This is a genomic window from Halobellus sp. LT62, assembly GCF_037031285.1.
In the GTDB taxonomy this organism is placed as follows: Archaea; Halobacteriota; Halobacteria; order Halobacteriales; family Haloferacaceae; genus Haloquadratum; species Haloquadratum salinisoli.
The window spans coordinates 1,820,065-1,935,407 of record NZ_JAYEZO010000001.1; the positions used below are offsets into that span (position 1 = coordinate 1,820,065).

Below are 115,343 nucleotides of genomic sequence, written 5' to 3' on the forward strand. Positions count from 1 at the left end.
GTCAAAAGAGCGCGCGACATTGTCTGAACCGGTGAACCGAACGACGATCACCCGGCGTCCTCTCGTTTCGACACTGTTAGCGGTCGCTGTCGTGCTCGCCGTCGCGGGAGTCGGCGTAGCCGCGACGGTCCCGACGGAGAAGGTCCTCGTCGTCGAAGACGTCGACACGGGCGAACATTATATTACGCAACCCGTCGACGATGGGAGTACGATCGGGCTCGAATACATGCACAGCGTCGAGAAATCCCGCGTGTACGACGAATATCGGGTATCGGGACAGACGCTCGTGAACACGCGAATGGAGTTCGAGTCCTACGGCTGGGGGCTCCCGTCGGGAGTCGAGGTGGAGAACGTCAACGGGACGCTCGTGTACGATCCGGAGGGGCCGATAACCGAATTGGAGACGCTGTCGATCTCTCCGGGGCGGATCGCGAACCACACGCTGATCGTCGACGAACAGCGGTATGACTTGGTCGCCGAGACGAACGCAAACGACGTCCGGATGCATATCGAGCGGCAACCACTGATGGATACGCTCTTATGAGTACGAACAACGCAGCAGACGACGAGGTCGACGCAGAGATCACCAGAGAGGAGGCGGCGGAGCTCATCGAAGAGATCGAACGGCGACGATCGCTGAAGGGGCTCGCCGCGCTCGCCGTCGCCGTTATCGGGATCTGCTTTTCGCTGTTTCAGTTGGCGCTGGCGGCGCGGAGTTTCACGTTTACGATTCCGATCCCGATCATCGACAACATCCAAGTGTCGATACAGCTCCTGCAGGCGAACGCGATCCACGTCGCGTTCGCGCTCGTTCTCACCTTCTTGATGTTCCCGGCGACGATGGGAGAGGGGTTCGTCGCGAGGGGGCTCGGACGTGTCGACGAGGCCGTCGAAGAGACGGTCGGTTCCGGGAATCCCGTCACGAGCGTCGTCGACCGGGTCCGCGCGCTGTTCCGCTGGGCGTTCGTCGATCCGAACCGCAACCGCGTCACGCCGTTCGACGTGCTCTGTATGATCACGGCGGTCCTCTCCGCGATTTACTTCCTGATGGAGTTCCCCGAAATCCAAGATATGCGGGTGTTCGGCCTCGAATCCGGGCGGCCGGTCACGGAGATCTACACGTTCCTCGAACCCGTACTCGGCGGCGTTCCCTTCATCAGCGAGTACTCCTACGCGATGATTTTGGGAGTCGTCGGCGTGCTCTTGGTCTTGGAGGCGACCCGTCGAACGCTCGGTCTGCCGCTGATGTTGATCGTCGCCACGTTCATCGTGTACGCCCGCTGGGGGTACCTGATCAGTACCGGCACGCCGTTCCTCGGCCTGCTCGCGATCCCGGAACTGACGTGGCCCGACATCGTCCAGAACCTGTGGTACAACACCGAAAACGGTGTTTTCGGGATTCCGGTCACGGTCTCCGTCAGCTTCATTTACATCTTCATCCTGTTCGGTTCGTTCCTCGAGATGAGCGGTGCCGGACAGTGGTTCATCGACCTCGCGTACTCCGCGACTGGGAAGCGAAAGGGCGGCCCCGCGAAGGCGAGTATTCTCGCGAGCGGCTTTATGGGGACGATCTCAGGGTCCTCGATCGCGAACACGGTGACGACGGGGGCGTTCACGATCCCGCTGATGAAGCGATCCGGATACTCCCCGGAATTCTCCGGTGCAGTGGAGTCGTCGGCGTCGTCGGGAGGACAGATCCTCCCGCCGGTGATGGGAGCCGCGGCGTTCCTGATGGTGCAGTACACCGCGACCCCGTTCCGCGAGATCATCATCCTCGCGACGATCCCCGCGATCGTGTTCTTCTTCGGCGTCTGGGTGATGGTCCATCTAAAGGCCGTCCAAGAGGGGATCGGGGGGCTCGAAGAGACGACGCCGATGCGAGAGCACCTGCGGACGGGGTGGTTCTACCTCGTGCCGATCTTCCTGCTCCTGTATTACCTCATCATCGAGCGGCTCTCGGTGTCTCGCTCCGCGTGGTTCACGCTCGTCGCGCTCGTCGCGCTCATCGCCTTCATCGCGGCGTACAGCAAGGAGACCCGCGCGTTTCTCCTCGGATCGCTCGCCGTTATCTTCGGCGTCGAGCTCGCGAGCTACGCCATCACCGGCACGGCCGTACTCGGAGTACTCGGCGGGGGCGGCGGGGCGAGCGTCCCGCTCGAAACGGCCTTCTCGGTCATCGGCCCCCGGGTCGGCTGGTACGCGATGCTCGCCAGTGCGATCACGATGCTCGTCCACCCCCGGATGGAGTCGAAGGTGCTAGCGCTGAATCCGACGGTGCAGAAGTCGGCCACGGCAGCCGGTGAGACTCTCGACCGCGACATCGGGGAGAACCAGCTGTTTCGTGTCGGGACGTTCGTGATCAAGTCGATGGAGGAGGGCGCGCGGACCGCCGTTCCCGTCGTGATCGCGGTCGCCGCCGCGGGCATCATCCCCGGCGTCATCAGCGTGTCGGGACTGGGACCGAACCTCACCTCGCTGCTCTTGGCGCTTTCGGGCGGCTCGATCGTGGTAATGCTCCTCGTGACCGCCGTCGCCAGCATCATCCTCGGGATGGGAATGCCCACGACCGTCACCTACATCATCCTGATCTCGATGCTCGCGACGCCGCTCGTCGAGTTCGGGATCCCGCTCTTGGCGGCGCACCTGTTCATCCTCTACTTCGGCGTCATTGCCGACATCACGCCGCCGGTCGCCGTCGCCGCCTACGCGGCCAGCGGGGTCGCGAAGTCCGATCCCTTCGAGACCGGCGTGAAGGCGTTCTCGCTCTCGTTGAACAAGGCGATCGTGCCCTTCGCGTTCGTTCTCGCTCCCGGGATCGTGCTGCTCCGACAGAAGGACAACGCCGCCGAGTTGCCGATCCGCGAACAGTACCGCGTCGTCAACTTCGCTGACCTGGCCGAACTGTCGTACTCGGTTCCGGAGATCCTCGTGCCCGTCATCGGCGTCTTCCTCGGCGTCGTCGCGCTCGGGGCGACGGTCATCGGAACGCTGTACGGGCACGTGAACCGCCTCGAACGGACCGGGTTCGCCGTCAGTTCGCTGCTGTTGATGGCTCCGGGGCTCCCGTCGGCCGCGGTGTTCGATCTCCTCGGCGTTTTCGGCGTCAGTGTCTCCGTCGACGCCCTCTTGCTCGATCTCGCGCTTCGGGGCATCGGCTTCGTCCTGTTCGTCGCGTTGGTTGCGAAGAACAAGCGGGAGTCGACGTCGACGCGAGGTCGAGCCGAGGGGATATCGGCGTAGGCCGTCGAAACCGACCGTTTTTGTCGGAAGAGTATCAGTTTCGTGCGGAACGACGGCAGTCGAACCGACAGACACTATTGTCCCGCTGAAAATCTGGGTGTATCGGTCGGCTCGTTGGGGAGCCAACGCACGCTGGGGACGGCGACAAACGGAGATTCACGAACCATGTCGATTACAGCAAAGGTACACATCGAACACGAACACCTCGCCCTCGTTCCGACGCTGCAACACCTCGACGGCGTCAGTATTCGGGTGATTACGCAGGGGACGACCGATCCCGGGACGACGTACTTTCCGTTTTTAATCGAGTACGACGACCACGAGGCGCTCGAATCGATGCTCGAAGCCGACGTCACCGTCGAGGGGTTCGAGCTCATCGATCGAACCGGAAACACCGCGATCTACTACATCGAGCACACGCCGCAAACGAAGCTCATCAGTAGCGTCGTGACCCGAGAAAACGGGTTTCTCGTTCACACCGAAACGAAAGATAACGGGTGGCTAGTACACCTGTTGTTGCCCGATCGCGCCGCGCTCAACGCCATCTGGGAGTACGCCAGAGAAAACGAGATCGAACTCGATATCATCGAGATATACAGCAACGAGGACGCGGGCGGGGAGTCCTCCTACGGACTCACCGACGAACAGCGGGAGGCGTTACAGCTCGCCTTCTCGGAGGGGTACTTCAACGAACCGCGAGACACCTCTCTCAGCGAGGTCGCAGACGAGATGGAACTCTCCTCGACGGCGATGAGCGGGCGGCTCCGTCGCGGGATGCGAAATCTCATCGCGGCGACGATCGCCGATCGGGAGTAGCGGCGCGACGTCGTCGGCCGTCGCCACGGGGTCACTCCGCTCCACTCACCGTGACGAGATCGCCGACGCGGAGCCGACGCCCGCGATCCGGTTCTGGGACGTCGGCGATGAGCATCGCGGTGAAGAAGTGCTCGAAGGCGGACGCGTCGGCCCACTCGGGGAACGTCTCGCGGCGCTTTTCGACGAACCGCTCCCGGAAGTCGGGCGTGACAGCGCCGGTATCTGGGTCGCGACCGGGAACGACGCAGCGACCGCAGGACGTAACTCCCTCGAACCGGACGTCGCCGACCTCGAAGGCCGGGGTGTCGGGGCCGACGAAGCGATCCTCCCAGAACGCCGGGACGCCGGAGATCTCGACGTTGGCGCGGAGTCGACGGCGCACGCCGTCGACGGTCAGTTCATCGAACCACGTCGCGATCGCTTCCAGCGTCGCCGTGCTCACGACCGAGGGGCCCATTTCCCGACGGTCGACGAATCCGCGGTCGACGTCGCGTCGGAGCGTGAGGTCGGCGTCGAAGTAGTCGCCGAACCACGCTTCCGCCCGGTCGTGCTCCCGCGAGAGGTCGAATCGTTTCGTCCCGCCCGTCGGCGTCTCGACGACGAACGCGCCCGAGTCCGAGTCCAAGTCGGTCGTGAGTTCGTGGACGAGCGCCGAGCGCTTGCCGTTGAGCACGGTTCCGTCGGCGTCGAAGAAGGCGAACTCGCGGTCGCCCTCGATCGTGCCACCGTCGAGGACGTCGGCGGCGTCGACGTCGACCCCGTCGAACCCCTTGACGGGATACACGCGGATGCGTTCGAGTGCTGGCATTGAGGAAAGATATCGCCCCGAAGCCATTACAGTAGCGTTCGAGACGGCGGCTCGGTCGTCGCTACCGCTCGGTGCGATACACCGGTCGGAGCGAGGTAACGTCCTGATCGTAGCCGAGCCACACGCTGAGTGCGGTCGCAACGAGGACGAGATAGACCGGAAAGACGAGCAGGAAGACGTACCCGAACGCGAATATCGTCATCGTGCCGACCCAGTACAATATCCCCGCGACTGCGAGCCCGACGAGCCCACCCGCGGCGATGCCGAGCCGAAACGCTCGTGCGGCGTCCGGTCCCGGCCGCGGTCGATAGGGAGCCATAGGAGCGCTTTGCGACGCGAGGAAATAAGCGGAGCGTGTTGGCGTCGCATTTGCCATATTCGTTGCGCATAGTTGTTCGAACGCCCGATATCACTTCACGGGTACTCACACCGCGTCAGCATCGCACAACCAAGACGAAAATAAAAGTACGGTACTATCAAGGGGCCATTTTATTGAGGTGTGGTATCTCTTTTCAGAGGATGTCAGGGGACTACGATCATCCGAACCATCCGAGTATCGATCAATCCGATAGAACTCTCCCGCGGAATCTCCGCCAGACCGGCGACCCCGGGATCCAAATGCTGGTGTCGACTCGCGTTCGAAAGTCCCCCTTCTTCGATAAGTCGTTCAACGAGGAGGGAGCGTGGCGCTGTACGGTGTACAACCGGATCTACCACCCGCGCGGACTCGTCGAACCCGAAGACGGCGGTGCGATGGCCGAGTACGAGGCGCTGACGAATACAGTCACGCTGTGGGACGTCGCCGTCGAGCGACAGATCCGCGTGAAGGGACCTGACGCGGAGGCGCTCACCGACTACGTCATCACCCGCGATGCAACTGAAATCGAGTCGATGCACGGCAAGTACGTCATCCTCTGCAACGAGGACGGCGGCATCCTCAACGATCCGATCCTGCTGCGCGTTTCGGAGGACGAGTTCTGGTTCTCGATTTCGGACTCGACGCTGATGCAGTGGCTCCAGGGCGTCAACGTCGGAATGGACTTCGACGTCGAGATCGACGAGATCGACGTCGCCCCGATGCAGATCCAAGGCCCGCGCTCCGAGGACGTGATGCGGGAAGTCGTCGGCGAGGAAGTCTCCGATATCCCCTACTACGGTCTGATGGAAGCCGAGATCAACGGCGCGTCGGTGCTGGTGAGCCAGACCGGCTTCTCCGGAGAGAAGGGCTTCGAGATCTACGTGCGCGACGCGACCGAGACCGCAGAGCGCGTGTGGGATCCGGTGCTCGATACGGTCAAAGACCACGGCGGTCGACAGATCGCCCCAGGCCACCACCGGCGCATCGCCGCGGGGATCCTCTCGTGGGGTCAGGACATGGACCACGAGACCTCGCCGTTCCAAGTCAACCTCGGCTACCAAGTGCCGGACGACAAGGACGGCGATTACATCGGCAAGGAGGAGCTCGAACGGCAGAAGGAGCTCATCGAGGACGGCGAGTACCCATTCAACCTCAAACTGGTCGGCCTCAAGATGGCGGGCGAGCCGATCCGCGATTACGCCCCCGACTTCTGGCTCATCTCCGACCCCGAGACGGGCGAGGAGTGCGGTTACATGACGTCGCCGTGGTGGAACCCCGATCTGGAGACGAACATCGGTCTCGGCTTCGTCCCGGCCGACAAACTCGAAGACGCCGCGCAGGCCACGCTGGACGACGAGATCTACGAGAACGATCTCGACCTCGAATTCGAGGTGCACCTCCCCGACGAGTACGCCGAAGAGGATGGCGAACCGGTGTTCGCGACGGTCTCGGAAGTGCCGTTCAAGGAGTCGGTCAATCCGAGCGCACGCGAACAGGCGAAGCTCGGCGCGAAGAAGCGAGCCCAGCAGAACGGCGACTGATCGAACCGGCCGCTTCGGCCGATCCGTAGCGTACGGGCGTCTCCCAATCCGTTTTTTCACACCGCCGATCCCGACGAGTCACGCATACGGGGATCGGCGAGACGTCAGCAACGACGACGCGGAGCGAACAGTAACCGTTCGGCGCGAAATCTGAGAGCGTCACTCCTCGACGAGGACCTCAGCGTGGTCTTCGACTCGGCGGCTGACGTCGAGGCGGTAGTGCTTCAGAACGTCGCGTCCGAGAAGCAGCGGATGGGTCATATGCCGCCGGTCTTCGATGTTCGCCGCGACGGTGTACTGCTCGCCGCCGATACCGATGACGAGGTCGATGACCGGTCGCGTCTTGGCCCGTTTCGAGCTCCCCGACCGCACGCGAGTCGTCGTGTGAATCGGTCCCGCGCCGATCGCCGCGGCGAGTCGGAGGTCGATGCTCGTACTGGCCGCACCAGTATCCGATTTGGCGATCACGGTCTTCGTCCCGCTGCTCCCGCTGACGACGACGCGCTCGGTGAATCCGATCGTCATTACGCCTTCGGAGGTGTCGGGAGCGGAGACGGGCTTACACGCGGGGACCGAATCGTCCAGCGTCGAGGCGAGCTGTGCGATGCGGTCGTCGTCGACGGAGCCGCCGGCGTAGTCGATCGCCTGCTTTGCGATGTACGGTGCCGGACTCCGTCCCGTCGCCTCATAGAAACCTTTGAACCCGGCCGTCGGATTGACCTCTAAGACGTACCATACGTCTCCGTCGCCGATCATATCGACGCCCGCGAAGTCGAGTCCCAACGCCGACGTCGCTCGTCGAGCGATGTCGAGGACGTCGTCGGAGACCGACTGACCGGCGTTCTCGACGCGACCGCCGCGGGCGACGTTCGTCCGCCAGTCGCTGTCGGCGGCGAACCGGAACATCGCGCCGATCACGTCCTCGTCGACGACGTACACCCGGAGGTCCCGCGGGACGTCTCGTTCGCGTCCGATGAATTCCTGCAGGAAGGCCCGCCGCTTGCCGACGCTCGCGGTGAGCGGATCGCCCGCGCGGACTCGCCAGACGCCGCCGCCGTGCGTGCCAATCGCGGTCTTGTACACGGCCTCCTCGCCGAACTCCTCGCGTAGCTGGTTGAGCTGCGTGTTGGAGAGTGCCATTGCAGTCTTCGGAACCCGAATGCCCTCGTTGAGCAGGGCGACCGCCGCGGCGGTCTTGTGTGCCGCCCGCGCCGTCGCGTTTGGCGCGTTCAGCATCGGTCGGACCCCGGCGAGCGTGTGCGCCAACCCCAACTCCTCGGCCGGTTGCTCGGTGTTCGAGAGGAGGAGCCGATTCACGATCACGTCGACGTCCGGGCTGAGTCGGGCGTTTCCGTCTCCGAATCGGAGGACGGTGTTCTCCTCGCGGAGCCACTCCGTCTCGTGGCCGAGCGCGTCGACGGCGTTCAAGATGGCCTTCGTCTCCTTGCTGTTGTGGAGGCTCAACACGCCGACTCGAACGGACGTATCAGCCATCGCCGCTCCCGGGGTAGCGACTGCTGCTGTTCGAGTGCATAGTTCGACGCAACGCGGTGAGCCGCATTGTTACAGACAGGCAAGCGGGGGGTGCGACGTTCTCAGGTGCGAAGAACGTCCGCACGCCCATCCTACTGGTAGGTTGGTCGTGCGGTCCTCGCGAAGAGAAGGGGGGAGGTCTGGAGGGGGGAAGAGAAGGGGAGAACTACTCAGCCAGTTTCCGCTGTCGCCACTCTTCGAGGTCGGGCGTCTGATTGAACGTGTACAGATGTAAGCCCCGCAGTTTGTACGTGTCGTCGCCGACGTAGGGCGCGAGCCCCTCGACCAACTCGTCCGGCTTGTACCGGCCGCGGGAGCCGATGAACTGTTTGATGAACCCCACGATGCCGGTCGTCTTCCGCAGGAACCTCACCGAGTCGCCGACGCCGACCTTTCGAGAGATGCCCAACAGTTTCTCGTACTTCATCACGCCCGGAATGCCGACTTCGACGGGGAGGTCGATTCCGCGGTCGCGGATCTCCTCGATCCACTCGACAATCGTCTCGGGGTCATAGCACAGTTGCGTCACGATGTACGTCGCGTAGGGCGCTTTCTTCTCCATCGCCTCCGCCAGCTCCGCGTCGGAGATGAACGCGTGGCCCTCGGGGTAGCCGGTGATGCCGACCTCCTCGAACTCGTGATCGAGGTCGTCTAAGGCGACGAGCAGATCGTGAGCGGACTCGAACTCGCCGACCGGCTCTTCTCTGTCGCCGCCGGGGACGAAAATATCCGTGATGCCCGCCTCCCGCAGTCGCCCGCAGATCTCGTCGAGTTCGTCGGGACCCTCGATGTACCGCGCGGCGATGTGCGGGATCACCTCGTAGCCGGCCTCCGCGGCCGCGACGCTCTTCTCGACGGTGCGGTCGATACCCAACTGCGGCGAGGTGGTAATCGCCACGCTCGCCCCCTCCGGGAGGTGCGATAGCTCCTCCTCGAAGCTGTCGAACGGCATCAACTCGAACCGCACCGAGGTCAAGAGCTCTCTGACGCCGTCTGACCCTCCACGCTGTGTGCCTACTGACATCTGTGTGTATCGATAGGGCAGGATCTACTTTTGTCTATTGGCGAGACGGCTCCCGAGCGAGAACGCGACGATCAGGACGCGTCGGGTGCGGACTCTCGAATCCGCGCGGCCACGTCCTCGGTGGAGACCTCGCGCTCCGGGTCCGCGGAAACCCGTCGGAGAACCAGATCGAGGACGTTGAGTTGACGCAGGAGTCGGCGGGTGCGATCGTGCTCTAAACCGAGGTCACGCCCGACTTCGTGAACCGTTCGAGCCTCGAGAACGGCGTCGACGACGTCGTGGAGCGTCAGCCGCTCGGGGAACCCGATGCCGTCGGTGACCAACTGCTCGTCGGGGAGCGAGTCCGTCGAAACGTCGATGTGGTCCGGATCGCGAGCGGGCTCGTCCGCCGTCGCAGTCCCCGTCGACGAGTCGCCAGAACTGGTTTCGTACGACGCGGGGGAGTGAACGCCCGCGTCGATCATATACCGGCGGACCGTCTCCGCGGAAACGTCCATATCGATCCGTCGGCTCATCTCCTCGAACGTGTCGCAGACGTCGTACAGACGCCGGAGATACGCCGTATCGTCGTACGGCGGGACCGACTCGTCGCGGGCTGCTACGAGCGAATCCGTCGAGTCCGTCGAATCCGCGTCACCGATCTCCTGCGTGGTCTCGGCAGTCGCTTGCGTGGACTCAGCATATTCTTGCGTCGTCTCGGCGGCTTCCTCCGTCGTCTCGGCGGCCTCCCGAGTCGTCTCACCGAGAGCCAGTTCGCTCGTCGTCGCCCTCGCTCCCCCACGGGTGAAATCGTCCTGTGAACCGCTCGTTTCGGTCGATTCCGTGCGAGAATCCACGGCGACACCCGAAGTTGCCCCCGAACGGTTCGAAGACGCCGTATCGATGGTGACTGTCAGGGTGACGAGCGTATTTCCGTCGGCGAGCTGAACGTCTCGCACGTGCGTCGAAACCGACGTTTCATCCGGAAGCTCCGCGTCGATTGCGCCGTCGCCGGACGGAAAGATCGGGACGCTGAGGGTGATTTCGAGATCAGCGGTCCCGACATCCGCCGACAGCCGGTCGGAATCCGAACGCGCGCCGGCGTCGACTACCTCCGAGAGCGGGATCTCGACCTCGACTGTCGCACGCAGCGGCCCGTCCGTATCGCCACCGGCAGCCGCCTCGGCCCGACGCACGGTCCGGTCTCCGGACCCGATCCGTTCGAGCACGCGAGAGAGCGCGTCGAACGACGATTGCGGCTGCATCGCCATTGTACTGGTACCAACCGACACATTGTGATTGGTTAACGCTACGTGCGGAATGGTGAGGGCCTTCAAAAGCGGCGAGACGACCGAACGCGTGACTCGTCGGTTTACCGGGCGAGAGTCAGCAGCGACGGGAGGTTACGAATCCGCGGCGATGCTCGCGATTCGTTCGCCGGTGACGACGACGCCGCCCCGCGAGACGGAGTAGAGCACGCCGGCCCCGCTCGCGGTGATCGTCTCCAACCGCTCGAACGACGACGGGTCGTACACGGCTCCGAGTTCCTCGTCGGCGGCGACCGTGTCGCTGACGGCGAGATCCGGGCGAAGCTCGAAGAGCCCCGACTGTTCGGCGACGACCGGCGGCACGTCGTCGGAGAGAACTCGCTGCCCCGACGTCGGCTCGACCGGTTCGTCGACGACGTCGAGTTCGCGGAGGACGTTCCAGACTCCCTCGACGCCGGAGCGCACGGCGGGGCGCGCCACGGTCCGGCTGTTCGAGAGCTCAGCGGTGATCGCCGGAACGCCGGCTTGGGCGGCCGCGAGTCGGAATTTCCCGGAGAACTCGTCGTCGTCGACGAGGTCGTCGTCGGCCAAGAGGTATTCCGTGCCGAACGCCGCTGCGAGCGCCCGCGCGTCGTCGTCGCCGCGGCTGAACCGGACGTGTTCGAGCATCTCCGGCATCCCGGTGTGGAGGTCGACCGCGGCGTCGCTCTCCTCGACGAGCGGCCAGAGGTTCGCGACCAACCGCTCCTGGAAACTGCCGTCGGCGTCGCCGGGCCAGATGCGGTTGAAATTCGAGTGAAAGGCGTCGTAGGCCTCCGGCGTCAGATACGAGCGGTGGTCGAACGCGAGCGGGTTCGTGACCGGGACGGCGACGACCGTCCCCGCGACCTCGGCATCGACGAGGCGGTCGTGGACGCGTCGGAGCGCCGCCGGCCCGTTGAGTTCGATGCCGTGCTGGGCCGCCTGCACGAACACCGTCGGCCCGTCGCCGCCCTCGTAGCGGTGGACGGTCACGGAGACGTCGCGCCCCGAGGGGAAGTGTCCGAGCAGGCGATCGGACACCGTGTGCGTCACCGAGTCGTAGTTCATATACGAGAGGGCGCGTCGCCGGGGTAAAAATCTCCGGACGGAAGAAACGCGAGTGACCTCGTGCCGAGCGCCGCTCGAAGCGTGCGAGTTACGACCACGCCACGCCTTTTATCCGGCCGCTCGGAGAACCGGCGCGTATGCAGTTAGCACGCGAGACGTGGACCGACGCCGAGGAGTCGGCGGCGGAGGTGGCGCTGCTACCCGTCGGGAGCACGGAACAGCACGGACCGCACGCGCCGCTCGGCACCGACACGCTCGACGCGGAGGCCGTCGCCAGTGCCGCCGCCGAGCGGTACGACGATCCCGTGGTCGTCGCGCCCGCGGTCCCGGTGGGGATCGCCGAGGAGCACCGGGAGTTCGCGGGGACGCTGTGGACGACGGAGTCGACTTTCCGCGCGTACGTCCGCGATGTGATCGGAAGCCTCGCCTCGCACGGCTGGGACCGCGTCGTCGTCGTGAACGGTCACGGCGGGAACATCGCGGCGCTGAAGGAGGTCACGGCGCGAATCGTCCGCCACGACGACGCCTACGCCGTTCCGTTCACGTGGTTCGACGAGGTCGGAGAGCACAGTTCGGAGATGGGTCACGCCGGACCGTTAGAGACGTCGCTGCTGCGCCATACGAACCCGGATACGGTCCACGAGGACCGACTCGACGAGGCCGCAGACGGCGGGAGCGACGGCTGGGGCGACTGGCAGGGCCGGGTCAACCTCGCCGTCGACTCCCACGAGTTCACCGAGAACGGGGTCGTCGGCGACCCGCGAGAGTCGAGCGCGGAACTCGGCGAGGAGTTGCTGGACCGGTCCGCTCACGCCCTCTGTGCGCTGCTCGATGCGGTTCGAGACCACGACCCGAGTCCGCGGGTGTAGATCGACCGTCTTCGACTCGTTTTGTCGGATCGGTGTCAATCTGTGTCGGCGGGAGACGAGTTCAAAAGTTGGGGGCGAGATACGGGGGGTCTCCATCGTGGTCGAAGCGGCAGTATTCGGTGCCTGTCCGCCCCTATCCGGCGTTTTCGTCTTCAGTGACTAGCGGCCACCGTGGTATTTAAGCCCGTGACACCGTCACCGTGAAATGAACACGAATGAGCACTCCGGAACTTCCGTCGCAGGCGGAGACCGTGATCGTCGGTGCCGGTGCAGTCGGCTGCAGCGTCGCCTACCACCTCCACGAACTCGGCGCAGAGGACGTCGTCGTCGTCGACCAAGGACCGCTCCCCGTCACCGGCGGCTCGTCGGTGCACGCGCCGGGGATTATGTTCCAGACGTCGCCCTCGAAGCTCCAGACGAAGGCCGCGTACTACACGAGTCGGCTGCTCTCCGAGGCCGGCGTCTACGACGAGGTCGGCGGTATCGAACTCGCGCGCAGCGAGGAGCGGATGGACTTTCTCGAACGGCGCGTCGAGTGGGCCGAGTCGTACGGCCTGCCCGACCCGCAACTGCTCTCGCCCGAGGAGGTGACCGAGCGCCTGCCGCTCGTGGACGAAGACGAGATCCTCGGCGGGTACTACTCCCCGACGGACGGCCGCGTCGACGGCATCGCGGCCCTGCAGTGGTACATCGCGAATTCGGGAGCCGACTTCTTCGGCAACACCGAGGTCACGGACCTCGACGTGTCCGGCGGCGAGATCAACGCCGTCGAAACCGACCGCGGGACGATCGACTGCGAGCGCTGCGTCATCGCGACGAACAACTGGGGCTACCAGACGGCGCAGATGGCGGATCTGGACCTCCCGATCGCGCCCGTCGAACACCAGTACGTCGTCACCGAGCCGCTGGAGGAACTCGCCGGGGCGGATTCGAACGTCGGTGAGAACACCGATGGTCTGCTCGTTCCGGGCGACCGCAGCATCCAAGAGTACATGAGCGAGGCCCCGCACCAGCCCGTCGGTCGCGACCAGGACAACTCGCTGTACTTCCGCACCCACGGCGACTCGCTCGGGATGGGCTCGTACAACCACGAGACGCTCTCCGTCGACCCCGACTCGATGGGGAAGAACGACGACCGGCAGGCGTCGGTCCGCGGTTTCACCCGCGAGCACTGGGAGGAGCCGACGCATCCGGACCGGGAGAAGTCCGCGAAGCAGGCGTTCGACGAGTTGCTACCGGTGACCGAAGGCGTCGACTACGAGATGACCGAGAACGGCATCTTCGTCTTCACGCCGGACGGGATGCCCGCGGTGGGACCGACCGCGCAGGTCGACGGCCTCTGGAGCGCGCTTGCGATCTGGTGGACCCACTCCGGCGGCTACGGCAAGATCGTCGCCGAGTGGATGGAGAACGGCGTGCCCCGACTGCCCTCCGGACCGGTCGACACCGGCGGCGTCCACGTCCGCCGCTTCGAGCCGCACGCCGGCGAGAAAGAGTACTTCGTCGACAAGGGCGCGAAACGCTACCAGCAGGTGTACAGCATCGTCGAACCGCGCTGGCAGCCCGAGGAACACCGCGGCCTCCGGACGAGCCCGTTCTACCACCAGCAGAAAACGTTGGGCGCGGAGTTCTACCAGTCCGGCGGCTGGGAGTCCGCCCAGTGGTACGAGTCGAACGCCGACCTCGTCGACGAGTACGACGAGGAGATCCCCGAACAGGAGGGCTGGCGGGGGATCAACCGCTCGGCGATCGAGGGCGCGGAACACCTCCACACCCGCGATGCGGTGTCGATGTTCGATATGACCTCCTTCAGCAGCATCGTCGTCGAGGGAGCCGGTGCCGCCGACTTCCTCCAGCGGGTGTGCAGCAACGACGTCGACACGGCGGTCGGCAAGGTCCGCTACTCGCTGCTGTTGAACGAGGGCGGCGGCATCCTCGCGGACGTCACGGTCGTCCGCCTCGACGACGAGCGGTTCCTCGTGACGACCGGCGGCGGCAACTCGCCCGGCATCCACGGCGGCTGGCTGGAAGAGCACGCTCCCGACACGGTGTCGGTGCACATCGAGGAGGGCGCGCGAAGCACGGTCGGTCTCTGGGGGCCGAAGTCGCGGCTCTTGCTCCAGCGGGTGACCGATGCCGACGTCTCGAACGACGGCTTCCCGTACTTCACGGCCAAGCGGATCTACGTCGGCGAGGTGCCCGTCATCGCGATGCGCGTCTCCTACGTGGGAGAGCTCGGTTGGGAGCTGTGGGCTCCCACGGAGTACGGCCAGCGCCTCTGGAAGACGCTCTGGGAGGCCGGACAGGACCTCGACGTCCGGGCGATGGGCGGTGGCGCGCTGGAGTCGATGCGCTTGGAGAAGGGCTTCCGGCTCTGGGGGACCGACATCGACACCGACTCGAATCCGTACGAAGCGGGCCTCGGCTTCGCCGTCGATCTCGACACCGACTTCATCGGTCGAGAGGCGCTCGAAGCCGCGAAGGAGTCGGGAATCGATGCCGAGATCACGCCGATCACGCTGGACGATTCGACCGATATCCTGCTGAGCGGTCGTCCCGTCCTCGTCGACGGCGAGCCGCAGGGGTACGTGCAGGCAGCGGACTTCGGGTACAGCGTCGGCGAGTCGATCGCGTACACGTACCTCCCGACGGAGTACACCGAGGCGGGCACCGACGTCCAAGTCCGCTGTGAGGGCGAACTGTACGACGCGACCGTCAGAGACGAACCGCTGTTCGACCCCGGCCGCGAAAAGATCATCCGGTAAGGGCGACTCAGTAGAGCTACCGACGGACCACCCGCATTCAGACGTCCATCCCACGCCATGACAGACACAGAATCCGACACTGGACCCGACGCATTGCCCGTGCAGTACGTTGACATCGAACGCGCGCGCGAACGCCTCGACGACGACACCGTCGTCAAGCAGACGCCCGTCGAGCGGAGCACCTCCCTCGGCGCGCTCGTCGACGCGGAGGTGTACCTGAAGATGGAGCACCTCCAGTGGACGGGGTCGTTCAAGACCCGCGGCGCGTACAATAAAATCAGCCAAGACGTCGAAAACGGCGTCGAGGAGTTCGTCGCCGCCAGCGCTGGGAACCACGCCCAAGGTGTCGCGCTCGCGGCGACGCGATGTGGGGCCCAATCGACGATCTATATGCCCGAGGACGCCCCGCAGGCGAAGGTCGACGCGACGCGGAGCTACGGGGCGACGGTGAAGTTGGAAGGCAAAGACTTCCAAGAGACGATGAGCCACGCCCAAGCGGCCGTCGAGGAGAGCGACGCGGCGTTCGTCCACGCCTACGACGACACCGACATCATCGCCGGACAGGGTACGCTCGGAACCGAGATGTACCACGACAACCCCGACGTCGACACGGTGATCGTCCCGATCGGCGGCGGCGGCCTGATCAGCGGAATCTCGACGGCGCTGAAGCACCTCTCGCCGGAGACGCGCGTCGTCGGCGTGCAGGCCACCGGCGCGGAGACGGTGCACGAGAGCCTCGACAAGGGCATTCCGGTCACGCTCGACGAGGTCGACACCATCGCCGACGGGATCGCGACCGGCGGCATCTCGGAGGCGACGCTGTCGATCATCCGAGCGAACGTCGACGAGGTGGTCACCGTCACCGACACCGAGATCGCCCAAGCGATCCTCTTCTTGATGGAGCGCGCCAAGCAGGTTGTCGAAGGCGCGGGCGCGGCGTCGGTCGCGGCGCTTCTGAGTGACGATCTCGACGTCTCCGGCGAGACGGTGATGCCGCTTCTCTGCGGCGGCAACCTCGATATGACGCAGTTACAGACGGTCGTCGTCCACGCGCTGACCCAGCGGAAACAGCGCATCCGCCTGCGCGTCCGCATCGACGACCGCCCGGGGAAGATGCAGGAACTGTCGGGCATCATCGCCGACCAAGAGGCGAACATCCACGACGTGCGCCACGACCGCTCGGTGGAAGACCTCGAAGTCGGCGAGGCGTACCTCGTCTTCGACGTCGAAACGAGCGGGGCCGAGCACGCTGACGCGATCATCGATGCGATCGAGGCGGCCGACTACAGCGTCGAGGACGTGACGCGAGCGGACGCGTAGTCAGCGATAAAAACGGATATCGAGGTGGCGGAGTCGGGTTACTCCGCGTGTCCGCGGGCTTCGAGTTCTTCTGCGATCGCGGGCGCGACCTCGTGGAGGTCGGCGATCACCGCGTAGTCGGCCTTCTGAATGATCGCTGCCTCCGGATCCGTGTTGACCGCGAGGATGTTCTCCGCTCCCTTACAGCCGACCATGTGCTGGACGGCCCCGCTGATCCCGCAGGGGATGTAGATCTCGGGTGCGATCTTCGCGCCGGTCTGGCCGATCTGATCGTCGTGGGGTCGCCAGCCCTCGTTGACCGCCGCGCGCGAGGAGCCGAGCGCGGCGTTCGGGACGCGCTCGACCAGCGCTTCGAGTTCGGAGAAGTCCCCGTCGGTGCCGCGGCCGCCGGAGACGACCACCCGGGCCTCCCCGAGCGGGACGCCCTCGATATCCGACTCCTCGACCTCAGTGAGTTGTACGCGGAGGTCGCTCTCGTCGACGTCTGGGGCGAACGCCTCCACGGCGGCCGCGTCGCCGCCGGTTTCGGCCGCCGAGACCTCGTTGGCCGCGACCGTGAGGAGGTTCGTGTCGGCGGTGAGCTTCGAGTGCTCGATGAGCGTGCCGCCCCATCGCTGGCGGGTGAGCTCGTAGGCCTCGCCGACCGCGACCTCGGTGACCTCCGCGGCCATCGGTTCGTCGAGCTTCGCGGCCGCGTGCGAGAGCGTCTCCGCTCCCCGATCGGTGCCGGGCGCGATCACAGCTTCGGTGCCGAGTTCCTCGGCGCACTGGACGACCGCCCGTCCGTACGCCTCCGGCGCGTAGTCCGCGAGGGCGTCGTCGTCGACGACGCGGAGCGTCTGGACGCCGTGTGCGCCGATTTGTTCTGCGACCGCGTCGGCTTCGGGGCCGAACGCGACCGCATCGAGCGATTCGCCGGTCTGATCGGCGACGTCTCGGGCGAGCGCGAGAGCCTGCAGCGAGACGTCGTCGACGTCGCCGTCGTCGTGTTCGACGAGTGTGAGCACCATCTCAGACCACCTCCAGCTCTTCGAGGACGTCGACGACGTCTTCGGCCGCCTCGGGGCTCTCGCCGAGGATCTCGGCGGGGCTGTCGTCGGTCTCCGGAACTTCGAGTTCGACGAGTTCGAGACCTTCCTCGTGCGGTGCCGGCGACTGCTGGTCGACGGACGCCTTCCGCGCCTGCATCTTCGCGCGCATCGAGGGGTATCGCGGCTCGTTCAGCCCTTCCTTGACGGTGATGACCGCGGGGAGGTCGATCTCGTAGACCTCCGAGCCGCCGGGGACGTCGCGTTTCGCGGTCGCGATCCCGTCGGCGATGTCGAGGTCTTTGATCCCGGTGATACAGGGCAGGTCGAGCTGTTCGGCGACTCGAACGCCGATTTGGTGGTTCGCCGTGTCGGCCGACTCGTTCCCGAACAGCAGGAGGTCGAAGTTGGTATCGCCCTCCTCGACCGCGTCGGCGATGGCACTGGCCGTGCCGACGGGGCCCCACTCCTCGTCTCCTCCATCGAGGAGAATGCCGTTGTCGGCACCCATCGCGATGGCCGAGCGGAGCTGTTCGGTCGCGTCCTCCGCGCCGAGCGTGAGGATGGTGACGTTGCCGCCGTGTTCCTCGACGAGCTGGACGCCTTCCTCGACCGCGCACTCCTCGTGCGGGCTGAAGGTGAAACCCAAAGACGTCGTGTCGATCGCTTGTTTGTCGTCGGTCAGTGAGACCTTCGCGCCCGTTTCCGGGACGCGTTTGATTGCTGTGAGTATCTCCATTGGTGTGTCCTCCATCTCCTCCGTCAGTACTCGTTGCGGAAGAGGCGGTCGTTGTCGGGGTCGAAGACGCCGCCGTTACCGGCGACCTCGACCTCGACGGGGTACTGCTGGCCGAAGTACTCGACTTGAAGCTGTTCGCCCTCATTGGCGTACTCCTGCGGCAGATAGGAGAGGAGAAGGTGCTTGCCGACCGAGGGGCCGGTTCCGGCGGAGGTGACGTAGGAGCGACGTCCCTCGTCGTCGATGAGGACCGCTCCATCGCTGTCGAGTACGGGTTCGCCGCCCGTCATAAACCGCGGCTCGCCGCCGTCCGGCGCGTGGTCCGTGACCGACAGCGTACACAGCGTCGCCGTGTTCTCCTCGTCGATCGCCTCGGCGTAGGCCTCCTTGCCGATGAAATCGGCGTCCTTGACGCCGTGGAAGGTCAGCCCCGCCTCGGCGGGGTTGTAGTCGATTTCGAGCTCCGCGCCCATCAGGCGGTAGCTCTTCTCCATTCGTCCGGTCTCGCCGTAGACGCCGGTGCCGACGGGGCGGATGTCGAACTCTTGGCCGGCCTCGTAGATGGTGTCCCAGAGGCGCTGACCGCGGTCCATCGGCGCGTAGATCTCCCACCCGAACTCGCCGACGTAGGAGATGCGCAGCGCCTTCGCGGTGACGCCGTTGATTGTGACGTCCTTCATCTCCGCGAAGTCGAAGGAATCGGCCGTCATCGGTTCCTCGCTGATGGAGTCCATCAGAGCCTCCGCGTTCGGGCCCCAGACGCCGAGCGTACAGAGCTCCGAAGAGCGGCCGATGAGTTCGGCGTCGCCTTCCAGTTTCCCGCCGAACCACGTGCGGTCCTGGCCGGCGTGGGCACCGCCGGTGATGACGCGGTAGTGGTTCTCGCCGAGGCGGGCGACGGTCAGGTCCGCGACGAATCCCGCGTTCGGCGCGAGAATCGGCGTGTAGACCGCGTCGTCGACGGCGATATCCATCCTAGCGACGCAGAGTCGTTCCATATTCTCCTCGGCGTCGCTGCCGATGATGTCGAAGATACCGAAGCCGGTGTCGCCGACCATCCCGACGTGGTTCCGCAGGTGGAGGTGCTCGCCGAGGATAATGTCCGACCACCAGCGGCTGTCCCACTCGTTCGGTCGCTGGAGGTCCTCGATCTGGTCTGCGTACTTCTCGACGAGGTCGGCGTTAGACTCGAACCAGCGCGGGCGCTCCCAGCCGCCGGCCTCGAAGAATTCGGCATCCAAGTCCTCCTGTCGGTTGTAGAACGCGCTCGTTCGGAGCGGCCGCGTGGACTGCCACTGCTCGCGCGGGTGAACGATGCCGTAGATCTTCTGATAGCCCTCGTGAGCGCGGCTCTTGACGAACTCGTTCGTCTCGCCGTACTCGTCGAAGCGGGCGACGTGGTCGTGGGCGACGATGTCGATGTCGGGGTGTCCCTTCGTCATCCACTTCGAGACCTCCCGAGCGATGGCGGGCGCTTCCTTGATCCAGATGGCCGCACAGGACCACAGCCCGTCGACCTCCGGAATCGGGCCGAGCAGCGGGTGCCCGTCGGGCGTCACCGAGAGCAGCCCGTCGATCGAGTGACGGACGCCGGCGTCGGGGTCGTCGAGGAGGTCCGGAATGATCTCTAAGGCGTGCTCCATCGACTGCTCGAAGGCGTCCTCGGTGAGCGGGGGCTGCGTCGGCGACAGCGGCGACTCCGCGATGGAGGGGACGTCCTCGACGTCCCAGAGGATGGGTCGGTGCTCGTAGGAGCCGACCTCGATGTCGTTGCCGTGCTGGCGCTCGTACATCTGGGAGTCCATATCCCGGATGACCGGGTAGTTGATCTCCCCTTCGGCACCCTCCTCAAAGCGGTCGATCGGACCCACGGAGACCATCTGGTGGACGGCGGGCGTGAGCGGGATGTCGACGCCGGCCATATCGGCGATCTTCGGGCTCCACAGCCCCGCGGCGATGATGACCTCGTCGGCCTCGACGGTCCCCTTGTCCGTCTCGACGGCCTGGATCTCGCCGCCCTCGACGCGCATATCCAGAACCTCGGTGTTGGCCGCTGTGCTGAGCGCGTCTTTCTCTTTTGCCTGCTGTCGGTAGAGTTCGCCGGCGCGGAGCGGGTCACACGTCCCGGCTCCCTTGCTGTGGAATCCGCCTTTGATGATGTCGGTGTTGACGTACGGAACCAGCTCTTCGACCTCCTCGGGCGTCAGCAGCTCCGCCTCCTCGCCGAAGGACTTCGCGGAGACGACGCGGCGTTTGAGCTCCGCCATCCGCTCGTCGGTGCGCGCGACCTCGATCCCGCCGGAGTTCGTGAACACCCCGAAATCGCGGTAGATGTCCCGGCTGTCGGAGGTCAACTGCGTCATATCCTTGCTGTGTTCCACCGGGAAAATGAAGTTCGACGCGTGTCCGGTCGATCCCCCCGGGTCGGAGAGCGGCCCCTTGTCGATCAGGAGGATGTCGTCGCGGCCCCGCTCGGCCAGTTCGCCCGCCAGCGAGCTCCCGACGATTCCGGCTCCGATGATTACTGTACCTGCGTGTGATGGAAGTTCGTTCGTGCTCATCGATGTCCAACCTCAAGTTTGCGTTCGTTCATCTTGGTTTTTGGTGTCACACGACACGGCCCCACACGTCTGTCCGATTGTAGACACCCAGACTCCATACACCTACTACGTCTATACGGATCAATAATTAGGCACACCCTCAATACTACACCTCATTTTATGCGGCGTTTCCGCTCAGACGAGCAGAAACAGCAGGAACGGAACGACGAAGAGAAGCACGAACAGACCGAGAAGTCCGAGGCCGTAACTGAGCGCGGTCGCGACGCCGGCGGTCCACACCTCGTGGTCGAATCTGGCGGGAACGTTCATAGTTGGTCTCCCTTCGAACGGTCGACGTATAGTCTTACTGACGGACGTAGAGAACGAGCGTGACCGATCCGGAAACGGTCCTACTGGATCCACAGAGAGTCAGTTGGTTGGGATGACGAGGGGATCGCGATCTCGACGGCGGCGGCCCCGTCGGACCGCCTCCCGACGGCAGGGATAGCTCCGTCGACGTCGACGGCCGTCGTGCGCCTCCGAGACCGCCTCACGTGAGTTCTGAGGGACGGCCGAAAACGACAGACACCGGGCGTATCGAGCGGTCCGTGCCAAGATTTAAGCCGAAATTGGCGAATTACCAATCGTTATGGTTGCCGAGGAGACAGTCACGAGGCCGACGTTCTGGGGGATCGGACATCTCGGCGAGGTCGTATTCTACGTGCTCGCCGCGCTGACGATTCTCGTGTTCTGCTACGGAGTGTACCGGCGGGTCGACCGACTCACCGACGGACAGGAAGACTGGTTCGATCGACTCGATGACCTCCCGGGCCGAATCGTGTCCAGCGCTCGGATCGTCCTCTCGAACCGGAAGCTCTTCGATCGCGACACGGTCGGCGGGCTGATGCACGCGTTCATCCTCTGGGGTTTTCTGACGCTTCTGATCGGCACGACGATCCTCGCGATCGATATGGACCTCTACCAGCCGATCACCGGACTCGTCGGCACCGAGCAGTCCTTCTTCGTCGGCGACTTCTACCTCTCGTACTCGCTGGTGATGGACGCGATGGGACTGCTGTTCGTCGTCGGGGTCGGAGTCGCCCTCTACCGACGCTACGCCGCGCGTAACTGGCGGCTCCACGGGAAGCACACGAGCCTCGAAGACGACCTGTTCATTTGGACGCTCTTTCTCCTCGGCGTCGGCGGGTACCTCACCGAGGGGCTTCGCATCCTCGGAACGGGCTTTCCGGAGTTCGAGACCGTCAGCTTCGTCGGCTGGTTCGTCGCCGACGTGCTCGCGCTCGCGGGGATGACCCAGTTGACCGCGGAAGCGATCTACCCGGCCGTCTGGTGGTCCCACGCGCTGCTCGCGTTCGCCTTCATCGCCGCGATTCCGTTCGGCAAACCGTTCCATATGCTCTCGTCGTACGCGAACGTCGTCACCCGCGACGAGAAGGCCGGCGCGCGCCTCCCGGGCATCCCCGCCGACCTCGACGCCGACACCGGAGCCGAGGAGATTTCGGACTTCACGTGGAAGGAACTGCTCGACCAAGACGCCTGCACGAAGTGCGGCCGCTGTTCGTCTGCCTGCCCGGCGGAGTCCTCGGGACGACCGTTGGACCCGCGGGACGTCATTTTGGACCTCAAGCAGTACCGCGACGCGCTGGACGCCGGTGAGACCGAGGAGGTCGACATCGTCGCCGACGGCGGCGAGAGCGTCGTCGACGCCGCGACGATGGAATCGTGTATGGCCTGTATGGCCTGTATGGACGCCTGCCCCGTCGACATCGAGCATCTCAGCTCGTTCACGCGGATGAACCGCCAGCTGACGGACCAAGGTGACGTCGACTCGAACGTGCAGGACACCTTCGACAACATCATGGGGATGGGCAACACGTTCGGCGACCCGCCGGACGCCCGCGCCGACTGGGCCGACGACCTCGATTTCGAGGTCACCGACGCCCGCGAGGCGGACGTCGAGTACCTCTGGTACGTCGGCGACTACCCGAGCTACGACGAGCGAAACAAGAAGGTGGCCCGCTCGCTCGCGAGGATTCTCGAACACGCAGACGTCGAGTACGGCATCCTCTTCGAGGACGAGAAGTACGACGGCAACGACATCCGGCGGCTGGGCGAGGAGTTCCTCTACGTCGACCTCGCGGGCTATCACGTCGAGCGGTTCGAGGAGGTCGATCCGGACAAGATCATCTGCACGGACCCGCACTCGTACAACACGTTCAAGAACGAGTACCCGGAGATCGAGTACGCCGACTTCGCCGAGGAGCCGCTGATGCAGTTCGAGTTCGACGGCGAGTGGAACAAGGATGGGAAAATCGAGGTGCTCCACTGGACGCAGGCGATCGAGGAGCTCGTCGACGACGGCCGATTGGGGCTTCAGGGCACCGAACTCGACTACACGGTGACCTACCACGATCCGTGTCACCTCGGTCGGTACAACGACGAGTACGAGGCCCCGAGATCGCTCATCCGCGCGACGGGCGCGACGCTGTCTGAGATGCCGCGCAACCGCAACGAATCGTTCTGCTGTGGCGGCGGCGGCGGCGGCCTCTGGATGGACATCGACGAGGAGTCGAAACCGAGCGAAGAGCGGATGCGCGAGGCGCTCGAGGACACCGACGCCGGGTCGGCCGTCGAGAAGTTCGTCGTGGCCTGCCCGATGTGTATGACGATGTACGAAGATGGGATGAAAACCGGCGGCTACGAGGACGACATCGAGATCGTCGACGTCGCCGAACTGCTCGTCGAGGCGATCGAGGCGGGTCCGGGCGTCGACGCACCGGGCGCTTCAGGAGCGACGAGTCAGGCGGACTGAGTGTACAGGGAGCCGTTCGGATCGGTAGCCGTTCGGACCGGACACGGTTCCGATCGGAGAGCCGACGTTTCTGATTCCGGGGCGTGCGCCCTCTGTCGCGTTTCTCTGCCAGATTCCGTTCGTTCGTGTCGATAAACGCGGAAAGTTATTTGTGATCGGGTCGTGTCAGTGCGAATGGTTCGCAGGGATGTACGATCAGATACTGATACCCTACGACGGGAGCGACGAGGCGGAAAAGGGCGCTAAACACGGGATCGAACTCGCTGCTGCACTCGGGTCGACCGTTCACGGTCTCTACGTCATCGACTTACCGGGGACACCGCGAGCGCTGGCACTGCGAGACGACGAAGAGAAGATGCGCGAGGATTATCGGCGATACGGCGACGAGGTGCTCTCGGAGCTCTCGGAGATGGGCGAAGAGCACGGCGTCGACGTCGTCACGGAGACGCGGACCGGCACGCCGAGCGAGGAGATCGTCGACTACGCGAAAGACGAGGGAATGGACGCCATCGTGATGGGATCGGCCTACCGCGGGAAGATCGGCGGCCTGCTCGGCGGCACGATGGACAAAGTGGTGCGGAGCGCGACGGTTCCGGTCGTCAGTCAGCGAATGCGGATGGAAGAAGTCTGACGTGGAACAGAAACCGTCCCTGGGGTGGGCGACGCGATCGCGAACTCCCTCTCATTCGTCAACGAGGCCGTCTCAGGGTTTGACGAACCGTTTTTCACGCAGATAGATCACGATACTCGCCGAGAGGAACAACACGCCCGCAACGGCGTAGTTGCCGATGGTCATCGCCGCGAGTGCGAGGGCCAAGAGCACCACAACAAAGATCGCAGCAGCCGTCGCGAGTGGGTTGTCCATACACCGAGACGACACGTGGGAGAGATAATACTATCGTCGCCGAAATCAGAAGTCGTGTCTGAACTCCCAGTGGTACCGACACCCGTGACAAGTGGCCCACTCCGGAACGTCGATCACCCTCGGATGCCGCCGTCCGTGCTCCATCTCCGAGCCGCAAACCGGACAGGTGAAATATCGGAGTTCGAGGTCGGGAAACTCGTCGTAGTCGTACGTCGCGACGCATCGGGAACAGTCGATATCGTCGTGTGGATGTCGCTGGCTAACGTCGCTGTTACACCGGTTGCAGCGTAACAGTGCGGGCGGACGAGAGGCCCATCCCACGTCACCGTCCAGCGTAGTCGTACTCGTCTCGGGGCTCGAAAGTCGGAAGCCCGGGTTATCGGGATCGACGCGGAGCGGTGACACGATTCGCTCCCCGATGTGACAGACCCACCCGAACACAACACGTAAATAATCAATCACGATGAGGATGTAGGTCCGTGCACACACGGTAGCCGTCCCGGATTCCAGAGGCGGATACACGGCCGAGCCGGCGGTTTTCTGGGCCACAGCCCACGCAGTTGATCAGACACGATGCACGAACACGAATTCGCCGCACGATAGTAAACGCATTGGCCGATAAAAAGCCGGGCGCGAAGGGGCACGTGCGTTCTCCTATTGAGGAATTACACGGGTTTCAGTCGCTCACAGGCGAATATTGCCCAAGCTTTAATAGAACTCAATGATTGTTAGTGCGTGAGGTTGTGTAACATTCCACTACGGAGTGACTCAACCGACAGCACGCGACGGTGGGACACTCCCGGCGTCGAAAGTACAGCCAGCCAACTGAATCGGACGGGAAAGTGGGTCAGTGAGAGGGACCACGCAAACCACTCACTCCGAATCGACCACAAGACGATGATACCAACACTCAACAACAATTGCGGTTCAGCGGAGGTAGCGTATGTCAGATAGCGACGACGGAGGGATGTCCGACGGGTTGCAAGTAGAGCTGTTCCATCCGGAATCAGATCGGAGCCCCGGCGACACCAACATCCAGCGGTTCGGGTTCGATATCCATCCGATCGTCTTCCCGGTCGCACTGCTCTTGATCGCGGTGTTCATCGCCGCGACCGTGCTTCTCGGAGAGCAGGCCGCACAGGCGTACGCTGCGGTCCGCGGATTCTTCGAGGGCAACTTCGGCTGGTTCTACTTGCTCGCGGTGAACATCTTCATCGTAACCATCCTGTACTTCGCGCTCGGGCGGTTCGGAACGATCCGGATCGGCGGCGTCGAAGCCGAAAAGGAGTTCTCGGACTTCTCGTGGATGGCGATGCTGTTCAGCGCCGGGATGGGTATCGGCCTGATGTTCTTCAGCGTCTCGGAACCGCTGTACTACGTCTCGAACGTGCCCGGGTTCTTCGGCGCTGAGGCGGGGACCGGCGCGGCCGGCGTCGCCGCGATGACCCAGACGTTCTTCCACTGGGGCTTCCACCCGTGGGCGATTTACGGTCTCGTCGGCCTCGGATTGGCGTTCTTCTCGTTCAACCGGGGGCTGCCACTGACCTTCCGGTCGATCTTCTGGCCCCTCCTCGGTGAGCGAATTTACGGCTGGCCCGGCCACATCATCGACTTGGTGACCGTGTTCGCGACGCTGTTCGGACTGGCCACGTCGCTCGGGCTGGGCGTCGCGCAGGTGAACACCGGCCTCTCGTACGTGCTCGGCGATATGCTCGGTCTCGTGAGCATCCCGACCGGGACGATGCCGCAGGTCGTGCTGATCGCCGGGATTACCGCAATCGCGACGATGTCCGTCGCCGCCGGTCTCGAAGGCGGAGTCAAGCGGCTGAGTACGATCAACCTTTATTTGATGTTGACCCTGCTCGGGTTCATCATCATCGTCGGCCCGACGCTCTACATCTTCGGCGCGTGGGTCGAAGGACTCGGTTCCTACTTCGGAAACCTCCTCTCGCTCGCGTTCTTCACCGGCACGCTCGGTGAAGGCGGCGGAACGGTCGGCGCGTGGACCGTGTTCTACTGGGCGTGGTGGATCGCTTGGTCGCCCTTCGTCGGGATGTTCATTGCGCGCATCTCGAAGGGCCGGACGGTCCGTGAGTTCGTGATGGGCGTGCTGTTCCTGCCCTCGCTGTTCTCGACGCTGTGGCTCGCAGCGTTCGGTGGCAGCGCACTGCAGAACACGATTGTCGGTAACGGCGCGGCGCTGGCGACGTACAACGAGCTCGGACAGACCGTCGCGATGTTCGCCCTGCTGGAGCAGTTCCCGCTCGGGGCGATTTCCGGACTACTCGCGACGCTTCTGGTAATCACCTTCTTCGTCACGTCTTCGGACTCGGGGTCGCTCGTCATCGACCACCTCACCTCGGGTGGCAAACACGACGTCCCGAAGGTCCAGCGTATCTTCTGGGCCGTCACCGAGGGGGCCGTCGCGGCAGTCCTGCTCATCGGGGGCGGACTCAACGCGCTGCAGACGGCCGCCATCGCGACCGGGTTCCCGTTCGCGATCATCCTCGTCTTGATGTGTTACACCGTCTATCAGGGGCTCAAAAACGAGCACGAGATCCTGTCTTCGGAGCAGTTCGCCGAACGCATCCAAGACCTCACGGACCAAGACGAGGTTGACGTCGTCACCACGGGTAACGAGACGGTAACCGAGATTAGAGGCGGCGCAGACACCGAAGGGGGTGACTAATCCGGCGGCGACGACCCCCCGAACGGACGTTTCGACGACGAGTACACCGACTATCTCCTTATCAGAACACTCGATCACTCCGGAGCGACAGCGATATTTCGAGCCGACGAGACGCCGAGTCACGAACTACGATACGAGATCCCGGCTCACCGAACCGCAGCAGTCGAACGCCTCAGTCGCCGTTTGTCAGTAGTACTTCCACTCGTCGTCGTCCTCGTCGGGCGGGCGTCGGCTAACTTCATCGTCGTCCGATTCAATATCGTCGGGCCACTGAATCCCCTCGCCTCGCACGCTGCGGTAGAGGAAGCCGACGAACGCGACGAGGAGCAGCAGTAAGACCAGCGTGCCGGCGAGGCTCACGAGGTCGGCGAGTGATTCGAACGGCAACTGCAGGGCACGCGGGGCGACGCCCGCGAGAGGTGGGGTCGATGCCATGGCTATCGTAGCGTTCGCAGGGTCACTGGCTCGATCGTACGCCGCCGGGGGATCGAACGAGTACGCAGTAGCGAACGGTACGTCGACCTACGGGCTGGAGACGTTTAATTCCGGGCGGCCGCTTCGACCGCGCAAAGCGCCCGCTGGGAGTACGGCCGCACGTTTTAGACCTCAGTTATTTGCTGCTTGTCGCTCGGCCGCGTCCGCGTGAATCCATCGACGGACCGATCCACCGATACCGAACGCCGCGAGACCGAACCAAGCCACGGCCCCGAGGACGAACGGGAGGACGAGGACGGCTACGGCACCGACGAGACTGGCCCCGAGGAGACCGATCCACGGATCTCCCAACCCGGCTCTGTCGGCGAGCCACACGCCGAGGACGACGTATCCGATTCCGCCGAGCGTGAGCAACGCGCCGCCGAGAACGACGAACGCGATCGTCAAGACGACCGGGGAGCCGACGCCGAGTCCGGCGAGTTGGGTGAATCCGTAGGCGACGAGAAAGCCCGCCAACGCGTAGGCGAAGAACCCGTAGAATACGGCGAGCGGGAGGTTCTCCGTCGACGCCTCGACCGCAGCCCTGAGACGGTTCCCGTACCGGTAGTGGACCGCGCCACCGACGAGAACGGTACTCAGAAACGCCGCGGCCGCTCGATACGACGCCGGGGCGGAGGCCACGATCGAGGGGTCGTAGGCAGTCTGAAGAATCACGACACGAGCTAACACAAGACGTCGTGAAAGTGTGTCGATCGGGAACGATCAGGCGGAGTTCTCGATGAGAACTGTCACTCCCGACTCAGCCGTCCTTCAGCGATCCGCAGCGCCGCCACGTTGGCTTCGACGTCGTGGACGCGAACCACATCCGCACCGCGGTCCGCGGCGATCGCCGTTCCCGCGACGGTGGGCGTCAGTCGACCGTCGTCGACGTAATCTACCGCCGCGAACATCGACTTCCGCGAGTGACCGATCAGCACCGGACAGCCCAGCGCCCGGAGCTCCCCGGCGCGGTCGATGAGCGCGAACGACTCGTCAGGCGATTTGCCGAACCCGCACCCGGGATCGATCACGATCTTCCGCGGGTCGATCCCGGCCCGCTCTGCCCGGATGGTCTGTTCGTTGAGCGCGTCGATCACGTCGTCGACGACGTCGTCGTAGACGGGGGAACTGTCGGGATCGACCGGAATCGAGTGACTGTGCATCAACACGAGCGAGGCGTCGTGCTCGGCGATCACGAACGGCATCTCCGGATCGGCGAGGCCGGACACGTCGTTGACGATGTCCGCTCCGGCCTCCAGTGCGGCGTCGGCCACCTCGGCCTTCCACGTGTCGACCGAGATCGGGACGTCGAGGGCGGAGACCGCCTCGATGACCGGAACGACGCGGTCGATCTCCTCGTCTGCCGAAACCGGATCCGCGCCGGGACGAGTGCTTTCACCACCGATATCGATGACGTCCGCACCGGCGTCGACCATCGCTTCCGCCCGATCGACCGCGGTTTCGAGCGCCTCGTACTGGCCGCCGTCGTGGAAGCTGTCCGGCGTCACGTTGAGGATGCCCATCACCGCCGTACCGTCCCCGACGAGCGGACCGAGACCCGCTTCGGTCGGGGGATCGTTCCGGCCGAGCTGTTCGTCGAGCTGGGTCGCGACGTGTCGGAGTCCGAGTCCCGCGTCCGCGAGTTTCGAGACGAGTTCGCGAAGTTGCGTCGTCGTTCCGGCGATCACCGTCGCGACCAGTTTTTTCGGGCTCCCCGCGGTCGAGCTGCGGCAGTCGCCGCCGACCGACGAGACGAGTTCGGCGACTCGTTCGGCCTGGTCGGGCCTGAGGTGCGTCCTGAACAGCTGTCGGTCCACGTCGGCGGCGATGCCGGTGTGATTGGTTTGCGGCGTCTCACCCGGAACATCCGCGGATGGGGTGTCGAACGAGGCACCGATGAAGGAGGTGGCGACGTGCGCACGGCGCGTGCTGGCGGTGGGGACCAGACAGCGAGCCCAGCGGTCTCTCGCCTCCGCGACCGCGTACAGCGAACCCGTGACGAGGACGAAATCGTCGGGATCGGCCGATTCGATTGCCGCTTCGGTCGCCTCTGCGACCGACGGAACGATCTCGACCGAATCGGCGCGGGAGTCGAGCGTTTCGGCCAGTGCGTCGGGCGCTGCCGCCCGATCGAGGTCCGGACGGGTCGCGTACGCCGTCGCGATCGGCGGCAGCGGCGCGACCATCTCGCCGTGCGCCTTGTCGGCCATCGCGCCGAACACGAGGTGGAGGTCGTCGTACGTGTAGCGGTCTAGCAGGGCCGCGAGCGTCTCCGCAGCACCGGGGTTGTGCGATCCGTCGAGGACGACCATCGGCTCCCGAGACATAATCTCGAACCGTCCCGGCCAGACGACCGACCGGAGCCCGAGGGCGATCGTCTCGCTGTCGACGTCCGCGATCTGTCGCGCGAGCGTCGCCGCGACGCCCGCGTTTGCGGCTTGATGCGCTCCCAGTAGCGGTAGCTGCGTCTCCACCGACCAACCGGGACCGGTTATCCGCACCTCGCTTTCGACGGCCGAGTGCATCCCGGTCTCGATCGCGACGACATCGGGGGCCTCCCCGGTTTCATCGGCCTCTCGCCCGACCGTGATAACGTCCGTGACCTCGCGGATCGCGTCGAGCGCCGCGCCGCGCGCGCCGGTGACGAGCGGGGCGTTCGCGGGTGCGACTTGGGCCTTGTCGCGAGCGATCTCCTCGACGGTGTCGCCCAAGAGTTCGGTGTGTTCGAGGCTGACGCTCGTGACGGCGCTCGCGACCGGATCTACCGCGCTCGTCGCGTCGTAGCGGCCGCCGATCCCGACTTCGAGAATGGCCACGTCGACATCCATCTCGCTGAAGTGCCGCAGCGCGATGGCGGTCAGGACCTCGAAGTGGGTGGGCTCGTCGTCAATCTCACGAAGGCGATCGATGCACGGCGTGATCTCCTCGACGTACGTCGCGAGATTGGATTTCGGAATCTTCCGCCCGTCGACCTGCACCTGTTCGCGGAAGTCGTTCAGCCCGGGCGAGGTGAAGACCCCGACGCTGACGCCCGCGCGCCGGAGGACGCTGTCTAACATCCGCGCGGTGCTCCCCTTCCCGTTCGAGCCCGCGATCTGCACGCAATCGACGTCGCCCTGCGGGTCGTCGAAGTGCGCCAGCATCTGCGCCGTCGTCTCGATACCGAGTTTCGGCCGCCGCTGCTGGAACGAGGTGAGGTAGTCGGCCGCCTCGTGGTATTTCATACCAACGTATCGTCGTCGGTTACCTGATTAACCTATCGCAGCGGGATCGACCGCGGAAACTATTACTATTCAGATACTTATCTCGCAGGTGATAATTTTCGAGTATCTCGGATTAGTTCCGATAGGTGAGCGCGAGTTCCTCGGAGAAACACCCGTCGCTGTATTCGATCTCTTCGCGGAAATTCCGAGAGAATCGCGGTATCTGTGGAATGATATACCCAGCACGCATACATCGAGACAGACAATTTATCCGGTATGCTCGGAGTGGGTTTGGTGCGATCTGAAACACGTCCTCTCTGATTTCTGTAAATTTTTTCCGATACGCTTACGTGGCCTCCGCGGACACCCGAGAGTATGGCGTCCGAAGACGAGGGCGGTTTCCCGACAGACTACGAGATCGCAAAGGCGGCGGAAAAACAACCGATCGGCGACGTCCTCGAACCGTGGGGAGTCGGCGACGACGACGTCGAACTTTACGGCGACTACAAGGCGAAACTGTCCCACGACGCCGTAACTCGGCTTCGCGACAACGCCGAGAACAAGGAGGGCAACCTCGTGCTGGTGACGGGGATGACGCCGACGCCGATGGGCGAAGGCAAGACGGTGACGACCGTCGGCCTCGGCCAGACGCTCAACCACGTCGGCGAGGACGCGATGATCGCGATCCGCGAACCGTCGCTCGGCCCGGTCTTCGGCGTGAAGGGCGGCGCGGCGGGCGGCGGCTACTCGCAGGTGCTCCCGATGGAGGACATCAACCTCCACTTCACCGGCGACCTCCACGCGCTCACCTCAGCGCACAACCTCATCGCGGCGATGCTCGACGCGAAGATCTCCCAGAGCGACGAGATCGACATCGACGTCAACGACGTCGCGTGGCCGCGCGCGATGGATATGAACGAGCGCGCACTCCGCGACATCGTCATCGGCCTCGGCGGCTCCTCCGGCGGCACGCCCCGAGAGAGCCGCTTCCTGCTCACGGCGGCCTCCGAGCTGATGGCCGTCCTCTGTCTCGCAGAGGACCTCGGCGACCTCAAAGAGCGCGTCGCGCGCATCATCGTCGCCTACACCGAGGACGGCGACCCCGTCACCGTCGACGACATCGACGCGACCGGCCCGGCCTCGATGCTGCTGAAGGACGCGATCAAGCCGAACCTCGTCCAAACGCTCGAGGGCACGCCCGCGTTCGTCCACGGCGGCCCATTCGCGAACATCGCACACGGCACGAACTCCCTCATCGCCGACAAGGCGGCCTTCGGGATGGGCGATTACCTCGTCACCGAGGCCGGTTTCGGCTCCGACCTCGGTGCGGAGAAGTTCATGAACATCGTCTGCCGCCTCGGCGATATGACGCCGAACGCGGTCGTGCTCGTCTCGACGGTTCGCGCGCTGAAGTACCACGGAATGGGTATGTGGCCCGCCGACCTCGAAGAGGTCAAAGAGGCCGGCGTCGACGAGCTCGAAGCCGGGTTCGCGAACCTCGACAAGCACGTCCGTAACCTCCAGAAGTTCGGTGTCCCGGTCGTCGTCGCGCTCAACCGCTTCCCCGACGACAGCGACGAGGAGGTCCAAGCGGTTCTAGACCACTGTCGCGAGGATCTCGGCGTCCGGATCGCCGAGTCGAACGTCTTCGCGGACGGTAGCGAGGGCGGCGTCGACCTCGCAGAGAACGTCATCGAGGCCGTCGACGAGGGCGACGAGGACGAGTTCGACCACCTCTACCCCGACGACGCCCCGATCAAAGAGAAGATCGAGACCGTCGCGACCGAGGTCTACGGTGCCGACGGCGTCAACTTCACCAGCGGTGCGGAGGACGACATCGAGCGACTCGAAGATCTCGGCTTCGAGGACGTGCCGGTCTGTCTCTCGAAGACCTTCCACTCGCTGAGCGACGACCCCTCGAAGAAGGGCGCACCGTCGGGCTGGACGCTCGAAGTCCGCGAGCTGTATCCCTCCGCGGGTGCCGGCTTCATCGTCGCGCTGACGGGCGACGTGCTCGACATGCCTGGCCTCCCGGCCGTCCCCGCCGCCGCGGGGATGGACATCGACGAGGACGGCAACATCAGCGGCCTGTTCTGAGGTCGCGAACGCGTCCTCTCACCGGGCAAGAATCGACTGGAGCGCGGACGCCGGCGGAAATTTTTCGAGCCTTCCCGACGATCGTCACCGTTCCTCGCGGGCGCTACTGCTCCTCGGCGATCACCCAGAGCGCTCGATAGAGGTCCCACAGCGAGCACTCACAGCGCGTCGCGATCATCCGATAGGTCTCCAGATAGCGCTCGTAGTCGGAGACGGTCGGCTCCGCCGGGTAGTCGCCGTCGAGTTCGCCCAGCGACCGCAGTGTCGACCACTGTCGCTCGTCGATCGCGACGTACCGGCTCGGGTCGATGAACTGGCAGAACGCCGATCCGATCTGGACGTCGACACCCGAGAGCGACGTCAGGGACGACAGCATCTCAGCCGCCGTGTCGGCCTCGACGGCCGCCGAGATGGCGGCGTGGACGTCCTCGTAATCGTTGTCGTCGTAGGCGTCCTCGATAGCGCGTCGGTCCGCGTTCGGGACCGCGCCCAAGAACCGGCGGCCGTACCACTGGACGACCCACTCGGGATCGCGCCACCCGTAATCGCCGTCGGCGAACATCCGCGGCAGGAGGTCGCGATGTTCCTCCTCGACAGTCGAAAGTGGCTGGTACTCGGGGTACGCGTCGATTCGTTCTTCGATTGACGCTGCGGTGAGTTTCATACTCGCACTAGTACCGCGAGGGTTCTCAGACTGTCGGCTCGTACCGTCGTGAGACGACCGATTGTCGCGGTAGAATCGTTTTTTCATTCCGGGCAAAACGGCGACCTAGCGCTTTCGTCCGGGATTCTCGGCCGAGGTATGTGAGAAAGATTCATACTCGTGGCAGGGAAGGATTCGAATAGAGATGAGCCACAACGCGGAGGAACCACAGTATGTCGAGTGAAGAACAGGAACCGGTGAAAACGATCTGTCCGTACTGCGGTGTCGGCTGCGGCATCCAAGTAATGCCCGGCGAGGAACCGAGCGATATGCGGTTTATGCCGTGGGGCGACGCCCCCGTCAACGACGGCCGCGTCTGCATCAAAGGCGGCGCGGCGACGCAGGTCGTCGACCACGAGGATCGGCTCACCACCCCGCAGATCAAAGAAGACGGCGAGTTCCGCGAGGCGACGTGGGACGAGGCCTACGAGCGCATCGTCTCCGAGATGGAGGAGATCCGCGAGGAGTTCGACCCCGACGCGATGGGCTTTTTCGGCTCCTCGAAGACGATGAACGAGGAGAACTACCTCCTCCAGAAGCTCGCGCGCCGCTACGGCACCAACAACGTCGACAACTGCACGCGGATGTGTCACGCCTCGACGGTTTACGCGCTCCGGACGAGCCTCGGCGCGGGCGCGATGACGAACAGTATGGAGGACCTCGAAGCGGAGGCCGACGTGCTGTGGATTCAGGGCGCGAACCCCGCCGAACAGCACCCGATCGCCAACAGCAACTACTTCCGACAGGCCGTTCTCGAGGGCGCGACCGTCATTCAGGTCGACCCGCACGCGAACAAGACGACCCGTTCGTTCGATATCGAGGAGACCGAGCGCCACCAGCACCTTCAGCTGGAGCCCGGCACCGACATCCCGCTTCTCAACATCGTCCTCAAGACGGTGCTGGAGAACGGTTGGATCGACGAGGAGTTCATCGAAGCGCGCACCGAGGGCATCGAGCACCTCGAGGAGACGCTCGAAGACTTCGATAAGGAAGCCGCCGCAGAGGAGTGCGGCGTCCCGCTCGAAGACATCGAACTCGCCGCCGAGAAGTACGCGACGGCCGACAACGCCACCATCTTCACCGGGATGGGGATGAGCCAGCACACCTGCGGCGTCGACAACGTCCAAAACGAGATCAACCTCGCGCTCATCACCGGCAACGTCGGTCGCGCCGGCACCGGCGTCAACCCGCTTCGCGGCCAGAACAACGTGCAGGGGACCTCGGACGTCGGCGCGATGCCGAACGTCCTGCCCGGCTACCAGCTCGTCGACGACGACGAGGCCCGAAAGAGCGTCGAGGACGTCTGGGGATTCGAGATCCCCGACGAGCCCGGCCTGACGAACGTCGAGATCACCGGCGCGATCGGCGAGCAGATCCAAGGGATGTACGTGATGGGCGAGAATCCGATTATGTCCGAGCCCAACGCGAACCACGTCGCCGACCTGCTCGAGGAACTCAACTTCCTCGTCGTCCAAGACATCTTCATGACGGAGACAGCGGAGTACGCCGACGTGTTGCTCCCGGCGACGACGTGGGCCGAGCGCGGCGGCACCGTCACCAACACCGACCGGCGCGTCCAGCGGATGCGCGGCGTCCAGAAGGTCCACGAGAACACGAAGCACGACCTCGAAATCCTCTGTGAGGTCGGTACCCGCCTCTTCGGCGAGGGCTTCGAATTCGACACCCCCGAAGAGGTCTTCGAGGAGCTTCGACAGGTCACCCCGAGCTACCACGGAATGACCTACGACGCGCTCGGCGAGGAGGGCATCCACTGGCCCTGCTACGAGCCGGGCGACGAAGGCGATCAGTTCCTCTACGAGGACGGCTTCGAAACCGAGAGCGGCCTCGGCCACATCGAGGGCGTCACCCACCAGCCGCCGAAGGAGGTGCCCGACGACGACTACCCGCTGATCCTCACCACCGCGCGCCTCGAAGAGCACTACAACACCGGGACGATGAGCCGCCGGTCGCCGCGGCTCAACAACCAGTACCCAGATAACTTCGTCGACGTGCACCCGAACGACGCCGAGCGCTACGGCATCGAAGACGGCGAGACAGTGAGGATCAAGTCCCGCCGCGGCGAGATCGAACTCGAAGCGCACGTGACAGAAGACATCAAGGAGGGCGTCATCTGGACGACGCCGCACTTCGCCGCCGCGTCGGCGAACGTTCTCACCAACGACGTGCTCGACGAGCGAGCGAAGATTCCGGAGTACAAGGCCGCCGCCGCCGAAATCGAAGTCGGCGTCGAGCCGAGCGGCTCCGGCAACGCCCCCGCGGACGACTGAGCGGTTCGCGTCGACGGGGCTCCTCCCTCGCGGGCGCTTCTCGACCGTCGACTGGGGCTCACCGCGGGGAGGGCGCGGCCCACCATTTCTCGATCGACGTTACGTGACTCCAACTGACGGGGTCGCCACTTCGATAATTCACACGACCGACGGGTTCGAGCCGCTGTCTCTGCGGTTCACTCGGCCGACGTGCTGTCCCCGGCTTCCGGCCGTTCGTCGAGCAGTTCGACTGTCCCCCGGGTCCCGTCGATTCTGACGCGTTGCCCGGTTCGGATCCGCTTCGTCGCTTCGGGAACCGAGACGACGGCAGGCAGACCGTACTCTCTGGCGACGAGCGCGCCGTGGCTGACCGCACCGCCGACCTCGGAGACCAACCCGGCGGCGTTCAAGAACAGCGGCGTCCACCCGGGGTCTGTCGACGGCGCGACGAGTATCTCCCCGGGTTCGATCGTCGCCGTCGCCGGATCGCGAATGACGCGGGCCACCCCCTCGACGACGCCCGAGGAAACGCCCGTTCCGGCCAATGTCCCGTCTACGAGCGCGTCGTGCTCGGGGCGTGCACGAACGGCTTCACCTTCGCTCGTGATCACGGGAGGCGCATCAATCCCGGAATTGCGTGCGTGTTCCCGCCTGCGGGCAGCGATGTCGACAGCGACTGCCTCGCCGTCGAGCGCGGCGAACAACTCGTCTCGACGGAGGTACCAAACGTCGTCTCGGCGGTCGAGCGCGCCCGCGTCGACGAGTCGTTCGCCGGCCTCCAGCAGCGCCGTTCTCCACGCGGTAAACGCTCTGGCGGCCTCCTGCTTGGGATATTCCCGGAGGTAGACGGTGTCGCGGTACGTGCGTATCAGCCAGCGCACGTATCGGCGGCGAAGCGGCCCGAACAAGCCGTGGTCGGCGTGTCCCTCGAGAGAGTCGGCGGCCGCTTCGGCCTCCCCGACGAGGCGTCGGATGCGCTCGCGGTGCTCGCCCGTCGTTTCGCGTTCGAGATTCGCACGGACGACGGCGAGGAGCATCGACGGGTCCTCTCGCCACCGCGGTCGGCTGAGGTCGATTTCGCCGGTCGCGCGGTGTCCGAATTCGTCGAGAAAGTCATCGAACGCCTCGCGGAAGCGTTTGCCGCCCTCGGCCTCCGCGATGTCGGAGAGAGATGCGCCGTCTCGGAGGCCGGCAACGACGTTCGGACGCTCCCGTGCGATGTCCGCGATATCGCCGAGACCGAGGTTGATGCGTGTGACGACATCGCGTTCGAACCCTCGACCGACCGCGTTCACCTCTTCGGGCCGATCCGGAAACGTTCGCTTGAGCCACCCGCCGACGGCGAACGCGAGAAACAACGGGCTTATTCGCGGGTACACCTCACGAATGATCGCCCTGATATCGACTGGGTCAAACACGGCGCGAGCGCGGGCCTCCGGCGTCGGCCCGTCAGTGACCCGTGCCACGAACAGATCACCTAATCGGGTCCACGACTCGTCTTCGAGCGTGACCCCCCGACCGGCCAGCGCCGCGAGGACGTTCCGGGCGATGCCGGGGATCGCGGGGCCGATCAATCGGACCACCCGCGCGGACGTCCCGAGATACTGAGAGAGGGCGGTGATCGGGACTCCTCGGGAGGGGAACTCCTCAGGTCGTCGCGATACGATCGTGTCGAGGCCGGCCGAGATCGGTTCGTTGATCGCCGCGATCCGCTCGATCAACCGCGAGCGGAGGATCGGCCGACGAAGGAACCCCGTGACGTCGATATAGATCCGTCCCCCGGCCTCGGCCGTGAGGTCGTCCGAAGCGGAGAGATCCATACCCGAGACCGCGTTTTTCGTGTACGACCGCCAGATGTCGCGGACGAGCGGCGGCATCGCCTCCGGCATCGCCTGCATATGACCCATACTGACGTAGACGTGGAGGCGGCCGTCCTCCGGGGTCGGCGACGGTCGCGGAAACAGCGAGGTGATGGGGCGAGACTGCAGGAGGACGAATCGGCCGTCCGCGAGCGCCCACTCGAGATCCTGCGGCGCGCCGAGCAGCGTTTCGACGCGCTCGCCGAGCCCGACGAGCGTCCGAAGCTGCTCGTCCGTGAGGACGCGCGACTCTCGGAGGTCGTTCGGAAGGTCGACCCTCCGCGTCCCCCCTCTTTCCGGGGTTCGATCCCCGCCGGATTCGGTCGCTTGGACCCCCGTATCGGCGATCGGCGGCGTATTCAGCTCGAAGGCGACCCGCTTCGTACCGATCACGTACTCGATCACCTCGTCGCTCCGGGTGTTCACGAGCGCGTGGTCCGGCGTGACCTCGCCCGCGACGATACTCTCCCCGAGACCGTAGCTCGCATCGATCGACGAGACGCGTCGGTTCCCGGTCGCGGGATCGGCCGTGAACAGAACGCCCGCGGCCGCGGCGTCGACCATCGGCTGGACGACGACCGCCATCGCCGACTCGGCGTGAGCCATCTCAGTACGGGCTCGGTAGGCGACCGCTCGGGCGGTGAAGAGACTGGCCATACAGTCGCGGACGCGATCGGGGACGTCGGCGGGTGCGACGCCCAAGAAGGTGGTGTGTTGACCGGCGAACGACGCGCTCGGCAGGTCCTCCGCCGTGGCGCTCGATCGAACGGCGAACGAGCCGGCCGTCTCGCACGAGTCGACAGCGTCGGCGATTGCCGTCTCGACGGCCTCGATGAGGGATCGACTCTCGATAAGCGAGCGAACGTCGCGAGCGGCCGTCACGAGTGCGTCCGTATCTGAGGAATCGACGTTCTCGAGACGAGCGATCGCGTCTCTAATCGCCGGTGAGTCGACGAGCTCCCGGTACGCCTCTGTGGTGACGACGAACCCGCCGGGGACGGGGAGGCCGGCCCGCACCATCGCGGTCAAGTTCGCGCCCTTTCCGCCAGCGACGTCGAGGTCATCGGCTCCGCGCTCGTCGAACCACAGCACAGCGGAGGTGGCATCAGGAGGGACCATCGGTTGGAGACGTGAGAGTACGCGCCGGATCGGCATAACGATAGGTCTCCAAAGAACGATACAGCACCCGTGCGCCGAATCGGGCGATCAGTCGCTACAGCGTGCGATCGAGTCGCGGGCGACCGGCGTGTCGTCGTCGACGACGTCCGAGAGGTTCAGGCGGTCGAGGAGCCCGCGCGTGGGGATCCCGTCGTCGCTCCAGCCGCGCGCGGCGTAGTACCGGCGGCGGAGGCCGTCGAACCAGTTGGTGTCGATCGCGTTCCCCGCTGCGGGGCCGCCCGCGAGCGGTCGCTCGAACACGGACGGAAGCGTCTCGTCCGCCGCGTCGAACCCCTCGCGGACGTTGAACAGGCGCGTCAGCGTCCACGTTCGTTCGCCGACGCGGAGCAGTTCCGCCGGGTCGTCCGGGGCGGGCGTGTCCACGGCAGAGAGCCACTCAGCGCCAAGGTCGTCTTCCAGCACCGCGCCGGCGAAGTCGTCGGCGATCAGACTCCAGAGGACCGCCGTGATCGTCTGTTCGCGCATCACCAATCGGACCCTGTCGGCGTCGTCCCACGAGTCGCCCTCGAAGACCTCGGTCTCGGCCGGAAGCGACCGTCTGTGACACGCGCCGCGGTCGCTCGTCGCGTACGCGAGTGCCGTCGTAGGCGATCCGCGGGGATCGTACGCCGGGAGCTCCATCGACTTGATCGTCGGGACGAGCTCCGCGCCACCGAGTTGGTCCGCCGCGGCCTCGACGCCGTCGGCCAGCGCGTCACCGAGGTCGGAATTGCGCGTCGCGATCGACTCGATGAGTCGCCGGGCCGCCTGTTCGTCGCCGAAGTCGAACGTCGACTCCGTGTCGAACTCGGTTGTCGGGTCGACGATTCCGTCCGCAGTCGCTCGAACCGTCCACGCCACGGCGTTGCCCGCGCTGATGACGTCGAGGCCGAGTCGGTCACATACCTGACCGAGCGCGGCGACGGCGTCGAAGTCGTCGATGCCGAGTCCCGCGCCCAAGGACATCGGCGTCGCGCCGCGCGGCACCGACTCGCCCGTCGAGGTCTCAACGCGGAAGCCGCCCGGAATTTCGCGTTCCCCGCCGCGCTCGCGGTCGACCGCCGCGTCGCGAACGGCGTCGATGCCGATGTTCTCTGCGCCCTCGAAGGAGCCTTCCTGCCAGCCGCGGGTCGAGAGGACGCCGACCTCGTCGGCGAAGTCGACGGTTTCGAGCGTTGCGCTCGCCGCGTGCCAGCGGCCGACATCGGTCTCGCGGAACCGGCGCTCGTACGTCGCTTGGAGCGACGTGACCGCCGGCGCGGGTTGCGGGACGGAACCGCGAGCCACGACCGCCTTCAGTCCCTTCGCGCCCATCACCGCGCCCGCGCCCCCGCGACCGGCGTGGTGATCACCGCCGTCGGAGGCGACCGTCGCGTACCGTACGCGGTTCTCGCCCGCCGGACCGACGCAGGCGACCGCGCCGTCGAACGTCCCACAGGTCTCGACGACGTCGCGGCCCCAGAGGTCCCCCGCGGGCGAGAGCGTCGCCTCGCCGTCCTCGATTTCGAGGACCTGCGGCTCGTCGGATCGGCCGGTGACGGCGATACCGAGCGCCCCGTCGAGGGCACCGACGAGCGCCGACGCGAAGTTCCCGCCGCTGTAGGAGTCGAGGAACGTCCCCGTCAGCGGCGAGCGGGTGATCGCCGCGAACTGCGGCTCACCCGGGAGCAGCCCGCTCAGCGGACCGAGCATAAACAACAGGTAGTTGTCGGGGCCGAGCGGGTCCGTCCCGGGAGCGAGTCGGTCATAGAGGTAGCGGGCCCCGAGTCCCTTGCCGCCGACGTACTCCGTCAGCCACCGCTCCGGGATCGGTTCGCGGTGGATCGCCTCCGCGGAGAGATCGACGTGGAGGACGTGCGATGGGGCCGCATCAGTCATTCGAGAGGTGATAGCAGGCGAAGACTCATTAAGCGTTTGCTATGGGGCGGTCTCAGTCAGTCTCGACGGTCAGTCAGCCAGTACAACGGGAAAAGGGGGATCGAAACGCCACGTTTGTCGAGCGGGAATTTTCGGTTTTCAGTTCGCAGCGGGAGTTACTCGGTCGTCGCGATCGCTTCGATCTCGACGGCCGCACCCTTCGGGACCGCGCCCGCGCCGACGGCGCTTCTCGCCGGCGGTTCCTCGTCGAAGAACTCGCTGTAGGCCTCGTTGAACTCGTCGAAGTCGTCGATATCGTCGAGGAAGACAGTCGTCTTCAACAGGTCCGAGAGCGAGAGCCCCTCCGATTCGAGGATGGCCTCGACGTTGCGCATACACTGTCGCGTCTGGTCGGCGACCGATTCGTCGTCGAGGAGTTCGCCGTCGACCGTCAGCGGGAGCTGTCCCGCCGTGATCAGGAGGCTCCCGTTCGTCGTCGCTTGGCTGTACGCGCCCACTGCGGCCGGGGCGTCGTCCGTGCTGATGGTCCGTTTCATACGTCACGGGCTACCCCGTCGATCGCCTTAAAACTCGGTTGCTCGAGTCGGGCGAGGCACAACGTGAACGGGAACCGAGAGGTTGGGTCAGAGACTGTCGTTGACTGGTGACGACAGTGAGTTGGTCGATAACGACAGTAGACTGATCGATAACGGCCGTCTCACTGGTTGATGACGACGATGGCGACGAGCGCGAGTCCGATGCCGGCGACTTTCTGCATCGAAAACGGTTCTCCGAGCGCGACGATGCTGATCACGGCGGCGGTCACGAAGTACATCCCGCCGATCGTCGAGACGATCGCCGTCGATCCGACGGTGACACCGATGAACGTCGATAGGACGCCGATTGCCGCGGCGACGCCGGCGATCGCTGAAAAGAGGAGCCCGCGATTCGTGACCGCGACTGACGCGTCGGAGACCACGACGTATGCCCCCGCCACGATCGTCGCGGTGAGATACGAGACGAACGCGGCCATCTCCGGGTCGATGCTGTTCGATGCGACGTCGCCGAACGTGATCCAAAACCCCCACGCGAGCATCGTCCCGAAACCGAAGACGATCGCCGGGTTCACGCGTCGACACCCGGAACATTGACCTTCGACGGTTGGGACTGTCTGCTTACTTGTCGAATAATGCGCATATTCACCCTACGTAGACGGAAATAATCAGACTACCGATGAACCGCAATTGGTAGAAAATGTAACAGTACAGTTTTATTCCGTCTTCCAGTATCTATGAGAGTGGTTGACTCACAAGGGGAGTCCGACGAACGCCCGTTCGAGGAGGTGTTTTATCCGGCGGATCGGGTCCCGCTCGTCGCGTGGAGGGAATTCACCGGTGTCAAATCGGCCGTTGCGCTGGTAGCCGTCGTAACCGTACTGGCGTTCGTAACCGGCCTCTCGAACCTCAGTCAACCGGATCCCGCCGTCGAGGGACCGCTCGCGACGGTCGTCCCGATGGCGGAGGGGTTCGCAAGGTTCGCCGGCGTGTTGTTCGCCTTCCCGCTGGGACTGGTCACGGTCGGCCTCCAGCGGCGAAAGCGGATCGCATGGAACGCGGCGCTGGCGCTGCTCCCGGGGTTAGTGCTCCTCCCGTTGGTGACCGGGAGGGCGACCGAGCTCCCGCTTTTCGTGCTCAGCCTGTCGGCGATTCCGCTGCTCGCGCTCAACCGCGAGGGGTTCGAACAGCGCGTCGACCTCTCGTCGTTTCAGATCGCGGCCATCGCGGCCATCGTCGGCGTCGGCCTCTACGGGACCGTCGGCGCGTACGGGCTTCGGGGACAGTTCCTCGAATTGGACGGCTGGGGCGACGCGTTCTACTACGTCGTCGTCACCATCGCGACCGTCGGCTACGGCGATATCACGCCGATCACCCTCGAGGCGAAACTGTTCTCGCTGTCGGTGATCCTGTTCGGAACCGGCGCGTTCACCGTCGCCGTCGGGGCGCTCATCGGACCGGCGATCGAATCGCGGATGGCCGCTGCATTCGGAACAATGACTGCATCAGAACTCTCACTGCTCGAGGACCACGCGGTCGTCCTCGGGTACGGTGACGTGACCGAATCGTTCCTCGACAGCGTCGGCGGCGAAACGGACGTGGTCGTCGTGACGTCTGACGCCGACGCGGCTTCGCGTCTGTCGGACGCTGGAATCGAGGTACTGACCGACGATCCAACCGACGAATCCGCACTGCGGGACGTGCGCGTCGACGTCGCGAGCGGCGTCGCTGTCGCGAGCGACGACGACGCGAGAAACGTGCTCGCGGTGCTGGCGACCCGAAACGTCAACCCCGACGTTCGGATCGTCGCGGTGGCGAACGAGGAGACGCACGTCGAGAAGTTGGACGCCGTCGGGGCGGACGAGATCATCGATTTGCGTGCGATCGGCGGCCGACTGCTCGGGGAATCGCTGCTCGATGGCCAGACGGACGACGTCGAGAACGACATCGATTCATCGTCGAGCGCGGAGTCCGGCGGGTCCGACGAGTGAGGACCCAAACGCACCACTTTCGGACGTGCCACTGCTAGTGAGTCCGGGTTCCTGTGGGTCCATAGAATAATACCGATTCGTGCTAACAAGACACGTATGAGTGGGACCGCCGACCCCGAGTCGTCACAGATGCTGACCCGGGCCCTTTCGATCGCGTTTGTCGGATCTGGAGCGATCGTACTCGTTGGGTTCTTCTTCCCGTCGATCGTCGGGGACGCGATCACCGGTCGCTCGTGGCTCCTCGTCTCGCTCCTGTTTTTCGGGTCCGGTCTCGGGTACCTCGCGTCGCTCCCGTACGAGGGAACGGAGGCGGGGTCGTCGGGTTCGTCGCTGCTTCGGATCCGGCGAGAATCGGTCCCGTCGATCCTCTCGAATCTCATCAGAATGCACGATCCGGTCGTCCTCGGGTTTCCGATCGGCGTGTTCGCGCTGTATTTCGTCCTTCAGACGGTCGCACCCGCTGAGACGACCGCGGCCGTCGGAGTGGCCACCGATAGCGTCCTCCGCGGCGTCGGACCGCTTCTGGTCGGGACGGTGTTCCTCGCGGTCGTCTTCTGTGCGTTCCTCTTTTTCGGCTCGTGGGGCGACATCAAACTCGGCGGGGACGACGTCGAGCCGACCTACACGTTCCCCACGTACTTCGCGCTCGTCTTCACCGCCGGTATCGCCGCGGGTATCGTGTTCTGGGGCCCCGCGGAGGCGCTCTTTCACTATCAAACGCCGCCGCCGCTATTCGACGTTGGGCCGCAGTCGGACGCCGCGATCGACGTGGCGCTCACGTACGCTCTCTTTCACTGGGGCCTCACCGCGTGGAGCGCGTACGCGGTGGTCGGGATCCCCATCGCGTACTTCGTGTTCGAGCGCGACGCCCCGCTTCGTGTGTCGTCGATTCTGACGCCGTTTCTGGGCGTCGACGGACTCGATTCACTCTGGGGGCGAGCCGTCGACACGATGGCGGTGTTCGCGACGATCGGCGGCATCGCGACATCGATCGCCCTCGTCTCCCAGCAGTTTCTGACCGGCGTCGAGTTCCAGTGGAGCGTGTCGACCGGTCCGACAGCGCCCGTGCTCTTCGTCGGGGGACTCGCGGCCGTCTACGTGTTGTCGGCCGTAACCGGCCTCCACCGCGGAATACGGCGGATCGCAGGCGTCTGTGTCCTCCTGTTCGCGGTGTTCGCACTCATCCTGTTCGCAGTCGGCCCCCGCGGTTTCGTTGTGAGCCGCGGAGCGGACGCCGTCGGATCCTATCTGATCAACTTCGTCCCGATGAGTCTCGTGATGTCGGGGTCGTGGGCGACCGAGTGGACCGTCTGGAACTGGGCGTGGTGGTTCTCGTGGGCCCCGTTCGCCGGAACGTTCCTCGCCGCGCTCTCTCGCGGGCGACGGATCCGAACGGTCGTACTGACGACCGTCGGAGCGACCTCGGCGGCGACGATGGCGTGGTTTCTCGTCGTCGGGGGCACGTCGCTGTCGATGCAGCACAGCGGACAGGTGGATGTCCTCGGGGCTATCGGCGCGCGTGGCGGATCGGAAGCGGTCGCCGGATTCCCGCTGCTGTCGGCGCTGCCGCTCGGTGACCTCCTGTTGTTTCTGTTCTTGGCTCTCATCGTCGTCTTCATCGTCACCTCGGCCGACACGTCGACGCTGATCGCCGCGATCCTCTCGTCCCGTCGGGGCGTCGCCCCCTCTCGCGGTGCCATTGCGCTCTGGGGAGCGTTTCAGGCCGCCGTCGCGCTCGGAGTGATTCTCCTCGGCGGTGCCGAAACGCTGCAGGCGCTCGCGGTTCTGACGGGTGCTCCCTTCGCCGTGCTGGCTCTCGTCGCGATGGCCGGGCTCGCGCTCGCGTGCACACGTGACGAACGAGGGCAGGGCCACACGTCACTGATCCGTCGCGCCGGAGAGCGCCTGCCGACGATCGAACTGCATCACGACGTCGATCCGCCGGACCGCGAGAAGTAGCTCGTCGACGCGGCGCGCGGAGATACGACAGCCGACGTACGAGGGTGAAGCGCCCGTTCGACCCCGGCTTACGAGGTTGCGATGGATCGACAGAAGTTCTCGACGATCCGCTTTCCGGCGTCGGTGAGGATGCTCTCGGGGTGGAACTGCACGCCGTAGTGGGGTTTCTCAACGTGCTCGACACCCATCACGACACCCTGCTCGTCGTCCGTCGCAGCGGTTTCGACGAGAACGTCGGGGATGTGACCGGGTTCGACCGCCAGCGAGTGGTACCGACCGACCTCGAACGTCTCGTCGACTCCCTCGTACAGGCTGCTCCCGTCGTGGCGCACGAGCGATGGCTTCCCGTGGACGACGTCCGGTGCGTGGCCGACTGGCGCACCGTGGGCCGCACAGAGCGCTTGGTGGCCGAGACAGACGCCCAGCGCCGGATAGTCGGTCTCCGCGAAAATCGCCATCGAAATCCCGGCCTGTTGCGGCGTTCCCGGGCCGGGAGAGACGACGATACCGTCGGGATCGAGTTCACGGACGCCGGCGACATCGATGGCGTCGTTTCGACGCACTACGACGTCCTCGAACTCGCCGACGTACTGAACGAGGTTGTAGGCGAACGAGTCGTAGTTGTCGATGATGAGGATCATCGCGACTCGTCTACCCCGAGCGGCCGCGGGTCGTCCGATTCGTTGTTCGATTGCGCTCGATCGGTACCCTCGACGGCGAACGAGGCCTGCGCTCCGAGCGCCTCGTCGACGGCGTTGATGAGTGCGCGGGCCTTATCGAGCGTCTCTTGGTACTCGTCTTCGGGGACGGAGTCGTGAACGATGCCGGCACCGACGCGGAGCCGATAGTCCCCGCCGCGTCGAACGAGCGTGCGAATGACGATGTTCAACGTCGCCCGGTCGTCGAAACCGAAGATCCCGATGCTACCGGTGTAAGGCCCGCGTCGGGTCCTTTCGACTTCGTCGATGATCTCCATCGTTCGGGGTTTCGGCGCACCGGTGATGGTTCCGCCGGGGAACACCGCAGCGACGGCGTCCGCGATGGTCGTCTCCGGGCGGCGAACGCCTTCGACGAGCGAAACGAGGTGCATCACCTCCGAGTAGCGGTCGATCCGGCGGTACTCCGATACCTCGACAGTGCCGTACTCGCTGACTTTCCCGAGATCGTTGCGTTCGAGATCGACGAGCATCGCGTGCTCGGCCCGCTCTTTCTCGTTCGCAAGCAGGTCGGCCTCCAACTCGGCGTCTTCTTCGGGAGTCTCTCCGCGCGGTCGCGTTCCCGCGATCGGTTCGGTGATGAGGCGGTCGCCGTCGACTTCCAAGAGCAGTTCCGGGCTCGCGCTGACGAGATCGACACCCGGGAATTCTAGCAATCCCGAATAGGGGGCGGGATTCACGCGTCGGAGCGCATCGAAGGCGTCTACCGGATGGACGGCTGCCGGCGCGACGAGCCGGTGTGAGACGTTCGTCTGGAACGTGTCTCCGTCGCGGATGTACTGTTTGATCGCGCTGACGCGATCGGCGAAGGCCGCTTCGCCGCACTCGCTCTCGAACGTGGCGCTGCCCGCGTGTACCGGCGGTGTCGGCGTCGCTTCTGGCTCCGAGTGCACCGCCTCCGCCAACGCGGTCGCTCGCTCGAGCGCGGTTTCGTACGTCGCCTCGTGATCGCTAGTAGTTTCAGTGTCGCCGGTGTGCTCCTGATCGTCACCGCAGGAGGCCTCGTGATCGTCGCACACGACGGGACAGACCGTAATTCGGAGTTCGACGCCCTCAGCGTCATCACGCGGTTCCTTCCACGCGACAACGCGGTCGAAAACTCCGAGTTGAAGCCGAGGGAGACCGTCGCTTTCGGTCGTCTCGGGGAGCGTTTCGAGCTCTCGGGCGACGTCGTAGGCGAGCCAGCCGAACGCGCCGCACGGATACGGGACCTCACAACTGCCACGAACGAGCAACTCGCGATCGAGGAGCGAGTCGATCGCGTCGAGAGTCGGCGTAGCGCCGTGAGCTTCCCCCGAATCCGCGGAAGCTTCCTCCGAGTCAGCGGGGATTTCCACTCGTTCGACGGGGTCGATAGCGAAATATCCCCACCCGGACTGCCCTCCGGTGGTTTCGAGATAAACGCCGTCGGTGTCGGAACCGCAAACGCGTCGATACGCCTCGAACGGGTCGGAAACGACGGTTCGAACTTCGACCGGGATGCGAGCCCCGTCGGGCGCGGAGGCAGCGACCTCGACGAACTCCTCTCGTTCAGTGACGACCGTGATTTCGCTCATCTGATACGAAGTACTCCCGCCGATAGTCACGACACGTGACTTGGCATTTGCTACCGGAGGTGGGTCGTGAACGGCCAAAAACCTTGCGTAGGACGCTGAACGTCCGCCGCTCTGGCTGGATTCGAGGAAGTACAGCGTGGACAACAATCGGTTGTTCGCGTTTATGGTACGCCTTCGATGGCTAGTGACACGGCAACGTAGATGACCGATCCACACCGGCTCGGATAGATTGTGGCCATCGTTCGACGAGTCTTTCATTCGGTATTACAGAGAGCCAGTATGTCAGGATTACACGGAGGGACAGTATGTCCGAACTGACAGCGCATCACGTCGGGGTGACTGTCGCCGATCTCGACCGTTCCGTAGCGTTCTACCGGGATACGTTAGGATTACCAGAGCTGGCTCGGTTTTCCGTCGGCGGCGACGCGTTCTCGACCGGTGTCGGCATTGAAAACGCCCAAGCGTCGTTCGTCCACCTCGATGCAGGGGATCTCAGAGTCGAACTCGTTTCGTACAATTCGACTGGCGAGCCACAGGAATATTCTCGAATCGACCGACCGGGAGCTACTCATCTCGCACTTACCGTTGACGACGTGACAGCGTACTACGACTCCCTATCGAGCGACGTGGAGACAGTGAGTGAACCGCAGACCACAGAGAGCGGGACGACGATCTTCTTCATCCGCGATCCAGAGGGTAACCTCATCGAGGTACTATCAGACTGACTGTATTGAATTCGACACCAACGCATAGTAGTGGCATATAGATACAACATAAATCGTGAAGGATGGATATAAGGTAAAAATACCTTGATGAGTACTGAGAAAGCCTCAGGGGCATAGGGCACAGAGTAGAATATACAATGGCAACAGCCAACGAATTCGAACGAACTCGAACCGATTCAGAAGAGACAGACTTCTATCTGCCAGCCTCGTCGATCTCCTCGGCGCTCGAACGCATCGAGTCGGTCGTCACCCGCTTTGTCAAGCGACACGGCGTGGTACTGATCCCCGATTCGTACAACAAGTAAACGCGGTACCGAGTTAAGGTTTGTATCGGTGTTGGTTACACACCCCCTCCACTATGTCCGCAGTACTCACGAAATGTGGGGGGTGGAAAGATAATCGAAACACGCGTGATCGGTTTGCATATGCTCGGTCCCTCGATCAACCCCATTGATTGAGTTTACTTAATCCGGTAGTTAGGTTCTCTCGATCCCGTAGTCAGGTCCTCTCGATCTCAAGCAACCGGCTGCAGCGTCTCTCAAGGACACCACGATGTCCGCCGTTAGAGGCGACAACAACTGAATACACTCATTCGTGAGTTGTTACTGTGGATCGACCATATGACCAACACGGAGTGTATCACCCCAGAGCAACCCCGATAGCAGTTCTCGATAGACACCACTACGTCCGCTGTTATTGTACAATACTGCGTCTAAGGGGTACTATCTCGGTGGTTAGACAAATAGTGTTCTGCACACGCAATCGCGATCGTAACTACAGACGGAATGGGAAAGGTGATGTCGAAAAGTTATGTCAAAAAGTGATGCCGAAAAAAACAAATTCGCGGATCCGAACAGTCGGACTTGTTCCCGAGGGCATTCTCATCCCGGTTGCTCCCACGTGCACCTCCCCTCCCCCTCCACTATGTCCGCTGTTGTCGGTGAACGGTCCATCCGCAAACCGTCAAGCAACGCAACAGGGGGTGAAAGCTCGAAACGAACTCGAAGAAAGAATCAAATGTAATCACACTCAACCGAAGCTATCTAAGGCCACGGACCAATAATACCCAACAACAAATAAAACTTTATGTTTCTATTAACTCCGTTCGACCTCCTCCCCCTGCTCTCACGCAACAACCGCGGACATAGTGGAGGGGGGGTGTTACTCCCCGCATTTATTTCAATAAGAACAGCGGACACTCCGGACACGGTGGTTTTATTAATCCTGTCTACGAAACGGGAGACGTAATGGTCCTCTTCGAGCGGGACAACGATATTTACCGCGATCGGGACGCCTTACGGGAGGACTACCAACCCGAAGCGCTCGTCGGTCGGGACGAAGAACTACAGACGTATCAGGCGGCGCTGCAACCCGTGATCAACGGCGAACAGCCGAATAACATCTTTCTGTACGGGAAAACAGGCGTCGGAAAGACGGCAGCTACCAAGTACTTACTGGCTCATCTCAAAGAGGACGCTGCTCAGTACGACGATATCGACCTCTCCGTCATCTTTCTGAACTGCGACGGGCTCACGAGTTCTTACCAGATCGCGACCCGTCTCGTCAACAATCTCCGTTCGGAGGCCAACCAAATTTCGACGACGGGATATCCGCTGGCCTCCGTCTACGAGATGCTCTGGGAGGACCTCGACGACCGCGGCGGGACCGTTCTCGTCGTCCTCGACGAGATCGATCACGTCAACGACGATAGCATCCTCTATCAGCTCCCGAGAGCCCGCGCGAACGGCGACCTCGAAGTGGCCAAAATCGGTCTCATCGGCATCTCAAACGACTTCTCGTTCCGTGACGACCTCTCGCCGAAGGTGAAAAGCTCCCTCTGTGAGCAGGAGATCCACTTCCCCGCGTACAACGCCGAGAACCTCCGCGCGATCCTCGAACAGCGAAGCGATGTGGCGTTCCACGACGACGTCCTCAGCGACGAAGCTATTCCGCTTTGTGCGGCCTACGGAGCGAAGGACGCGGGTGACGCTCGACAGTCGATCGACCTCCTGATGAAAGCCGGCGATCTCGCTCGAGACGAAGAGACAGCTACCGTGACCGAAGCACACGTTCGTCGCGGTCGGCGCGCGCTCGAACGCGGTCGAATCAAGGAAGGGATCAACGGCCTCACCGAACACGGCCACTTGGTTTTATACGCCCTCTTGACGCTGGATCTCGAGGATCAAGCTCCGATTCGCTCCCGCGACGTCAGGCCACGGTATACGCGGTTTACCGAACTCGCCAATCGCGATCCCCTCGTTCCGCGTCGGATGCGAGATCATCTGAGCGAGTTGGCGATGCTCGGCATCGTCTCCGTCACCGAACGGAACGAGGGACGACGTGGCGGGACGTATCGCGAATACGCGCTCGATATGGACGTCGAGTTGATCCTCTCGGCGATGATGGACACCGTCGAAGTCGTGGGAGTTCACGATTCGATCACGTCCTACGTCGACTCCGAGGACAGCCAAGAAGCACCGACGCTCGAGGACTTCTCTGAGGTCTGAGTCGAGTCCTCATCGGCTCGTAAAATCGAATTGTTCGTCCACTATCTTCCCATCTCACGTACAATTTCACCCACCCAACACACCACAATGTCCGTAGTTCTCTTTTCTACTTCTGCCGTTCTCTGAGCCCATATGTTTTCTCCGGACTTCGTGGCGTGTGCCTCACATTTCTCAGGACATTGTGGTGTGCCCTGATCGATTAACAACGGACATCGAGGGGTACAGCGTGCAGTCGAACCCCACTGCGTCCGCTGTTACCGTTTCTTTGTCCGACCAGACGGCTTATCACGCGTCAGCCTGTCTTTGTACGCGTCTATATGTTCGGGACGAGTGGGATCCGTGGACCGGTCGGCGAAGAAGTGAACGCGCGACTCGCACTCGATGTCGGACGAGCCGTCGCGGCGGAGGCTGACACCGTCGTTGTCGGACGCGACGTTCGCGGAACTGGGTCAGTTCTCGCCGACGCGCTCTCTGCTGGACTACGCGAGTGCGGGACTGACGTGATGCGTCTGGGGATCGTCTCGACGCCGACGCTCGCGAGGAGTGTCCAGTGGTTCGGAGCCGATGCCGGTGTCGGTGTCACCGCGTCACACAACCCCGCACCCGACAACGGGATCAAACTCTGGAACCCGTCGGGACAGGCGTTCACGCCGACGCAGACCGACGCGGTAGAAGAACGGCTCACGAACGACGCCGTCGAGTCGGCACCGTGGGACGAGTTCGGCAAGGAACGAGGTGTCGACGACGCGTCTTCGCGTCACGTCGAACATCTCGTTTCGACGTTCTCGGAACCGGACGGATCTCCGGACCAACCCACGGGCGACTCGCCGAACGATCCGCTCGAAGACCTCACGGTCGTCGTGGACCTCGGGAACGGAACCGGCCGGGTCACCGTCGACGCGCTCTATGCGTTGGGCGCGACGGTACACACCCTCGACGCCCAACCCGACGGTCGCTTCCCGGCGCGAAAGAGCGAACCGAACGCCGAAACGCTCACCGCGCTGCAGTCCGCCGTCCCGTCGCTCGACGCGGACCTCGGAATCGCCCACGACGGCGACGCCGACCGGATGGTCGCCGTCACCGCAGACGGGGAATACGTCCCCGGGGACGTGCTGTTGGCGCTGTTCGCACGCGAGGCGGCAGAAGATGTGAACTCCCCTGCGACCGGTGACACACCCCGTCCATCCGTCGCCGTTCCCGTCGACACGAGCCTCGTCGTCGCCGATACAGTCCAACGCGCCGGCGGCGACGTTGCGTACACGCCCGTCGGCGATGTCCACATCGCAGAAGCGGCGTCACGTGACGGATTCGTCTTCGGCGGGGAGCCCTCGGGCGCGTGGATCTGGCCCGATCAGACGCTCGCGCCGGACGGCCACCTCGCCGCCCTCAGTCTCGCAGCGCTCGTCCAGCGACACGACTCACTCGGCACGCTCGTCGACGAGATTCCGACTGATTCGTACGTCACCCGTCGCGAGAACGTCTCCGTCGGGGATCGAGCGGCATCGATGGACGCGATCGAGGCGGAACTTCGCGAACGATACGTTGACATCGACACCATCGACGGGCTTCGCGTCGAGACCGACGACGGGTGGTTCCTCGTCAGACCGAGCGGAACAGAACCGCTCGTTCGAGTGACCGCCGAAGCCCGAGCGGAACGGACCGCGGACGAGCTGCTCGAATCAGCGCGCGAGATCATCGACGACAACGCAGTGCGCTAACGCCCGCCCGATCGTAACAGCGGACATACTGGTGTGTCGCGATGTCGTTGACGCGGTTTCGGATCCGCACGGACCGCTTTCGGTCCTACGACTTCGGATCAGCGGAGCCGTCCGAGCAGCTCGTAGTCGTGATCGGGCGTGTAGCTTCTGAACAGCAGGCTGTTCGTCAGGACCGACACCGACGAGAACGCCATCGCTCCGGCGGCGAGTACTGGCTGGAGCAATCCGAGCGAGGCCAACGGGATCATCGCGGTGTTGTAGCCGAGCGCCCAGACGAGGTTCTGTTTGATTTTCTGCAACGTCGCATCGGAGATCCGGATCGCCTTCACGACGTCCACCGGGTCGTCGCGCATCAGCGTCACGTCCGCGGCTTCGATGGCGACGTCAGTTCCCGAGCCGATGGCGGTGCCGACGTGGGCCACCGCCAGCGCGGGGGCATCGTTGACGCCGTCGCCGACCATCATCGCCTTCCGGCCCTCGTCTTGAATCGCCTCGACCGCGTCGGATTTGTCCTCCGGAAGGACCTCCGCGCGGACGTTTTCGGGATCGATCCCGACTTTGTCGGCCACGGCGCGAGCGGTTCGCTCGTTGTCGCCGGTGATCATCATCACGTCGATTCCGCGCTCGCGAAGTTGACTCACGGCATCTTTCGCACTCGGTTTGATCGTGTCCGCGTCGGCGACGACGCCGACGAGTTCACCGTTGCTCACGCCACCGTTCCCGGCGGTCGGCAGACGGGCGACGAGCATCGCGGTCTTCCCCTCGCGTTCGAGTCGCTCCATCGTCTCCGCCGCGGAAGACGGGTCGACGCCGTTATCTTCGAGCAGCTTTCGGTTGCCGACCAGCACCTCCTCGCCCTCGATCGTCGCCCGGACCCCGTGTCCAGGGACGTTTTCGAACGCCTCGGGTTCGGTCACGTCGAGCCCGCGCGCTTCGGCTCCTTCGACGATTGCGCGGGCGAGCGGATGCTCGCTGCCGCGTTCGGCCGACGCGGCCAGCCGCAGCACGTCGTCCTCTGAGAGCGAGTCCCGAGCGACGACTTGCCCGCCGTCTGTCGTCGAAGTACCACTGTCCGCCGCCGACCCGCCGTCTGTCGCGGAACTGCCGTTCCCGTCGAAGACAATGACGTCGGTGAGCTCCATCTCGCCCTCGGTGAGTGTCCCGGTCTTGTCGAAGACGACCGTGTCGACGTCCTTCGCGCGTTCGAGGACGTCGCCGCCCTTGAACAGGACGCCGTTCTGCGCGCCGATGGTTGTGCCGACCATCGTCGCTGCCGGCGTCGCGAGCCCCAACGCACAGGGACAGGCGATCAGGACGGCCGAGGCGAACACGACGATCGCGAACTCGAACACGGACACCGTCCCGCCCGCGATCGCCGGGCCGCCGGCGACGAGCCCCCACAGGGGGAGCCACTCGACGACCCCCGCGAGCGTCGCGGGGAACAGATACCAGACGACGCCCCAGACGAGGGCGTTCGCGATGACCGCGGGGACGAAGTACGCGGAGATGCGGTCGGCGAGGTTCTGAATCTCGGGCTGGCGTGACTGGGCCTCTTTCACCGTCTGGACGATCTGCTGGAGCGCGGTGTCGGAGCCGACCTTGGTCGCTTCGACGATCAGGACGCCGTTCTCGTTGATCGTGGAGCCGACGACCTCGTCGCCCTCTCCCTTCTCGACGGGAACGGACTCGCCGGTCACCATCGATTCGTCGACGGCTGACTGTCCGTCGACGACGACCCCGTCGGTCGGGATCTGCTCGCCCGGGCGGACTTTCATTCGGTCGCCGACCTCGACGTCTTCCAGCGGAATCTCACGCTCGGTCCCGTCCTCGTCGATAAGTGTCGCGGTATCGGCTTCCATCTCCAGCAGCGTTCGGAGCGCTTCCCCGGCTTGGCCCTTCGAGCGGGCTTCGAGGTAGTTTCCGAGCGTAATGAACACCAAGATCAGCGCCGCCGTGTCGAAGTAGAGGCTCCCCGCGATGGCTCCGGCGAGAACGGCTACCGAGTAGACGTACGCCGTCGTCGAGCCGAGAGCGATGAGCACGTCCATGTTCGCCCGCCGGTTCCTGATCACCGCTTTGTAGGAGTTCTTGTAGAACGGCCAGCCGAGCACGAGTTGGACGGGCGTCGCCAGCGCGAACTCGACCCAGCCGAACTCGACGCCGAAGACTCTCTCCGGGAGGATGCTGCCCCCGAAGAGCAACTTGTCGACGATGAAGAACAAAAGCGGTGCCGACAGCGCCGCCCCGAACAGCGTGAGCCGGAGTTGCTTGCGGATCTCGGCTTGGCGGGCTGCGTCTCGGGCGTCCTCCCCGGACGCTTCACCTTCAGCCTCGCTCTCGCGAACCGGCGAATACCCCGCGTCTTCGATAGCGTCGTACAGCTCCTCGCGCGAGACGTCCGCTGGGTTGTACCGCACTTGGGCTTCGTCGGTCGCGTAGTTCACCTCGGCGTCAATCACCCCCGGAAGCGCCTCCAGCGCGGCTTGGTTGGTGTCCGCGCAGTTCGAACACGTCATATCGGAGATGGCGATCGAGACAGTCTCCGAGACGACGCCGTAACCCGCGTCCTCGATGGCCTCGTATACCTCTGCGAGCGATACGGTTTCGGGATCGTACTCGACGGACCCCTCGTCCGTGGCGAAATTGACGTTCGCTTCGACGACGCCGTCCAGCGACTCGATGGCGTCCCCAACAGTGGCCGAACAGTTGGCACAGGTCATCCCCGTGATGTCGAGATGCGCTGTTCTCGTGTTCATCTTACCTCGTACTACGGGCTCCTCTCTTAGTGGACTTGTCCCTTCGAATGCAAAGCTCATCTCCCAATGAATCTTTGAATAAAATAGTATTGAGAAGTACAACGGCTATTTTTGAGATAGCTGCTCTCCAATTCACTCCTTCCGGACCGTAGTCGAGGAATACGAAGCGTCTACCCGTCTAACGACGGCGACCGCGACCGCTGGTGTCGGTTCGAAACTCGAACCCCTGACGCGTGAGAGCTTTCGATTCGAAGGGCCGACCAACTCGCAAGCCGTGGGGATGCGCCACCGGAACCGTCACCCTGACAGCGAAAAACGTTTATATACGCTGCGGAAACACTCACCTGAACGATTTCGTCCGTTCGGTCGCGTCGGGGCTCTCGACGCCGACCCAGCAACAACGATTCCGGTGGTGGGGGCTGCAGATTTTGGTGGCACCCGCCCACGGCTTTCCACTATGTATGAGCACTAACGACACAACAGATCCGCTCGAAGCGGTCAGAACGAAACTCGAAGCAGAAATTCCGGACGACCTCGTCGTCTCTCGCGTCGCCTACGAGGGGCCCGAACTCGTCATCTACACCGAAACGCCGCGCGCGTTCGCCGAACGGGACGGCCTGATTCGACGACTCGCCAGCACCCTCCGGAAGCGTATCACCGTCAGACCGGCGGCGGGGACGCAGCTGGACCCTGCAGAGGCGAAACCGAAGATCCTCGATATGATCCCCGAGGACGCGGGCATCACGAACCTGCAGTTCTACCCCGCCACCGGCGAGGTGCTGATCGAGGCGCAGAAACCGGGACTCGTCATCGGGCGACGAGCGAGCACACTTCGGGAGATCACCCAAGAGGTCGGCTGGACGCCGGACGTCCTCCGAACTCCCCCGATGGAGTCCTCGACGGTCGACAACGTCCGCAACTTCCTGATGCAGGAGCGCGACGACCGCCGCGACTTCCTCGAACGCGTCGGAAAGCGAATTCATCGCGAACAGACCCAAGAGACGGAGTGGGTTCGCGTCACGACGCTCGGCTGCTGCCGGGAGGTCGGCCGCGCGAGTTTCGTCCTCAGCACCCCGGAAACGCGCATCCTCATCGACTGCGGCGATAAACCCGGCGCGGAGGGCGAAGTCCCCTACTTGCAGGTTCCCGAGGCCAACCCGATCGCAGACTTGGACGCGGTCGTCCTCACGCACGCGCACCTCGATCACTCAGCGCTGCTCCCGCTGCTGTTCAAGTACGGCTACGACGGGCCGGTCTACACGACCGAACCGACGCGAGACCTGATGGGCTTACTCCAACTGGACTATCTCGACGTCGCGGCCAAGGAGGGACGGACGCCGCCGTACGACTCGGAGATGGTTCGAGAGGAGCTCAAACACACGATCACGGTCGATTACGGCGACGTCACAGACATCGCGCCCGATATCAAACTGACGTTCCACAACGCCGGACACATTCTCGGGTCGGCGGTCACGCACTTCCACATCGGCGACGGCTTCCACAACATCGTCTTCTCCGGCGACGTCCACTACGACGACACGCGATTGTTCAACGGGGCGTCGAACGACTTCCCGCGCGTCGAGTCGCTGGTGATGGAGTCGACGTACGGCGGCCGAAACGACTACCAGACCGACCAAGAAGACTCCGAGCGAAAACTCATCGAACTCATCCGCGAGACGCACGACCGCGACGGGAAAGTCGTCATTCCCGCCTTCGCGGTCGGGCGCTCTCAGGAGCTGATGCTGGTTCTCGAAGAGGCGATGCGCAAGGGGAAGCTCCCGACGATGCCGATCTATCTCGACGGGATGATTCGGGAGGCGACCGCGATCCATACGGCCTATCCCGAGTTCCTCCGGGACGGACTCAGAGACCGGATCCTCCACGAGGACGAGAATCCCTTCCTCGCCGAGCAGTTCCAACAGGTCGACGGCGGCCAAGAGATGCGCGAGCAAATCGCGGGCGACGATCCGTGTATCATCCTTTCCACCTCGGGAATGGTCACCGGCGGCCCGATTATGTCGTGGCTCGAGCTCCTCGGGAGCGACGAGGAGAATCAGCTCATCTTCGTCGGGTACCAGGCACAGGGGACGCTCGGCCGGCGGATCCAGAGCGGTCGACGGGAGATCCCCTTCAGCGACCGGGGAAGTCGATCCGAACAGCTCACGCTCAGATTCGACGTCGAATCGGTCAGCGGGTTCTCCGGCCACGCCGATCGGAGCGGGCTCGAAAACTTCGTCGGGACGATGAACCCTCGGCCCGAGGAGATCATCTGCGTTCACGGCGACGAGTCGTCGACGGACCAACTGTCCTCGGGACTCTATCAGAAGTACGACGTTCGGACGTACGCGCCGCGAAACCTCGAAACGTTCCGCTTCGACTGACGGCGTCGACGCCGTTCCACTGATCGCGACGCCGACCGCACAGATTCGATTTTTCGCTCGTGGTAGAGATGAGAGCGCCGACTGAGCCGACCGGGAAGCGGCTTACCCGTTGACCGCGACTTCCGCGTCCGCTTCCGGCTGCTGGTATTTGTCCTCGAACTCTTGGATGAGCTGTCCCATCTTCGCGTACCAGTCGTTGAGCATTCGCTGCATACTGTCGGAGATCTTTTCGGGGTCCGTCGGCGAGTACACGTGGTAGTATCCGCCCTGTTCGTAGTTGACCTGTTCTTTCTGGATGAACCCCGACTGCAGCAGCCGCTGAATCGACCGGTAGGCCGTCGAGCGCTCGCGTTCGACGGTCTCTGCGACCTCGTCGACGGTCAGCGGCTCTCCGGCGTTTACGAGCACCTGAAAGCACTGCCTATCGAGTTGCTTGAGGCCGTGGAAGCACTCCAACAGCCCCTCACATTCCATATCCTGTTTCAACTGTTCGGACATCGAATCTGGCATCTGATATCTGAACGTTGGGACCGTGTGATTAAAAGGCTTGTGTGGGATTCGTACAATTGTGGACTCCCGTCTCTCGATTTTCGATCTCCGCCGCTCGTTCGCCCGTCGCAGGCCGTTTTCACCTGTCGTCGATCAGTCCGCCGTCGATGATCGACTCCCCGATCTGTTGCGGATTTCGACGATACTGCTGTAGACGACCATCCCGCTCACGAGGAGCGCCGATCCGAGTATGAGTACGAGACTGACCGTATTCAACACCGGGACATCGAGGTACCCGCCGACCTCGCGAACTGCGACGGCGACCGATCCGCCGAGCAGCATCAGGCCGAAGTACACCTTGATCTCGCTCTCGTCGACGATGCTCGTCGCGGCCGATCCGACGCGAGCGCCGAGCGCGCTGCCCGCCAGAAGCGGCAGGACGACCGAGAGATCGACGCCACCGTCCATCGCGTACAGGAAGCTTCCGATTCCCCCCGAAAAGACGATCTCGAAGAGGTCGGTCCCGACGGCGATCGGTACCGGCACGCCGATCAGATAGAACAGCGCGGGCATTCGAATGAAGCCACCGCCGACGCCGAGGAATCCCGAGAGCAGCCCCGTCGCGAACGCGACGCCGAGAATCATCCACAGTGACACGCTGACGCCGCCGCGGAGGCTGATCATCGGGGGGACGCGGTACGATTGTAGCTTCTTCGCGGTGGCCGGGATGTCGTCGGCGTCGGCCTCTCCCTCGGCGTCGTGGTCGATACCGCCATCACCGTCACCGGTGAGCGCCTCGTAGGTGACGAACACGCCGATGCCGCCGAGTAGCACGACGTACGTGACGCTGATGATGTTGCTCGCCAGCCCCAGCGATTCGAGGTGGAGCACGATTTCCTTGCCGACCTCGATTCCGAGCGTGGTCCCGGCGATCATCAACACGCCGAGTTTGTAATCGACCTGTCCGAGGTCGCGATGCCTCAGCGTCGCGATGACCGACGTCCCGAAGACGAACGCGAGGCCGCTCCCGACGGCGACTCTCGACGGATACCCCATCACTAAGAGCGCGGGCGTGACGAGGAACGATCCTCCCATTCCGAAAAATCCGAACAGGACGCCGATGAGTAAGCCGAACCCGACGAACAGCAGCAGCGTCGCGACGCCGATTCCGAATATCTCTAGCATTGATGGTTATTCGCTACTGAGTGCCCTGCGAACGGTCGGTTCGAGCGTTCGAGTCACCGCACCGTAACCCACGTAGAGGATTATCGCCTCCACGAGGACGGCACCGACGAGCGTGAGCGCTTGCATTGTCCCTTCTCCCGACGCCCCGAGCAGCGCCCCTATATCCACCATCGCGACTCTCCCTCCGAATTGTATGATTGTGTGTGTTTCATACTATTCTACTCACGAGTCCGTATCCGCTTGCACCTAATAACGCTTTTGGGACTATCGCACAATACTATATCCGGCGCACATCGATACGTTATCGCGAACGAATCAGTCGTTCCACGGCGGGAATCCGCACCGGAACGCCGATCAGTCTCGTGAACTCTACCCCGTTCGGAGGGGTACGATCCGTCTCGCGTGGCGGGGTCTGACCTCGCTCGGAACCTCGTTTGTATGGCTCACTGTATACAACGCACCCTCGATCGCAATCGCACTCCCACCCGAACTTCTGATAAAACGACAACTCCGGTCGACCTTCCGCAGCACTCACTCGCGGCCGTCGTTCGTCGTCGCTCGCGCGGTATCGATCTGTTTCGTCGTCGGTGTCGCGTCTTGCGTGACCGCGTCCTGCACCCGGCCCAGAATAATCGAGCCACCGTATATCGCGACGGCGACTAACACGATTATCGGACCGCCGGTTGCGCCCCAGTAGTAGGCGACGCCGATACCGATCAGCACGGCGAGTTCTGCGAGTACGATAGAGATGTATATCGACTCCGCGAAACTCCGCGAGATCTGTGACGCGCCGGCGACCGGGACGACGAGCATCGCGGCGACGAGGATGACGCCCATAATCTGCATCGCGCCGACGACGACCAAGGCGGTGAGCATCACCATTATTCTGTTGTACCAGTTCACGGAGAGTCCAGAGACCGCCGCCGCGGTCTCATCGAACGTGACGTAGAGCAACTGATTTCGCGTGACGGCGACCGTGAGGACGATCGCGACGAACAGCGCGAGGAGGATCACCGCGTTCGTCGGGGACACCGTCGAGAGGTTCCCGAAGAGGTACTGATCGATCCCCACGGAGAGCCCTCCAGCGTTGATACTGATCAGTGTCGACCCGAGCGCGAACCCCGTCGAGAGCACGATCGCCATCGACACGTCGTTGTACGCGTCGGTCACCTCCGAGATGAGTTCGATCGCCAATGCGGCGATGACCGCGACGACGACGGCGGTCAGATACGGGGAGATCCCGAGGTCGAGGACTGCGTTGAGAAACAGTCCGACCGCGACCCCGGCGAACGCGGTGTGTGCGAGCGCGTCCCCGATGAGTGCGAGCTGTCGGTGCACGAGGAACGTCCCGATGAGCGGGGCGACGACACCGATACAGAGTCCGACCAGTAGCGCCCTGTACATGAATCGGTAGTCGGGGTCGAGAATCTCCAGCCCGGTCAGGTGATACACCTGCACTAACAGCCAATACCACGCTTCGAGAATCCAGAACAGCGGCGCGAGGAGGAGGTCGAGCGCCCCCTGCTGTAACGGGACGAACGCGGCGTCGATCACGCCGACTCACGCTCCGAGGTCGTCGCGTCGAACGCGCGGGCCAGCGCGTCGCCGGCGTCGAACTCCGCCGTTGGCCCGTCGAAGTAGATCCGTCGATTCAGACAAACGACCCGCTCGGCGTGCGCTGTCACAGAGCTCAGATCGTGCTCGATGAGAACGATCGTGATTCCCTTCGCGTGCAGTGCTTCGAGCAGGTCGTAGAACGCGGCGACTGATTCGGCATCGACGCCGACGGTCGGCTCGTCGAGTACGAGGAGTTCGGCCTCGCTGGCGAGCGCGCGGGCGATGAACGCGCGCTGTCTCTGTCCCCCGGAGAGCGCGGTCACGCGCCGGTCGGCGAACGCGCTCATTCCGACCGTTCGGATCGCTTCCTCGACGATATCCCAGTCTCCGGACGAGAGCCGACCGAACCCGACGTGCGGGAACCGTCCCATCTTCACGACCTCGCGGACGGTGATCGGCATGTCCTTCGACGCGCTGGCGTGCTGAGCCACGTAGCCGATTCGGGCACCGTCGGTGAACTGGTGGGCCGGTCGCCCGAACAGCCGAGCGACGCCGTGGTCGGGGCGGAGAAGTCCTAGGAGCAACTTCATCAGCGTGGATTTGCCGGAACCGTTCGGCCCCACGACGGCGACGTACTCACCCGGGTCGATCCGGAGCGAGACGTCTTCGACGACCGGCGTGGCGGTGTATCCGAACTCGACGTCGACGAGGTCGACGACCGATTCCGTGGATTCACTCTCGGCCGTCGTCCCGCCTTGATCTGCACTCATTCGAAGTTCCTCCACTTCTCGGCCCACCCGTCGGGACCGGCCTCCTCGGGCGGTTTGTTGCCGAGCACTACCTCGAAGGTCGGCATATTGATATTGTAGGCGATCTCCTCGTAGCCCCATCCCGATTCGACCCAGTCCTCGCGGACGCCCGCGTACGGAGTGACGGGGAAGTACGCCTCGACGGCCGTCTCCCGGATCAGTTGCTCTGCCGGACGCCGCGTCTCGAAGACCGCCGCCCCGATGTACCTGATCCCGTACTCGTCGATCGTCTCCTTCGCGTCGGTGATATCGGAGGGCTTGATGTCGTCGCTGGCGGCCAAATTAGTCACCAAGGGTCGCATCTGGATCCCGTAGGCGACGCCGATGTACTGGAAGGCGTTGTGCGCGGCCAACTGCACGACGTCGCGGTCGGCGGCGTCGAAGATCGACCGGTAGTCGGCGTCGATCCGATCGAGCACCTCGCGCTGGTATGTCTCCGCGTTCTCTCGGAGCGTCTCTTCGTGCTCCGGCGCGATATCGACGAGACCGTCGGTGATCGTCCGAACCGACTGCTTCGCCCGCTGGGGATCGAGCCAGAAGTGTGGATCCCTCCCCCGATTCTCGCCGACTCCCTCCTCTTCGGGGTCGAGACTGGCTGCGAGGTCGACCAACTCGATTCCCGCCCGCGCGTTGATCAGCTCCGTCTCGACGCCGTCGGCTTTGATCGTCGTGATCGCTCGGTCCGCCCACGGTTGAAAATTCTCCCCGACGTGGATGAACGCGTCCGCCTCGATGATTTCGCGCGTGATCTGCGCGTTCGGCTCCCACCCGTGTCCGTGGAGTCCGGTCGGGACGAGGTTCCGAACGTCGATCGGCGTGTCGCGGGCGACGTTCCGAGCGAAATCGTAGAAGCTGAAGAACGACGCTACCACTACCGGAGCGTCTTCGTCGTCCTCGAAACTCGACGCTGTCGTTCGATTCGCCTGTTGGCCTCCCGCACCCGTGCAACCGGCCAACGCGGCGGCGAGGACGCCCGACCCGGCCAGTAGCGCTCGGCGACGGGAGAGCCTCGATCGATTCTCTGTCGTTCGCATCTCTTTCATACCGGACATGGATGACTCCGACATATTAACTTTGTCTATCTAATCGAAAGTTTAGATCCATCTAATCTTAGCGGAGGTATCTCATTTCGACGAGGATGCGGGGGACTGTATTGCGTACCGCGAGCCCGGCTATCGCTGTGAAATATTCCCGAACTCGATAGAACGCTTGGGCAACCGCGAAGATTTCCTTATCGAATTGGACAATATTAATATGCCAACGCAACAATTTCCAACCGATGAATGGGTCCGACCGTAACTGGTGGCCGAATCAGTTGAAACTGGATGTTCTCGATCAAAACGCTCGCGACGCCGATCCGCGGGAAGCGTCCTTCGACTACGCGGAGGAGTTCGAATCGCTCGATCTCGATGAGGTGAAAGCTGACATCGAAGAGGTGATGACGACGTCACAGGACTGGTGGCCGGCCGATTACGGTCACTACGGGCCGCTCTTCATTCGGATGGCGTGGCACAGTGCGGGCACGTACCGCACTACCGACGGCCGCGGCGGCGCATCGGGCGGCCGACAGCGATTCCCGCCCCTCAGCAGTTGGCCCGACAACGTAAACCTCGATAAGGCACGACGACTGCTCTGGCCCGTCAAGCAGAAGTACGGCCGCAAGCTCTCGTGGGGGGACCTGCTGGTCTTGACCGGAAACGTCGCTCTGGAATCGATGGGCTTCGAGACCTTCGGCTTCGCCGGCGGCCGCGAGGACGCCTTCGAGCCCGACAAGGCCGTCGACTGGGGCCCCGAGGACGAATGGGAGGTGAGCTCCCCGGAGCGCTTCGACGAGGACGGCAACCTCAAGGGACAGCTCGGCAACACCGTGATGGGCCTCATCTACGTGAATCCGGAGGGTCCGAACGGCGAGCCCGATCTCGAAGGCTCCGCGAGGAACATCCGAGAGTCCTTCGGCAAGATGGCGATGAACGACGAGGAGACGGCGGCGCTTATCGCCGGCGGCCACACGTTCGGGAAGGTCCACGGTGCCGACAGCGGGGACAACCTCGGTCCCGAGCCCGAAGCGGCCCCCATCGAGAAACAGGGTCTCGGCTGGGAGAGCGAACACGGCTCCGGTAAGGGGCCCGACACGATCACCAGCGGTATCGAGGGTCCGTGGACGCAGGCCCCGATCAAGTGGGATATGGGCTATCTCGACAACCTGCTCGACTATGAGTGGGAGGCCCACAAGGGCCCCGGCGGTGCGTGGCAGTGGCGGCCGGTCGACGAGGAACTCGAAGACGCCGTACCGGACGCCCACGACCCGTCGGAGAAGCAGACCCCGATGATGCTCACGACGGACGTCGCCCTGAAGCGCGACCCGGAGTACCGAGAGATCTTAGAGCGCTTCCAAGAGGACCCCCGGACGTTCCAAGAGGCGTTCGCGAAGGCGTGGTACAAACTGATCCACCGCGATATGGGCCCGCCGGAGCGGTTCCTTGGTCCGGAGGTCCCCGACGAGGAGATGCTCTGGCAGGACCCGCTCCCCGACGCCGACTACGACCTGATCGGCGAGGGGGAAACTGCCGAGCTCAAAACGGAGATACTCGAGTCGGATCTGTCGGTCTCGCAGCTTGTCAAGACCGCTTGGGCGGCGGCGTCGACGTACCGCGACAGCGACAAGCGCGGCGGCGCGAACGGGGCTCGCATCCGCCTCGAACCGCAGCGGAGCTGGGAGGTTAACGAGCCCGAGGCGCTCGACACCGTACTGGAGACCTACGAGGGAATCCAAGCGGAGTTCAACGGCTCGCGAACCGACGACGTCCGCGTCTCGCTGGCGGACTTGCTCGTACTGGGCGGCAACGCGGCCGTCGAGCAGGCGGCGGCGGACGCCGGATACGACGTGGAAGTCCCGTTCGAGCCGGGGCGCACCGACGCCACGCCGGAGCAGACCGACGAGGAGTCGTTCGAGGTGCTCGAACCGGAGGCGGACGGCTTCCGAAACTACCGCGGCGACGGGGCCGAGCGGTCGACGGAAGATATTCTGGTTGATCGAGCGGACCTGCTGAACCTGACCGCCGAGGAGATGACGGTGCTAGTCGGTGGGATGCGCTCGCTGGGCGCGACCTACCGGGGTACCGACCTCGGCGTCTTCACCCACGAGCCGGAAACGCTGAACAACGACTTCTTCGTGAACCTGCTCGACGTCGAAACTGAGTGGGAGCCGGTCTCGGAGGACGACGAGACGTTCGAGGGCTACGACCGCGACACGGGCGAACTCAAGTGGAAGGGAACCCGCGCGGATCTCATCTTCGGGTCGAACGCCCGACTTCGAGCCCTCGCGGAAGTCTATGCGAGTGACGACGCAGAAGAGGCGTTCGTACAGGACTTCGTGGACGCGTGGCACGACGTGATGACGCTCGATCGCTTCGATCTCGAATGAACTGCGTACCTCCGACCGTCTGACCGCCGCGGACGGACCGATCTCACCTGTCGAAGGGTGAGAATTTCTCCGAGGAGAGCGAGGATCCGCGCGCCGCGGTATCCGTACCCGTTCCGCGGGCGCTGTCTCGCGCGTTTTCTTCGAATTTTTCCTGATAACCCTCTCATACCGGTAGGATAGTCAGATATCCGCTGAGTAACAATGTGGGTCTCCGGGCAACACTGTCGTAATGTTCAGCCAGAACACAGTTTTCACGTTGCAGATCGGTGGAGCGATCAACGAAGCGCTCGCGAGCGCGGTCAGCTATCTCCCGACCGTCATCGCCGCGCTCATTATTCTCATCGTCGGGTACGTCATCGGTCGGTTGCTCGGCGGACTCGTCACGCGAATCATCCGTCGAATCGGTGTCGATCGGTACACCGAAGGAACAGCGATGGAAACCGTGGGAGAGGAAGACGGCGTCGCCCGCGCGCTCGGGAAAGTCGTCTCCTACTACGTCTACTTCGTCGCGATTCTCGCGGCGGCGGACGTACTGGACATCCCGCAGCTGACGCAGCTTCTCTCCGAGTTGGCCGCGTTCCTCCCCGTCATCTTGGGCGCGCTCGTCGTGCTCGTTATCGGATTCATCGTCGGACGCGTCATCGGTGACCTCGTCGCCGACATCGTCGGTGGCTTCGACGTAGGCCGATACCTGCGCGAAACACCGCTGGAGCGTCTCAGCGACTCCGAGGGAGAGTTCGGGCGGATCATCGGACTGCTCGTGACGTACTACATCTACCTGTTGACTCTCTTGGCCGTTGCCGACATTCTCGCGATCGACGCGCTCTCGACGCTCCTCGACACGTTCGCCGGATACCTCCCCGCGCTGGTCGGCGGACTGTTGGTCCTGCTCGTGGGGATTTGGGTCGCCGAGCGCGTCGGCCGACTCGTGAGCGAGATGGGCGAGGGACGGACGGTCCACGTCGCGAGCCTTATCGTCAAAGTTCTCATCTACTACATCACGATCACCATCGCGGTGGCGACGATCGGGTTCGAGATTCTCGTCCTCACGAACCTCTTCACCGCGTTCGTTGCGGCCTTCTTCGGTGCGTTGGCGATTGCACTCGCGATCGGTATCGGCCTCGCCGTCGGGCTCGGTGGACAGGAGTACGTCGCAGAGAACATCGACGGATGGGTCGCGTCCGCGCGCGACGTGGCCGCTGACGATACAGCTGGAGGGAGCGGCGTTGCTGATACCGACTCCCCTACGGAATCAGCGGAGTTCGAGGAATCGGAGGAATTCGAGGAACCGGGGGAATCAGAGGATTCGGAAGAATCTCAGTGAGAGTTCGGCGGACGTGATTCCGCGAACTCCCCCGTTGCGCGCATAACTTATCATATTAGCAGAAATAATTTTTATCAAATAGTTCACTGCTACGGAGATGGATTTGTTCGGGTATTCGATCCGGCAACGCAGGTTCCCCGGCGACTGGCCGGCGCACGCCTCCGGAAGGGTCACTCGAAGTACGTCTGTCGGATCTCGTCTCGGAGGAGGTTTCCGGTGTCGGATCGGGGCAGTTCCTCCGCGGTCAGCACGTACGACCGCGGCCGTTTGAAGTCCGCGAGGTCCTCGTGTTGTCTGCAGTGTTCGTCCAGCGCGTCCTCGGTCACGTCCTCGGCGACGACCACCGCGGCGATCCGTTCGCCCCACTGATCGTCCGGGAGGCCGACGACCGCGGCTTCCCTGACGGCGGGGTGGTCCTCCACGGCCAATTGGACTTCCTGCGGATAGACGTTCTCGCCCCCGCTGACGATCATATTGTCCACCCGGTCGACGATGTGCAAACCGCCGTCCGCGTCGACGTGCGCGATGTCCATCGTGCGTAGCCACTCTTCGCCCACGAACAGTCGCTCTTCGGCTTTCGGGCTATCGAGATACCCGTCGACGAACGGTCCGTTCCCGATCAGCTCTCCGCTCTCGCCGTGGTCGACGACGGCCTCTGGATCCGGCTCTTCGTCGGGCTCGGCTGCTTCGACGACGCGGAGCTCCCAGTTGAACGACGCGTTCCCCACGGTCCCCGGGTTCTCGAGTTGCTCCTCTGGGTAGGCGTGCGTGAGGTTCGAGATTCCCTCCGTCAGCCCGTACGTGTTGTAGACGCCGTCTGTCAATCGATCCCGGACCCGTTCGACGAGCGACGATGAGACGACAGCGCCACCTGTTCGGACGTACGAGAGCGTCGAAAGGTCGTAGGAACCTTCCGCGTCGACGTTCAGGAGCGCTTCGAGTTGCGCCGGGACCGCGAGGAGCCCGGTCACTCCGTGCTCTTCGAGGAGCGACATCGTCTCCGGCGGCTCGAACGTCGGTTGGAGAACGAGCGTCGCGCCCACTTGGAGGTGGGGATAGATCCACGCGACCGTCGTGACGTCGTGATACCACGGGGTCGTCACCAGTGCGACGTCGTCGGGGCCGAGACCGTGTTCCATCACTACCTGCGACGCACCCAGCCAGACGCGACGCTGGTCCTGTAACACCGCTTTCGGCTTGCTCGTCGTCCCGCTCGTGTAGAGAATTCCGGTCTCGGCTGTCGGTTCTCGAGTCACCGGATAGTCAGGCTCGGCGTCCGAGACGACCGCGTCGTATCGCTCGGCATCCGCCGCACGCGGATCACCCTCTCCGACGTACAGCGCGGCCTCGAGATCCATCTCTGCGAGCACCGCTGACGCCATCTCGGCGTTCGCCTCGTCGTAGATCAGCGCCGCTGCCTCGGCGGTCCGAATCATCTCGCGAAGCTCGCCCGCCGCCCCGCGGAAACTCAATTGCGCGTTGGCGCTCCCGCGTTTCTGCGCGGCGAGCATCGTTTCCACGGCCGCAGGGCCGTTATTGAGTAGCGCCGCCGTCCGATCGTCACCGATTCGTTCGTCCAGCGCGCGAGCGAGTGCGTCCGTCCGTCGATCGAGCGCCGCGTACGTCCGAGTCTCTCCGCGCTCGGTGATGAGTGCCGTCCGGTCTCCGTACCGCTTCGCCGCGCGTTTGAACGCTCGTATATCTTGCATAATTGTCTGTGGTAGTTTGGAAATATTAAATTACCGGATATAGTATAATTTCTGGATCGACTCGAAAATATTTCACTCCGCGGTCAGCGGTCGTCGTACGCTGGTGCGGGGTACACCAGATCTGTCGACGCCTCGCTGTCCACGTCGGACGGGATCACGAGGCGGAGGAGGCCGTCCTGCCACTGCCCCATCGGCGGAGCGAGGTCACCCTCGACGGGCATCCCGTTCTCGTCGAAGTTGAATTCACCGAGAACCGTCCTGAACTCGGTGTTGAGAAGCGTTTCCCGCACCGTGTCGGGATCGACCGTTCCCGCCGCTTCGACCGCCTGTTTCGCCGTCTGCGCGACGTTGTACGATCCCCCGACAGTCGGCGCGGGGTACGCGTCCGACGCCACGCCGTCTTGGGCGCGGAAGGCTTCCAACATCTCCTCGTTGCCGTTGTCGACCATTCCCGGCACCCATCCCGGCGTCGATTGCGTGTACAGGCCGGCGGTGCCCGTCGCGTCCAACCAAGAGGTGATGGTCGCGGCCCGTTCGATCGTGGCGAGTTTCGGGAGGAAATCCGCTTCCTGCATCTGCTTGACGGCCGTGATTCCCCCGCCGGGCGCTGGGTTACTGAGCAGGTACTCCACGTTCGCGCTCTTGCTTTGTGAGATGAGTGTGGAGAAATCCGAGGATCCGATCTGGAATTTCTCGTTGAGCACGACCTCGTGGCCGTTGTCTTCGAGCGCTTCCGACCAGACCCGTCCGAGCTCTGCGCCCCAACCGGTGTTGGTCTGCCAGATCCCGACGTTCACGGGTCGGTTGTCCTCGGGGGCCAAGTTCGCGAGTTTCACCGCCCCGTTCGCCATATCTCGACTCTTGGGGAACGGCGCGAACGTCCACTCGTAGTTGTTGTTCAGGTGGGGTTCCATAAACGCGAAATTCGCGCTTAGCATCGGGAGCTCCTCGCGCTCGGCGACGGCCGCTGCCGACGCGACCAACAGGCTCCCGAACGTCCCCCAGATCATATCGACATCGTTGTTCGAGATGATCGCTTGCAACCCCTCGCGAACCTTTTGGGCGTCGCTCTCGTCGTCTCTGATAATCACTTCCACGTCGCGACCGAGGAGGCCGCCGCTGTCGTTGATCATCTGCTCGCCCAAGCGGTAGGCGGTCTCGACGTCCTCGCCGGCCGAAGAGAACGATCCCGAGCGCGACACCGTCGCCGCGATCGTGATGGGTTCGCTGCTCTCGTCGGTGGCGCTTCCGGTCGTCGTGCCCCCGCCGGTGTCACCGCCCGAATCGCCCCCATTCCCGTTCCCGTCGTCTCCCTCGCCACCGGCTCCGAGGCATCCGGCGACGGCGGTGACGGTTCCAGCACCGACCGTCGTGATAAACTGTCGTCTGTTACTCATCGACACGGTGTCCATTAAACAAAGACCGTTATAAATTTTACTGTTACGCGAACGCTGTTATTTGCAGACGACAGTACGGCGCGGAACCGCGCCGAACGTGGCGCTCTCAGATCGAAGACGGCCTTCGTGATGGCAGGTTCTTCGAACGGCGCGTTAGTTCACGTTGTAGTTCGCCGTCTTCCGCTTGTCCTCGAAGTACGGCGCTGGCGCGACGGTCGCTTTGACTTCGGTCTGTTCGTGCGCCTCGACGCGCGGATTCCCGGACTCGGGCTCGCCCCAGAGGATCGAGACCTCGGTACCGGGCTCGGCGAACTCGGCGTCGATGCTGCACAGCGAGAACATCCGCTTCTCGAAGTAGAGATAGCGGGTGTTGTTCGCGACGCCGACGAGTTCGCCGTCCTTCAGGACCGTATCGCTCTGCGTCAGCGCCCAGTCGGCGATCGGTAGCTCCGTGAACCGGTAGTTGGTGTCGTCGTCGAACAGCGCGCCGCCGTACAGCTCCTCTGTGGCCTCCTGATCCCAGACGAGGGTGACGCGGGTACGCTCTTTGTTTTCGACCTCCTCCCGGAGCGCTTCCTTGCCGACGAAATCGTGATCGAAGTCGATGAATCGCTCGTGACCGGCTTCGACGGGCGTCAGGTAGTGATCGGTGATGTCGTCGGAGTCGAGGCTGCCGCCGATGGCGAGCGCGCCCTCGAAGCTGTCGGCGTCGAGCCACTCGCGGTACTCTCTGAGCGTCTCGTCGTCGTGGTAGATCGCGGGCAGCGGGATCGACATCCACGCCGCGGTGATCACGTTCGTCGGATAGGCCATCCCGCCGATCTGACGGATGTCGTACTCCCGTCCGGTCTCGACGATCGCCTCGCGGACGTCTTCTTGGACGTCCCACGGGCCGAAGAACTCGAATCCCGGTTCGTTCAACATTCCGTGGCGCAGCGCGTTGATCTCGTGGCCCGCGATGGAGACGGGACGGAAGTTGAAGAAGGGGACCTCCGGAAGCGGTTCGTCGACAACCTCCTTGATGAGATCGAGCGCGTCGGGACCCTGTACTTGGAATCGGAACGTCTTCGGCGGGCCCTCGCGGACGCCGCCGTGCTCATCGCGCTCTGCGACCGCGTCGTAATCGCCCGTTTCGAGGTGGAACTGCACCCAGTTGATCGGCCCGTAGCCGACGAGGTTGAACTCGTTCTCGCCGAGGTGAAAGAGGATGCCGTCGCCGATGAGGTAGCCGTCGGGGCTCGTCGCGGCGAACTGCTTGGCCTGTCCGGGCTCGAAGTTCGAGAAGTCGTTGATGCCGAGGTCGGCGAACAGCTGCAACGCGTCGGGACCCTCCACGTGGAGGTCGGTCATGTGGTGCGAGAGGTCGGCGAGCGCGACGCTTTCTGCCCACGCAGACTGCTCTTCGCGCCAGTTGGTGAACTCCGGTGGGAGGTCGGTGAACAGGCGGAGATGTCCCGAATCGGCGTGCGAGCCGATGCGGCGGACGAGATCGAGCGGGTTGTCGTACTGCTGCAGGACGTCTTCGAGGCTCTCTGTCATAGTGGTGCCTGCTCGTCCATTTCCTACTATATTATTTAAAATTTTCTCCAAATACCGCTCTCACCGTGATTGTTCGACCCGTCCGTTTCATATTCGTGGGGGGTGTACTCGTGTCCGTGAGTTCCGATATGGTCCCACTCCAGACGGTTTCGCGGGCGTTCGAGGTGCTCGACCTGCTAGAACGCGAGCGGGAAGCCGGCCCCGCGAAGATCGCGGCGCTGATGGACGTCAACCGTAGCACCGCCCACGACTACCTCGTCTCTCTCGAATCGACGGGCTTTGTCGTCAGGGAGGATGGGACGTACCGGATCGGCTATCGATTCTTACAGCGGGGGAGCCGCCTCAAGTACCGAAACCGGTTCTTTCACTCCTCGGACATCGTTTTGGGCAAGCTCTCGAAGCAATCGGGTGAACTGGCGCAACTCGGTATGGTGGAGTCCGACGAGTGGGTGATGCTCCACGAGGAAGGAGATATCACCTCCGTCCAAACCGGCACCTATCCCGGATTCCGGACGCCGATTCACACGCACGCGGCCGGGAAAGTGCTTCTCGCGCACCTTCCGGAGGCCCGAATCGATGAAATCCTCGCTGTCGACGAACTGGAGCGGGTCACAGAGCACACGGTCACCGATCCCGACGACCTCCGCCGCGACCTCGACGAAATCCGCGAGCGGGGGTACGCTATCGACCACGAAGAGCAGGTCGTCGGAATCGGCTTCGTCGCGTGTCCGGTGATCGAAGACGGGGAACTTCTGGGCAGCGTCTCCGTGGCCTGTCCCACCGGGCGACTCCAGCAGGACGACTACCGTCGGGATCTGATTCAAGACGTCCGGGCGGCGGCAGAAGAGATCAGCGTCAACTATCGGTTTTACTGACCGCGACCGCTTCGCCACTGACCTTCGCCGTCAGACCGCTTCCGTCTGACCTCCGCAACAGGAAAAATTATTATGATATGTGCGAATGTATGACGCTGTATGCTGTTCCCACAATTGTTCGAACAATCGGTCGCGAGAACGCCCGAGCGCCCCGCGATCGTCCATCTCAACGGCGACGAAACGCTGACGTACGCCGAATTGCAGACACAGGCGTACGCGGTCGCTAACGAACTGCACGAACGGGGAATCGAACCCGGTGACAGAGTCGCGATCTGTATGGCGAATCACCCCGAACACGTCGTCACTTTCATCGGGACGCAGTTGGCCGGCGTCGTCGCCGTGCCGTTCAACTTCCGCGTCGCCGCTGGCGGCGTCCGATACCATCTCGCCGATTCCGACCCCGAACTGTTCTTCTTCGATTCGATTTCCCGGGACTCGGTCGAACGTATCGCCGACGAGATCGACGTCGACTCGGTGTATGTCGGCGACGAAACGCCCGAATTCGCCGAATCGTTCGAGTCGTTCAGCGATTCCGCACCCGAGCGACCGGACGTTTCGATCGGCCACGACGACCCGAGCGTGATGCTGTACAGTTCGGGGACGACCGGCGATCCGAAGGGAATCCCGATCGATCACGAGGCGACCGTCGATCGGTGGATCATCAACTCGCTCGGACAGCGATACTACCTCGAAGAGACGCTGATCGGCGTGATGCCGCTGTATCACACCGTCGGCCTTCACGGCATCCTCTGCGGTCTGCTCTCGATGAGCGGGACGTATCTCTGTATGTCGCAATTCGATCCGGAAATCGCCGTGCGTGCCATCGAGGAGCACCGAGTCACCGCACTCCACGAAGCCCCGACGATCTTTGCGAATATGCTCGACAGCGAGGCGATCGAGGACACCGACCTCTCTTCGGTCCGGGCGATCGGATACTCCGGCGCGCCGATGAGTCAGTCGATCTTCGATCGGACTATCGAGACGTTCGAGCCCGAACACATCGCGAACCTCTACGGGACCACCGAGGTCTACGGCACGCTCGCGTACCTCGACCTCCACGAGATCGACGATCCGACCGTCACCGGTCCCGCGAACGTCGGCATCGAAACCCGAGTCGTCGAGGTCAACGCCGACAGTCCGGATGATCGCGTCGCCCCCGGCGAGCAAGGAGAACTCATCGTCAACACCGACTCGTCGGTGTCGTTCGAGGGATACTGGAACAAACCCGAGGCGACCGCTGAAGCCATTCGCGATGGTTGGTTTTACACCGGCGACGCGGCTCGCCTGACGGAGGAAAACCGAATCGTCATCACCGGTCGCGTCGATGATATGATCATCAGCGGCGGCGAGAACATCCACCCAACCGAAGTCGAGGACGTGCTTCTCACCCATCCCGCTGTTTCGGACGTCGGTGTCGTCGGCCACGCCGACGACGAGTGGGGATCGATCGTCGTCGCCTTCGTCGAACGAAGCGGGGACGTCACGGCCGAAGAACTCGATCAGTGGTGTCGCGACAGTGACGAACTGGCCGACTACAAACGACCGCGCGAGTACCGCTTCATCGACGAACTCCCACGGAACCCGAGTGGCAAGATCGAGCGATACAAACTCGAAGCGGACGACAGCTAGCGTTGACGGCGGATTTTTCGGCGTCTCATTTTTGGTGTCTCACAGATTGGTTCCCTTCCTGCTTCGCCGTTCGGCTCTTCCGTCATCTGGGTAAGTTTTGTCGAGTTGCTACCGTCCGAGGGTAGCTGTCTGGCTTTCGGCATCACCGTTCGAAGTACGTCCGTTATAATCGGACGTATCCTGTTTCCCCCCTCGAACGTGGAGTCGTTGTCTTCTGTCGGTCACCATCCGCCAGTACCCGAATCCGATTCCACACCTGATCCCGAGTCACGGTACCGCTGTGAACGTCGATAGATCACATAACAACAGTACGCCTGTGATTCCCCGTGTCAAATTGGTTACTGCCGCCGATCTGTCACTCGGGCTGTTCGACGGACACGGTATCGACCGACGCTCTCCGGTCGCCGACTCCGACTCGACGGTCGATCGCGACGGACAAATATCTCGCCCTTCGTTCGATATTACCGGACGAAATCTCGTCAGTAGCCTGTTTACTGAAGCGTGTACTCGTCGTGGACCCAGTCGAAACGCCCGCGGAAGGCTCTCCGCTCTCGACGTGCCCGCCGGCTCCGCTTGTCGCTGGCGGCCCCGACTTCCGCGTTCGTATATCATAAAACGGTTTATCTCGAAAACAGACCCCGCTCGACTCACTCGAACGTCATTCCGTAGCCCCACTCCTCCAGTTGTGCTTCGACTTCGTCGGCGTGTTCGAGGCCGACCAACACGAGCGCCTCCCGTAGATCCGTGAGCGAGACGCTGTCGCCGAAGTGGTCTTCTAAGTCGCGGAGTGTCTCCCGCTCTGCGGTCTTCGTTTCGGGCTGGAGAAAGAGCGGAACGCGGTTTCGACCCTCCTGAACCCCGTCACGCCGGTATTTGTAGGGGATCCGCATCGGTTCCCGTTCCGTCTCAGTCGACTGTTCGCTTTCCGGGTCCGGGCTTTCGCTGTCGACATCTGCGTCCATATTCGGGTCGTCGTCGCTGTCCGCGTCTTCGGCGAAGGGATTCTCACCTGCGCCCTGTTTCATTCCGGTCATACAGTCATCACCTCGTGGTCCACATCACCGGGCTCTGGGGGATTCGGTGCCTCTAGGCCGACTTCACGTTCGAGATGTCTCGCGAGTCGGTCGAACTGCGCTAAGGTGTCAATCTCGTAGTCTCGTCTCCGCTCGCGGTGTTCCCGGACGTACTCGAACGCCGAGCACTGCTGCATCCAGCACCCCTCCATCAGCGAGGCCCGTTCACCGACGATCTCCGGGACCGGGTAGTCGATCCCATCGAGGATCGAGCGCTGATCGCGGGTGTTTTTGAATCCCATCGGAATCGCTGCGAGGACGCCGACCTCGACATCGAGTTGCTCTTCGAATCCCCCGACGAGCTCCTCTAATCCTTCTACGGCGGCTTGTCCCTTCGCACTCGGCTCGACAGGGATAACGAGGGACCGCGTCGCGTTAATCGCGTTATAGAGGTGCGGACCCTCCGTTGCGGGCGGATCACAAATCAGCACGTCGTAGGTCTTCGGGACGCCTGCCTCTCTGAGCACTCGAAGCAATTGCGCGTGTACGCCGAACGCCTCTCCCATCGCCTCTGACTGCTCTTTCTCGCGTTGCAGATACTCCGCGAGATCCGAGAGCATATTGTGCTCTGGGATGATGTCGACCCCCTCCACCGTGCGCACGAGCGCGTCGAACTCGCCCTTCGGGCGTCGAATCATATGCCTGACAATGTTGTCGACGGGTTCGGTCCGCTGATCGTCCACACCGAACAGTCGTGAGAGGTCGCCGTCCTGTGGGTCCAGTGGAACAACGAGTGGGTTAAGCCCCGCTCGTGCGTGTGCGACGGCGAGATTCGCCGCCGTCGTGGTTTTACCCACGCCACCTGCCTCACTGTATGTCGAGTACGCAAGCATTACCGTGGGTATTGTCTGGCTTCATCTTGAATGTTCCCCAGCGTACTTCTCGAATACTCTTAATCAATCCATTCAATTATGAGTTTACTTGAATGCACACCACAACAACAAACTCTGAATAAAATTAGTTGTGTTCGTTCATTAGTTGTGTGTATGAATGAATTGAATCAATGAACCCAATGAACACATACAATGAACAAAACTCGGTAACAAAATTCCAGAACACCTGTAATCACACGCCTGAGTGGCTGAATGCACCGGTAAGGTGTACCTACGGGCTGTACTGAATGCAGCATCGAATTCATATCGAATTCAGCCAGACACCGATCGACTGAAACGTGGGGCATAATTTCTTGGTTATCCCTCTCGTCGCTTCATCGGAGTCGCCCTGACTCTGTGATTGAATGAACGTCGAGCAATTCAAATCCGCACACGCCCCCGCTGACTCGGACGAATCGTTCCAACTCGAGAATAGTTATACCCTCGACGTCGCCGTCGACGGATCCGTGATGGCGAAAGCCGGATCGATGATCGCCTACTCCGGTGACCTCTCGTTCACCGGCCGCGCTTCCGCGGAAGGTGGAATCAAGGGCTTCTTGAAGGAAGCCGCCACCGGTGAGGGAACGCCGGTGATGACCGTCGAAGGAAGCGGTCACGTGTACTTCGCTGACCACCAAAAGAAGGTCCAAGTGCTCGAACTCGCTTCCGACGATTCGATCACTGTCAACGGCGAGGACGTCCTCGCGTTCGAGGACGATGTTTCCTATGAGATCAGTACGATCGATAGCCTCGCTGGTTCGTTCGCGGGCGGATTCACGAACGTCTTCCTCGAAGGTCCGGGATACGTCGCGCTCACGACCCACGGCGACCCCCTCGTGTTGGAGCCGCCAGTCGCGACCGACCCGAGTGCGACGGTGGCGTGGAGCGGCACCTCACCGAACGTTCAAGTGAACCGCAGCCTCTCGGATATGATCGGTCAGGAGTCCGGCGAACGGTATCAGATGAACTTCGAGGGATCGGAGGGATTCGTCGTCGTGCAACCGTACGAGGAGTTGTAACGCGGCCCTACCTCTCCCCCTCGACGAGGAGTTTCCTCACGGAGACCTCCGGTTCGTCGATAGACCCCCCGACTTTTAGACCGATGCGACTGTTCTTTCGCAGTAGAATGTCTCTCGGAGGTCCCGCGTTCTCTCCCGCCGTCCACCTACTCCTCGTCGCCGTCGCGACTGGCTTCATCTGGCTCGGAAGCGGGTGGCTCGAAGAATCGGCCGAGCACCTCTCGGCGTATTACGGCCTTCCGGCGGTCGTGCAAGGATCGATCGTCGTCGCCATCGGGTCCAGTTTCCCCGAACTCGCGAGTGTCGTCGTCACCGCGCTCTCCGGCACGTTCAGTATGGGTATCGGGGCGATCGTCGGCTCCGCGATCTTCAACATCCTCGTCATCCCCGCGCTTTCCGGGCTCTTCAGCGACGGTCACTTACAGACCAATCGGACCGTCGTGTACAAGGAAGCGCAGTTCTATATGCTCGCGGTCGCGGTGCTCGTCATCACGTTCGCGTTGGCGGTCATCTACACGCCGGATCCGGGTGGATCGCCGCTGACCGGACGGCTGACACGCCCGTTAGCGACGCTTCCGCTGCTCTTGTACGCCCTGTATCTCTTCATCCAGTGGCAGGACGTCAGCGATTACGACGCGCTCGACGCGCCGGCCGGAATCGCCGTCCGCCGCGAGTGGCTGCGACTCGGCGGCGGGCTCCTCGTCATTCTCGTCGCGGTCGAACAGCTCGTCGGGAGCGTCGATTCGCTCGGTCAAACCTTCGGCGTCCCGGAATTTCTCGCGGGCGTGACGGTCGTCGCGGCCGCGACGAGCCTCCCGGATCTGCTGGTAAGCGTCCGCTCGGCTGCCTCCGGAAACGACGTCACGAGCCTCTCGAACGTCTTCGGATCGAACACGTTCGATCTGTTGGTCGCGATTCCCGTCGGCGTGTTGATCGCGGGCACGATGCCCGTCGACTTCGCCGCGGCCACGCCGATGTTCGGCGTTCTCACGCTCGCGACCGTGCTTCTGTTCACCCTCCTTCGGACTGATCTCGTCATCACCGACCTCGAATCGTCGCTCCTGCTCGTCTCGTACGCGGTGTTTCTCGCGTGGATCGTCGCAGAAACGGTCGGTGCCACGCAGTTTCTCAGGGGCGTGTGAGGCGGTTCGATGGGAAGCCGATCCACCGGTCGGAGGACAGATGGAACTTTGTCCCCAAGGGCCCTAGGCGACGGTATGAGTGAGATCGATACAGACCGACTCCTGCCCAACGATCGCGTGCAGCAGTCCGTCCTGAACGGTGACATCACGCAGTTGACCCGTGGCGCGGGCAATCGGTACGCGACCGTGGGCGATACGTTCGAGATCGAGGGCGCTTCGTTCGAGGTGACGAGCGTCGACCGCCGGACACTCGGGGACTTCACTGACGCCGACGCCCGAAGAGAGGGCTCGGAGTCGCTCGAAGCGTACAAAGCGCGGATGAAACGGGTCCATCCCGGGGACTTCGAGTGGGACGACAGCGCCGAGGTCCTGAGCTATCAATTCGAACGCGTCGAGTGATGAATCCCGCCTCCGTCGAGCACTGATTGCGTCACCGACCGCGAACGGAAAACCGGACCTGCGAAGTTACGAATTCTCGTACTCGAAGGACCGAAGTGTCGCTGAACTGCTGCCGTCCTCGGCCTCCCAGGTGACGCGGATGGTGCCGCCGTCATTCGAGTTAGCTTCGACCTCGAAGTTGTCACCAGAACTCACACTGTCTCCGCTTATAGACCGTTCGAGCGCGGTAACTGACTCACCGGTTTGGTATATATCACCGTTCACGTACAGATTCGATTCCGGAATGGAATCGCCAGCCATGTGGGTAATCGTCGCATTATCGGTATCCTCTAAGTTCGTCGTGTTGATCTCGAACGTCGCCTGCGGTGCGGACTGCCCGATGCCCTGCCCGAGATTCAGCACGAACGCGCCGATGACCGCGGCGAGAATGACGGTGATTGCCACCATTAGAATCACGCCGATAACGGGACTGACCGCGCGTTCTTCCGTGAAAAGTTGCTTGATGTTCATCGTATTGTCTCTGAGAGCCACTTGACTGATATTACGTATAATATTATTGTCCTACTTATCAAAATTAATACTGTACATCGTAACCGGCTGACATAAAAGAGAACTGAGATCTCACTCCTGATCCTGACACGAACCGATACTCAAATGTGTCGGGCCTATGTCGCCTGCTACCACTCTCAGCGACAGGAACCGGCCATTTATCCGTCCCGCCGACGTAGTACCGCTGTGACTGAAGAATCAGGGCGTCGAAACCTACGGATGCCCCACGGAGAGGAGCTGTTCGCGGTCGTCACCGAGCACAACGGTGGCAATCACGTTCGCGTACGATGTGCAGACGGCAAAAATCGAATGGGCCGGATCCCCGGCCGGATGAAGTACCGGACGTGGATCAACGAGGGCGATGTCGTCCTCGTCGAACCGTGGGACTGGCAGGACGAGAAGGCCAACATCGAGTGGCGCTACTCCGAGCAGGACGCCGAGCAGCTCCGCGAAGAAGGCCACATCGAATAGCGCTTCTACTTACGCCCGTGTCGGCGCGTCACCGCGGCGATACAGGACGATCAACACGACGATCAGTAGCAGCTGCACGGCTTTGTCCGCGAACCCGAGCGGCGAAAAGTCGGGCGCGTTGACGACGTACCACGCGACGATCTGCCCGGCGGTAAAGGGAATCCCGAGCAGATACATCAGCGACCGCCGGTAGTCGACTAATACGGCGATCGCCCCGCCGAGGAACCCGACGCCGGCGACGAGGAACGCCCACCCGAGCGGGCTCGCGATGAAGCTCACTCCGAGCGCGAGGTGGATGACGCCGCTAATTACTGCCAGTACGATCCCGACCCAGTGAATGCCCGCCAACGATTCCGTGTGTAGGGAGAGGCCTTCGGCCGTTTGTGTTGCCATATGTTCACAAACAACGTGATAGATCTTTAATGTAGGGCCCGATCGACGTGTTCGCAGATCTCCTCGCGGAACCGTGCCCGGCCGAACCGAGCAGACGACTGTTCGGGGGGTCGATCCCGTTCGATCGCCGCGCTGAGTATCTCGATTGCCTCGTCGACCGATCCGAACAGTCGATCCTCGCGTTCGTCGAGGACCTCCCGCTGTCCTCCGCTGTCGGGGGCGAACGCGATCATCCCGCTTGCGACGTACTCCGCGACGGACATCCCGAAGTGCTCTCTGGGTTTGAGATTCAGCCCGTACCTGTGCGTCCCGAGCAACTCGTCGAGCCGCGTTCTGGAGACGTCGCGTTCGACGGTGACGTACGGGCGTTCGTCGGCCGCGCTTTCGACCCGTTCGACGTACCTGCGGTACGACCGCGGAGCCGTGCCGACGACGTGGAGGTGAACGTCGTGGCCGCGTCGCCGGACGCCGTCGACGACCTCGACGGCGTCGAGTACCCGTTTGTCGGGTGCGATGCGGCCAGCGACGACGACGCCGCCCTCTCGCTCGCGCCAGTCGGCCCGTGGCTCGATCGGATCGATCGGCGGATGGACGACGGCCGGCTCGACGCCGTAGACGCGCTCGAAGACGTCGGCCGTCCACGACGAGTTCGCGAGCGGCGTGACATCGTCGAACCCGTTTCGGGCGGGCCCCGCGACTCGGCTCCACAGCGGGTTCAACGCACCCGACGCGTCCGGTATTCGGTTCAGTCGGAACTGCGGGTAATGGACGTACTGCACCGAGGGAATCGAGAGGTCGAACTCGTTCGCCGTGCTCACCGCGAGGTCGAACGCGTCGGCCTCGCGTTCGAAGAACCGGCTGACAAGGACGCTCCTGAGCGGTAACTGCGGACCGACTACCGGCCCGATCGTCGATAGCGCCCTCGCGACCGCAGTCCCGCCGCGTGGACTTGGGACGTCGATCCGTCTCGCGTCGAGATCGATATCGAAGCGCTCGGCGAGGACGCTCGGTGGCGTCTCCGAGAGCGTGAACAGGCTCACGTCGTGATCGCGCTGGAGCGCTTCACAGACGGAGAGACAGACGACGTCCGCGCCGCCGTGGAAATCCAGCGTGTTGTGGACGACGGCCACCCGTGCCATACCCTTCGTTCGGTCCGTGCCGTGATTACTCCGTTGGCCGCAACGGCGACGGCTCCCGCCTCCGCGGTGCGGGCCAGTTTTGATTCTGCCACGTATTGGAATCCGCCAGCGCACTTTTGCTTCCGCCCGCCGAATCGGCGTCCGATGGAGTGTGCCTTCGTCGGTGCTGGCGCTGTCGCGCGTAAGTACGCCGCCGGGCTCGAAGATTCGCCGCTGACTCTCGCGGCCGTCTGCGACCTCGACTGCGAGCGGGCCGAGCGGCTCGCGAGCGCCTACGACGCTGCGGCCTACACGGACCTCGGCGCGTTGCTCGACGCGGAGGCCGCGCCGCTCGTGGTGAACCTCACGAGCCACGGCGCACACGCCGATGTCACGGCTGCGTGCCTCGCTGACGACCGGCACGTATTCAGCGAGAAGCCGCTCACGCTGGAAGCCGACCGCGCGAACGCTCTCGTCGGTCTCGCGGACGAGCGCGGCCTCGCTCTCGGCTGCGCGCCGATCAACCACCGCTGCGACGCACAGCGACACGCCCGGACGTTCCTCGACGACGGCCGGTTGGGAGAGATCCGACTGGGGTACGCACACGCGCACGTCGGACGAGTGACCGAGTGGCACGACAGCCCCGATTCGTTCCTCGCAGCCGGGCCGCTGTACGACGGCGCGGTCTACCCGATCTCGCTTCTGATCGACTGGTTCGGCCCCGTTGCGGCGATCAGGACCGCCGACGCGCTCGACGTGTGGCCGGACCGTGAGGAGCGCACCCCGTCCCGCCCGGCACACGTCGAGGCGACGGTCGAATTCGCGTCTGGCCCGGTGGTTCGGCTCACCGCGAGCCTCTATGCGCCCCACCGCAGCCGCGAGTTCAACAGCCTCGAACTCCACGGCGACGACGGTTCGCTGTACCTCGCCGACAGCGGCGCGCTCGCGGCCGAACGGGACACTGTCTCCGTCGGCGGCGCGGGTCGGCCGTACGTGGCGGCTCCGCACCCCTTTCCGCGACGCGAAACCCGGTATCTGTCCGGTCCCGAGAACCTCGCCACGAGGATCGAACGCGGCGACGCTCCCACGGGCGGCGCTCGACGAGCGGCGCACGTCGTCGCCGTCTGCAACGCCGTCGAGCGGGCGGCGGTGAGAGGCTCTCGCGTCGCGGTCGACGATGCACCGACGGCGACACGCGGTCTCGTCGACTCCGATCGCTTCGCACCGCCGGTCTGCCCGCCGGATCGCGGTGCCGCAACGGGTCCAACGACGGCCAAATCAGACGCTCCCGAGGTTCGCGACGCCGCGATCCGGCTCCCACCGATCGGCTTCGGGTGCTCGCGGTACCGCGACGGCGAGTACGTCGACCGGATCGACTCGGTCGCGACGGCGCTGGACGCGGGCTATCGCCTGTTCGACTCAGCCGAACTGTACGGCAACGAATCGCGGATCGGCGCGCTCCTCGATTCGCCCGGATCTCCGGACAGAGAGGGGTTGTTCGTGATCGGCAAGGTCTGGAACACGAACCACGAACACGTGCTCGAGGCCTGTACGGGGAGCCTCGACGAACTCCGGATCGACGCCTTCGACTCGTATCTCCTCCACTGGACGGAGGCGTGGGCCTATCAGGGACCGCTGTCGGACCTCGCCTCCAAACCCGTCGAGGCGCAGGAGGAGTTGACGTTTCCGACCGACGAGCACGGCGATCCCGCCGCTGCCGACGTCTCCGTGGAATCGACGTGGCGTCGGCTCGAAGCGCTTCACGACCGGGGGCTGACGCGGACGCTCGGCGTCTGTAACGTCTCGCTGTCGCAACTGGAACGGATCGTCGACGTCGCGAGGGTGCCGCCTGCCCTCGTGCAGGTCGAATCGCACCCGTACCGGCCTCGCTCCGCGTTGGTCGAGTGGTGCCACGCGAGAGGAATTCGCGTGCTCGCGCATTCGCCACTGTCCGCGCCCGGGCTCCTCGAGGAATCCGTAGTACGGGAAATCGCGGACGACCACGGCGTTTCGCCCGCCGAAATCGCGCTCGCCTTCCACGTCGACCGCGGCGTCGTTCCGATCCCCGCTAGCAACGATCCAGACCACGTCGTCGCGAACCTCGCGGCCGCGCGGATCCGCCTGACCGACGCGGACCGACGGCGTCTCGCAGCGCTCGAGGACCCGGAGTTCGAGCGTGACTGACGCGGCGTCGGTCCCGACGAGACTCCGCCGCGAGTGGGTCGCCGTCGCGACGGGCGCGTCCGTTCTCTTGGTCTCGGGAGCCGCGGCTCTCTCGTTCGTCGTCGACGCCCCGACGCTCGCCGCGGCGACGCTTCCCGCCACGCCGGGACTCTCCGTGTCGACTGTGCTTGCCGGTCTACCGGTCCCGCTCCGCTGGCTTGTTCCGACCGCTGCGGTCGCGGCCTACGAGCTGTGGTTCTGTTTCCGGTACCTCCGATTGAACCGCCCCGAGGCGTCGGCTGCCGGCCGCTCGCCGCACCGTCGGTTGGGCGTTCCCAACCTCGTCACGCTCGCCCGCGGCGGGCTGTTCGCCGCGGTAGCGGGCTTTGTCGCACTCGCACCGCGCGCAGAGATCGCGTGGATTCCCGCGATCCTCTATGGTTTCGGATGTGCGTTGGACGCGGTCGACGGCGCGCTCGCTCGACGGCTCGACCGCCGCACCGTCCTCGGCGCGAAACTCGATATGGCGATCGATACGACCGGGTTTCTGCTCGCGCCCGTCGTCGCGGTCCTGTGGGGTCAACTGCCGATCTGGTACCTCTCGCTGTCGGTCGCACGGTATCTGTTCAAATTCGGACGGGGTCTGCGCCGTCGCCGTGGGAAGTCTGTCTACGACCTGCCGGACAGCCTCGTTCGCCGCCCGCTCGCGGGGATCCAGATGGCGTTTATTACGCTCGCGCTCTCTCCGCTCTTCGATCTGGGCGCGATCCGGCCGCTGGCGGCCGTCGTCCTCGCGCCGTCGCTCGCGGTCTTCGCTCGCGATTACCTCGTGGTCTCGGGCCGGATCGCACGCAGCCGTCGGTGACTCCCGCCGTCCCGTGCCTCAGCCGACTGCGCGAATGAGCACGAACAGCGTCGCGATCGACGCGAGTGTGGTCAGAAACACGTTCAGCGACGCGAACTCCTCGTCGCCGCCGAGTTCCGAGGCGAACACGTACGTCGACACGGCGGTCGGCGTCCCGAGCATCACGATCGACGCGGTGAACGTCGCGGCGTCGACGCCGAGAAGCGACAGAGAGACCCACCCGATCGCGGGCATACAGACGATCTTCGCGGCGACGACGGCCCCGCTCGCGCCGATGTCGACGTTCGGGAGGTCGACCTGCAGCGATGCGCCGACGCAGAGCAGCGTGATCGGGAGCGCTAGCATCCCGAGAACGTCGAGCCCGGCCGTGATCGGTTCGGGGACCGGGAGACCGAGCGAACCGATCGTCAGCCCGGCGATCAGCGTCGCGAGGACCGGGTTGCGCGCGAGGCGACCCAGTTCCTCGCCGACCGAGGCGTCGGCCTCGTTGATCGCCGTGAGGATGAGTATCGTGAGCGGCACCTGCGTCAGCGACACCACCCCGAGGACGACGCTCGCGATGGCGGTTACCCGCGCATCGAACGTCGCCGCTACCAGCGGCAATCCGAGATAGCCCAGATTGGAGTGATACGACTGGATGATCGCGACGCTCCGCCGACCGCGCTCCTCGCTTCGCCGATGGATCAGCCACGCGATGCCGACAGTCCCGAAGACCGCCGTCAACAGCCCCACGAACAGCTCCCCGGTGAGCAGCTCGCCGATCGCCTGATCGTACGTCGAGACGAAGATGAGCGCCGGCAGAGCGGCGTAGTAGGCGACCGTGTTGAGCAGTTGCGTCCGCGACTCGTCGAGCACGCCCGAAAAGCGCAGTCCGGTCCCGACGAACAGCAGCACTAACAGCGCGAGCAGTCGGGATAGGACCTCCATACCGGGTCCGACTCGTTCAGGTGTCTTACGCTATTCGACTCCGGGCCGTTCCGGTGTGACGCCGATCTGTTCAGTCGCGGTTCCGACCCGATTCCCCCGGGTTCAGTCAGGGTCCCGACCTGATTCACTCGCGGTTCCGATCTATCGGAACGGCTCCGTCCGTTCGTACGCCCCGGCCAGCCGGAAGAGCGCCGCCTCGTCGAAACGCTTGCCAACCAACATCATCCCCACCGGCGCGCCGCCGACGTCTCCGCAGGGCACGGTGAGCGCGGGGTGATGACTCGCGTTGAACGGCGCGGTGTTGTAGCCGATCGCCGATCTCGAGCCTTCACCGAGCATCGCTTCCAGCCCCGTCTCTCCGCCGGACGGCGGTGGGGTGATCGGGACTGTCGGCAGCACGAGGGCGTCCACGTCCGCCAGCGCCTCGTCGTACGCCTCGCGCACTGTGGCGGCGAGGTTCTGTGCCTTTCCGTACACCGATCCGCCGTAGTTACGCCGGACGAACTCCGAGGCGAGCCAGCTGACTTTCGCTGCCGCGGGGAGATCGCTGCTTCGGGCCGCAAGTGCACGGCTGAGATACCGAACGGCACCGGTGTCATACCATCCGCTGAAGCCGCTCAGGACGCCGTTCTGCTGGAGGACCTGCCCGTAGCCGTAGCGGATGATAGAGAGCGTCACGTCCACCGCCACGGCGTGTTCGGGAACCGAGACCTCGGTCACCTCCGCGCCCAGCGCTTCGAGGTCGGCCACCGCGTCTCGGACGGTTTCGATCACCTCGTGGTCGCTCGCCTCGTGTTCGAACCCCTCTCGAAGCACGGCCACCGTCATCTCCGAAACCTCGGCCTCGGCGGCGTCGGTGTACGCCTGCACGTCGAGGTCGTGGGGCTGTCGCGGGTCGAGTCCGTCTCTGCCCGCCATGGCCGACAACGCGATCGCCGCCTCCCCGACGGTCCGGGTGATCGGGCCGACGTGATCGATCGACGGATCAGCACCGAAAACCCCGGTGTAGGGGACCAACCCGTGCGTTGGTTTCAGGCCGACGAGGCCGCCGAACGACGACGGGATCCGGATCGATCCGCCTTGGTCGCCGCCGATTCCGATATCGATCTCACCGGCCGCAACCGCCGTCGCGGTCCCCGAGGAGGACCCGCCGATGCTGTGCTCCGGCGCGGTCGGATTTCGCACCGGTCCGTAGTCCGACGCCCCGATCGAGAAGCTCCACATATTGTTTTTGCCCGCGATCGTGCCACCGGCGTCGAGTACCCGCGAGACAACGGTCGCGTCGACGGTCGGGACGTACCCCTCCAACACCCGCGATCCGTTCGTGAGCGGAATCCCCGCCACGCTGATGGAGTCTTTCAGCCCGATCGAAAACCCTCCCAACTGACCGTCCTCCGCCCCGTCGACGCGACATTTGGTGATCCACGCGTTGTGTGGATCCTCGTCTTCGTCCGGTTGGTAACCGGGACCCCGGCGAGCGTGATCGTACTCTCGGGGCGGCCGTTGCGGGGTGGCCAGTTCCTCGATCCGTTCGAGCGGGGCCAACCTGTCGGCGACGACTCGCGCGTACGTTTCGAGCTCACCATCGCCGATTACGATTCCGAGGTCGTCGGCGAGCGCTTCGAGTTCGGGTTTCGACGGCGATCTCACGAACGCCCCTCCGTCTCGCCCGTCGATGTCGTGTTCATCGGTCTCACACTGGACGATGCGGCGTGATCAATCTATGGGGCCGCGAGGAGTCGGTGAACGCTCGCCGATCGACGAGTAGCTCTTTGTCCCTCGCGTTCGTATCCGGTCCAAATGCACGCGAAGGGGTTCTCGTTCGACTATCGCACGGGTAAGATCGTCGTCGGCTCCGGATGCGTGGCCCGTCTCGGCGACGAAATCGACCGCCTCGGCCGCGAGCGGGCGATGCTCGTGAGCGGGCAGACCGTCGGGACCACGGCCGCGGTCGTCGACCCCCTCCGGGCGGGGCTCGGTGACCGGCTCGTCGCGGAGTTTCCCGAAACGACGCCGGCGAAAACGCTCGGGACCGCTCTCGACGGGCTCCGACTCGCCCGCGAGCACGATGTCGACGTCGTCGTCGCCGTCGGGGGCGGCAGCACGCTCGACACGGCGAAAACGCTCGCGGCGCTCTCCTCGCACGATCGTTCGAGCGAGACGGCCGACGCCGCGACGGTCGCCGAACGCGCCGTCGAGACGGGCGAACTCCCCGTCGCCGACGACGGCGACCCGCTTTCGATCGTCGCGGTTCCGACGACGCTCGCCGGGGCAGATCTCTCCGACATCGCGGGCGTGACGCTCACGCTTGACCGCGACGCCGACACCGACGGCGGGACTCGTTCGGACGCGGACGAGGGGCCCCCGAGCGGCGGCGTCGGCGACCCGCGGTTGATGCCGTCGGCGCTCTTCTACGACGCGGATCTCTACCGGACGACGCCGCGGTCGGTGCTTGCGGCCTCGGCGATGAACGGCTTCGATAAGGGCGTCGAGATGCTCTACTCGCCGCACGCGACGCCGATAACCGACGGCACCGCCGCCCGCGGCCTGCGCCTGCTCGCGTCGGGGCTCGGGACGATCCGCGAGGACCCGATGGACGAGAGCCGCCTCGCGGACGTCCTCGGCGGCATCGTGAACGTCCAGTACGGGCTCGCGGGAAGGGAGGGATACCGCGCGTCCATTATCCATGCCTTCGGCCACGGGTTCTCCCACGGCTTCGACGTTCACCAGGGGACGATCCACGGCGTCGTCGCCCCGCACGTCCTCCGCTACGTCTTCGGGGAGATCGACGGCAGACGGCGACTGCTCGCCGAGGCGCTCGGTCGTTCGATCGACGGGGCGTCGGACGCGGCGGTCGCCGACGCCGTCGTCGCCGCCGTCGAAACCGTCCGCGACGACCTCGGGCTCCCGAGCCGCCTCCGCGACCTCGACGGCATCGCTCGGGCGGATCTCGACGATGTCGCGGCGGCGATTCACGACGATTCGCTTCTCGACGTCGCGCCAGAGGGAATCGATCCCGACGTCGCGGCCATTCGAACGGTCCTCGATACCGCGTGGTGAGGCGAGCCCGTTCTACGATCGGTAGCTGTCTATGACGACAGGTCGGCGTCTTCGAGCGCCGCGGCGAGGCGCGACCCGTCGGGAACGGCGTCTCGGAACCCCTCGGAGTCGATTCCGACTTCCCCGTTGACCGAGAGGAAGCCGAGTCCGCCGTCGGGGGCCTCTTCGAGGTTCACGACGAACGCGACCTTTCTGGCGGCGGGGACGCCGTCGATCGCGAGTTCGGCGTCGATCGAACCGTAGAGCCGCCGGTTTTCGTAGACGTGCTCGACGCACTTCGCCGTCGGCGCGAACAGCAACAGCAGGTTGAGCGCGGGCTCGGTTCGCCCGAGTCGCTTTCGCAGGACGTGCTCGTCGTCCTCGTAGAAGTACCGCTCCATCCGGCGGTACTGTCGAAGGATCTCGTTCGCGCCGCTCGCCATCCGCACCGCCGGATCCGCCTTCAGCTCGACGAGGTACTCGACGCGCTCGGGGGGTCGCGTCCGGACGTACAGATCGACCGAACCCCGGTTGCCGTAGTGGTCGTACGGCTCTTCGAGGCGGATCTCCGGCGAGTCGAAGGCCGCCTCGAAGTGCTCGACCGCGGCCGTCGCAAGTTCGTCCTCCCGCATCGGTTCGACGGAGAGCCCGCCGGGATATATGCGCTCCGCTGTGATCGTCCGGGTTGGTTTCACTCTGCCGTCCGATCGGTGCGTTGTTCTATCCGGTCCGCCTACGGGACCCTATGCGCGCTGCGCTCATCCTCGCCGGCGGCCGTTCGACCCGCTTCGGCGACCGCGACAAGGCGGTCGCAGAGCTCGCCGGCACGCCGATGATCCGACGCGTCGTCGATCGGCTCGCGCCCGTCGTCGACGAGGTGGTGATCAACTGCCGGAGGGATCAACTAGACGCGATCGAGGCGGCGCTTTCGGGGGTCGATCCCGAGCCGGCGTTCGCCGTCGACCGCGACCCCGACGCGGGGCCGGTGGCTGGTATCGCCCGCGGCTTGGAGGCCGTTTCCGCGGAGTACGCGGTGGTCGTCGCCTGCGATATGCCGTTCGTCGAGCCCGACGTCGTGCGGCTTCTGTTCGAGCGCGCGGCGGGGGAAGACGCCGCGGTCCCGCGACCGGACGAGTGGTATCAGACCACGCAGGCCGTCTATCGGACCGAGGCGATGCGCCGGGCCTGCCGTCGGGCGCTCGAACGCGGGGCGGATCGGATCGTCGCGCCGCTGGAGGAACTCGACGCGGTCGTCGTCGACGCGATCGAGTCGGTCGGCTCGCTCGACACCTTCGAGAACGTCAACACGGTCGAGGAGTTCGAGGCGGCGAAAGAGCGGCTCGGAAGCGAGTGAGGGCTTCGCCGGCTCGCGTATCGCTGCTTCGCGGCCGGCCGTCTCACAATTTCCGCTTCCCGAACCACCGTCTCGAAACCGCGGCTCTTCGACCCGCCGTCCTGCGGATCTCGGGCGCTCAGACGACGTCGACGAGTGGATCCTCTGCCCGCATCTCCGCCAGAACCACCCGCGGGACGTCGACGCGATCGTGGATTTCGGCGGCGACCTCTCGGGCCGTCGCTTCGAGGTCGTCGTCGTCGACCATATTGAGCAGGGGAATCGCCGTCGCGCCCGCGGGAACGTCTTTCAGCCCGCCTTGTTCGCTCGCGAGCACGGCGGCGACGTCCGCCGCGGAGATCTCCTCGCCCTCGGACAGTCCGGTGATCTTCGATACCTCGTCGACGCGGTGAACGAGCGATTCCGAGAGGGGTTCGCCCACCACGTGAACGCTCGCGACCGACACCACTATGTCCGCTGTTCTCGGGAGCTGCGGTTCCTTCGACGACGGTGCTTTGAACCGTCGCATCCGCGCACCGTCGGCCTTCACGAGCACGGGCACGTCGAACTCGCCGAGTTCGTCGACGACCGCCGGATCGTAGCCCCGATAACGGTCGTCGCGTTCGCGTTCCGGAACGAGCCCGAGCGGCCAGCCGTCCTCGGATTCTGATTCGGGGTCACTGCTATCACTCGGCGCGTCGCTCGTCATTTCGCCGAGCGCGCCCACCGGATCCTCCGTGACGACGACGCGGTCGACCCAGTCGTCGAAAATCGGGATTCGGACGGTCGCGGTGACGACGGCTCGGTCCAATCGTGAGGCGAGCGCGGCGAGCGTCGTCTTCTTCCCGCCCGCGCCGACGACGCAGGTCGTTCCGCTGTCGGCCTCCAGCGCAGCGACGATATCCATACGCTTCCCACGCGAGCGACGTTGTTGAGACTGTCGAACAGGCAGTGTACTTTGAGGCTAACAGGCAGTGTACTCCGCCGGATGGCCGCTCAGGACAGTTGCGCGGTGATGTCCGTCGAGGAGACCATCCCGACGAGGTCGTCGTCGACGACGGGGAGGTGACTGATCCCGAAGTTCTCCATCATCGCCGCCGCCTCGGTGAGCCGAAGCTCAGGCGTGACGGTTTCGACCGATTCGGTCATCACCTCTCCGACAGTGGTTTCTGCGGGGTCGCAATCGCGAGCGATGGCGTCGAGAATGTCCGTACTGGTGAGGATCGCCAACTCGGTCGACGGCACCAAGAGCGCGCCGACCTCTTCGCTCCGCATCCGCGTGGCCGCCTCGACCAACGTCGCGTCCGGACTGGTCGTCACGAGCGACGTCGACATCACATCTCTCACTAGCGTCCGTTCGCTTGGCATACGCGGACCGACGCGACGGAGGGGCTTCGATGTTTCGTCATCGCGATCGGCCTACTGCTCTTTTACTCGGCTTACTGCTCTTTTTCGTAGCGCTTCCGCTCCTGCGTCGGGTGGTCCTTGATGAATACTTTCGTGTGGTCCGGGATGTCCTCGGTGATCCAGGAGTTCGCACCGATGCTGACGTGATCCCCGACCGTCACCGCTCCCAGCACTTTCGTTCCCGCGCCGATGACGACGGAATCGCCGATGTCCGGGTGCCGCTTGTATCCCTTCTTCAGCGCGTGCTCGTCGCTTTCTTCCTCCTCGAAGTGGAGCGCGCCGAGCGTCACGTCCTGGTAGAGTCGGACCCACTCGCCGACGGTCGCGGTCTCGCCGATGACGACGCCCGTGCCGTGGTCGATGAAGAAGTAGTCGCCGATCTCCGCGCCCGGGTGGATGTCGATGCCGGTCTGGGTCTTTCCGTACTCGGTGAGCTCTCTGGCGTACTCGGCCGCGCCGATGTCGTAGAGCACGTGCGCGAATCGCTGGATCGCGATCGCCAAGAAGCCGGGGTACGAGCGGATGATCTCCATGTACGTCTTCGCCGCGGGGTCGCCCTTGTACGCGGCCTCGACGTCTTTCTTCAACAGCGATCGGACGCGTGGGAGGCTGTCCAACACGGCCGCGACCATCTTGTCGGGCCGGCTGTCGGTGTACGGGCAGATTCCGGCCTTGACGAGGCTCCCCAAGTCGTCGAGGCGGTCCAACACGGCCAGTTCGTCGCGGACGAGCTCCGGCGAGTTCCAGCACGTCGGAAAGAGCAGCTCCTGCAGGATCGCGATCTCCTCGCGGCGGTGCTCTCGGTCGGGGAAGCACGCCGTCACGCTCGTCGGGAACGGTTCCGCGTCGTTCTGATACGAGTCGAAGAGCCGTTCGTGGGCGTCTCCGGCGTACCGGTAATCCATACCCCGTCTTCTCACTAGTGGGGTATTATAGTAGCGTTTGCAGCCGGCTTCACGAGTAGTCGACGGCGGCGGGAGATTGTGAACTCCCGTGAGACACCGTGAATCGCGTGAACTCCCGTGAGCGCTACCCCTTGAGCAGTAGTGCCGCGAGAAGCGCGCCGCCGACGATGAACGCGCCGCTGACCACGCCGCCGACCGCGAGCGGTCCGAGACCGATTCCGTTGATTCCCCGATCGGGACTGCTTTCTGTACCGGAAGCGGCCGTCACCGTCGACGTTCGCGTCGTCTCAGTCTGGACGACGAGGCTGCCGACGTCGACGGGGTCGCCGGCCCGTTCGCTGCCCGCGTACAGCGAGACGTCGTAGTCGGCGACGTCCAACATCGACTCCAGCGACGTCTCAGAGACGATGCGGGCGCTGTCGCCGCCGGAGGTGCTGAGGGTGCCGTCGCTCCGTCCCGCCAGCGAGGTGTCGACGTAGAGGACGGCCTGCCCGTCGTCGTCACCGTCTCGAACGACGGCTTCGAGTTCGTAGTTCGATTTGCTCTCGTTTCCGAGGACGATCACCGCCTCGTTCTCGTCGCCGCCGTTCTCGGACGCGAACGAGATGGGGATCGCTGCGACCCCGCCGCGGTCGACGAGGAAGATGTTCTCGTCGAACGCCACCGGCGCGGACGGGCCGTCGGTGGGCGACGCCGTCCGCGTCTGTTCGGGGATCGGCGTCGGCGTCCCGCTCGGCGGCGTCTCCGCGCAGTCCTCGCCGCAGGCGACGACCTCGCCGTCGACTTCGGCCTCCGCCGAGCCGTTCTCGAACCGGGCGGTCAGGGCGAACGTGTCGTTCGCCCGCTGTCGCTCGAAGTCGAACGACGTCGCCCACGTTCCGTTCTCCGTTACGACACCGGTCGCGGTCTTCAGGAACGCCGGCTGGGTGTCGTCGGCGGAGCGGACCCGGACGACGATCTCGGTCCCGACCGGCGCGTCGGCCGTCCCGCGCACGACTTGGGAGGTGCCGTTCGCCACCGTCACCCCGTCGCCGTCGTAGTCGACGCTCACGCTCGGATCCGCGGCGACGGTCCCGGCGACGGCCGCCGGCGCGAGCGCGGTCGTCACGAGTACGCACGCAAGCGCGAGTGCGCGGTGCCGACTACTCATTGTGCACCTTCTGTTCTGGTCACGTCTAGTCATTGCGTACCTCCGCTCTGGCCACGTCTAGTGATTGCGTGCCTCCGCTGTGATGCAGTCATTGTGTGCTTCCGCAGTGATTCGACTTCGTCCGATACGTTTCGATCCCTCCCGGGTCGGATTCCCGTCGTACTGACTGGGATCGAACCCGCTCGGGTCGGTTCTCTTCGGCTGATTCCGGTGTTCGGTGGTAGTCTGGAGGGCATTCGTGTTTCCGGAGGTCCGGCGTAAAGTAAGAACGCTCGATTGCTTCAAGAGCGCTTTACGCTATCGGTGTGTTGTCGAACGGTTGACCGATACGCTAAAAAATCCCCGGGACGCAGTAGCGACGACGTGACGGGTGACCCTCGAGACGGAGGCGGATTCGCCGTCAGCCGTCGTCGCGCGGTGGCACTCGGGAGCGCGGCGGCAGCGACGCTGCTCTCAGTCGGCCGCGTTCCGCGCTTCGGACTCTCAGATCGATCGCGCGATACGACGGACGGCGACTCGCTCGAACGCCTTCACGCGCTGGGCATCACTGGCGAATCCGTCCGCGTCGCCGTGTTGGACCCGACCGGGTTCGACCCCACTCACGACGCCCTCGGCGGCGCGGTCGAGGACATCCGTCAGTTCGGACCCGAGCGCGCCGTCGTCGACGGGACGACGCACGGCACAGCGGCGGCCGCGTCGATCGCCCGCCTCGCGCCAGCGGCCCGGCTCTCGCTCGCGTCGTTCCGACGCACCGGCGAGTTCGTCGACGCGATCGATTGGGCACGGTCGCGCGGCGTCGACGTCGTTCTGGCCCCGGTCGCGGCGTACGGATCGAAAGCGACGCCCCGATCGCCCGTCTTCCGCGCGGCCCGCCGCGCCGTCGACGCCGGGTGCGCCTTCGTGGCACCGACCGGGAACGCCGCGCTCGGTCACTGGCAGGGGCCGTACGCGGCCCTCGCGGGCGACGGATCCGGAACACGACGCCGACTCCGGGTCGCGAACCGCGTCGGATCGTCGTCCCCTCGGGGCCGATTCCTCGCGTGGCTCGTCACGGAGTCGTCGGTCGACGCCGATCTCACACTCGCGCTCTTTCGGGAGGTTGACGGCGGCGAACGGTGGAACCTCGTGTCGCTATCGAGAGCCGCGAGGACGACCTCCGGCGAGCGTCTCACGGCCGACCTCTCGGACGGCGAGTACGCACTGGTCGTTCGTCCGGCGAATCAGAACGCATCGGACGACTCGGAGACCGCCGATACGACGCGTGAACTGACCAGCCGAGTGGAGATAACGACGCCCACGCACCTGTTGGCGTCGCCCCGGCCCTCCGGGAGTATCGCCGTCCCCGCGAGCGTCCCCGGCGTCGTCGCCGTCGGGGTAACTGACGACGCGTCGCGCGGCGACGCGCTGCCGACGACGGCAGGGCCCGATTCGCGCGCTTCCGATCCAGCTTCGGGCTCGGAGGTCGTTTCCCCTCATAGCGGCCGCGGACCGACCGCCTCGGGGACAGTCGGCGTGGACGTCGTCGCGCCGCCGTCTCCGTGGATCGCCGGGGGCTCGCCCGGGACGTCGGCCGCGGCCGCCCGGGCCGCCGGCGCGGTCGCGCTCGTCCTCGACGCCGCGCCCGACCTCGGTCCGTCTGACGTCGCCGGGATACTTCGCGCTTCGGCGGGCGACGTCGGTCGCAACGGACGGGATCTGGCGGCCGGATCGGGGCGACTGGACGTGGTTGCCGCCGTTCAGCGCGCGCGGTCGCGTTGACTCGGATTCCCAGTCTCGCCCCCTCGGTCGCCCGCTCTAAATCCCGGTCGACCGCTCAAAGAGGCGCTTAAGCTACACCCACGTTGATAATCCCCGACTACGTACCCCGGATCAGGGATGTCCTCACCGATCGCACGGCTCGGAAACTGGACGCGGTCGCCGGACGCAACCCCGGCGGTCGTCGATGTCGTCGGCGACGACGCGGGCGAACTGGTCGACGCGCTGGGCTCTGAGACCGCCCGACAGCTGTTACACGCGCTGCACGAAGAGCCCGCGCCGCCCTCCGAACTGGCCCGCGACCTCGATACCTCGGTGCAGAACGTCCACTACCACCTCTCGAAGCTTCGCGCGGCCGGCGTCGTCGAGTCCGTCGGGACGCGACTCTCGGAGAAAGGAAACGAGATGACCGTCTACGCGCCCGCAGCGGAGCCGATCGTCCTCGTGGGGTCGTCGGACTCGACGGGGCGTGAGACGCTCAGAACCTCGCTCGCCGACTGGGTAACGGGCGTGGCTGTGCTCGGCCTCACGAGTTTGGCCGTGCAGGTCGCCGCAGAGCATGTTCTCGGTGGCTCTGCGACATCGATTTTCGAGCCCGCGAGCCTCGCGCTCGAAGACGGTAACGCGCTTCTCCGCGGCGTGTTGCTTCTCACTGAACCCGGGCTTCTCTTTTTCTTTGGCGGCCTCGCGGTGTTCGTCGCTGTCGCGCTCGCCCGCCGGTGAACGGGTTGTTCCTCGCGACCGCCTCTCGTCTCCTCGTTCGTCCGATGTAAACTATTTCTGGTTGAGATACGCTTATTAGGAAACCACTTCACGTTGATCTATGGACGCTGACCGCGGGGAAATCTGTCGGCGGGCCTTCCTCTGCGGAGCCGCAGCGGCCGGACTGGGCGGCCTCAGCGGTTGCGCCGGTGTCGTCGGATCGGGCGGGCAGCGGCCGACTCCCGTCTCGATACTCGCGGCCGGGAGTCTGAACAACGCGTTCGAGAACGGGCTTCGCTCCGACCTCGAAACCCCGATTCAGATCGAAGCGCACGGCTCTGCACGCGTCGCGCGGATGGTTGCCGAGGGGCAGAAGGACCCGGATATCGTCGCCGTCGCGGACACCGCCCTCTTCGATGGGCCGCTGCGCCCGTCGTGGTTCGCGGAGTTCGCGACGAACTCGGTCGTCCTCGCGTACGACTCCGGGAGCGACGGCGGAGAGCGAGTCGCAGCCGCCGGTTCCGACGGGTGGTTTCGCCCGCTGCTCGACGGCTCGGTGTCGCTCGGGCGGACGGATCCGGACGTGGACCCGCTCGGATATCGGACTCTCTTCGTGCTCGAGCTCGCGAGCGAGCACTACGACACCGACGTCGACCTCCGAGCGGAGATTCCGACTCGCGAGCAGCTCTTCCCGGAGACCCAACTCGTCAGCCAGTTCGAGACCGGCAGTATCGACGCCGCAGTCACGTACCGCAATATGGCGGTCGAACGCGGCTACGAGTTCGTCGAACTCCCGGCCGCGATCGACCTGAGCGACCCCGCCCGCGCCGACGACTACGTGACCGCAAGCTACGAGCTCCCGAGCGGCACGGTCGTCAGCGGCGGTCCGATCAGCTACGCCTCGACGGCCCGAAAGATGAACGCGACAGTGACCCACGCGTTCGATGCACAGATCAGCGGCACGTACCTCAGCGACTTCGGCTTCTCCGTGCCGGACGACTACCCGACGTTCTCAGGCAATGTTCCCGACGAGATCATCGACTGACGCCGCCGACCGGTTCGATTGGCTCTCCGTCACGCTGCTCTTAGGCGGCGTGTTGCTCTGTTATTACCTCCTGCCGCTGGGGTCGCTGCTTTTCAGTCAGCCACCGCGGGTCGTTCTCGGTCAGCTGACGGAGCCGTCGGTCGTGTCCGCGGCGTCGACGTCGCTCGCAACCGCGACGGCGAGCGTGACCGTCGCGACGGTCTTCGGGCTGCCGCTGGCGTACTGGCTCGCGGCCGCCGAGGGACGGGCGGAGACGCTCGTCACGGCGGTCGTCGTGCTGCCGCTGGTCCTCCCGCCGATCGTCAGCGGGATGGTACTGCTCACGCTGGTCGGTCCGGAGACCATCCTCGGCGAGATCGCCGCGGCAAACGGTTTCTCGCTGACCCGCTCGCTCGTCGGAGTCGTGCTGGCACAGACGTTCGTCGCCTCGCCGTTCGTCGTCATCTCCGCGAAGGCGGCGTTCGAGGGCGTCGACAGGAACCTAGAGCTCGCGTCGCGAACGCTCGGCAAGGATCGGTTGACGACGTTCCGACGCGTCACGCTCCCGCTGGCGTGGCCCGGTGTCCTCGCCGGCATCACGCTCGCGTTCGCCCGCTCAATCGGCGAGTTCGGTGCGACGGTGATGCTCGCGTACTATCCGCGGACGATGCCGGTACAGATCTGGGTGTCGTTCACGACGCTCGGACTCGAGGACGCGTTTCCGATCGCCGTCGTTCTCCTCGGCATCGCCGTCGCCGCGCTCGTCCTTCTCACGACGCTCGGGGGGGATCCGATCGCCCGATGACGTTGACGCTCTCCGGTCTCGCGAAGACGTACGGCGCGTTCGAGTTAGGCCCGCTCGACCTCTCGGTCTCCGAGGAGGTGTTCTGCGTCCTCGGCCCCTCCGGCAGCGGGAAGTCGACCCTGCTCTCGCTTCTGGCCGGACTCACCGATCCGGACGCCGGTTCAGTTTCGGTCGACGGGCGTTCGATGCGCGGCCGTCCACCCGAGGACCGACGGATCGGACTCGTGTTTCAGGATGGGGCGCTCTTCCCACACCTCTCCGCGCGCGAGAACGTGGAATACGCGGCCGAAAACGACGAATACGCCCGAGAACTGACACAGCTGTTGGCGATTGACGACGTGCTCGATCGTCGACCGGCGACCCTCTCGGGCGGCGAACGACAGCGTGTGGCGCTGGCTCGTACGCTCGCTTCCGAGCCCGACGTCCTCCTGCTCGACGAACCGCTGTCGAGCCTCGACGAACCGATGGGCCGGCGGCTCCGTACTGATCTGGACAGACTGTTCGATACGCTCGCCGTCCCGGTCGTCTACGTGACGCACGATCAACGGACTGCGACGGCGCTCGCGGATCGGATGGCGATCCTCAGAGACGGACAGATCGAGCAGGTAGGCGCGCCGACGACCGTACTCGAACGCCCCGTTTCGCGTTTCGTCGCCGAGTTCACCGGCAACGAGAACGTCTTCGAGATCCGGTTCGACGGCGCGAACGATCGACGCGTTCGAATTGGGAATGTAGTACTTCGTTCCCCGGCCGAGTCGTCCGCGGCGATGTGGCTCGATACACCCTCCGACGTGTCCGCTGTAACCGTCTGCGTTCACCCCTCTCGTATCGATTTACCGGCGAATAGTGCCGTAGGAAATCCCTCGTATCGACTCCCGGTAACCGTCGAGCGGTGGCTCCACGAGACTGACACGTACCGCGTGTTCGCGCGCGTCGAGGGAGGTCCGGACCTGACTGTCACGATGTCGCGGACCACGTTCGATCGACTGGACCTCTCCCGCGGGGACGAGTCCGTCGTCTCGATACCGACGGATTCGATCCACGTTCTCGACCGATCCGGGCGCTGATTTAAAAATATATGATCTCTTATCCTTTCCAAAACCATACAATTCAATAATATAAAAGAAACCGCAAAATTCAGTGAATATTTGGAATAAGAGGGCGTATATGAATTTTATAATACTATCCAAAATGTATATCGATAATCTGAATTATTTCGCACTACGAAGTCTGCATCTCTCGGTCGAGTCCTCCGAACCACGACAGTCTTACTCGCTCGTGTGGACTGCCGGAATCCGTTTCGTCAGCCGTTTATCTCAAATTATAAGTTAAGTCGTTGCCTCTGCGCTATTATGCATCACACGTCGACGGTCGAAGTGCCACCCGTCAAAGATCTCTCTCGGATCGCCGCGGAGAACAATCCCGACAAGGTCGCCTTCGGCAACGGCGTCAACGGCGAGACGATGACGTGGACGGAGTTCGACGAGCGGAGTAATCAGGCCGCGAACGCGTTCAAGCAGTACGTCGGTCAGGGCGACCGCGTCGCGCTTCTCTGTGAGAACTCGCTTGAACACACCGTTCTCTGGAACGGCGGGTTGAAAGCCGGCTGCACGGTCTCGAACCTCCACGTGCGCGCGTCGCCGAACACGCTCCAGACGTGTATCGACTCGTTCCGTCCGCGGGTGCTCGTCGTCGACGAAGACACCTCGGAGTTCTTCGAGGAGCGTCTCCGAGACAAGATCGACACCGACCTCGACGTCGTCGTCAACGTCGGCGAGGCACAGACTGGTTACGAGGCGTCCTACGAGTCCGTTCTCGACGGCCAATCGAAGACCGAACCGGACGTGCGCGTGCGCGAAGAAGATGTCGCGGTCGTGATGTGGACCTCGGGAACGACGGGTGAGCCGAAAGGGTGGTGCCACACGAACCGCGGGCTTTACTTCCGCGCGAACGCCCTCGTGAGCGTCTACGAACTCAACCGCTCGGCCCGGCAACCGCACGTCTTCACGCCGTCGTTCGCCGCGTGGTACTCCGCGACGCTCCCCGCGTTGGTCTCGGGCGCGACGACGTACTTCCTCAGTTCGTGGGACGCCGAGGCGTACGTCGAGATGATCGACGAACACGACCTGACGAGCGCGCTCCTCGTCCCGACGATGTGGCGCGAAATCCTCAACCTCGAATCGCTCGACGACTACGACCTGAGCTCGCTCAACGCGATTATGTCTGCCGGTGAGGTGCTCAACGCGACGACGCTCCGACGCCTGCGGGAGGACGTCTGCGACGTGGTCAAAAACTCCTACGCGGCGACCGAGGCGTACGCGACCGTGATGGAGAACGCCGAACTCAACGAGAGCCGCGTCGAGAGCGTCGGCAAGCCGGTCCCGGGCGTCCAGATTCGCATCGTCGCCGAGGACGGGACGTACCGCGACGTCAAGCCGACCGGTGAGGTCGGCGAGATCGCGGTGAAAGCTCCGGACTGCCCGGTGTGGGCGTGGGAGCGCACGGCGAAGACCGAAGACGTCTTCGAGGACGGCTGGTGGTACTCCGGCGACCTCGGCTACAAGGACGAGAAAGGCTTCATCTACTTGGAGGGGCGGACCGATCTGATGATCCTCTCGAAGGGCATCAAGGTGTACCCCTCGCCGGTCGAAGAGCGGCTCAACGCCCACCCGGACGTCAACGAATCCGCTGTCGTCGGCGTTGAGGACGACCAGTACGGGCAGAAGGTGGTCGCTTACGTCTATCCCTCCGACCCCGATCTCACCGCCGACGAACTGGACCAGTGGTGTCTCGACAGCGACGAACTCGCCCGGATGGAGCGCCCCCGGGAGTACCGGTTCGTCGATGAGTCGCTTCCGCGTACCTCGACTGGGAAACTCGATCGCCTGAGCGCGAAAAGAGAATAACAATTTTTATATATTATTCTTCCTCTCCTGACTTTTGTTTCGTTCTTTCCGCCGTCTCTTTTTAAAGCGGCGCGCATTTTACCTAAATCTTAAGTAGGATACGCCTTTCCCATAAGGTGGACTACTACTATGAGCGAACGATCGTGGTCTTTCAGCGACAGTATGGCACAGGCCTCCGAGAAGGCGGGCGGCCCCGTCGGACTAATGCGCGACCTCGGAATCGCGAAGTTCACCAAGGTACCGGACGAGATCACCAACTGGATCGAAGAGCAGCGCTCGTGGCGCGAATCGGTCGCGCTAGCGGACCAGTCGTATCACATGACGGATCACTACGTCGAGGGTCCTGACGCGCTCGAACTGTACAAGGACTTCGCCGTCAACAGCTTCGAGAACACCGAGCCCGGCAAGGCCAAACAGCTCGTCGTCGCCAACCCCAACGGCAAGTTCATCGGCGACGCCATCTGGTTCCACCTCGAAGAGGACAAGTTCCTGAGCGTCGGCGGCGCGGCCGCGCACAACTGGCTCCAGTACCAGGCCGAGACCGGCGACTACGACCTCGAGGCCGAGGTGCAGCCCCGCCCCGTCACGATGAAAGAGGACCCCACCTACTACCGCTACCAGGTGCAGGGCCCCAACGCCTACGACGTGATGGAGGAGGTCGCCGACGAGCCGCTCCCGGATCTCGGCTTCTTCAACCACACCACCATCTCGATCCAGGGCCACGACGTCAACATCCTCCGCCACGGAATGGCGGGCGAGGCCGGATACGAGTTCTGGGGTCCCTACGAGGAGGGCGAGGAGATCAAGGAGATCTTCATGTCCGCCGGCGAAGAGTACGACATCCGCCACCTCGGCGCGGAGAGCTACCAGACGCCGAACGCGATCCTCGGCTGGATCCCGATCGTCGTCCCCGCCATCTGGGACGAGGGAATGGAAGAGTACCTCGAATGGCTCGACGTCGGCGACGGCCTGCTCTCGATCGGTGGGAGCTTCGAGTCCGACGACATCACCGATTACTACTTCACGCCCACAGAGCTCGGCTACGGTCACATCATCAACTTCGACCACGAGTTCTGCGGCAGCGACGCCCTCGAAGCGGAAGCGGGCAACCCCGACCGCCAGAAGGTCACGCTCGTCTGGGACGACGACGACGTCATCGACGTCTTCGCGTCGCTGTTCCGCGAGGGTCCGACCAAGAAGTTCATGCGCTTCCCGCACCCGCGCGCCTCGGCGTGTCACTACGACCAGGTCCTCAACGAGGATGGCGAGCGCGTCGGCTTCTCGACGGACAAATCCTACATCTACAACCAGCGCGAGTTCCTCTCGCTGGGCGTCGTCGACAGCGAACTGGCCGAGCCCGGAACCGAGGTCACGGTCCTCTGGGGCGAGCCCGAAGACAACGACAACGACCGCGTCGAACGCCACGAGATGGCGGAGATCACGGCGACCGTCGCACCCGCGCCGTACACCGAAGACAGCCGATAAGGCGACCGCAGACTGACCAATCCACCGCACGAGCCTGAAGCCCGGTGCGGATTTTCTCTTTCTCTCGACCCCGAGCGCCGCGGGTGGTAACTGCAAAGTACCGGAAGCCCCTCGGAGTGGATATGACGCGCGTACTGATCGATCAGGACATCACGCCCACCGACCGACTCCTCGATTCCCTCCCCGACGAGTGGGAGCCGACCGTCGGCGTCGACGGCGACGAGGACGCCCTTCTCGACGTTGTCGCCGACTACGAGGTTCTCCTCGTCACGTCGCGGGTCCCGCTCTCTCGCCGGGTCATCGACGCCGCCGACAACCTTGAACTGATCGGAAAACTGGGAACCGGAATCGACTCCGTCGACCTCGACGCCGCGCGCGACAACGGCGTCACCGTCACGCACACTCCGGGGCACAACGCGCTCTCGGTGGCCGAGCACGCGATGACGCTCACGCTCGCGTGCGCTCGGCGATTACCGACCGCCGAGTCCCTTCTCGCGGAGGGCAAGTGGCGCGACGAGTACCCGTTGGGCACGCAGATATCCGGCTCGACGATCGGGGTCGTTGGCTTCGGAAACGTCGGCAAACGGGCCAGTAAGCTCTTTTCGGGGTTCGACGTCGACGTGTTGGTCACCGATCCGTACGTCCCGAGTATCGACGCGGAGTTGACCGACGCCGAACGCCGGTCGCTCGAGGAGGTCCTCGAACTGAGCGATGTCGTGATCCTCACGCCGGAGCTAACCGAGGAGACGCGGGGGCTGATCGGAGCCGACGAGCTGGCCCGGATGCAGTCGTCGGCGATCCTCGTCAACGTCTCTCGCGGTCCCGTCGTCGAGCAGGACGCGCTCGTCGACGCGCTGGAAGCCGACGGGATCGCTGCCGCCGGACTCGACGTGTTCGCCGACGAACCGCTCGATAGCGACGCCCCGCTGCGAGCGTTCGAGAACGTGGTGACGACGCCGCACATAGCGGCGATGACGACGACGTGTCGACGCGGCAACATCGATCAACTGGCGGAGAACGTGACCCGGCTGACGTCCGGTGAGGCCGTCCTCGATCGCTACGTGCCCGTCCGTGGCGATTGAGTCCGGTCTTCGTTTGAAAAGCTGTAGTAGCGTTTGCGAGTCTTCACCACTCGATCGCACGCTGTCGTGCGACCGGGTGGGCAATCAGTTGCAAACGTTACTATCACAGCGCTGGTCTTCTGTCGAGACGCGGCCCGCTTTCGCTCCGACGACTGAGCGGACGTGTCGGTGTGTCGATCGCTTGTTTTGTGGGCTCTTGGGGTCTATCCTGCCTCGTTTGCGGATCACGAGAATAACCTCTATAAAATAACCAATCCGATATGGTCGTTATTATCTTCGAGGGGTCGTGTGGCCCTTTCGCGCTCGCGTTCGGCGTAGTCGTTGGCGTCGTGGAATTATATCACAGTCGTACCCTTGTTATTCTAATGGCTATCGGTCGACATTTTGTCTACTGGCGCGACCTATGACCGCCCGACGCTCCAGTGAGACGTCGAGGTGACTTGACGTTACGCCACGTATTACTGTACCTATTGCAGATACGTATCCTTAATTCGGTTTTATTCGTCCGTTCTTGGACTACAGACCGGATATCGAATTATCTTATTTCATATCATAACTATCCGGTATGCTCGTAATCTACTCACGCAATTTTGCACGCGGTTCTCACCGATTACCGCCCGCGCACGAACGAGACAACACACGAGCGGACGTCGCCTTGTCCGTCCCTGTGCCCGCACAGCGGATCGTCCGGTCCCCACTACACAGCGACCGTGTGCCTGATCCGGTTGTCACTGTTCTCGGTCTATGCCCCTTCTCCGTCAGCGGATCGTCGACCGTATTTCCTGTTTTTCCCGACGGTGTATTCGATCCCACTCGGTGTGATCGTGGGGCCGACAGTGCCACGTCTATGCGCAATCGCTCTAGACACACAGTCGCTCCGGTCGTCGAGTCTCCGGCTGTCGCCGCCGTCATTTCCGCTCTCGTCCGAACAAATCGGAATCTTCAACAACGCGCCGCAGCTATAGCGCATATGCCCAACGATCGCACCTCCCTCACCACCGTCGCGCGGGCGTTCGAGATCGTCGATCTGCTGTGGGAGCTCGATGGGGCCGGGCCGTCTGAAGTCGCCGCGAGACTCGATCTCCCCGACAGCACGGTCTACGACTACCTCCGATCGCTCAGTGAGACTCGGTACGTCACCCGCGACAACGGCGAGTACCGCCTCAGTTCGTACTTCCTGACGATCGGTGGGAAAATGAAGTATCGGAATCGACTGTATCAGGTCGCGAAACCCGAAATGAAGCGCGTGGTCGCCGAAACCGACGAACTCGTCGGTCTCACGATCGAGAACGACGGGCGAGCGGTCGTGTATCATCAAGAGGAGGGTCGACAGGCGTTGAGCCTCGGCACGTATTCGGGCGCGGCGACGCCGTTGCACACGGTCGCCACCGGCAAGGCCATCCTCGCGTACCTGCCCGACGACCGCGTCGAGGAAATCCTCGACGAACACAGTCTCGAACAGCGGACGGACCAGACGATAACTGACTTAGACGTCTTAGCGCGCGAACTCGAAGAGATCAGAGAGACCGGATACGCCGTCGACTGGGACGAACAGGTCGTCGGAATGGGGATGGCGGCGGTCCCGATTCTGATCGATGAACAGGTGCTCGGTTCGTTCGGTATCGTCGTTCCCACCGGTCGGATTCGCGATCCGACCTATCAGGAGGAGATCTTACAGAAACTCCAAGAGATGACCAACAAGGTCACGATCAATTACCAGTACGGAAACTGATAGGGAGTATCGTACGTCCTCATAGAATTCCCATAAATCCTCCTCGAATTCTCGCCGGACAGTCCGGCGAGAATCTATCGACAGTTACGATACTCCCTTTGAGTGCAGTCGGGCCACATCTCCAAATACGCTCTCGACCCTTCTGAGGGGTGTTCTTTTGGCATCACGTGCACTCACAGAAAGGGAATCCGCTCGTTTTACTCGTCGTCGGTGAGCGCCGCTCGCACTTCGTCGGGGATCTCGACGGGTTTATTCTCCGGTTTCGAGACGCAGACGTGCTGTTCGTCCCCGAAAAACAGCTCGTTCCCGTCGTCGTCGGTGGCCGTGAGCTTCATCGCGAGGCTCTTGCCGCCGAGGTCCGGTTCGACGGTGATCGTGATGACGTCTCCCGCCTCGACCGGCCGCTTGAAGTCGGTGTCCATCGAGACGATCGGCATATGGACTCCGTGGTCGTCAGGAATGTCCCAGTAGGCAACACCGCGACTGTCCATAAACTCCTCGCCTGCGCGGTGCATCGCGTCGATGAGATTCGGGTAGTACGCGATCCCGTGGGGATCGGCGTCTCCCCACGCGCACTTCCATTCGTATTCGTACATCACTTCGGCTTTTTCGTCACCGTATAAGTAACTTCCCCTGATTCGTCGACACCTGTTCCGTTGACGAGTCGAAGTGCACCGGTCGTGAGCAACAGTTATGACCTTCCGCTCGAACCGATTCATCAACAGTATGTCCGAGTCGAGCCTCGAAGACGTCGTTCAATCGACAGAATCTGTCGTCGATCTGTTGCGCAGTCGCGGCGGTTGGGTCGGATTCCCGAACGTTCCCGACGAGCACACCCATTGGATCGAAGAGCAGCGCGCGTGGGCCGAGACGGTCTCGTTCGCCGACCAGTCGCACCATATGGTCGACTTCTGGGTGGACGGTCCCGACGCGCTCGAACTGTTCTCCGACCTCGCGGTCAACGGGTTCGAGGGCTTCGAACCGGGAACGGCGAAACAACTCGTCCTCGCGAACCCCGACGGCGACTTCATCGGCGACGGGATCCTCCTGTATCTCGACAGCGAGGAGTTCGCACTGGTCGGCCCGCCACAGGGCCCGAACTGGGTCCAATTCCACGCCGAGACGGGCGGATACGACGTGACGACGCGGCGCGACGAGACCTCCGGCGTCCGCGACGGTCCGCCGGCGAACTACCGCTATCAGGTGCAGGGGCCCGAAGCGCTCGCGGTGATGGAAGAGGTCACCGACGGACCGCTTCCCGATCTCGGATTCTTCCACTTCGACGACGTGATGATCGACGGCCGCGAGGTGACGCTGCTTCGACACGGGATGTCTGGCGAGGCCGGATTCGAGTTCTGGGGGCCGTGGGAGGACGCGGACGCGATCAGATCGCGGATTCTCGATGCGGGCGAGGCGCGCGGAATCCGGCAGCTGGGCGCGAGAAGCTACGGGAGTTCCGCGGTCGTCTCCGGATGGGTCGGGATGCCGCTTCCGGCCGTCTACGAGAGCGATGTGATGGCCGAGTACCGCGAGTGGCTCAGCGCGCACAGCCTCGAAGCGCACTACTCGATCGCGGGGAGCTTCGACTCCGACGACGTCACTGACTACTACGTGACGCCCGTCGAGCTCGGCTACGAGCGGCTGATCGACTTCGATCACGACTTCGTCGGCAAGGCCGCGCTGGAAGCTGAGGCGGCCGATCCCGCGCGGACGCTCGTGACGCTCGAATGGGACGACGGCGACGCCGTCGACGTCTTCGCCTCGCTCTTTGCCGACGGGGAACCCGGAAAGTTCATCGACTTCCCCGTGCCGTGGCGGTCGGCGTCGCACTACGACGCGGTCCTCGACGGCGAGGAGACCGTCGGGCTGTCGACGTGGGCGGCCTACACGTACAACGAGCGGGCGATGATCTCGCTGGCCGTCGTCGAAACCGACTACGCCGACCCCGGAACCGAACTCACGCTCCGTTGGGGCGAGCCTGAGAACCGTCGGAACCCCGCGGTCGAACGACACGCGCCGGCGTCGATCTCGACGACCGTCGCGCCCGTTCCGTACACGACCGACAATCGGTGAGCGCGGCTGCGGTGATCCAATCGGTGAGCACGGTTGCGGTGTCCCGCTCGGGCCGCCTCCGACGACGCCCGAGCCCGGACCGCTCGGTACGGATGCAAGACAAACTTTATCACCCTCGACACGCGAACGTCACCAATGACAACTAATCAGTATGCGTCAACGGCGTCTGAACTCCTCGCGTCGCCGCGCTTCGAGCTGATGCCGTTCGACAGCTTCGACGACGAGATCAAACACCTCCCTGACGGTGCGACGATCACGATCACCGCCTCGCCGCAGTTAGAACTCGAAGCGACGATCGACGCGGCCGAGCGAGCCGCCGAGCAGGGTTACGAGGTCGTTCCGCACGTTTCCGCGCGGTACGTCCGCGACTCCGAGCACCTCGCGGACATCTGCGAGCGACTCACCGCGGTCGGTATCTCGGACATCTTCGTGCCGGGCGGCGACCGCGAGGAGCCCATCGGCGAGTTCACGTCGGCGTACGACATGCTCGTCGCGCTCGACGACTTAGCGTACGAGTTCGACGAAATCGGCATTACCGGCTACCCCGAGGGCCACGAGTTCATCGACGAGGAGACGCTCGCGGAGGCGATGAAGAAGAAGGCCCCGTACGCGACGTACATCGCCACGCAACTGTGCTACGATCCCGACACGATCCTCGAGTGGATCGACGAGGTCCGCGACCGCGGTGTCGATCTCCCCATCGAGGTCGGCATCCCGGGCGTGATGAAATACGAGAAGCTCCTGAGCATCTCCCAGAAGGTCGGCGTCGGCGACTCCGTCCGCTTCCTCAAGAAGACGACCGGAATTGTGGGCTTCGTCAAGCAGTTCATCGGCTCGCGCGGTCGCTACCGGCCCGACGACCTCGTCGACGGGCTCGCGCCGCACGCCGAGGAATACGGCATCCGCGGCCTCCACATCTACACCTTCAACCAAGTCTCCGACACCGAAGAGTGGCGGACGGGACGACTGTAACCGCGGACGTTTGTCCCGTTCGCTGGTAGTTCGCTTGACGTGAAATTCTGGGGGTCTGAGACGTTTTCGCGGTCGATTCTCGCGGTCCGTTCCGCACTCGTTTCTCCCTACTTTCTCTCCTTCGCTGCACCGCTCTTCGGGGAGACAAAAGGATTATATTGATAGCCGGTAACAATCGGGCAAGATCACAGAAATGGCAACAAACGTCTCTCATACCCCGAATATCGCGGGTTTGGACGTCGAACTGTCTCTCTACCGGACGGGGGAACGCGCGTAATGCTTTCTGTCGAGGGACTCACGAAGCGGTTCGATTCGGTCGTCGCCGTCGACGACGTGGATCTCGAACTCCGCGAGGGAGAGATCCACGGTCTGATCGGACCGAACGGTGCCGGGAAGACGACGACGGTCAACCTCATCACCGGCGAGTTGACGCCGACGAGCGGAACGATCCGGTTCGACGGGACGGACCTCGTGGGGAAGTCCCCGTCGTCGATCGCCCGGCAGGGGATCGGTCGCTCGTTCCAAGTCGTCCAGTACTTCCCCGAGATGACGGTCAGAAAGCACCTGCACTTGGCCGTTCGCGAGCCGACGAACACCGTTCGCAGCGTGCTCGATCGCGACGCTGATTACACCGACGAGATCGAAGCAGTAGCCGAGAGAGCGCACCTCGGAGACGAACTCGACACGGTCGCGAAAAACCTCCCGCACGGACAAAAGCGGTTCCTCGACATCGCCCTCGTCCTCGCGATGGACTCGAAGGTCATCTTGTTCGACGAGCCCGCGGCGGGGCTGAACGAGTCGGAGACGAACGAGGTCCGCGAGATCCTCGAGGAACTCCGAGGCGAGTACACGGTCTTGATCGTCGAACACGACATCGACTTGGTGCGCGCGATCTCCGACCGCATCACGGTGTTACACAACGGGGCCGTTCTCACGACCGATACGCCCGAAAACGTCGTCGAGAACGAGCAGGTCAAGGAGGTGTATCTCGGTGAGTGAACTGCTCTCCGTCGAGAACCTCAACTCATTTTACGGCGACAGCCAAGTGCTTTTCGACGTCTCGATCGAACTCGGATCGAACGACGTCGTCGGCGTCTTCGGCCGGAACGGGATGGGGAAGACGACGCTTCTCAACAGCCTCGTCAACCGGATCGACCGCAAGACCGGAACCATCACCTACCGCGGTCAGGACGTCTCTGAGTGGTCGACTCACGAGATCATCCAAGGAGGCATCGCGTACGTCCCCGAGGAACGAGAGATCTACCCCGCCCTGTCGGTCCGTGAAAACCTCGAACTGGCGATGTCGTCGTCGGTGTCGGACTCCGACAGAGAAGAACGGATGCAGAACGTCTTCTCACAGTTCGAGCGACTCGGCGAGCGACAGGAACAACGCGGTGGAACGCTGAGCGGCGGCGAACAGCAGATGCTCGCTATCGGACGTGCACTGGTCACTGATCCGGATCTCCTCATCCTCGATGAGCCGACGGAGGGGCTGGCTCCCACGATCATCGACGACGTCGTCGAGATCCTCGAATCGCTCATCGCCGGCGACCGGGCGGTGCTGATCGCCGAGCAGAACATCAATCGGATGTTGCCGCTCATCGACCGCGGCTATATGATCCAGACCGGCCAGATCGTCGAAGAGGGCGATTCGGCGTTCCTCAGAGACGAGAAACTCCAAGACAAGTACCTCACTGTCTGAAAACTGTCCTTTCTGACGCGCGCCGCCCTTCGAGATCGAATGCTCTTGTAAATTACCTCGGGGCAGCTACCGTGACTTTCCTGTGAAACTGTTCGGCTCTCGGACTGTGAATTTCGGTATCGTTCATCCTCACGAATTCCCGTTGTTTCGCCGCGCTCTCGCCCGTTCTCGCACGGCCACTTGCCCGCTCTTTTAACAAAAAATATAATATGATGTGGGATATCGTTTCCAACGTGCCATCTATGACGAACATTCACTTGCACAGTCGCCGAGGGCCCGACTGCCTCCGTTCGTACGTTAATTTATCGTGAGGAAAAATGTACGAAATACCTCTCATAACCGCAGATAATTTTATTACCTACGCACTGAATGGGCTCAGTCGTGGGATGATCATCTTTCTGGTCGCTAGCGGACTCTCTCTCATCTTCGGACTGATCGGCCTCATCAACTTCGCACACGGAGCGATGCTGGCGTTAGGTGGATACGGCACCTACATCGTGATCCAAGCGACGGGGAACTTCTGGCTCGGACTCGTGATCTCTGTGGTTCTCGTGACAGTCTTGGGGTTCGTCCTCGAGCGTAAGGTCCTCTACTGGCTCTACGACGAGCCGTTGCTCGGGTTCCTCGGGACGTTCGGACTCGGGTTGGTTATCGAAGAGGCGCTCGCCGTGTACTTCGGGAGCCGGTCCTACACGATTCAGTCTCCACTCTCGGAATCGATCCAAGTCCTCGGAGTCACCTACCCGTCGTATCGGTTGTTCGTCATTCTCGTCGGCGCGGTCGTCGCACTCGGGATCGGGTTGTTGCTGACGAGAACGCGCTTGGGGCTCGAAATCCACGCGACCGCGAACGGACAGCCGACCGCCGAGATCCTCGGCGTCGACACCGCACGGATTTACACGCTCACCTTCGTCCTCGGGACGGCCCTTGCGGCGCTCGCCGGGGCGCTCACCGCGCCGATCACGTCGATGTATCCCACCATCGGACTCGATTACATCACGATGGCGTTCCTCGTAATCATCGTCGGCGGGATGGGGAGTTTCAAAGGGTCGTTCGTCGTGAGTATGATCGTCGGGCAGATCATCGCCTTCGGGTGGTTGCTGACGGCTCCGACGTACGTCCGCATCCTTATCTTCGCGGCGGCGATGGTGTTCATCCTGTATCAGCCGCGCGGGTTCTTCGGGAAGCCGGAGGTGCACGAATGAGCGATACCCTGACCAACGTCCGCGAGCTCGCTCAGGGAACGACCCGACGGCCCCTGTTCGCCGTCGGTGCGTTACTACTGCTCGCCGTTCCGATTCTGGCTCCCAGCCAGTCCGATCTCGCCACCGAGGCGCTCATCTTCGGCCTGTTCGCCATCTCCGTCGACATCGTGCTCGGCTACGCCGGACTGCTCACACTCGCTCCGGCGGCGTTCTTCGGGCTGGGTGCCTACTCGGTCGCCAAGGTCGTCGTCGACTACGGACAATCGTTCTGGCTCGGCTTCCCGGTCGCGATCGTCCTCGCGCTCATCTTGGCGTTCATCGTCGGGTACGTCCCGATCAAGCGCCGAATCGGCGACGTCTACTTCGTGTTGTTCACCCTCGCTTTCGGGGCGATCGCGTACGACTTCACGTTCGTCACGACGTCTGTGACCGGCGGCTCCGACGGTCTCGGCTTCTTCGGTCCGCCGGAGGTTCTCGGGATCGACCTCGGCGGCAGTCTCCCGTACTACTACTTCACGCTGCTCACCGTCGCTGTCTTCGGGTTCGGGCTGTACGTCCTGATCAAGAGCGATTACGGCGATGTCCTACACGCGACGCGGCAGAACGAACTCCGGATGCGGTATCTCGGCTACGATACGAACCGAGAGCTGATGATCGCGTGGCTCGTCTCCGCCGCGATCTCAGCGCTCGCCGGGGCGGTCTACGTCGGCTCCGTCGGCATCGCCTCGCCGTCGCTGATCTCCTTCGCGCTGACCGGCGACGTGATCATCTGGATCATCGTTGGCGGCACGGGAACGCTCCTCGGTCCGTTCGCCGCAGCCATCGGTCTCGTGTTTATGCAGGAACTCCTCCAGAGCGTCTGGCTGGAGGGGTACAGACTGCTTCTCGGCATCCTCTTCGTCGTGTTCGTCTTCGCTCTCCCGGACGGACTGATGGGACTCATCCGCGGCGAAGAGTAACTCGCCGAGCCGTCGTTTCGGTTCCAAACGGACTGGTTCGGTCGTCGCCAACACAGCGGGCTCACAGCGCACGAACCTGCTAAATTCGCCGGGAAACAACCCGAAATTTTATTATGATTACTGGTAACACGATGGATAGGGATACAATGGTTCGAAGAAGAACATTCGTTAAAGCAGCCGGTCTCGCTGGAATAACATCGACCGCCGGATGTATAGGCGGCCTCGGTGGCGGTGGATCAGATTCAGTCAAAATCGGAGCTGTGATGGCTCTGAGTGGCCCGTTCGCGAGAACTGGCGAAGAAAATCGACGCGGACTGGAAGTCGGTCAAGAGTACCTCGACGGTACGATTCTCGACGAAGAGTTCGAGCTCATCGTCGAGGACGGCGAATCCACTCCGGAAGGGTCGATCTCGGCGGCACGAACGCTCGTCGAAGACGAGGACGTCGACGCTATCATCGGTCCGGTGAGCAGTGGGAACTCGATTTCGGTGATGCAGTACATCAAAGAGCAGGGGCAGGTTCCGCACCTGATGACGACGGCTTCGTCGGTTGAAGCCCGCGAAAACCCCGAAAACTGTAACGAGTACGGGTTCTTCATCTGGCCCAGCAACCGCCACCTCGCGCCGACGGGGACGCAGTTCATTCAGGAGCTCCCCGACCACATCGACCGGGACATCGACCCCTCGCGAGTCCACTACGTCTCTCAGGACTACGCGCTCGGTCAGAACGGTCTCGAACTGGTCGAAGAGGCAATGAGCGAAGTCGGTGGCGAGGTCACCGGCAGCACGCTGGTCCCGCTCGGGGAGACCGACTGGTCGTCGTACATCTCCGAGATCTCCAACAGCGAGGCCGACGTTGTCACCGGCGTCCTCACGTGGGGTGCGGCCGCACAGCTGATCCCGCAGGCCAACTCCTTCGGGCTGCCCGAGGAGAAAGTGATGATGTTCAACTCCGGAAAGCCGATCGGCCAGTTCGCCGCTTCGACGATGGCCGACGAGGTCACCGTCGACGGCTGGTACGGGACGCACTTCTACAACCCCGGACTCGACACCGAGGTCAACAACGAGTTCCAGAGCCTCTACAACGAACTCGACAGCTCGCTGCTGCCGAACTCGACGGCGGGGGCGTCGTTCGAGCTGATGCGGGCGCTCGCGACGGTGATCGAGGACAGCGGTTCGACGGCAACCGACGACATCATCTCGGGGCTCGAGGGGCTGGAGTGGGACTCCGTCTTCGGTCCGATCCAGTTCCGCGAGGAAGACCACCAAGCGGCGCTCAACTTCTTCGGTGGCCGCCGCGTCGCCGGCGATGGCGACGTCCCCGAGGTCGAAGTCCTCGCAGAGTACCCGGACGTCATTCCGGACGCGCGCTGCAGCCTCTAACCCACCTTTTTTATCGGGAGTCCTCGGCCGCGCTGCGCGCGGCCTCGAACCCCCGCAAAAAATCTGGAGCAAAAAAGGTCGCGAGGTTCGCTCTGCGAGCCTCGCGGTGACGCCGTAGACGTACGGCGATGCTCTGCTATCGTAGGATTTGCAACTGATTACTCAGCCGATCGCACGCTTGGGGATCGGATACGCACTCGTACGGATTGCTGTACCTGTTCACCCGTACGACCGGTCGACGTGTGTCTCCGTTCGACCGAAACACGGCGACGATCCGCGACGCGTTCGGCGGTCGCATTACAGCGATCGGAGCCACACATACATTTATTAAAAGATAGCGGAATAGTGAGGTATGAAGCTGGGCCGATTCCTAGTTGAGACGCATTGCCACGCGCAGCGGCACGCCGCTCGGATCCAACTCGACGGCGAGGCCGACTACGGCGAACTCGCCAAGAAGATGATCACCGCCGTCCCCGGCGACGAGGCGACCGAAGACGACGAGGTCATCATCTACGACAACTCCGATCGCGTCCTTCGCGATATGGACACCTACGGCGTCGATATGTGCGTGCTGCTGCCGGGAACCTTCGGGTTCACCAACGAGATGCACGCGGAGATGATGGCGGAACACCCCGAGAAATTCGTCGCCGCCGCCTACCCGGTGCAGACGATGAAAGCCGCCCAGCGCGGCGAGGAAGAGTGGACGGCCGAGGCCGCCGCCGCCGAGGTCGACGAGTGGCTCGAAAAGGACGGCTTCCGGATGATCGGCGAGGGGATGCCGTACGATCCCACGACCGACGAGCCGATGGACTGGGCCGACCGGAAGGACGAACTGCGGGAGTTCTTCGACGTCGCCGACAAGCACGGCGTACCGATTCGCTGGCACACGGGATACGTTTCGGGCTATGCGACGGGGTTGGGTATCTTCGATTACTTCCCGGACTGGAGCGATCCGACGCTCGCGAGCCAGATGAAGGCAGAATATCCGGAGGTGCCGATCATCTTCGATCACGGCGGGATGCAGGCGACGTGGCGCGAGCACCACGTCGACCAGTGCTGTCAGGTGGCCGCCTCCTTCGACGACGTCTACCTCGAGATCGGTCTCTACTGGGCCGACCTGCTGAAAAAGCCCCTGAACGACCCCAACATCGCCGTCGATCAGCTGCTCTGGGGGACCGACTGGGGGGCGTCGATGCCGCAGATCAGCCAGCCGAACGAGGAGCCGCCGTACTACTGGGATCAGGTCGCAGACCGCGGTCTCCCGGCGCACCAAGTCGACTTCTGGGGCCCGAGCCTCCGGCAGCTCCAGAAGTTCGCGATGGATCGAGACCTCCCGCAGGAGGACCTGAACCTGATCCTCGGCGGCAACGCCGTGCGGCTGTTCGACATCGAGGTCGAGGACGACCGGATGTTCAGAAACTACGTCGACCTCTGAACGCACGATGCACACGACATCCACCAACGGACTGCCGTCGCTGCCCGAACTCTCGGAGATCGCGGCGACCAACAACCCCGATCGGATCGCCTACGGCGAGGCGGCTACCGGCAGAGAGGTCACGTGGTCGACGTTCGAGGAGCGAAGTCTCCGCGCCGCGAACGGGTTCCGAGAACACTGCGCGCAGGGTGACCGGGTGGCGTTCCTCTGTGACTGCTCGATCGCGCACACCGTGCTGTACAACGGCGCGATGAAGGCCGGATGTCTCGTATCCAACCTGCACACCCGCGCGTCGGCGGAGACGATCCGCTACTGCATCGACGCGATCCGCCCGCGCGTGCTCGTGATCGACGAGGAGTTCTCCGAATTCGTCGAGGACGATCTCTACGAGCAAATCACGACAGATCTCGATGCGGTCATCACGATCGGGAGCGAGCAAACCGACTACGAACAGTCCCACGAGCCGTTCATCGACTCCCACGCCGCCGTCGAACCCGACATCCGCGTCCGTGAAGACGACATCGCCGCCATCCTCTGGACGTCGGGGACGACCGGGCGGCCGAAGGGCTGGTGCTTCACCCACCGTGCACTCTGTCACAAGGCGCTGCACCTCGAGAAGCTCTTGGCGCTCGATCGAAACGCTGCACAGGCGCACGTGTTCACGCCGTCGTTCGCGGCGTGGTTGATGCTGTTCCTGCCCGCGCTGTCGTCGAGCGCGGCGACGTACTTCCTCTCGGAGTGGGACGCCGAGGCGTACGTCCGGCTGATCGACGAGAAGGACCTGACGACCGCGGATCTGATTCCGACGATGTGGCAGGAGATCCTCCGACTCGATTCGCTCTCGGAGTACGACCTCAGTTCGCTGAACCGAGTCGTCACGAGCGGCGAGTACCTCGACGAACGCACGCTCGCGGAGATCCGTGAGAACGTCTGTGAGAACGTCTTCAACAGCTACGCGGCGACCGAAGTCCTCGGCACGGAGATCAGCGCCGAGGAACTCACCGAGGGCCGGACCGGCAGCGTCGGCAAGCCCATCCCCGGGACGCGGGTCCGCGTCGTCGAGCCCGGCGGTCGCCCCGACGCGGTCAAGCCCACGGGCGAGACGGGCGAGATCATCATCAACGGTCCCGACTGCGCCGCGTGGGCGTGGAACGACACCGAGAAGACCGAGAGCGCCTTCGAGGACGGCTGGTGGTACTCCGGCGACCTCGGCTACAAGGACGAGGAGGGTTACCTCTACGTCGAGGGGCGGACCGACTTTATGATCAAATCGAAGGGGATCAAGGTATTCCCGACGCCGATCGAGGAGCGCCTGATGGAGCACGCTGCCGTCGAACAGGCGGCGGTCGTCGGGCTTCCGGATGATGAGTACGGTGAGAAGGTCGCCGCAGTGGTCCGCCGGACGGACGCCGACGTCGGCCCCGACGAACTCGAAGCGTGGTGTCTCGACAGCGAAAACGTGGCACGGTTCGAGCGCCCGCGCGAGTACCACTTCGTCGACGAGGCGTTCCCGCGGACGGCCACCGAGAAACTGGACCGCGCCACGCTCCGATCGCAGTTGCTGCCCGACGAGATGT

At 63.8% G+C, this 115,343-nt stretch carries 93 protein-coding genes (1 of these 93 running past the window's edge); 49 read left to right on the forward strand and 44 right to left on the reverse strand.

The features are described 5' to 3' along the window. Positions 1-31: 31 nt before the first annotated feature. The 3 genes from U5919_RS08765 to U5919_RS08775 all read left to right on the forward strand — a co-directional run bounded on the left by U5919_RS08765 (position 32) and on the right by U5919_RS08775 (position 4,056). Positions 32-544, forward strand: coding sequence for a DUF1850 domain-containing protein (locus tag U5919_RS08765; RefSeq protein ID WP_345786336.1), 513 nt, complete (start codon positions 32-34; stop codon positions 542-544). Then, positions 541-3,240 (forward strand): TRAP transporter permease, encoded by a 2,700-nt coding sequence (locus tag U5919_RS08770; RefSeq protein ID WP_336023667.1) that lies wholly within the window; start codon positions 541-543, stop codon positions 3,238-3,240. The genes U5919_RS08765 and U5919_RS08770 overlap by 4 nt, the downstream gene beginning before the upstream one ends. A gap of 165 nt (positions 3,241-3,405) precedes the next feature. Further along, positions 3,406-4,056, forward strand: a complete 651-nt coding sequence (locus U5919_RS08775; protein WP_336023669.1) for a helix-turn-helix domain-containing protein — start codon at positions 3,406-3,408, stop codon at positions 4,054-4,056. A gap of 31 nt (positions 4,057-4,087) precedes the next feature. On the opposite strand, the gene U5919_RS08780 is transcribed toward U5919_RS08775, so the two are convergent. Beyond that, positions 4,088-4,864, reverse strand: a complete 777-nt coding sequence (locus U5919_RS08780) for an MOSC domain-containing protein (protein ID WP_336023671.1) — start codon at positions 4,862-4,864, stop codon at positions 4,088-4,090. Between the two features lie 61 nt (positions 4,865-4,925). Then, positions 4,926-5,183: a hypothetical protein gene (locus U5919_RS08785; RefSeq protein WP_336023673.1), complete on the reverse strand. Its 258-nt coding sequence runs from the start codon at positions 5,181-5,183 to the stop codon at positions 4,926-4,928. A gap of 200 nt (positions 5,184-5,383) precedes the next feature. Here U5919_RS08785 and U5919_RS08790 point away from each other — a divergent pair, with 200 nt between their 5' ends. Then, positions 5,384-6,763, forward strand: coding sequence for an aminomethyltransferase family protein (locus tag U5919_RS08790; protein WP_336023675.1), 1,380 nt, complete (start codon positions 5,384-5,386; stop codon positions 6,761-6,763). 159 nt (positions 6,764-6,922) lie between these two features. On the opposite strand, the gene U5919_RS08795 is transcribed toward U5919_RS08790, so the two are convergent. From U5919_RS08795 to U5919_RS08810, 4 genes are all read right to left on the reverse strand, one after another. Then, a complete protein-coding gene (locus U5919_RS08795) occupies positions 6,923-8,257 on the reverse strand; it encodes a RimK family alpha-L-glutamate ligase (protein WP_336023677.1) in 1,335 nt (444 codons plus the stop codon). A gap of 205 nt (positions 8,258-8,462) precedes the next feature. Further along, entirely contained in the window at positions 8,463-9,320 is an 858-nt protein-coding gene (locus U5919_RS08800; RefSeq protein WP_336023679.1) for a methylenetetrahydrofolate reductase, read from the reverse strand. Between the two features lie 71 nt (positions 9,321-9,391). Continuing rightward, the gene (locus tag U5919_RS08805; RefSeq protein ID WP_336023681.1) at positions 9,392-10,570 is read right to left on the reverse strand and encodes a DUF8073 domain-containing protein; all 1,179 of its coding nucleotides are present in this window, start codon (positions 10,568-10,570) and stop codon (positions 9,392-9,394) included. 132 nt (positions 10,571-10,702) lie between these two features. After that, positions 10,703-11,656 (reverse strand): succinylglutamate desuccinylase/aspartoacylase family protein, encoded by a 954-nt coding sequence (locus U5919_RS08810; protein WP_336023682.1) that lies wholly within the window; start codon positions 11,654-11,656, stop codon positions 10,703-10,705. Positions 11,657-11,793: 137 nt separating this feature from the next. On the opposite strand from U5919_RS08810, the gene U5919_RS08815 reads away from it, so the two are divergent. The 3 genes from U5919_RS08815 to ilvA all read left to right on the forward strand — a co-directional run bounded on the left by U5919_RS08815 (position 11,794) and on the right by ilvA (position 16,610). Further along, complete coding sequence (locus U5919_RS08815; protein ID WP_336023684.1) at positions 11,794-12,525, forward strand: creatininase family protein; 732 nt, start codon at positions 11,794-11,796, stop codon at positions 12,523-12,525. Between the two features lie 215 nt (positions 12,526-12,740). After that, positions 12,741-15,290, forward strand: coding sequence for a GcvT family protein (locus tag U5919_RS08820; protein WP_336023685.1), 2,550 nt, complete (start codon positions 12,741-12,743; stop codon positions 15,288-15,290). A gap of 57 nt (positions 15,291-15,347) precedes the next feature. Beyond that, positions 15,348-16,610 (forward strand): threonine ammonia-lyase, encoded by a 1,263-nt coding sequence (ilvA, locus tag U5919_RS08825; RefSeq protein ID WP_336023687.1) that lies wholly within the window; start codon positions 15,348-15,350, stop codon positions 16,608-16,610. Between the two features lie 38 nt (positions 16,611-16,648). Here ilvA and U5919_RS08830 read toward each other — a convergent pair whose 3' ends face one another. The 4 genes from U5919_RS08830 to U5919_RS08845 form a co-directional block, all read right to left on the reverse strand. Then, positions 16,649-17,620, reverse strand: a complete 972-nt coding sequence (locus U5919_RS08830) for an electron transfer flavoprotein subunit alpha/FixB family protein (protein ID WP_336023689.1) — start codon at positions 17,618-17,620, stop codon at positions 16,649-16,651. 1 nt (position 17,621) lies between these two features. Then, positions 17,622-18,392, reverse strand: coding sequence for an electron transfer flavoprotein subunit beta/FixA family protein (locus tag U5919_RS08835; protein WP_336023691.1), 771 nt, complete (start codon positions 18,390-18,392; stop codon positions 17,622-17,624). Between the two features lie 8 nt (positions 18,393-18,400). After that, positions 18,401-20,938: a GcvT family protein gene (locus tag U5919_RS08840; protein ID WP_336023693.1), complete on the reverse strand. Its 2,538-nt coding sequence runs from the start codon at positions 20,936-20,938 to the stop codon at positions 18,401-18,403. A 174-nt stretch (positions 20,939-21,112) separates the two neighbouring features. Further along, positions 21,113-21,247: a hypothetical protein gene (locus tag U5919_RS08845; protein ID WP_336023695.1), complete on the reverse strand. Its 135-nt coding sequence runs from the start codon at positions 21,245-21,247 to the stop codon at positions 21,113-21,115. 319 nt (positions 21,248-21,566) lie between these two features. Here U5919_RS08845 and U5919_RS08850 point away from each other — a divergent pair, with 319 nt between their 5' ends. Together U5919_RS08850 and U5919_RS08855 are read left to right on the forward strand one after the other, a co-directional pair. Next, complete coding sequence (locus U5919_RS08850; protein ID WP_336023697.1) at positions 21,567-23,750, forward strand: (Fe-S)-binding protein; 2,184 nt, start codon at positions 21,567-21,569, stop codon at positions 23,748-23,750. A 187-nt stretch (positions 23,751-23,937) separates the two neighbouring features. Beyond that, positions 23,938-24,381 (forward strand): universal stress protein, encoded by a 444-nt coding sequence (locus U5919_RS08855; RefSeq protein ID WP_336023699.1) that lies wholly within the window; start codon positions 23,938-23,940, stop codon positions 24,379-24,381. A gap of 72 nt (positions 24,382-24,453) precedes the next feature. Here U5919_RS08855 and U5919_RS08860 read toward each other — a convergent pair whose 3' ends face one another. Next, a complete protein-coding gene (locus tag U5919_RS08860; RefSeq protein ID WP_336023701.1) occupies positions 24,454-24,615 on the reverse strand; it encodes a hypothetical protein in 162 nt (53 codons plus the stop codon). A 943-nt stretch (positions 24,616-25,558) separates the two neighbouring features. Between U5919_RS08860 and U5919_RS08865 the strand changes: the two genes are divergently transcribed. Continuing rightward, a complete protein-coding gene (locus tag U5919_RS08865) occupies positions 25,559-27,304 on the forward strand; it encodes a BCCT family transporter (protein ID WP_336023704.1) in 1,746 nt (581 codons plus the stop codon). Positions 27,305-27,490: 186 nt separating this feature from the next. Here U5919_RS08865 and U5919_RS08870 read toward each other — a convergent pair whose 3' ends face one another. The 3 genes from U5919_RS08870 to folP all read right to left on the reverse strand — a co-directional run bounded on the left by U5919_RS08870 (position 27,491) and on the right by folP (position 31,002). After that, a complete protein-coding gene (locus U5919_RS08870; RefSeq protein ID WP_336023706.1) occupies positions 27,491-27,739 on the reverse strand; it encodes a hypothetical protein in 249 nt (82 codons plus the stop codon). Positions 27,740-27,910: 171 nt separating this feature from the next. Then, entirely contained in the window at positions 27,911-28,453 is a 543-nt protein-coding gene (locus U5919_RS08875) for a hypothetical protein (RefSeq protein ID WP_336023708.1), read from the reverse strand. 74 nt (positions 28,454-28,527) lie between these two features. Further along, positions 28,528-31,002, reverse strand: coding sequence for a dihydropteroate synthase (gene folP / locus U5919_RS08880; RefSeq protein ID WP_336023709.1), 2,475 nt, complete (start codon positions 31,000-31,002; stop codon positions 28,528-28,530). Between the two features lie 354 nt (positions 31,003-31,356). Between folP and U5919_RS08885 the strand changes: the two genes are divergently transcribed. After that, positions 31,357-33,078 carry a formate--tetrahydrofolate ligase gene (locus U5919_RS08885; RefSeq protein ID WP_336023710.1) on the forward strand — a complete coding sequence of 574 codons (1,722 nt, stop codon included), beginning with the start codon at positions 31,357-31,359 and terminating at the stop codon, positions 33,076-33,078. Positions 33,079-33,181: 103 nt separating this feature from the next. On the opposite strand, the gene U5919_RS08890 is transcribed toward U5919_RS08885, so the two are convergent. Continuing rightward, positions 33,182-33,742, reverse strand: a complete 561-nt coding sequence (locus U5919_RS08890; protein ID WP_336023711.1) for a hypothetical protein — start codon at positions 33,740-33,742, stop codon at positions 33,182-33,184. Between the two features lie 212 nt (positions 33,743-33,954). On the opposite strand from U5919_RS08890, the gene fdhF reads away from it, so the two are divergent. Continuing rightward, complete coding sequence (fdhF, locus tag U5919_RS08895; protein ID WP_336023712.1) at positions 33,955-36,069, forward strand: formate dehydrogenase subunit alpha; 2,115 nt, start codon at positions 33,955-33,957, stop codon at positions 36,067-36,069. A 176-nt stretch (positions 36,070-36,245) separates the two neighbouring features. On the opposite strand, the gene U5919_RS08900 is transcribed toward fdhF, so the two are convergent. The 4 genes from U5919_RS08900 to U5919_RS08915 all read right to left on the reverse strand — a co-directional run bounded on the left by U5919_RS08900 (position 36,246) and on the right by U5919_RS08915 (position 42,051). Then, positions 36,246-39,062 (reverse strand): PEP/pyruvate-binding domain-containing protein, encoded by a 2,817-nt coding sequence (locus U5919_RS08900; protein ID WP_336023713.1) that lies wholly within the window; start codon positions 39,060-39,062, stop codon positions 36,246-36,248. A 51-nt stretch (positions 39,063-39,113) separates the two neighbouring features. Then, positions 39,114-40,943 (reverse strand): aldehyde ferredoxin oxidoreductase family protein, encoded by a 1,830-nt coding sequence (locus U5919_RS08905; protein ID WP_336023715.1) that lies wholly within the window; start codon positions 40,941-40,943, stop codon positions 39,114-39,116. A 155-nt stretch (positions 40,944-41,098) separates the two neighbouring features. Then, on the reverse strand, positions 41,099-41,479 hold the full coding sequence (locus U5919_RS08910; RefSeq protein WP_336023716.1) for a Rid family detoxifying hydrolase: 381 nt from the start codon (positions 41,477-41,479) through the stop codon (positions 41,099-41,101). Between the two features lie 161 nt (positions 41,480-41,640). Further along, the gene (locus U5919_RS08915; RefSeq protein WP_336023717.1) at positions 41,641-42,051 is read right to left on the reverse strand and encodes an EamA family transporter; all 411 of its coding nucleotides are present in this window, start codon (positions 42,049-42,051) and stop codon (positions 41,641-41,643) included. A gap of 168 nt (positions 42,052-42,219) precedes the next feature. Between U5919_RS08915 and U5919_RS08920 the strand changes: the two genes are divergently transcribed. Together U5919_RS08920 and U5919_RS08925 are read left to right on the forward strand one after the other, a co-directional pair. Further along, positions 42,220-43,467, forward strand: a complete 1,248-nt coding sequence (locus U5919_RS08920; protein ID WP_336023719.1) for an NAD-binding protein — start codon at positions 42,220-42,222, stop codon at positions 43,465-43,467. A gap of 96 nt (positions 43,468-43,563) precedes the next feature. Next, positions 43,564-45,426 (forward strand): BCCT family transporter, encoded by a 1,863-nt coding sequence (locus tag U5919_RS08925; protein ID WP_336023721.1) that lies wholly within the window; start codon positions 43,564-43,566, stop codon positions 45,424-45,426. Between the two features lie 68 nt (positions 45,427-45,494). Here U5919_RS08925 and U5919_RS08930 read toward each other — a convergent pair whose 3' ends face one another. Together U5919_RS08930 and U5919_RS08935 are read right to left on the reverse strand one after the other, a co-directional pair. After that, complete coding sequence (locus tag U5919_RS08930) at positions 45,495-46,067, reverse strand: anthranilate synthase component II (protein ID WP_336023723.1); 573 nt, start codon at positions 46,065-46,067, stop codon at positions 45,495-45,497. Next, entirely contained in the window at positions 46,064-47,698 is a 1,635-nt protein-coding gene (locus tag U5919_RS08935) for an anthranilate synthase component I family protein (RefSeq protein ID WP_336023725.1), read from the reverse strand. The genes U5919_RS08930 and U5919_RS08935 overlap by 4 nt, the downstream gene beginning before the upstream one ends. A 305-nt stretch (positions 47,699-48,003) precedes the next feature. On the opposite strand from U5919_RS08935, the gene U5919_RS08940 reads away from it, so the two are divergent. The 4 genes from U5919_RS08940 to glmM all read left to right on the forward strand — a co-directional run bounded on the left by U5919_RS08940 (position 48,004) and on the right by glmM (position 52,648). Next, a complete protein-coding gene (locus tag U5919_RS08940; RefSeq protein WP_336023726.1) occupies positions 48,004-48,423 on the forward strand; it encodes a VOC family protein in 420 nt (139 codons plus the stop codon). A 137-nt stretch (positions 48,424-48,560) separates the two neighbouring features. Further along, a complete protein-coding gene (locus U5919_RS08945; RefSeq protein WP_336023727.1) occupies positions 48,561-48,728 on the forward strand; it encodes a hypothetical protein in 168 nt (55 codons plus the stop codon). Positions 48,729-49,670: 942 nt separating this feature from the next. Next, entirely contained in the window at positions 49,671-50,930 is a 1,260-nt protein-coding gene (locus U5919_RS08950) for an orc1/cdc6 family replication initiation protein (protein WP_336023728.1), read from the forward strand. A 317-nt stretch (positions 50,931-51,247) separates the two neighbouring features. After that, positions 51,248-52,648: a phosphoglucosamine mutase gene (gene glmM, locus U5919_RS08955; RefSeq protein ID WP_336023729.1), complete on the forward strand. Its 1,401-nt coding sequence runs from the start codon at positions 51,248-51,250 to the stop codon at positions 52,646-52,648. Positions 52,649-52,746: 98 nt separating this feature from the next. Here the strand turns inward: glmM and U5919_RS08960 are convergent, their stop codons facing one another. Next, entirely contained in the window at positions 52,747-55,404 is a 2,658-nt protein-coding gene (locus U5919_RS08960) for a heavy metal translocating P-type ATPase (protein ID WP_336023730.1), read from the reverse strand. Positions 55,405-55,865: 461 nt separating this feature from the next. Between U5919_RS08960 and U5919_RS08965 the strand changes: the two genes are divergently transcribed. Then, entirely contained in the window at positions 55,866-57,785 is a 1,920-nt protein-coding gene (locus U5919_RS08965) for a beta-CASP ribonuclease aCPSF1 (RefSeq protein WP_336023732.1), read from the forward strand. A 102-nt stretch (positions 57,786-57,887) separates the two neighbouring features. Here the strand turns inward: U5919_RS08965 and U5919_RS08970 are convergent, their stop codons facing one another. From U5919_RS08970 to U5919_RS08995, 6 genes are all read right to left on the reverse strand, one after another. Further along, entirely contained in the window at positions 57,888-58,295 is a 408-nt protein-coding gene (locus U5919_RS08970) for a helix-turn-helix domain-containing protein (protein ID WP_336023733.1), read from the reverse strand. 132 nt (positions 58,296-58,427) lie between these two features. Further along, positions 58,428-59,459 carry a sulfite exporter TauE/SafE family protein gene (locus tag U5919_RS08975; RefSeq protein ID WP_336023734.1) on the reverse strand — a complete coding sequence of 344 codons (1,032 nt, stop codon included), beginning with the start codon at positions 59,457-59,459 and terminating at the stop codon, positions 58,428-58,430. 6 nt (positions 59,460-59,465) lie between these two features. After that, entirely contained in the window at positions 59,466-59,630 is a 165-nt protein-coding gene (locus U5919_RS08980) for a DUF7512 family protein (protein WP_336023901.1), read from the reverse strand. A 360-nt stretch (positions 59,631-59,990) separates the two neighbouring features. Continuing rightward, positions 59,991-61,013 carry a metal ABC transporter permease gene (locus tag U5919_RS08985; protein ID WP_336023735.1) on the reverse strand — a complete coding sequence of 341 codons (1,023 nt, stop codon included), beginning with the start codon at positions 61,011-61,013 and terminating at the stop codon, positions 59,991-59,993. Beyond that, positions 61,010-61,786: a metal ABC transporter ATP-binding protein gene (locus U5919_RS08990; protein WP_336023737.1), complete on the reverse strand. Its 777-nt coding sequence runs from the start codon at positions 61,784-61,786 to the stop codon at positions 61,010-61,012. The genes U5919_RS08985 and U5919_RS08990 overlap by 4 nt, the downstream gene beginning before the upstream one ends. Beyond that, a complete protein-coding gene (locus U5919_RS08995) occupies positions 61,783-62,859 on the reverse strand; it encodes a metal ABC transporter substrate-binding protein (RefSeq protein ID WP_336023896.1) in 1,077 nt (358 codons plus the stop codon). The genes U5919_RS08990 and U5919_RS08995 overlap by 4 nt, the downstream gene beginning before the upstream one ends. A 245-nt stretch (positions 62,860-63,104) precedes the next feature. Between U5919_RS08995 and katG the strand changes: the two genes are divergently transcribed. After that, positions 63,105-65,249 (forward strand): catalase/peroxidase HPI, encoded by a 2,145-nt coding sequence (katG, locus tag U5919_RS09000; protein WP_336023739.1) that lies wholly within the window; start codon positions 63,105-63,107, stop codon positions 65,247-65,249. Positions 65,250-65,478: 229 nt separating this feature from the next. After that, positions 65,479-66,573, forward strand: a complete 1,095-nt coding sequence (locus tag U5919_RS09005) for a mechanosensitive ion channel family protein (protein ID WP_336023741.1) — start codon at positions 65,479-65,481, stop codon at positions 66,571-66,573. Positions 66,574-66,743: 170 nt separating this feature from the next. Here U5919_RS09005 and U5919_RS09010 read toward each other — a convergent pair whose 3' ends face one another. From U5919_RS09010 to U5919_RS09020, 3 genes are all read right to left on the reverse strand, one after another. After that, entirely contained in the window at positions 66,744-68,282 is a 1,539-nt protein-coding gene (locus U5919_RS09010) for a class I adenylate-forming enzyme family protein (RefSeq protein ID WP_336023742.1), read from the reverse strand. Between the two features lie 83 nt (positions 68,283-68,365). Next, complete coding sequence (locus U5919_RS09015) at positions 68,366-69,679, reverse strand: amino acid ABC transporter substrate-binding protein (RefSeq protein ID WP_336023743.1); 1,314 nt, start codon at positions 69,677-69,679, stop codon at positions 68,366-68,368. 153 nt (positions 69,680-69,832) lie between these two features. After that, positions 69,833-71,218, reverse strand: coding sequence for a hypothetical protein (locus tag U5919_RS09020; protein WP_336023745.1), 1,386 nt, complete (start codon positions 71,216-71,218; stop codon positions 69,833-69,835). A 128-nt stretch (positions 71,219-71,346) separates the two neighbouring features. Here U5919_RS09020 and U5919_RS09025 point away from each other — a divergent pair, with 128 nt between their 5' ends. Together U5919_RS09025 and U5919_RS09030 are read left to right on the forward strand one after the other, a co-directional pair. Next, positions 71,347-72,093: an IclR family transcriptional regulator gene (locus U5919_RS09025; RefSeq protein ID WP_336023746.1), complete on the forward strand. Its 747-nt coding sequence runs from the start codon at positions 71,347-71,349 to the stop codon at positions 72,091-72,093. Positions 72,094-72,192: 99 nt separating this feature from the next. Beyond that, entirely contained in the window at positions 72,193-73,722 is a 1,530-nt protein-coding gene (locus U5919_RS09030; protein ID WP_336023747.1) for a class I adenylate-forming enzyme family protein, read from the forward strand. Positions 73,723-74,369: 647 nt separating this feature from the next. Here U5919_RS09030 and U5919_RS09035 read toward each other — a convergent pair. Together U5919_RS09035 and U5919_RS09040 are read right to left on the reverse strand one after the other, a co-directional pair. Further along, positions 74,370-74,756, reverse strand: coding sequence for a DUF7970 domain-containing protein (locus U5919_RS09035; protein WP_336023748.1), 387 nt, complete (start codon positions 74,754-74,756; stop codon positions 74,370-74,372). Then, positions 74,753-75,628, reverse strand: coding sequence for a ParA family protein (locus U5919_RS09040; protein ID WP_336023750.1), 876 nt, complete (start codon positions 75,626-75,628; stop codon positions 74,753-74,755). The genes U5919_RS09035 and U5919_RS09040 overlap by 4 nt, the downstream gene beginning before the upstream one ends. 404 nt (positions 75,629-76,032) lie before the next feature. On the opposite strand from U5919_RS09040, the gene U5919_RS09045 reads away from it, so the two are divergent. From U5919_RS09045 to U5919_RS09055, 3 genes are all read left to right on the forward strand, one after another. Then, positions 76,033-76,686 (forward strand): AIM24 family protein, encoded by a 654-nt coding sequence (locus U5919_RS09045; RefSeq protein ID WP_336023752.1) that lies wholly within the window; start codon positions 76,033-76,035, stop codon positions 76,684-76,686. A 107-nt stretch (positions 76,687-76,793) separates the two neighbouring features. Continuing rightward, complete coding sequence (locus tag U5919_RS09050; protein ID WP_336023754.1) at positions 76,794-77,828, forward strand: sodium:calcium antiporter; 1,035 nt, start codon at positions 76,794-76,796, stop codon at positions 77,826-77,828. 75 nt (positions 77,829-77,903) lie between these two features. Further along, positions 77,904-78,227 (forward strand): ASCH domain-containing protein, encoded by a 324-nt coding sequence (locus U5919_RS09055; protein WP_336023755.1) that lies wholly within the window; start codon positions 77,904-77,906, stop codon positions 78,225-78,227. Positions 78,228-78,293: 66 nt separating this feature from the next. On the opposite strand, the gene U5919_RS09060 is transcribed toward U5919_RS09055, so the two are convergent. Next, the gene (locus tag U5919_RS09060) at positions 78,294-78,758 is read right to left on the reverse strand and encodes a type IV pilin domain-containing protein (RefSeq protein WP_336023756.1); all 465 of its coding nucleotides are present in this window, start codon (positions 78,756-78,758) and stop codon (positions 78,294-78,296) included. A gap of 204 nt (positions 78,759-78,962) precedes the next feature. Here U5919_RS09060 and eif1A point away from each other — a divergent pair, with 204 nt between their 5' ends. After that, a complete protein-coding gene (gene eif1A / locus U5919_RS09065; RefSeq protein ID WP_081927266.1) occupies positions 78,963-79,247 on the forward strand; it encodes a translation initiation factor eIF-1A in 285 nt (94 codons plus the stop codon). A gap of 9 nt (positions 79,248-79,256) precedes the next feature. On the opposite strand, the gene U5919_RS09070 is transcribed toward eif1A, so the two are convergent. Both U5919_RS09070 and U5919_RS09075 read right to left on the reverse strand, forming a co-directional pair. Continuing rightward, positions 79,257-79,640 carry a DUF7475 family protein gene (locus U5919_RS09070; protein WP_336023758.1) on the reverse strand — a complete coding sequence of 128 codons (384 nt, stop codon included), beginning with the start codon at positions 79,638-79,640 and terminating at the stop codon, positions 79,257-79,259. Between the two features lie 26 nt (positions 79,641-79,666). Continuing rightward, entirely contained in the window at positions 79,667-80,779 is a 1,113-nt protein-coding gene (locus tag U5919_RS09075; protein WP_336023761.1) for a glycosyltransferase family 4 protein, read from the reverse strand. 144 nt (positions 80,780-80,923) lie between these two features. Between U5919_RS09075 and U5919_RS09080 the strand changes: the two genes are divergently transcribed. Next, positions 80,924-82,942 carry an aldo/keto reductase gene (locus U5919_RS09080; RefSeq protein WP_336023763.1) on the forward strand — a complete coding sequence of 673 codons (2,019 nt, stop codon included), beginning with the start codon at positions 80,924-80,926 and terminating at the stop codon, positions 82,940-82,942. Then, positions 82,935-83,786: a CDP-alcohol phosphatidyltransferase family protein gene (locus tag U5919_RS09085; RefSeq protein ID WP_336023764.1), complete on the forward strand. Its 852-nt coding sequence runs from the start codon at positions 82,935-82,937 to the stop codon at positions 83,784-83,786. Before U5919_RS09080 ends, U5919_RS09085 begins: the two co-directional genes overlap by 8 nt. Before the next feature lie 18 nt (positions 83,787-83,804). Here U5919_RS09085 and U5919_RS09090 read toward each other — a convergent pair whose 3' ends face one another. Together U5919_RS09090 and U5919_RS09095 are read right to left on the reverse strand one after the other, a co-directional pair. After that, positions 83,805-84,713, reverse strand: a complete 909-nt coding sequence (locus U5919_RS09090) for an AEC family transporter (RefSeq protein WP_336023766.1) — start codon at positions 84,711-84,713, stop codon at positions 83,805-83,807. A gap of 141 nt (positions 84,714-84,854) precedes the next feature. Then, on the reverse strand, positions 84,855-86,363 hold the full coding sequence (locus U5919_RS09095) for an amidase (RefSeq protein WP_336023768.1): 1,509 nt from the start codon (positions 86,361-86,363) through the stop codon (positions 84,855-84,857). 150 nt (positions 86,364-86,513) lie between these two features. Here U5919_RS09095 and U5919_RS09100 point away from each other — a divergent pair, with 150 nt between their 5' ends. After that, positions 86,514-87,773 (forward strand): iron-containing alcohol dehydrogenase family protein, encoded by a 1,260-nt coding sequence (locus tag U5919_RS09100; RefSeq protein ID WP_336023769.1) that lies wholly within the window; start codon positions 86,514-86,516, stop codon positions 87,771-87,773. A 29-nt stretch (positions 87,774-87,802) separates the two neighbouring features. On the opposite strand, the gene U5919_RS09105 is transcribed toward U5919_RS09100, so the two are convergent. Further along, positions 87,803-88,384, reverse strand: coding sequence for a hypothetical protein (locus U5919_RS09105; RefSeq protein WP_336023771.1), 582 nt, complete (start codon positions 88,382-88,384; stop codon positions 87,803-87,805). Positions 88,385-88,497: 113 nt separating this feature from the next. On the opposite strand from U5919_RS09105, the gene mobA reads away from it, so the two are divergent. Beyond that, positions 88,498-89,106 carry a molybdenum cofactor guanylyltransferase gene (gene mobA, locus U5919_RS09110; protein ID WP_336023772.1) on the forward strand — a complete coding sequence of 203 codons (609 nt, stop codon included), beginning with the start codon at positions 88,498-88,500 and terminating at the stop codon, positions 89,104-89,106. Positions 89,107-89,224: 118 nt separating this feature from the next. Here the strand turns inward: mobA and yqeC are convergent, their stop codons facing one another. From yqeC to U5919_RS09130, 4 genes are all read right to left on the reverse strand, one after another. Continuing rightward, positions 89,225-89,992: a selenium cofactor biosynthesis protein YqeC gene (gene yqeC, locus U5919_RS09115; protein ID WP_336023774.1), complete on the reverse strand. Its 768-nt coding sequence runs from the start codon at positions 89,990-89,992 to the stop codon at positions 89,225-89,227. A gap of 89 nt (positions 89,993-90,081) precedes the next feature. Continuing rightward, positions 90,082-90,453 carry a CBS domain-containing protein gene (locus tag U5919_RS09120; RefSeq protein ID WP_336023776.1) on the reverse strand — a complete coding sequence of 124 codons (372 nt, stop codon included), beginning with the start codon at positions 90,451-90,453 and terminating at the stop codon, positions 90,082-90,084. A 71-nt stretch (positions 90,454-90,524) separates the two neighbouring features. Next, on the reverse strand, positions 90,525-91,397 hold the full coding sequence (gene epsC, locus U5919_RS09125) for a serine O-acetyltransferase EpsC (RefSeq protein ID WP_336023778.1): 873 nt from the start codon (positions 91,395-91,397) through the stop codon (positions 90,525-90,527). Positions 91,398-91,521: 124 nt separating this feature from the next. After that, positions 91,522-92,547, reverse strand: a complete 1,026-nt coding sequence (locus U5919_RS09130) for a BGTF surface domain-containing protein (RefSeq protein WP_336023780.1) — start codon at positions 92,545-92,547, stop codon at positions 91,522-91,524. 417 nt (positions 92,548-92,964) lie between these two features. Here U5919_RS09130 and U5919_RS09135 point away from each other — a divergent pair, with 417 nt between their 5' ends. The 9 genes from U5919_RS09135 (at position 92,965) to U5919_RS09175 (ending at position 104,038) form a co-directional block, all read left to right on the forward strand. Continuing rightward, on the forward strand, positions 92,965-94,305 hold the full coding sequence (locus tag U5919_RS09135; RefSeq protein WP_336023782.1) for a S8 family serine peptidase: 1,341 nt from the start codon (positions 92,965-92,967) through the stop codon (positions 94,303-94,305). Positions 94,306-94,422: 117 nt separating this feature from the next. Then, positions 94,423-95,025, forward strand: a complete 603-nt coding sequence (locus U5919_RS09140) for an ArsR/SmtB family transcription factor (RefSeq protein WP_336023785.1) — start codon at positions 94,423-94,425, stop codon at positions 95,023-95,025. A gap of 100 nt (positions 95,026-95,125) precedes the next feature. After that, positions 95,126-96,049: an extracellular solute-binding protein gene (locus U5919_RS09145; protein WP_336023788.1), complete on the forward strand. Its 924-nt coding sequence runs from the start codon at positions 95,126-95,128 to the stop codon at positions 96,047-96,049. Next, the gene (locus U5919_RS09150) at positions 96,024-96,833 is read left to right on the forward strand and encodes an ABC transporter permease (RefSeq protein WP_336023789.1); all 810 of its coding nucleotides are present in this window, start codon (positions 96,024-96,026) and stop codon (positions 96,831-96,833) included. The genes U5919_RS09145 and U5919_RS09150 overlap by 26 nt, the downstream gene beginning before the upstream one ends. After that, the gene (locus U5919_RS09155) at positions 96,830-97,900 is read left to right on the forward strand and encodes an ABC transporter ATP-binding protein (protein WP_336023791.1); all 1,071 of its coding nucleotides are present in this window, start codon (positions 96,830-96,832) and stop codon (positions 97,898-97,900) included. The genes U5919_RS09150 and U5919_RS09155 overlap by 4 nt, the downstream gene beginning before the upstream one ends. A 285-nt stretch (positions 97,901-98,185) precedes the next feature. Further along, positions 98,186-99,739: a class I adenylate-forming enzyme family protein gene (locus tag U5919_RS09160; RefSeq protein ID WP_336023792.1), complete on the forward strand. Its 1,554-nt coding sequence runs from the start codon at positions 98,186-98,188 to the stop codon at positions 99,737-99,739. 129 nt (positions 99,740-99,868) lie between these two features. Then, on the forward strand, positions 99,869-101,224 hold the full coding sequence (locus tag U5919_RS09165) for a hypothetical protein (RefSeq protein WP_336023795.1): 1,356 nt from the start codon (positions 99,869-99,871) through the stop codon (positions 101,222-101,224). A 122-nt stretch (positions 101,225-101,346) separates the two neighbouring features. Then, complete coding sequence (locus U5919_RS09170; RefSeq protein ID WP_336023796.1) at positions 101,347-102,306, forward strand: NAD(P)-dependent oxidoreductase; 960 nt, start codon at positions 101,347-101,349, stop codon at positions 102,304-102,306. A gap of 970 nt (positions 102,307-103,276) precedes the next feature. Continuing rightward, positions 103,277-104,038: an IclR family transcriptional regulator gene (locus U5919_RS09175; protein ID WP_336023798.1), complete on the forward strand. Its 762-nt coding sequence runs from the start codon at positions 103,277-103,279 to the stop codon at positions 104,036-104,038. A 197-nt stretch (positions 104,039-104,235) separates the two neighbouring features. Here U5919_RS09175 and U5919_RS09180 read toward each other — a convergent pair whose 3' ends face one another. Next, positions 104,236-104,634, reverse strand: a complete 399-nt coding sequence (locus U5919_RS09180) for an acyl-CoA thioesterase (RefSeq protein ID WP_336023800.1) — start codon at positions 104,632-104,634, stop codon at positions 104,236-104,238. A 130-nt stretch (positions 104,635-104,764) separates the two neighbouring features. Between U5919_RS09180 and U5919_RS09185 the strand changes: the two genes are divergently transcribed. From U5919_RS09185 to U5919_RS09225, 9 genes are all read left to right on the forward strand, one after another. Then, entirely contained in the window at positions 104,765-106,111 is a 1,347-nt protein-coding gene (locus tag U5919_RS09185) for a hypothetical protein (protein ID WP_336023802.1), read from the forward strand. A gap of 135 nt (positions 106,112-106,246) precedes the next feature. Further along, positions 106,247-107,083 carry a methylenetetrahydrofolate reductase gene (locus U5919_RS09190; protein ID WP_336023803.1) on the forward strand — a complete coding sequence of 279 codons (837 nt, stop codon included), beginning with the start codon at positions 106,247-106,249 and terminating at the stop codon, positions 107,081-107,083. A gap of 276 nt (positions 107,084-107,359) precedes the next feature. Further along, the gene (locus U5919_RS09195) at positions 107,360-108,082 is read left to right on the forward strand and encodes an ABC transporter ATP-binding protein (RefSeq protein ID WP_336023805.1); all 723 of its coding nucleotides are present in this window, start codon (positions 107,360-107,362) and stop codon (positions 108,080-108,082) included. Further along, positions 108,075-108,785 carry an ABC transporter ATP-binding protein gene (locus U5919_RS09200; protein ID WP_336023807.1) on the forward strand — a complete coding sequence of 237 codons (711 nt, stop codon included), beginning with the start codon at positions 108,075-108,077 and terminating at the stop codon, positions 108,783-108,785. The genes U5919_RS09195 and U5919_RS09200 overlap by 8 nt, the downstream gene beginning before the upstream one ends. Positions 108,786-109,102: 317 nt before the next feature. Further along, on the forward strand, positions 109,103-109,990 hold the full coding sequence (locus tag U5919_RS09205; protein ID WP_336023808.1) for a branched-chain amino acid ABC transporter permease: 888 nt from the start codon (positions 109,103-109,105) through the stop codon (positions 109,988-109,990). After that, positions 109,987-110,949, forward strand: a complete 963-nt coding sequence (locus tag U5919_RS09210; RefSeq protein ID WP_336023809.1) for a branched-chain amino acid ABC transporter permease — start codon at positions 109,987-109,989, stop codon at positions 110,947-110,949. Before U5919_RS09205 ends, U5919_RS09210 begins: the two co-directional genes overlap by 4 nt. A 146-nt stretch (positions 110,950-111,095) precedes the next feature. Then, positions 111,096-112,331 carry an ABC transporter substrate-binding protein gene (locus U5919_RS09215; RefSeq protein ID WP_336023811.1) on the forward strand — a complete coding sequence of 412 codons (1,236 nt, stop codon included), beginning with the start codon at positions 111,096-111,098 and terminating at the stop codon, positions 112,329-112,331. A gap of 352 nt (positions 112,332-112,683) precedes the next feature. Next, on the forward strand, positions 112,684-113,766 hold the full coding sequence (locus U5919_RS09220) for an amidohydrolase family protein (RefSeq protein WP_336023812.1): 1,083 nt from the start codon (positions 112,684-112,686) through the stop codon (positions 113,764-113,766). A 7-nt stretch (positions 113,767-113,773) separates the two neighbouring features. Further along, on the forward strand, positions 113,774-115,343 hold the 5' portion of the coding sequence (locus tag U5919_RS09225; protein ID WP_336023813.1) for a class I adenylate-forming enzyme family protein. It continues 2 nt past the right edge of the window; the window shows 1,570 of its 1,572 coding nt (coding positions 1-1,570); the start codon lies at positions 113,774-113,776; its stop codon straddles the right edge of the window (only 1 of its three bases is visible, at position 115,343).

What these genes read in the sequence shown, in the direction of transcription:
- folP (WP_336023709.1), bottom strand. Translation starts at nt 31,002, where the DNA reads ATGAAATACCACGAGGCGGCCGACTACCTCACCTCGTTCCAGCAGCGG.
- U5919_RS08795 (WP_336023677.1), bottom strand. Translation starts at nt 8,257, where the DNA reads ATGGCTGATACGTCCGTTCGAGTCGGCGTGTTGAGCCTCCACAACAGC.
- U5919_RS08970 (WP_336023733.1), bottom strand. Translation starts at nt 58,295, where the DNA reads ATGCCAGATTCGATGTCCGAACAGTTGAAACAGGATATGGAATGTGAG.
- U5919_RS08870 (WP_336023706.1), bottom strand. Translation starts at nt 27,739, where the DNA reads ATGGCATCGACCCCACCTCTCGCGGGCGTCGCCCCGCGTGCCCTGCAG.
- U5919_RS09035 (WP_336023748.1), bottom strand. Translation starts at nt 74,756, where the DNA reads ATGACCGGAATGAAACAGGGCGCAGGTGAGAATCCCTTCGCCGAAGAC.
- U5919_RS09075 (WP_336023761.1), bottom strand. Translation starts at nt 80,779, where the DNA reads ATGGCACGGGTGGCCGTCGTCCACAACACGCTGGATTTCCACGGCGGC.
- U5919_RS08780 (WP_336023671.1), bottom strand. Translation starts at nt 4,864, where the DNA reads ATGCCAGCACTCGAACGCATCCGCGTGTATCCCGTCAAGGGGTTCGAC.
- U5919_RS08840 (WP_336023693.1), bottom strand. Translation starts at nt 20,938, where the DNA reads ATGAGCACGAACGAACTTCCATCACACGCAGGTACAGTAATCATCGGA.
- U5919_RS08950 (WP_336023728.1), top strand. Translation starts at nt 49,671, where the DNA reads ATGGTCCTCTTCGAGCGGGACAACGATATTTACCGCGATCGGGACGCC.
- U5919_RS08865 (WP_336023704.1), top strand. Translation starts at nt 25,559, where the DNA reads ATGTCAGATAGCGACGACGGAGGGATGTCCGACGGGTTGCAAGTAGAG.
- U5919_RS08815 (WP_336023684.1), top strand. Translation starts at nt 11,794, where the DNA reads ATGCAGTTAGCACGCGAGACGTGGACCGACGCCGAGGAGTCGGCGGCG.
- U5919_RS09100 (WP_336023769.1), top strand. Translation starts at nt 86,514, where the DNA reads ATGCACGCGAAGGGGTTCTCGTTCGACTATCGCACGGGTAAGATCGTC.
- U5919_RS09050 (WP_336023754.1), top strand. Translation starts at nt 76,794, where the DNA reads ATGTCTCTCGGAGGTCCCGCGTTCTCTCCCGCCGTCCACCTACTCCTC.
- U5919_RS09040 (WP_336023750.1), bottom strand. Translation starts at nt 75,628, where the DNA reads ATGCTTGCGTACTCGACATACAGTGAGGCAGGTGGCGTGGGTAAAACC.
- U5919_RS09145 (WP_336023788.1), top strand. Translation starts at nt 95,126, where the DNA reads ATGGACGCTGACCGCGGGGAAATCTGTCGGCGGGCCTTCCTCTGCGGA.
- U5919_RS09120 (WP_336023776.1), bottom strand. Translation starts at nt 90,453, where the DNA reads ATGCCAAGCGAACGGACGCTAGTGAGAGATGTGATGTCGACGTCGCTC.
- epsC (WP_336023778.1), bottom strand. Translation starts at nt 91,397, where the DNA reads ATGGATTACCGGTACGCCGGAGACGCCCACGAACGGCTCTTCGACTCG.
- U5919_RS09165 (WP_336023795.1), top strand. Translation starts at nt 99,869, where the DNA reads ATGAGCGAACGATCGTGGTCTTTCAGCGACAGTATGGCACAGGCCTCC.
- U5919_RS09015 (WP_336023743.1), bottom strand. Translation starts at nt 69,679, where the DNA reads ATGAGTAACAGACGACAGTTTATCACGACGGTCGGTGCTGGAACCGTC.
- U5919_RS09190 (WP_336023803.1), top strand. Translation starts at nt 106,247, where the DNA reads ATGACAACTAATCAGTATGCGTCAACGGCGTCTGAACTCCTCGCGTCG.
- U5919_RS09185 (WP_336023802.1), top strand. Translation starts at nt 104,765, where the DNA reads ATGTCCGAGTCGAGCCTCGAAGACGTCGTTCAATCGACAGAATCTGTC.
- U5919_RS08790 (WP_336023675.1), top strand. Translation starts at nt 5,384, where the DNA reads ATGTCAGGGGACTACGATCATCCGAACCATCCGAGTATCGATCAATCC.
- U5919_RS08930 (WP_336023723.1), bottom strand. Translation starts at nt 46,067, where the DNA reads ATGATCCTCATCATCGACAACTACGACTCGTTCGCCTACAACCTCGTT.
- U5919_RS09045 (WP_336023752.1), top strand. Translation starts at nt 76,033, where the DNA reads ATGAACGTCGAGCAATTCAAATCCGCACACGCCCCCGCTGACTCGGAC.
- U5919_RS08775 (WP_336023669.1), top strand. Translation starts at nt 3,406, where the DNA reads ATGTCGATTACAGCAAAGGTACACATCGAACACGAACACCTCGCCCTC.
- U5919_RS09010 (WP_336023742.1), bottom strand. Translation starts at nt 68,282, where the DNA reads ATGCAAGATATACGAGCGTTCAAACGCGCGGCGAAGCGGTACGGAGAC.
- U5919_RS08845 (WP_336023695.1), bottom strand. Translation starts at nt 21,247, where the DNA reads ATGAACGTTCCCGCCAGATTCGACCACGAGGTGTGGACCGCCGGCGTC.
- U5919_RS09155 (WP_336023791.1), top strand. Translation starts at nt 96,830, where the DNA reads ATGACGTTGACGCTCTCCGGTCTCGCGAAGACGTACGGCGCGTTCGAG.
- U5919_RS09140 (WP_336023785.1), top strand. Translation starts at nt 94,423, where the DNA reads ATGTCCTCACCGATCGCACGGCTCGGAAACTGGACGCGGTCGCCGGAC.
- U5919_RS09005 (WP_336023741.1), top strand. Translation starts at nt 65,479, where the DNA reads ATGTTCAGCCAGAACACAGTTTTCACGTTGCAGATCGGTGGAGCGATC.
- U5919_RS08965 (WP_336023732.1), top strand. Translation starts at nt 55,866, where the DNA reads ATGAGCACTAACGACACAACAGATCCGCTCGAAGCGGTCAGAACGAAA.
- U5919_RS09175 (WP_336023798.1), top strand. Translation starts at nt 103,277, where the DNA reads ATGCCCAACGATCGCACCTCCCTCACCACCGTCGCGCGGGCGTTCGAG.
- U5919_RS09020 (WP_336023745.1), bottom strand. Translation starts at nt 71,218, where the DNA reads ATGACAGAGAGCCTCGAAGACGTCCTGCAGCAGTACGACAACCCGCTC.
- U5919_RS09080 (WP_336023763.1), top strand. Translation starts at nt 80,924, where the DNA reads ATGGAGTGTGCCTTCGTCGGTGCTGGCGCTGTCGCGCGTAAGTACGCC.
- U5919_RS09025 (WP_336023746.1), top strand. Translation starts at nt 71,347, where the DNA reads ATGGTCCCACTCCAGACGGTTTCGCGGGCGTTCGAGGTGCTCGACCTG.
- yqeC (WP_336023774.1), bottom strand. Translation starts at nt 89,992, where the DNA reads ATGGATATCGTCGCTGCGCTGGAGGCCGACAGCGGAACGACCTGCGTC.
- U5919_RS08890 (WP_336023711.1), bottom strand. Translation starts at nt 33,742, where the DNA reads ATGAAACTCACCGCAGCGTCAATCGAAGAACGAATCGACGCGTACCCC.
- fdhF (WP_336023712.1), top strand. Translation starts at nt 33,955, where the DNA reads ATGTCGAGTGAAGAACAGGAACCGGTGAAAACGATCTGTCCGTACTGC.
- U5919_RS08810 (WP_336023682.1), bottom strand. Translation starts at nt 11,656, where the DNA reads ATGAACTACGACTCGGTGACGCACACGGTGTCCGATCGCCTGCTCGGA.
- U5919_RS08925 (WP_336023721.1), top strand. Translation starts at nt 43,564, where the DNA reads ATGAGTGGGACCGCCGACCCCGAGTCGTCACAGATGCTGACCCGGGCC.
- U5919_RS08860 (WP_336023701.1), bottom strand. Translation starts at nt 24,615, where the DNA reads ATGGACAACCCACTCGCGACGGCTGCTGCGATCTTTGTTGTGGTGCTC.
- U5919_RS09180 (WP_336023800.1), bottom strand. Translation starts at nt 104,634, where the DNA reads ATGTACGAATACGAATGGAAGTGCGCGTGGGGAGACGCCGATCCCCAC.
- U5919_RS08940 (WP_336023726.1), top strand. Translation starts at nt 48,004, where the DNA reads ATGTCCGAACTGACAGCGCATCACGTCGGGGTGACTGTCGCCGATCTC.
- U5919_RS09210 (WP_336023809.1), top strand. Translation starts at nt 109,987, where the DNA reads ATGAGCGATACCCTGACCAACGTCCGCGAGCTCGCTCAGGGAACGACC.
- U5919_RS08785 (WP_336023673.1), bottom strand. Translation starts at nt 5,183, where the DNA reads ATGGCTCCCTATCGACCGCGGCCGGGACCGGACGCCGCACGAGCGTTT.
- U5919_RS09220 (WP_336023812.1), top strand. Translation starts at nt 112,684, where the DNA reads ATGAAGCTGGGCCGATTCCTAGTTGAGACGCATTGCCACGCGCAGCGG.
- U5919_RS08885 (WP_336023710.1), top strand. Translation starts at nt 31,357, where the DNA reads ATGGCGTCCGAAGACGAGGGCGGTTTCCCGACAGACTACGAGATCGCA.
- U5919_RS08910 (WP_336023716.1), bottom strand. Translation starts at nt 41,479, where the DNA reads ATGAAACGGACCATCAGCACGGACGACGCCCCGGCCGCAGTGGGCGCG.
- U5919_RS09170 (WP_336023796.1), top strand. Translation starts at nt 101,347, where the DNA reads ATGACGCGCGTACTGATCGATCAGGACATCACGCCCACCGACCGACTC.
- U5919_RS08995 (WP_336023896.1), bottom strand. Translation starts at nt 62,859, where the DNA reads ATGCGAACGACAGAGAATCGATCGAGGCTCTCCCGTCGCCGAGCGCTA.
- U5919_RS08830 (WP_336023689.1), bottom strand. Translation starts at nt 17,620, where the DNA reads ATGGTGCTCACACTCGTCGAACACGACGACGGCGACGTCGACGACGTC.
- U5919_RS08905 (WP_336023715.1), bottom strand. Translation starts at nt 40,943, where the DNA reads ATGACTGATGCGGCCCCATCGCACGTCCTCCACGTCGATCTCTCCGCG.
- U5919_RS09160 (WP_336023792.1), top strand. Translation starts at nt 98,186, where the DNA reads ATGCATCACACGTCGACGGTCGAAGTGCCACCCGTCAAAGATCTCTCT.
- U5919_RS09055 (WP_336023755.1), top strand. Translation starts at nt 77,904, where the DNA reads ATGAGTGAGATCGATACAGACCGACTCCTGCCCAACGATCGCGTGCAG.
- U5919_RS09150 (WP_336023789.1), top strand. Translation starts at nt 96,024, where the DNA reads ATGTTCCCGACGAGATCATCGACTGACGCCGCCGACCGGTTCGATTGG.
- U5919_RS09090 (WP_336023766.1), bottom strand. Translation starts at nt 84,713, where the DNA reads ATGGAGGTCCTATCCCGACTGCTCGCGCTGTTAGTGCTGCTGTTCGTC.
- katG (WP_336023739.1), top strand. Translation starts at nt 63,105, where the DNA reads ATGAATGGGTCCGACCGTAACTGGTGGCCGAATCAGTTGAAACTGGAT.
- U5919_RS08770 (WP_336023667.1), top strand. Translation starts at nt 541, where the DNA reads ATGAGTACGAACAACGCAGCAGACGACGAGGTCGACGCAGAGATCACC.
- U5919_RS09105 (WP_336023771.1), bottom strand. Translation starts at nt 88,384, where the DNA reads ATGCGGGAGGACGAACTTGCGACGGCCGCGGTCGAGCACTTCGAGGCG.
- U5919_RS08990 (WP_336023737.1), bottom strand. Translation starts at nt 61,786, where the DNA reads ATGAGTGCAGATCAAGGCGGGACGACGGCCGAGAGTGAATCCACGGAA.
- U5919_RS08945 (WP_336023727.1), top strand. Translation starts at nt 48,561, where the DNA reads ATGGCAACAGCCAACGAATTCGAACGAACTCGAACCGATTCAGAAGAG.
- U5919_RS08835 (WP_336023691.1), bottom strand. Translation starts at nt 18,392, where the DNA reads ATGGAGGACACACCAATGGAGATACTCACAGCAATCAAACGCGTCCCG.
- glmM (WP_336023729.1), top strand. Translation starts at nt 51,248, where the DNA reads ATGTTCGGGACGAGTGGGATCCGTGGACCGGTCGGCGAAGAAGTGAAC.
- U5919_RS08935 (WP_336023725.1), bottom strand. Translation starts at nt 47,698, where the DNA reads ATGAGCGAAATCACGGTCGTCACTGAACGAGAGGAGTTCGTCGAGGTC.
- U5919_RS09205 (WP_336023808.1), top strand. Translation starts at nt 109,103, where the DNA reads ATGTACGAAATACCTCTCATAACCGCAGATAATTTTATTACCTACGCA.
- mobA (WP_336023772.1), top strand. Translation starts at nt 88,498, where the DNA reads ATGCGCGCTGCGCTCATCCTCGCCGGCGGCCGTTCGACCCGCTTCGGC.
- U5919_RS08820 (WP_336023685.1), top strand. Translation starts at nt 12,741, where the DNA reads ATGAGCACTCCGGAACTTCCGTCGCAGGCGGAGACCGTGATCGTCGGT.
- U5919_RS08805 (WP_336023681.1), bottom strand. Translation starts at nt 10,570, where the DNA reads ATGGCGATGCAGCCGCAATCGTCGTTCGACGCGCTCTCTCGCGTGCTC.
- ilvA (WP_336023687.1), top strand. Translation starts at nt 15,348, where the DNA reads ATGACAGACACAGAATCCGACACTGGACCCGACGCATTGCCCGTGCAG.
- U5919_RS08850 (WP_336023697.1), top strand. Translation starts at nt 21,567, where the DNA reads ATGGTTGCCGAGGAGACAGTCACGAGGCCGACGTTCTGGGGGATCGGA.
- U5919_RS08800 (WP_336023679.1), bottom strand. Translation starts at nt 9,320, where the DNA reads ATGTCAGTAGGCACACAGCGTGGAGGGTCAGACGGCGTCAGAGAGCTC.
- U5919_RS09130 (WP_336023780.1), bottom strand. Translation starts at nt 92,547, where the DNA reads ATGAGTAGTCGGCACCGCGCACTCGCGCTTGCGTGCGTACTCGTGACG.
- U5919_RS08980 (WP_336023901.1), bottom strand. Translation starts at nt 59,630, where the DNA reads ATGGTGGATATAGGGGCGCTGCTCGGGGCGTCGGGAGAAGGGACAATG.
- U5919_RS08900 (WP_336023713.1), bottom strand. Translation starts at nt 39,062, where the DNA reads ATGCCGATCCGGCGCGTACTCTCACGTCTCCAACCGATGGTCCCTCCT.
- U5919_RS08960 (WP_336023730.1), bottom strand. Translation starts at nt 55,404, where the DNA reads ATGAACACGAGAACAGCGCATCTCGACATCACGGGGATGACCTGTGCC.
- U5919_RS09215 (WP_336023811.1), top strand. Translation starts at nt 111,096, where the DNA reads ATGGTTCGAAGAAGAACATTCGTTAAAGCAGCCGGTCTCGCTGGAATA.
- U5919_RS09070 (WP_336023758.1), bottom strand. Translation starts at nt 79,640, where the DNA reads ATGGCAACACAAACGGCCGAAGGCCTCTCCCTACACACGGAATCGTTG.
- U5919_RS09195 (WP_336023805.1), top strand. Translation starts at nt 107,360, where the DNA reads ATGCTTTCTGTCGAGGGACTCACGAAGCGGTTCGATTCGGTCGTCGCC.
- U5919_RS08975 (WP_336023734.1), bottom strand. Translation starts at nt 59,459, where the DNA reads ATGCTAGAGATATTCGGAATCGGCGTCGCGACGCTGCTGCTGTTCGTC.
- U5919_RS09030 (WP_336023747.1), top strand. Translation starts at nt 72,193, where the DNA reads ATGCTGTTCCCACAATTGTTCGAACAATCGGTCGCGAGAACGCCCGAG.
- U5919_RS08855 (WP_336023699.1), top strand. Translation starts at nt 23,938, where the DNA reads ATGTACGATCAGATACTGATACCCTACGACGGGAGCGACGAGGCGGAA.